The following is a 113,444-nucleotide window of genomic DNA, read 5'->3' on the forward strand; positions in this document are numbered from 1 at the left end:
GGTCATGTGGATCATGCGGGCTTCTTCGAGGGCGACGGGATCGACGCCGCGGGTGACGACGAGGTAGTCACGCATGACGATGCCGTGCCGGTTCTCCTCGGCGGTCCACCGGCCGACCCAGGTACCCCAGGCACCGTCCTGGGAGAAGTTCTCGGCGATCTCCCGGTGGTAGGACGGCAGGTTGTCCTCGGTGAGGAGGTTGGTGATCATCGCGGCCTGTGCGACGTCGGAGAGCTTGGACTGCTCCGGGTCGTAGTCCTGGCCGCCGAGTGCGGCGAAGTTACGACCTTCGTCCCACGGTACGTAGTCGTGAGGGTGCCACTCCCGAGCCATCGAGATGTGACGGTTCACATTGTCCTCGGCAGTGGGCACCAGCTCTTGCAGAAGCTCGAGCTGTGTCAGATCCCTCGCCATTAGATCGCCTCCATAGATTGCGTACGACCGGTCCAGCTTACGGCACCGTAGGTTCGGTGTGAACCTCGTCGTGGCTGTTCACTTGCTGTTCCGGCGGTCGTGATGTTCGGTGTCGATCGGCGCGAAGTCTCCCCCGAGCGTCGATCTTGCGACCGGCCTTCGCGAGTGCACGACCGCTGCAGTTCCCCCAACACGTCGCTCGGTCTCGGCCGATCGTTACGCCCGAGTGTACGTTCCGGACAGGTGTGAGCACTGTTACTCGGACGGTGTGTGGTGCCCCCAGTAGGACTCGAACCTACGACCTGCGGATTAAAAGTCCGTAGCTCTACCAACTGAGCTATAGGGGCGCGGCTCGAAAGTGTAATGGGCCGCGTAGCGCCAACGGGCAGTACCCCCGGCAGTGGGTTCCGACGGGTCAGCGCCCGAAGCTGCTGCATCCGCTCGGCACCGGAATGCCTGCCAGCCGGTCGTCGATCCAGGCGTACGCGCCGGGAATGCCGCTGAGGGCGACGATCAGGTGTTCGCCGAGATATTCCTCGAGTCTGACGTTCGCACCCTGGGCGCACCACTCGTCGTAGAGGGTCTCGGCTCCCTGTCGAGGAATCCAGAACTCCTGCCTGCCCTGATAGATCATGGTGGGGATGGTGGGCGCGAGGTCGCCGCCGAGACGTGTCGCGGCGATGATGCTCTCGGCGATCTCGGTGCGATCGACATTCGGAACGTTCGAGAGCGCCTGTGCCGGGATCGGAGCCACCACGCCACCGGGGGCGAGCAGACCGACGCACAGGTCCTTGGCGATCGTGGCCAGACGCAGTCCGTCGGCGTTCATCAGCGAGAACATCTCGGGGTATTCCCGTGCCACCCCGAGCGCCGCCGACAGGAAGAGCGTCGATGCGGCCGTGCCGTTCATCGACGTCAGCAGAATCCGGTAATCGGTCGGTGGACCACCGAACGCCGCGCCCACCAGATTCACATCGGGCGCGTACGTGGGGGCCAATTGTGCCGCCCATCCTGTGGCGATCGCCCCACCCGAGTACCCCGTCATGGCGATGGGAGAAGACGCAGGCACGCCGAGCTCGGGGAGTCGAACCATGGCTCGGAGGGCGTCGAGCACCGCGTGTGCGGCCATGCGTCCGGCGGCGTAGGCCTGCCGTGGCCCCTCGTGATCGGTGACGACGACGGCGTAGTTCTTGGCCAGGAACGCCTGAACGGCCGGTATCTCTCGGGCGAGGCCGCGAGGAAGCAGCCACGACGGCGCACAGGTGTTGCCGAGTGAATTGATGGCCATGTTGTATGCCACGACGGGTCGGCTCCCGGCTCCGGTCCACGGTGCGACCGGCACGATCACGGTGGTGGCCGCAGCGACGGGACGGTCCTTGGAATCGTTGGTGCGGAACAGGATCTGAGTCGAGGTGACCGGCGTGAACAACGGTCCGACGGTCACCTGTCTGGTTGCGAGTACGGTCCCGGGAGGTTGTTGTTCGTAGCCTGCAGGGGGATCGAACCAGGGCTCACCCAGTGGGGTGGGTAGATAGAGAGCCGGGTCGGCGACGGGGGCCACGAAGTTGCCCAGGGGGTCTGCAGGCGCCGTGCCGGTCGTCGACAGAGCGAGTACGACCACCGCGAACGACGTTGTGATGGAACGAAATACGCGAATCGGCACCTTCATGGCATGCACTCGTTTCCGATCGGCCGAACTACTCCATGTGGTGCATGTCACAGTAATTCAGTACAGGTGCGAGTTCGGTGCGAGTCCGGGAACGTGTCGAAAACGTTACCGACCGGTCTTTCTCATATCGATTACCGGGCAATGGATTTGACCGAGGGCAGACAGCGGTTTCGGCGTATTCGATTGCCGATCACTAGATTTGAAATGCTAACGAGCAACGCGAATCAGTTCTGGTCCGAGATCCGTTACCGTGAAATGTAATTCGGTTTTCAACCGAAAGTGCGTGGTGTGCTCTGAGCGACGTGAAGGATACGTCGATCGTTCGTTTCACGGAACTCGGCTGTACCCCGGGTCGCTGCCGCTGGCGAATCGGTCGAGCCGCAAGTCGGCACGGGGTCGGTAAGGGGGGCGGTCCGAAGAAGGTCGCGTCGGCGACAGCGGTGGACCGAGTGGAAAGCGGCTCGAGTGCGCACCCCCTGCAGCGCACTCGAGCCGCGCAGATCATACCATCCGGCTTGTTTCGGACGCCTAACCGATTTTTCCGACGGATGTGTGTGGCGAAGCGAACCGTAGGTGAGTCGACTCACGTGTCGTTCGGGTGAAGTACTCTCTATATGTACTACCTGCGGATACGCAGGGCGCTTGGGGCTCGGAGGCACGGAATAAATGGCACAACAAGAGCGCGCACGGCGGACCCGGGCTGCCATCGTGGAGGCGGCGGCGGCGGAATTCGCCAAGCGTGGATACGCAGCGGCATCCGTCAACACCATCTTGGAGGGCTCCAACGCCACCAAGGGTGCGATGTATTTCCATTTCCAGTCGAAGGAAGATCTGGCCCGAGCCGTGCTCGGGGCCGGTCTGGATCGGTACGTCGCCATCACGGAGAAGTGGGCCGACACCACCGCACACCCGTTCTGGGTCATCCGCGGGATCGTGGACGACATCGCGCAGAACTTCCAGAACGACGTGATCGTGCGCGCCGAGTTCCGGTTGATAGTCGAGCCGGAGTTCTACGCGGAGGTGCACTCCGGGGGCGGTCGCGTCTGGGGAGCTCAAGGCCACAAGCAAGCCGAGCGCGCTCTCGCGATGGGCGACCTCAAGCCGGAGTTCGACGCAGCCAAATTCGTGCGGGTGCTTGCCGCGTCGATGGCCGGTCAGCGGTACATGTCGGATCTGGTTGCCGACAACGCGGATCTGCGCGAGCGGTTCGAGGAATCCGTCGAGGTCGTACTGCTCGCCATGGCGTCCGAGCGTTGGCTCGCCGAGTTCAAACTGCACGGGTGGGAGCACTACGGCGAAAACTGCGCGAAAACCACCTCTGACCTGCCGGTTTGAGATTTGCAGCGAAAGTGTCCTAAGCTATCCCAGCTCCCAACGGAACGCCGTTGAGGGTAACGTCGAAGCAGTTCGGCGGGCCCCCTTCGTCTAGCGGCCTAGGACGCCGCCCTTTCAAGGCGGTAGCGCGGGTTCGAATCCCGTAGGGGGTACGTAGGAAGAGATCGGATTGACAATCCGGTCGGCAGTACAGCATTCTTCGTTTCGCTTCCCGCGTGATGCGGATTTGCAGTTCGGAGAGTTGGTGCGCTAGAAATAGCGCGGCAACAACAGCAAGGCCCTGTGGCGCAGTTGGTTAGCGCGCCGCCCTGTCACGGCGGAGGTCGCGGGTTCGAGTCCCGTCAGGGTCGCAACATCGGTACGAAGGTACCGACATTGCGATGGCATTGTTTCACCGGTGCCGCCCGGCCAGGTAGCTCAGTTGGTACGAGCGTCCGCCTGAAAAGCGGAAGGTCGCCGGTTCGATCCCGGCCCTGGCCACCACGGTGTTGGATCGACAAGCACGATAAAAGCCCCTTCCGGTCGTCCGGCAGGGGCTTTTTCGTTCCCAGGAGTTATTGTCGACGCGTGGACGTGATCGATCGAGCTCAGGAGGATCTGGCGCGCGGAGACAGTATCGCCGCTCGAGATCGGCTGGTCGGCGCACTGGTCCGGAACCCGACGTCGCCCGGCATCCTAGAATTGCTCGCGTACACGCATCTGGTACTCGGCGATCGTGCGGCGGCCGGAGCCGTCTGGTTCCTCACCGACAAGTCCGACGACGATCCGACGGCGTCCGCAGCGTTCGCCGCCCTGGAGAAGCAGTACCGGTCGCCTCTGATGATTGCGCGGGCACTGCCCATCCACGCGCCCTCCGATTGGTATCCCACTCGCGCTCGGATACGGCTGGAGCGGCTGGGTGCCGCGATCGAAGCCAACGGTCAGCACTGGGTGCCGCCACGAGACGTCGTGTATTTCGACGAGGACGGGCTGAACTCGGACGACTTCTACGGCCGGGACGGCGATCAGGACGACTCGGAGTACGACCGCGCAGGGTCGAATTACCGAACGGTGCGGCAGCGGGCGATCGCGGCGACCATCGTCATCGCGATCGCTGCCACCTCGGCATCGGTGGTGCTGGCACTCGTCTTCGGGTGACGCCGGTTCACGGACGAAGCGTGCGGCACCGAGCGTAGAGTCGCGAAAGAATTTCCGCCGACGATCGAGGGTGACGAGTTTCCATGGGCACAGCGAACGGTGCGGCGTCACCGGCTCCGCGAGACGACAACTATGCCGTCAACCTCGAGCAGGCGAGGGTGTTCGCGAGAGGGCTGGCCGAACATATCGAGACATGCTCGGCGTCCATCGAACTGGCGCAGTCCGAGGCATTTCGAGCTCGCGCGGATCGCGCCGAATCCCGTGCCCGAGCGTTCGAGTCCGAGGCGTCGACGCTCCGAACCGAGCTCTACGAGATGTACCGACACATCGACGCGATGACGGCACGCTTTCCGGAGCTGCGCAGCGACCCATCCGTTCGCGGCTAGCTCTCCGGAGCGCTCGTTCGATCAGAGGGCAGCGGAATCGGTGACCAGGCCGAAGGTCGTCTCTGCGCCTCGACGGCCTAGTGCCGATCCCCAGACCTCGTACACCGCGTCGGTGGCGGAGGATCGCTCGATGTCGCGGCCCTCCGCGACGGTGATGAGCGTGCGAGAGAGCTCGAACAGACTGACCCGGTGATGTCTCGCGGTCGTGAACAGCTCGTCGATGGCGTCGGCAACGGATCCACCGTGGATCCCGATGAGCACTCCGGTTGCGATGTCCACGTGAGTGCGGGACGCAGGCGATTCGGGCAGTCTGTCGGTCATCTTTTTCCTCGAGATGGTGTGTGGTCGGTGCGGATGACCGAAGTGGATCCTGGCGTCGAGCGGCTTCACTGTCTCACACGGACATGACATTTCATACCGTCGGTTTCGCCCGCACGTGCATCCGCTCGCCCTGGGGTCCGAACAGGCTCAGAAGCTCCACCGGTCGGTTTCCGACGGCACCGAACCAGTGCGGCACACGGGTGTCGAATTCGGCTGCCTCGCCTGCCTTCATCGTCAGATCGTGCTCGCCGAGAATCAGCCGCAGGGTGCCGTCGAGGACGTACAACCACTCGTACCCCTCGTGTGTCCGCGGACGCGGCTCCGAGCCTTCCGGGCGGACCAGGAGCTTGTACGCCTGAAGGCCGCCGGGACGCAGCGTCAGCGGCAGGATGGTCACGTGTTCGCGAACGGTGGCCGTGGTGCGCACCCGAGGGTCCGCCACGGGCGGAGCGGTCACCAGATCGTCGAGTTTCATCTGATGGGCACGAGCGATGGGCCACAGCAATTCGAGGCTGGGCTTGCGGTCACCGGACTCGAGTCGCGACAGTGTGCTGATCGAAATTCCCGTGGTGTCCGACAGCGATGCCAGGGTGGTGTTCTTCTCCATCCTGATGCGCTTGAGGCGGGGACCGAGGCCCGCGATGACCTCGTCCAGGCCAGAGATCGAATCTTCCATGACACCATTGCAGGTTCGGCAACGAGGTTTGTCAACCCAGGAAACATCGAGGCGCGAAAACGGCCCGCGAAAACGGCCCGCGGGCGACGGCAGGCGGCACATACTCGATCGATGACCGGTCGTCCGGGGACCACGTACCGCAGTGGCATGATCCGCGATGCCTACGGAAGCAGTGCATCCGAGGCGTTCATGGTCGTCGCCATCGTGACCATTCTGATCACAAGGGCTTACCTGGAGTTGACCGACTATCCCCAGGTCGGGGGCAAATCGTTGCACATCGCTCACGCCCTGTACGGCGGCGCTGCGATGATGCTCGCGTTGCTGATCGGGTGGATGTTCATCGGGTTCGGCGTTCGAGTGTTCACGGTGGTGCTCGGCGGAATCGGATTCGGGCTCTTTCTCGACGAAGTCGGCAAATTCGTCACCAAGGACAACGACTATTTCTACGGACCCTCGTCGGAGATCATGTACGTCCTGGTGGTGCTGCTGTTGGTGTTCAGCAGGATCGTTCGGGAGTTCCGCCGGCCCTCGGTCGACGAATCGCTGGCCAACGCGGCTGCGATCGCAGCCGACGGCGTCGCGCACGGCCTACCCGAGCATCGACGCGACTGGGCGCTACGCATGGTCGCGCGGGCCGAGGCCGAGGGTGCCGACGCGGACACCGTGGCCGGGACCCGACTGTTGCTCGGCCGCGCTCGACAGTCGACGTCGCGGACCCACTCGCTGAAAAATGTCGTTCCCCGGCTGATTCCCGCGTTCTTCACCAGCGCCCGGTGGATTCCCGTCGTCGGGTGGGGGTTGGTTCTGCTCTCCGGGGCGGGTGTGGTGTTCGGGATCGTCGAGCTCGTCATCGGGGACCTGCACATCGATCGACGCGACCTGACGATCGACGTCGACAGAATGGGAATCGCCAGCGGGATCCTGTTCGTCAGTGCCTGCCTCACCTTCGTCACGGCGCTGCCTGCGATGCTGTGCTTGCGTGCTCGGGGACCGCTCTGGCCGCTGCGAACCCTCCGGGTGTCCGCGTTGATCTTCACTCTTCTCAACGCCCTCGTGGACTTCGCTCAGGAGGGTTTCGCCGCGCTGGGGAATGTGGCGGTGGGACTGTTCGCGCTCGCGGTCATCTCGCATCGAATCACCGTCCGTACCGCCGAGCTCACGTCGGAAGCTGCTGCGACGCAGGCGGATCGAGACTCCGATTGCTCTCGAACCGTCGAATCAGGCCGCTGAGCGGATCGACGAATTCGATCGAACGCGCCAGTAAGCGAAGCGGATCTGAGTAGTCGTCGTCGGCGACCTCACGGAACGACGGATAGAAATTGTCGCCGACGATCGGAATGCCCAACGAGCACAGATGAACTCGAAGTTGATGCGTCTTCCCGGTTCGCGGACGCAATCGATACAGGCCGTGGACTCCGAACGTGTCGACGAGCTCGACGAGTGTTTCCGCGTTGGGCTCGCCCGGTACTTCTCGGGCCTGAAGAACGCCGCGCTCCTTGATGATTCGGCTGCGTACCGTCAGCGGGAAGTCGATGTCCCGGGAGCGTGGGGCAATCGCCTCGTAGTGCTTGGTGATGGTGCGTTGAGCGAAGAGTTCCTGGTACGGCCGGCGGGCCTGCTGTCGCACGGTGAACACCAGAACCCCTGCGGTGAGCCTGTCCAGACGGTGCGCCGGGCTGAGCTCGGGCAGGTCGAATCGGCGGCGGAGCAGAACGAGGGCAGAGCGAGCGATGTATGCGCCGCGCGGAGTGGTGGCCAGAAAATGCGGCTTGTCGACGACGAGCAAGTTCTCGTCGCGATGGAGGACGTCGAGTGAGAACGGTACCGTCGGCTCCACCGGCGGGTCGCGGTAGAGGTAGATGTCCGCCCGCGGTCTCGCGACGGTCGTCGAATCGACGGGTACGCCTGCTGCGTCGACGATCTCGCCGCTCGCAACTTTCTCGGTCAGTCGGGCGGCGTCCTGCGGGAACCGGGCGCGCAGGTACTCGAGCACCGTCGCTCCGGTCGCGACCTCCGGCATCCGCACCCGAGTGGGATCGAGGCCGTCGCGCAACGGGAGGGGAGCGGCGGGCATGCACCGACTGTAATCGGTCTGGGCATGGAAACACCCCGGCCGGAAATTCCGGCCGGGGTGTGGTCTGCGGTGAAACCGTTCGGGTTCTACCTAGATGGTGACAACCATCTTGCCGGTGTTCTCGCCCTTCATCAGGCCGATGAACGCCGAGGGGGCGTTGTTCAGACCGTCGACGACCGTCTCGTCGAATTCGACTGCGCCGCTGCCCAGCCACTCGGTCATCTTCGAGCGGAACTCTTCGGTCACGTGCGCGTAGGAGCCGACGATGAAGCCCTTGAGCGTCAGTTCCTTGCCGATGGCGAGGGCAAGGTTGCGCGGTGCCGGGGTCGGTTCGGTCGAGTTGTACTGAGCGATGGCTCCGCACATGGCAATTCGGCCGTACTTGTTCATCGAACCGATGGCGGCCTCGAGGTGCTCGCCGCCGACGTTGTCGAAGTACACGTCGATGCCGTCCGGTGCTGCCTGTCGCAACTGCTCGGCAACCGGGCCGTCGTGGTAATCGAACGCCGCGTCGAAGCCGAGCTCGAGCAGGCGAGCCACCTTCGCGGGGGATCCGGCACTGCCGATGACCCGAGATGCGCCGAGGGCCTTGGCGATCTGTCCGACGAGCGAACCGACTGCGCCTGCAGCGCCGGAGACGAAGACGACGTCGCCCTCCTTGAACGAAGCGACTTCGGTCAGGCCTGCGTACGCCGTCGTGCCGGTCATTCCGAGCGCGCTGAGGTATGCGGACGCCTTCGCGGCCGAGAGATCGACCTTGCTTGCGCCCTTGGCGGGGACGACGGCGACATCGCGCCAGCCCTTACCGTGCAGAACGGCGTCGCCGACGGCGAAACCCTCGGCCTTGGATTCGATGATCTCGCCGACGGCACCGCCGTCGAGTGGGGCGTCGAGCTGGAACGGCGGGACGTACGACTTCACATCGTTCATCCGCCCACGCATGTACGGATCGACCGACATCACGATGTTGCGGACGAGGATCTGCCCGTCGGCGAGTTCGGGAAGGTCGACGACCTCCGCGCGAAAGTTGTCTTCCGTCGGCCAGCCTTCTGGGCGGGACGCGAGGTGAATTTCGTGTGCCTTCAAGGGATTTCCTCTACTCGTCTTCGGTGACTGTGACGGTGACGTCGATGTTGCCGCGGGTGGCGTTGGAGTACGGGCACACCTGGTGGGCCTTGTCGGCCAGGGCCTGGGCGTTCTCGCGGCTCAAATTGGGCAGGGTCACCTCGAGGGTGACGGCGAGCTGGAAGCCGCCCGCGTCGTTGGGGCCGATGTCGACACGAGCGCCGACGGCCGAATCGGTGACGTCGGCCTTGTCCTGACGAGCGACCATCTGCAGCGCGGAGTGGAAGCATGCGGCGTAGCCGGCGGCGAAGAGCTGCTCGGGGTTGGTGCCGTTGCCGCTGCCGCCCATGGCCTCCGGGATGGCGAGGTCGAGATCGAGCCGTCCGTCGGAAGTGCGGGCGTGGCCGTTTCGGCCTTCACCGGTGGCCAGTGCCTCGGCGGTGTAGATCGTCTTCATGATGCTCCTTCTGTCGTGCCGGAATCGGTGTGATGCAGAGCGCTCGTCAATGCGTCGAGCGACTCCTTGAGTTTGACGAGATCGTCGACGTTCATGCCGGTCTTCTCGGCCAGCTTTCGTGGAATGTCGAGTGCCTTTGCGCGCATGGCACTTCCGGTCTCGGTGAGGTGGATCTCGACCCGACGTTCGTCGGTGCTCAGGCGTCGGCGCTCGATGAAACCGAGGCCTTCGAGGCGCTTGAGCATCGGCGACAGCGTGCCGGTGTCGAGATCGAGTTCGGCGCAGATGTCCTTGACGCCGCGCCCGTCCCGTTCCCACAGCACCAGCAGTACGAGGTACTGCGGATACGTGACGCCGAGCTCGTCGAGCATCGGGCGATACACCGCGGTGGTAGCCCGCGATGCGGAGTACAGCGCGAAGCACACCTGACGGTCGAGTGCGAGTTCGTTGGTCACGTCAAGAACAGTAGTGCACGGTTAAGTTGTGCGCAACCTACCTGTTCGATGTGCATGGAACTTCGTAGTGGGCTACGAAGTTCCATGCACATGGGGGTCAGCTCTGCAGGGCGCTCTTCAGGCCGTCGAGCACGATCGTTGCCGCCGTCGGGCCGGCATTGAGGTACCACGGGTCGTCGTCGACGCGCACGATGTGGTTCTCGGTTGCCGCGCTCATTCCGGTCCACAGCGGGTTGGTGGTGTACGACGCGGCGCTGGAATCGGCTCCGGCGTCCTGGCTCGATACGAACACCCAGTCCGCGTTCGCGAGCTGAATTTCCTCCTCGCTGAAGTCCTGCGAGGTCTTGTCGAACTGCTGGCTGTCCGGGCGCGCCAGACCGGCATCCCAGGCGATGTATCCCGCGAACGACGGGATGCCGAACACTCGCGCTCGATCGGCGGTGAAGCGGACGAACGAGACCGTGGGTGCGCCGGTGTCGGCAAACGAATCACCCAGTGCCGCAGCGTCGGAGGTGAAGCTGTCGATGAAGGTCTGCGCCTGCTCGGTTCGGCCCAACGCGTCGGCGAGCAGTAGGAAGTCCTGCTTCCAGTTCACTCCGGTGCCCTCCGTGAGCACGGTCGGCGCGATGGTCGAGAGCGTCGGGTAGATGTCCTCGGAGCCGGTCTTGTTCGCCAGGATGAGGTCGGGTTCGATGGCTGCGATGGCCTCGATGTCGACCTCCTGTCGGTTGCCGACGTCGACGAACTGCGACATGCGATCCGCGTACTGCGGGAACGAGAAGCTGATGTAGTCCGGGACCAGTGCGGCGCCGTCCCCGTAGGCGACTCCGGTGGGTACGACGCCCAGAGTGAGAGCTGCGTCGAGCTGACCGGTGGCGATCACGACGATCTTCTTCGGTTCGGCGGGGATCTCGGTCGAGCCGCCGAAGTGGCCGACCGTGCGGGGGAACACGCCGTCCGCGGCACCGGAACCCATGCCGTCGGGGATGCCGGTCGGGCCGGGGGCGTCGGTGGCCGCATCGGCTGTGACCGACGTCGACGCGGTGGAGGGAGTGGCCGTCTGCTCGGCGGTGCCGCCGCAGGCGACAGTGGTCAGTGCGGTGACCGCGGCGATCGTGGTGGCCAGGAGTAGACGTTTCACTTCGTTCTCTTTCACAGATCGGGCGTAGGCAGGTAAGCCTAGCCTGTACCTGGCGAACGAGGTGAGCGGAACTTCGTAGCAGGGGTCGAAGTTCCGCTCACCTGGGTCAGCGCAGCGCGGCCGCCGCCTGCACCATGTTTCTCAGCGACCGCTCGACCTCCGCCACGCCGCGGGTCTTGAGTCCACAGTCGGGGTTGACCCAGAGTCGTTCGGCAGGAACTGCTTTCAATGCCGCCCGCAGCGATTCGGTGATCTCGTCGACGCTCGGCACCCGCGGTGAATGGATGTCGTACACGCCGGGGCCGACACCGAGGTCGAATCCGATCGAGTTAAGGTCGTCGAGTACTTCCATGTGCGAGCGGGCCGCCTCGATCGACGTCACGTCGGCGTCGAGGTCGGCGATCGCGTCGATAATCTCACCGAACTCCGAGTAGCACAGATGCGTGTGAATCTGCGTGTGGTCGGACACGCCGGATGTCGAGATCTTGAACGATCGCACGGCCCAGTCCAGGTACGCCGCTGTGTCTTTCGAGCGCAGGGGGAGGAGCTCACGAAGGGCAGGTTCGTCCACCTGGACGATTCGAATACCCGCTGCCTCCAGATCGATCGTCTCGTCGCGAATCGCCAGGGCGATCTGGGCTGCGGATTCGGCCAACGGTAGGTCGTCTCGGACGAACGACCACGCCAGAATCGTCACCGGGCCGGTCAACATGCCTTTGACCGGCTTGTCGGTGAGCGACTGCGCGTACTCGGACCAGTGCACGGTCATCGGTTTCGGGCGCGAGACGTCGCCGTACAGAATCGGCGGCCGAACGCACCGAGATCCGTACGACTGGACCCAGCCGTTCGACGTGGCCGCGAAGCCACTGAGCTGCTCGGCGAAGTACTGCACCATGTCGTTTCGCTCGGGCTCGCCGTGGACCAGCACATCGAGGCCGATCTTCTCCTGCAGTGCAACGACATCGGCGATCTCGGATTGCATCCGGGATACGTATTCGGCGTCGTCGATCTCACCGGTGCGCAGGGCTGCCCGAGCGAGTCGAATCTGCGTGGTCTGCGGATACGAACCGATGGTGGTCGTCGGCAACGACGGCAAGTCCAGTCGCGCAGCCTGAGCCCGGCAGCGTTCCTCGGCCGGGGTGCGGTCGACGGAGATTCCCGCGTCGAGACGTGCCCGAACGGCCGCGTCGTGCAGACGAGGGTCGGTGCGACGAGTCTCGAGCGCGGCTCGGGCCTGCTCGAGCTCGGACGACACCGATTCGGTGCCCTCTCGCAGCGCCCTCGCGAGGACGGCCACCTCGGCAACCTTCTCGGTACCGAAGGCCAGCCAGGATCGGAGCGGATCGACGATGTCGGTCTCTCCGTCGAGGGTGTACGGAACGTGCAGCAGCGAACACGAACTCGACACCGCGAGCGTGCCGGCACTACCCAACAGGCTCGCCAACGTTGCCAGCGCCTTGTCGAGATCCGTCCGCCAGATGTTGCGCCCGTCAACGACGCCCGCGACTATGTGCTTGCTCGCGAGCGCAGGTATCACGGCAACGTGCTCGACGGTGCCCGGCACCGTCAGATCGATCGACAATCCCTCGATACCGGTCGACGCGAGCACGGGCAGTACCGCACCGAGGTCACCGAAGTACGACGCCAGCAGTATGGCAGGCCTCGTCGACACTGCGCTCAGGTAGTCGTAAGCCTTCTTCGCACAGTCGATCTCGTGCTGCGTGCGGTCGGCCACGAGCGCAGGTTCGTCGAGCTGGACCCACTTCGCCCCGGCATCGGCGAGGTGTGTCAGCAGCTCCGCGTACAGCGGCAGAATCTCGTCGAGGCGGTCCAGTAGCGGGGCGCTGCTGCCGACTGCCTTTGACAGCAACAGGAACGTCACCGGTCCCAGGACGACCGGTCGAGCCGGGACATCGAGCGCGCGAGCTTCTTCGAGCTCGGCGAGCACCTTCTCGGGATGCAGTGAAAAGGTTGTCGCCGGGGAGATTTCGGGCACGAGGTAGTGGTAGTTGGTGTCGAACCACTTGGTCATCTCCAGTGGTGCGACGGTCTCGTTGCCTCGGGCGGCGGCGAAACAGCGGTCCAGCTCGCTGTTGATGCTCCGAACCCGCTCGGGTAGTGCGCCGAGCATGACCGCGGTGTCGAGCACGTGGTCGTAGTACGAAAAGGTGTTCACCGGAACGGAATCGAGTCCGGCAGCGACGAGTTCTCGCCAGGTGTTCTCGCGCAACGTCCGCGCGACGGATTCGAGTGCGGCTGCGTCGAGCGTTCCGGCCCAGTAGGATTCGACGGCTTTCTTCAGTTCTCGGTTCGGTCCGATACGGGCGGAACCGAGCACGGTGGCGGTGAATTCGATACTCACGGTAGTTCTCCAGGTGACTGCTGCATCGATGGCGCACCGCCTTCTCGGGCGCGCGAATCCCGGAGAGCCCCACGAGCAGCCGTACCAGGGTTACGCGCCCATTCCACGAGGCGGTGAACCGCTGCGCACGGCGTGCACAGCACAGACGGCAGGTATTCGGACTCGCGGGCACGTGGACGAACAGTCCACTCCTACTGGCCGTCGCTTCCCGAAGAGGCCTCTTCAGTGCTGTTGACGGCGGTCGTTCCTGCATACCGCTGCGGGACAGTCCCGGATTCTCACCGGGTTCCCTCTCACGACGCGCCGTACCGCACGCATCGCTTCGGCGCCGTGGTGAACTTCGGGGCTCCTCATGACCACCTGGCGAACCGACTGCAGGGACGAGCATAGATGCATCGACGAAGCGTCTGCTACGGTGCTCTCATGCAGCGCACGTATTTCTGGTTTAGCAGGCCGGCCCCGGGTGGGTCAGCCAGCGACGCCATGCGCTGAACTTCCACCCCACGAGCCGGATACAGACCGGCTCGAAGTGCGTGTGGAGCATGAGGAGCCGGCCTGGGAACAGGAACGCCCTCTCATGACACTCTCTCTCGACACCCCGCCTCTCGACGATCAGCGGACCATCAGCATCAGTCCGTTGATCGCTCCGTCGGTGCTGCGCCGTGAGCATGCCGTCGACGACGCGATCTCGGCCACGGTCCGTACCGGCCGCGCCGGCGTGGTCGACGTGCTGGACGGCCGCGACGATCGGCTGATCGTCGTCGTCGGCCCGTGCTCGGTGCACGACACCGCCGCTGCTCTCGACTACGCCCGACGCCTCGCCGCCAAGGCATCCGAACTGGGCGATCGCCTGCACATCGTCATGCGCGTCTACTTCGAGAAGCCGCGAACGACGCTGGGCTGGAAGGGTTTGATCAACGATCCGCACCTCGACGGCAGCTTCGACATCAACGCCGGTCTGCGAGTGGGACGCCAACTGCTGCTCGACATTTCCGCGCTCGGTCTGCCGGTCGGGTGCGAGTTCCTCGACCCGATCACCCCGCAGTACATCGCAGACCTGGTCAGCTACGGCGCAATCGGTGCGCGAACGGCGGCCAGCCAGGTGCACCGGCAGCTGTGCAGCGCGTTGTCGATGCCGGTGGGGATCAAGAACTCCACCGAGGGGGACATCCAGGTTGCGGTCGACGGCACCCGCGCTGCCGCCGCGAGCCACGTCTTCCCCGGCACCGATCTCGACGGTCAGGCGGCTCTCATTCGCACCGTCGGGAACCCGGACTGCCACGTGATCCTGCGCGGCGGTGTCGACGGGCCGAACTACGACGCCGAATCGGTCGCCGATACCGTTGCGCGACTGCGTAAGTCGGGTCTGCCGGAGCGGGTGGTCATCGACGCCAGCCATGGCAACAGTCGTAAGGACCACAACAAGCAGGTCGACGTCGTCACCGACGTGGCCGCTCGGGTGGCGGCAGGCGAACACGGCATCGTCGGACTGATGCTGGAGAGCTTCCTGGTCGCGGGCCGTCAGGATCTCGAACTCGGCCACCGGGACGAGCTGGTGTACGGGCAGTCGATCACCGACGCCTGCCTCGATTGGGACACGACGGCAACGCAATTGGACAAGTTGGCCGCAGCGGTGGTGGAGCGACGGAACTCGATCACCGCTCGTTGACGAACCCGGCCCGTCAGCGAACCCCGCGCGGTCGGAACTGCACGCTGATGCGTGGGCCGATCGCGCGGGTCGACTTGGGAATCGCATGCTCCCAGGTGCGTTGGCACGAGCCGCCCATCACCACCAGGTCCCCGTGGGCCAGCGTGAACTTCAGCGACGTTCCGCCGCCACGCGGTCGAAGCATGAGTTGCCGTGTGGCACCCAGCGATACGATCGCGACCATCGTGTCCTCGGTGGCGCTGCGGCCGATGTTGTCGCCGTGCCAGGCGACGCTGTCGGATCCGTCGCGGTAGTAGCACAGTCCGGCGGTGGCGAACGATTCACCGAGTTCGGTGCGGTAGTGATCGTCGAGCGCATCGCGCGCGTCGTACAGGGCTGCGTCGGGCCACCGTTCGCGCTCGGCGTAGAACCGAACCAGGCGCGGCACGTCGACCACGCGGTCGTACATCTGCCTACGTTCGGCTCGCCAATCGACGGCGTCCACCAGCGAATCGAACAGGTGGGAACCGGCCAACCAGCCCGGTCGAACGTCCACCCACGCCCCGAGCGTGAGTTCGCGGCGGGTGACGGATTGCAGCGATCCGACGCCACCGTCGTCGTCACCGAACAGGGAGCCTTGCATCGCGAGCGACATGGATCGACTGTATCGAACAGGTGTTCCCATTGCCAGTGAGTGGCGGTATCGTGCCCGCATGGGATACGGACTTCAGGTTGTGGTCGACAGCTCGAACCCCCATGCGCTGGCGAAGTGGTGGGCGCAGACGCTGGGCTGGCAGGTCGAACCCAGCAACGAGAGTTTCATCCGTGAGATGGTCGCCGCGGGCCACGCCCGCGAAGAGGACACGACCGTCTTCGAGGGCGTTCTGGTGTGGCGGGCGGGTGCCGGCATCTCGGATCCCGAGTCGCCCGGCAGCCCGCGGGTGTTGTTCCAATCGGTGCCCGAACCGAAAACGGTGAAGAATCGGTTGCACCTCGACATTCGCGTCGGCGACGAGCGCGAGACGGTGGTCACGCAACTGCAGGCCCGGGGTGCACCGGTACTGCATCGAGGACACCAAGGCCCCAGTGTCTGGATCACCATGACCGATCCGGAGGGCAACGAGTTCTGCGTCAGTTGACTCGGTAAGCACCGGGAGTCTGGCCGGTCCATCGCTTGAAGGCCCGGCGGAAGGCACTGGGCTCGGAGAACCCCAGGCGGGTCGAGATGTCGTCGACGCTGTCGCCGCGACTGAGCCCGGAGATCGCTGCATCGCGCAGTACTTCTTCGCGCAGTTGGTTGATGGAGGTGCCCTCCTGCCGAAGAATTCGTCGCAGGTGCGGTGGGCTGATGTTGAGCATCGCCGCGATCTCCTCGGTTCCCGGTGCTCCACCTTTGAAACCGGTTTCCAGGGCGCGGCGGACCTGGCTCGACGCCGTACTGTCGTAATCTCGAGACGAGAACAGTAGGTTGGGCGACTCCGCGAGATAGTCCGCCAGCGTCGCCTCGGTCTGCACGATCGGTGCCCGCATCACCGCGCTGTCGAATTCCAGTGTGGCCAGATCGGTTCCGAACTCCACGTGAGTCCCGAAGATGGCGTCGTACATCTTTCCCGCTTCGGGTCCCGGCAGCGGGTAGGGCAGTTGGACCGACAGAAGTTTGACCCGGTTGCCGATGAGCCACGCCGCGAATCGGTGCAGCAGAATCAACAGGAAGTCGGTCAGCAGTCGCTCGGCGAGTTCGTTGCCCTCCGGGCTGAGGTGGGTGGTGGGGGTGACGTGCACGGTCAACACCGTGGATTCCTCGGTTCGGTCCATCGTCATGGGGCGCACCGGAATCAGCACCCGCATGGTCTCGGACATCCGAACCAGCGCAGCCCACAGGTTCTCGGTGTGTATCAGCGTCTGGCACACCACGCGAAAGCTGCCGCGTCGCACCGGAACTGCGGCGAGGCCGAACAGTTCGTCGCCGGTCATCGCCCAGACCGCCTGGGTGAACGCGGTGACCTGCCGAGTGGTCAGGCGCTCCGCAGGATTGTCGAGGATGGTGGAACCGATGCCGGCCATCGACAGCGGGTAGGTCAGGTCCACCCCGCTTTTCGTCGCGAGGTCGACGGCCTGCCTGACGAAGTACGCCGGGATCGTCGGTTGCGCAGTCACAACTTTCGTAGCCTCTCGGCTGCGTCGGCGAGAACCTCGTCCTGCTTGCAGAAAGCGAAGCGCACCAATGATTTCCACGGACCCGGCTCGTCGACGAACGCGGTCACCGGAACCGCCGCCACGCCGACCAGGTCCGGGAGGGCACGGCAGAAGTCGTAGGCGTCACCGCGCCCGATCGCCGCGATGTCGGCACAGACGAAATACGTTCCCGCGCTGTACTTCACATCTGCTCCTGCGGCGGCGAGCGCGGCCGAGAGCGTGTCCCGTTTGCGTTGCAGGCCGTCGCGCATCGTGGCTATCCAGGCCTGTTCGTGCTCGAGCGCGTAGGCCACGGCCGGTTGGAACGGAGTACCGCCGACGAAACTCATGAACTGTTTGGCGGCGCGGACGGCGTCGATCAGTTCGGCAGGCCCCAACGCCCAGCCCGTCTTCCACCCGGTGGCGTTGAAGGTCTTGGCGGCGCTCGACACGGTGACGGTTCGCTCGAACATCCCGGGCAGTGTCGCGATCGGCGTGTGTACGCGGCCGTCGAAGACGAGATGCTCGTAGACCTCGTCGCTGAGGACCAGCAGATCGTGTGCCACCGCGATCTCGGCGATGCGGATCATGGTGTCGCGGTCGAAGACCGTGCCGGTGGGATTGTGCGGGGAATTGACGATCAGCATGCGCGTGCGAGGCCCGATTGCGCGTTGGAGGGCGTCGGTGTCGACGGTCCACCCGTTGCCGTCGGCGACCAGCGACACGGCGGTCCGGGTGGCACCGGCGAGAGCGATGGCGGCGGCATAGGAGTCGTAGAACGGCTCGATCAGCAGGACGTCGTCGCCCGGCTCGATCAGACCGAGGAGGGACGCCGAGATCGCCTCGGTGGCACCGACGGTGACGAGTATCTGCGAATCGGGGTCGTAGCGCAGACCGAATCGCGCCGACCGGTCCTCGGCGATGGCAGCGCGCAGCACCGGCATGCCAGGGCCGGGGGAGTACTGGTTGAGCCCACTGGCGATGGCCTGGCGCGCGGCCTCGAGCATGGCGGGTGGGCCGTCGGTGTCGGGGAAGCCCTGCCCGAGGTTGACGGCATTCTTCTGGACGGCGAGCGCGGTCATCTCGGCGAAGATCGTCGATGCGAACGGGCGCAACCGTGCCACTGTGCGCGAGGGGAACGACTCGGACATTCCTGCAGCGTAGTTCACAGACGGCAGCCGGTCGTTCGCCCTGCGTCTGTACTGTGCCTGTCATGCGATTCGGATTGTTCGTGCCACAGGGGTGGCGTCTCGATCTCGTCGGTATCGACCCTGCCCGGCAGTGGAGTGCGATGCGCGACCACGCGCTCGCCGCCGAGGCCGGTCCGTGGGAATCTCTGTGGGTCTACGACCACTTCCATACCGTTCCCACCGCGACCGACGAGGCCACGCACGAGGCCTGGTCGCTGATGTCCGCGTTGGCCGCGTCCACCTCGCGGATCAGGCTCGGGCAGATGTGCACGGCGATGGCGTACCGCAACCCGGCCTACCTGGCCAAAGTTGCTGCCACCGTGGACATCGTGTCGGGCGGCCGCGTCGAGATGGGCATCGGCGGCGGCTGGCACGAGCACGAGTTCCGAGCCTACGGCTACGGATTTCCCTCTGCCGGAGAACGATTGGGCAGGCTCGACGAGGGCGTGCAGATCTTCAAGCAGGCATGGACGGCCGGCGAGGTGTTCCTCGACGGAAAGTACTACGAGATCGACGGTGCCGTGGTGCGACCCCTGCCGTTGCAGGAGGGCGGCATCCCGCTGTGGATCGCGGGTGGCGGCGAGAAGGTCACCCTGAAGATCGCCGCGAAGTACGCCAACTACACCAACTTCGACGGAACCCCCACCGGTTTCGCCACCAAATCCGCTCTGTTGCGTGAACATTGTGCAACCGTGGGTACCGATTTCGATGCCATCGTCCGCTCGGCGAACTACAACGTTGCCATCGGTGCAACCGAGGCCGAGGTGGAAGACCGATTGCGCGCGCTCGAAAGCCGCCTGACCGAGTACGTGGGTGCCGAGAAGGCGCACAGTGCCCTCGACGCGTACCGCGGGATGCCCGCAGTGGGAACTCCTGAGCAGATCGTGGAGAATCTGACAGCGCTGCAGGAACAAGGGATGACGTACGGCATCTTCTACTTCCCCGAAGCGGCGTACGACCGGTCCGGTATCGAACTCTTCGAGCGCGAGGTGATCCCATCCCTGGCCTAGGCCGGGGATGCGCTTCGATTCAGCGCAGGTCGTCGGGAAGATCCGCAGGATCGATGAGCAACTGTTGGTTCTTGGCGGTGCGGACCTTCTCCGACAGGCCGATGTTGGCGTGCAGCAACGCCCACTCGCCCTCGGTGATCTCCTCGACTGCCCGCGCGATGACCCCCGGATCGGTGGTTCCCCATGCGATGGGCATCGCCGTGGCCAACTGCCACGTTCGCCCACCGGTGTTGCGGCCACGGTCCGCGAGAACCGACACCGCAGGCACCTGAGCGCCCCGCTCGACGGCGTGGCCGGGAAGCGTGCGCACGACGCGGGTGATCAACACGTAGTGCGGCTCGTCCACCTCCGGCTTCGCGATGTCGATCAGAGCCAGCAGTATCGCTCCGCTCGGTAGCTTCTCGGCCACCATCGCCGGCACCAGATCGCCTGCAGCATATTGCGATTCGATGGAACCCATCTTTCGGGGTGCCCACAGCATCACCCAGAGCGAGGTGGCCGCGCCGATCAGGAACACCGCGCCGAGGATGTACGACCACGGAGCGGCGATCCAGATGAACCAGGCCCCGAGCGCGATGAGGAACACGGCGGTCAGCGCTGCGGAGGAACGCAGCCGACGAAGCTCGGTGAACGTCTCGTTGACCGACCTCGCGTGGGCTACGTCTACAGGGAACTCGAACTTGCGCACAGAGGTATTCCTAGCACGGCCCCGAGTGGACCCGACGTCTCAGATCGCCGGACCGAGCAGATCGTCCGCGTCGGTGATGCGGTAGGCGTAGCCCTGTTCGGCGAGGAAACGCTGACGGTGGGCTGCGTACTCGGCGTCGAGGGTGTCGCGGGAGACCACCGAGTAGAAATGCGCCTGACCGCCGTCGTGCTTCGGCCGGAGCAGTCGGCCGAGGCGCTGCGCCTCTTCCTGTCTGGAGCCGAATGTTCCCGAAACCTGAACTGCCACAGAGGCTTCCGGAAGGTCGATCGAGAAGTTCGCCACCTTGCTCACCACGAGCGTCTGGATCTCGCTCTTGCGGAACGCGTCGAACAGCACCTCGCGCTCCTTGTTCTTGGTCGAGCCCTGAATGACCGGAGCGTTCAGCGCTTCACCGAGCTCGTTCAACTGATCGAGATACGCGCCGATGACCAACGTCGGAGCGTCCTGATGTTTGGCGAGGATCGACTTCACGACGGCGATCTTGGTGTGCGCCGTCGAGCACAGCTTGTAGCGCTCCTCGGGCTCGGCGACGGCATAGGACATGCGCTCGGCATCGGTGAGGGTGACGCGAACCTCGATGCACTCGGCAGGCGCGATCCAGCCCTGTGCCTCGATGTCCTTCCACGGAGCGTCGTAACGCTTGGGTCCGATCAGCGAGAAGACGTCGCCCTCGCGGCCGTCCTCGCGGACGAGGGTCGCGGTGAGGCCGAGGCGTCGACGGGACTGCAGATCGGCCGTCATGCGGAACACCGGCGCGGGGAGCAGGTGCACCTCGTCGTAGATCACCAATCCCCAGTCGCGGGAATCGAAGAGCTCCAGGTGCTTGTACTCACCCTTGGTGCGACGCGTGATCACCTGATACGTGGCGATTGTCACAGGGCGAATCTCCTTGCGCTCTCCCGAATACTCGCCGATCTCGTCCTCGGTGAGCGAGGTGCGGGCGATGAGTTCGCGCTTCCACTGCCGACCGGCGACGGTGTTGGTGACCAGAATCAGCGTGGTCGCCTTCGCTCGGGCCATCGCGGCTGCGCCGACCATCGTCTTGCCGGCACCACAGGGCAGTACCACCACTCCCGAGCCACCGGCCCAGAACGAATCGGCCGCCATCTCCTGGTAGTCGCGAAGCGTCCAGTTGCCGCCCTCGGTGTCGAGCTCGATGGGGTGAGCTTCGCCGTCGACGTAGCCGGCGAGGTCCTCGGCAGGCCAACCGATCTTGAGCAGCATCTGCTTGACGTGGCCGCGTTCGGACGGATGCACGATCACCGTGTCCTCGTCGACCATCGCGCCGAGCATGGGTGCAATCTTCTTGTGCCGCATCACCTCTGTGAGCACGGCGCGGTCCAGACTGATCAGGACCAGACCGTGTATCGGGCTCTTGACCAACTGCAACCGGCCGTAGCGCGCCATGGTGTCGACGATGTCGACCAGCAGCGGTTGCGGCACCGCGTAACGCGAGAAGTTCACCAGCGCATCGACCACCTGCTCGGCGTCGTGGCCCGCGGCACGGGCGTTCCACAGGGCCAGCGGGGTGATGCGATAGGTGTGCACGTGCTCGGGGGCACGTTCGAGCTCCGCGAACGGTGCGATGGCCGCTCGCGCTGCGCCCGCGAGTTCGTGATCGACCTCGAGCAACAGCGTTTTGTCGGACTGGACGATCAGCGGGCCGTCGGTCACGGTTCCTCCTAGAGACATCTGCTGCGCCCGAAAGAGCGCAACTTCTCCATTGTCCACAGGTAGGGGCGCGCGTGCACGTGAGCCCGGTCTACTCGACCAACGCGACCGAGGTGATGCGATGCAGGGTGAAGCGTCGAACCCCACCGGTTGCGGGGTCGAACGCGTCGAGTTGGCCGCCGCCGGTGCTGATCGGATCGACGATGCGATGGGTGGCCACGCCCTGGGCGTCGACGTAGCCGATGCTCACGCTCCGTTTGACCTTCGCCGCGGTCTGCAGCAGCGTCATCGTCGCGGTGCTGCTGGCCCGAGATCCGTCGGCGCGCACCACCGCGCCGCCGTTGCCTGCCGCCCTGTCGGCTGCGCGCATTCCACGCACCAACGAACCCAGCTGTTCCTCGGTCGGGACGGCCGGAGTGCGGAACGTCTGGCGTGGCCGCCTGGCCGATACCCTCGACCCGCGGGCACGCAGATCGACGATGGTGCCGGACGAGTCCTCGCCCGCAGGCGCGAATCCCGCCCCGGCCAGGACCGTGAGCACCTCGGCGAGCGGGGCCTGTGAGATCGCGACGGTCGGAGCCAGTGCCCTCAGGGCCAGGGATTCGGCTGCCGGCGACGCCATCACCTCGGCCAGCAGGGCCGGGTCCTCGCATCGAACGAACGACGCGGCGACGCCCGCTCGTAGGCGGCCGTGCCGACGAGCCACGTCGTCGATCAGGTAGGTCAGGGCCTGGGGTACCGGCGTTCGCGAGTGGGTGGCGAACAACGAGTGCAGTTCGGAGGCGGTCAGTCCGACGTCGAGGGCGCGGCGCAGGCTGGTGTCGCTGATCCGGTACACCGTGGCTGCGCCCGCGGACTCCACGTCGGCGACCAGTTCGATTCGATCCTGTAGTTCGGGTTCGAGGGGTCCGGGTGCCACCAGGGTGAGGTCGGCCTGCACCAGGACGTAGTCGATGGGCTCGGGCAGCGTCGCGCGCATGTCGGCCTCGGCGTTGCCGTCGTGCAGCAGGGAGCGTCCCGGGGTCGAGATCGCCCCGCGGGCGACGATGCCGAGAGCCGTTGCTTCGGCGAGAACATGTCCGACGGGGGTGACGCCGAAGCGTCCCGACCACCGGGGTCGACGCCACGCCAGGGTGCGGGCGAGATCGGCGGGCTGCGCTGCGTGTCCGCTGCCGAGTTCGGCGAGCAACTCGAGAATCATCCGTCGATCCCGGGGCGCGGCCGGGGATCGGACTTCGTCGGACAGGGCGGCGATGGGCTTGTCGTTGGGGTCACGCATCCCGATGACCCACGGTGCCCGTGGCACTTCGAGCCAGGCGGAGGCGAGGGTGTGCCAGCGGGCAGCGGGGGCCGCGGTGAGCCACGCGTCGACGGCGGGTGTGGGTGCCCAGTAGTCGTCGCCGTTGTCGGACGCAGGCACCGGGTCCGGTGTTCCGCTCGAGATGAGATGGGCGGCGGCCAGCAACTCGACGAGGATGCTCACTCGATCGTCGTCGAGGCCGGTGGCCTTGGTGATCTTGCGGAGCTCGCGCACTCCGAGGCCGCCGGCCTTGAGGGCGGGTGCAGGCGAGGCCGACAACGCCTCGATCACGGCTACGCAGTGTCGGTTCAGCTCCAGTGCCTCTCCCGCGGCAGCGGCGTCGACATCGGTGAGCGAATAGGTGCTGGTGGCGAGCTTGGGTTCGGCGAGCGAGCGTGGGTCGGACATCGGTTCGCCGCGCAGGATCTGCCCGACCTGGACGGGAAGCTCGACGGTTTGCTCGTCCAACCAGATCAGTAGGCCTGCGGCGAGCAGCTTCTGGACGGGTCGATCGGGCGGTGTTCCCGGTGCGGCGTCTCGGGTGCGGCCGGTCGGGGACGATCTGGCGAGGGTGTCGAGAAGGCTGCGTTCGCCGTCGCCGAGCTCGGCCAGAGCCGCGGTGATGTGTGATTCGGTGAGGTTGTCGACCGGGTCGAGTGCGCGGCCGATGCGCCACGGCACCGCGTCCGCCGCGGTGGCGCTGATTCGGAAGCCGGCTGCATCGCCCCACACCAGCAGGCGTTCGCGCAGCTGGGCCAGTGCCCTGTCCACGCTCTTGGCCGGTGCGCGTTTGGCGATCACTGCCAGCAGCGCGGCGCGAGTGACGGGTCGTTCGTACGCTTCCTCGATGGCGAGGATCTCGAGGATCGTCAGGGCCAGGGTGTCGAGGGTGTCCGCGGTGTGCAGGATCGATCGGCGCTGCTCGGCCCGTCCGGCCAGCACGGCCAGGGATGCGGGCGGCGGCGCGGTCAGATCCGGACGCAGCGACATGGCCTTGATCAGCTCGGCGTCGCTGCGAGCTGCGATCCATTGCGGCAGATCAGGAGGCGTGTCGGTGTGTCGGTGCGCAGTCGTGTCGGTCATCGTCTATCAGATTAGAGACCTGGGCTGGTGCTCGCCGCAGGGCAGGTGTCAAAATGGGCCCATGGTGAACAAGTCGAAGAAGCCCTATGTCGATCCAGGCTGGCCGGACACCGCTCGCGGTGACCACGCGGTGACCGAACTCTCGTCCGCTCGATCGGGTGGCTTGTCACCCTTCGGCGAGGACACCGAGTTCCCGCTGCCCGTCGAAGACCTGCCGTATGCCCACCCGGTGACCGTGGTCAATCGCTGATTGCGGACCTCGAACACGAAAAAGCCCCCGACGATCGTCGGGGGCTTTTCTCGTACGAGCTCGAACTGCCGTGCAGCCTACTGGGGCAGGAATGCCTTGTTGGCCTGGTAGAAGTTCACGATCTGCGGATCGAGCTGGATGCCCTGAGCCGCGTTCTGCACGAACGCTGCGATCTGCGGATCGTTGGTGATGTTCTGGACGGCGGTGACGATGCCTTCGACGACCTCGGCCGAGCTGTCCACGGCCGGGATGGACGTGAGGTCGGGGAGAGCGGGAACCTCCGGTGCCTTCGGGGTGACCGGAACGCTGCGCTCGGTGGGCGCGCTGTTCAGGCCGAGGCTCGAGGAGCAGGACGGCCATGCGCCCCAGCCCTGCGAGTCGAGGACCTTCTCCGCCACTGCGATCTGCTCTTCGCGGCTGGCCTGGTTGGCCGTGGCCGCGTACTGCTGGCCGCCGTGTGCGTTCCAGGTGCTGGGGGAGAACTGCAGCCCGCCCTGGAAGCCGTTGCCGGTGTTGATGCCCCAATTGCCGCCGGCTTCACACTGTGCCAGGCGGTCCCAGTCGGAATCCGGTGCCGCGTTGGCGGTGCCGGTGAAGGCGATGCTCGCGGTGCCCATGATGGCTCCGGTGACTGCCACCTTCGCGACGGTCTTGCCAGTGGTGCTCGGCTTGCGATGACGTCCGCTCATACGAGTTGAAATCCTCTCCACACGCGCCTGCGAGGTCAGCTGTCGGGTTCGGGCTGAGAGGTAGCCCGGCCTTTTCGCTCACTCCTCGGAATGAGCAATTGGGCTTAACCCCAAGGGAAGTCGGGGCGGCTTCGTGAGCCGCTACAACTTCCCGGTTGTCCGTGGAGGACGTGGGTCCCCCGTCCTCGTCCCCTGGGTGATCGTCGAGGGTGTTCCGGTTCCCGCGGGACGAGGTTTGGCGCTGCGGGCCGGAATTCGGCCGAACTTTCCGGCCGCTGCTGACCGTACTGAAATTCCCGCCTTACGTCACTATTTGGTAACTGTCGATTTCGGGGCGTCGTCGAGAGCGCATTTCGTACCTGTTTCGGGTCTCTCGAGTCGGCCCAGCTAGTGGACGTGCCGGGCATTGAACCCCTGTCCGTTGCCTGTCCGTTACCCGAGCGTGATGTGATGGAAGTCACATCGGCGTCGCCTCGTTCGAGAGGTCACCGAACGGCAACGATGTCCTTGCCGAGGGGCATGAGGGATACGGGAATCATCTTGAGGTTCGCGATCGCCAACGGGATGCCGATGATGGTGATCGCCATCGCGAGCGCAGTGAGCACGTGAGTCAGGGCCAACCACCAACCGGCCAGAATCAGCCAGAGCACGTTCCCGATGAGCGCGCCCGATCCGGACCCCGGCTTGTCGACGATCGTCGACCCGAACGGCCACAGCGCGTAGACGCCGATGCGGAACGACGCGATCCCGAACGGGATCGTCACGATGAGGATGCACAGCAGCAGTCCGGCGAGGAAGTAGCCGAGCGCCAGCCACAGGCCGCCGAAGACCAGCCAGATGATGTTCAGAATCAATCGCATGGTCAGCGCGCCCGTCGTCCGGATGCCAGCGCGTACACCAGGGCCAGCAGGAAGCCGGTCGGCGCGGAGAACATGGCCGTCAGATACAGCCCCAGTGGGGGCTTGGCGTCGGAGAAGATCGGAAACATCAGGATCGCGACGATGGCGACGAGGCCGATCGCGAACAGGGTCAGCGCGATGCGCAGCAGGGCGGTGCTGCTCTTACGGGTCGTTGTGTCCACGTACCCCACGGTAGTGCGAAGCGGGGCGCTGTGAGGAGCACGGTGCGGGAACAACTCGAATGCTCTATCCGGGCTCACCGCGCTAGACTGAAGTATTCGCGTCCTACGTTCTCGTGGGGCGCGAAACTTGTGCGGGCCGACCATCGGTCCCACGACCAACGCAACTAACGACAGCAACAGATGAACGGGTGAGCTCAGTGCCGACCGGCAAGGTGAAGTGGTACGACGTCGACAAGGGATTCGGATTCCTCTCGCAGGAGGAAGGCGAGGACGTCTACGTGCGTTCCTCGGCGCTGCCCGAGGGCGTCGAAGGCCTCAAAGCCGGCCAGCGGGTCGAGTTCGGGATGGCCGCGGGCCGCCGCGGGCCGCAGGCACTGAGCCTGAAGGTCCTCGAGCCCGCACCGTCGGTGCGTCAGAACACCGGCAGCACCCGCCGCGAACCCGTCGAGCGCAAGCACACTCCCGACGAACTGCACGGGATGGTCGAGGACATGATCACGCTGCTCGAAGCGACCGTGCAGCCCGAGCTCCGCAAGGGCAAGTACCCGGACCGCAAGATCGCGCAGCGCATCTCCGAGGTGGTCCGGGCCGTCGCCCGCGAGCTGGACAGCTGATCCCGGGGAGGAACTACGGGCGCGTGCCGATCGACCAGATGGCGTGGCTGACGAAGCCCTCCTGATTGGTGTCGGTGTCGATGATGCCGGTGGGCAGACGAATTTCGATCCCCAGCAGGGTCCGGTCGCTGTCGTCCGTGGTGGGCACCGTGACGCTGAGCCTGGTTCCGGGTTCGTTGAACTCGCTGTCCTCGACGACGTTCCCGCTGTCGTCGCCGTAGACCCGGGCCAGCACCCACGGTGCCGAGTAGACGGCCTCGGGGAGTGAGAGCTGCACCGTCGGGGCCTTGCCGACCTCGATTTCGGTCGTCTCGCCGACATTGGTGCACAGCGGGTCGGTGACGGCGCAGTACAGGTACGGCTCCACTTCGACGGCCCGGCCGTTGGCGTAGGCGGAGACGGTCGGTTCCTTCTCCGGTGCGTTCCCGATCAACAGTGCGAGGACCGCGACGAACGCGGCGGCGACGACGAACAGACCAGCGACGGTCAGGGCGGCGATCTTCTTGGTACGGGGAGCGAGATTCACTTGGTCACGTTTTCGCCGAAGGAACCGTCGGACACTTCTTGTTCGACGTGGTCGGGGCGGTTGCCGCCGAAGCCGGGCAGAAGCGATCTGCCGCGGTAGGTGAGGAATGTCTGCACGAGCCCGATCGTAAGCAACACCGAGACCACCGTGAAACCGAGCCAGTACTCGGTGGGGAGCAGGACGCCGAGCGTGCCGCCGAGGACCCAGCACAGCTGCATGACGGTTTCCGAGCGGCCGAATCCCGACGCGATCGATTCCGGCGGCAGGTCGGCCTGGAGCGACGCGTCGAGGGAGACCTTGGCGAGTGCGCTGGCGCTCGACGCGACGAGCGCGGCCACCGCCGCGGTCAGCAGGCTGTCGGTGATGGCAGCGACCACGGCCACCACGGTCACGGCGATGGTGCATCGCAGGACGACCAGGGACGGCCGACCGAGCTTGATCCTGGCACCGAGCGCGTTGCCCGAGAAGTTGCCGAGACCGGCGGCGGCCCCGACGAGACCGAGCATCGCAGCCTGCTGAAGCGGCTCGTGTTCGGTACGGGACTTGGCGACGAACGCGATGTAGAGCGTGAGGAACCCGGTGAGAACCCGGATGGTGCCGTTGCCCCACAGACCGACGATGACCGCGCGGCCGAGGGGCTGTCTGCGGTTCTTGGTGCTGCCCGACGTCGGCGGGGCCGAGACCGTGCGGCGGAGGTTCTCGGTCGGGGCACCGCTTCCGGCGTAATCGCGTCCACCGTGCTGATCGGCGTGGTAGCTCAGGGTCGCGGGCACTTCGCCCTCGGTGATCTCGACCCAGGACGGGATGCGCATGCTCAGATACGCGCCGAGCACGGTGATCGCGGCGACGAACCACAGGGCTCCCGGTGAACCTGCGACGAACGCGATGCCGCCGGCGAGCGCGCCGGCAGCGATGGTGCCGCCGAGCAGACCGAACACCGTCAGACGGGAGTTGACGCGAACGAGGTCGATCTCCGGCGGCAGTACTCGCGGCGTCACCGCGCTCTTGAGCACCGCAAAGGACTTGCTCAGGACGAGCATGCCGAGCGCGGCCGGATACAACACCCAGCTGTCGAAATTGAACACCAGCACCACCGCCAACACGGTGCGCAACCCGAACGAGGTGGCCAGCGCGATGCGACGGCCGTGCTGCAATCGGTCGAGCAGTGGCCCGATGAGCGGCGCGATCAGCGCGAACGGTGCGATGGTGATGACGAGATACAGCGCGACCTTGGTCTTGTCCTCACCGGTGGCAGCCGAGAAGAAGAGCGTGTTGGCCAATGCGATCGCCAGGGCGGCGTCCGAAGCGAAGTTCGCCATGGTGGCGTAGGTGAGCGCGGTCAGACCGGACTTGTCGGCACCGTCCGCCTTCGCGGCTCGCTGGAAGGACGCGATGCCCTTGCCGGTCAGCTCGCGGCCGCGCATGGCGGCGACGCGGGTGACGGTCAGCTTCTTGGGCATCGGCGGCGGCTTGCGTGCGCCGGCCCTGCCACGCGCGGCAGTGATCTGCTCGGTCCGCGGCGGGTGCAACGGCGGCAACGGCTGACGCCGACTCGGAACATGGGTGGACGTCAGGGGAACAGCGGGCGGGTAGTTCGCCAGACCGGGGTGCTCGGTGGGGTCGGGAGCGGAGCCTGCGGAGTGACCGGTGGGGTCGGGAGCACCGTTGCGCTCGGGGTCGTCCGCACCCGGTGGGGTGTGGGGGAGACGTGGATCGGTCACGGGTCAATTCTGTCCTACCGGCGCGGTATCGGTGAATCGCACCTCGAAGATCTTGGGCCAGTATTTGCCGGTCACGAGGAACCGGTCGGTGCCGGGGATCTGTGCGATGCCGTTGAACACGTCGGCACCGCCTCGTTCGGTGGCCGACATCGAATTCCACAGTGGGGTGCCGTCGATCACGGCGGTCACCGTGCCGGTCGCGGGATCGATGCGCATGATGTCGAACGTCTGCCACACGTTGGCGTACACCGATCCGTCGTCGGCGCATTCGAGTTCGTTGAGTCGCTCGACCGGATTGCCGTCGAGCGTGACGTTCACGGTGGACTCGACGTCGAACGACGTGGGATCGCGGAAGGTGAGGGTGGACGAGCCGTCGCTCATCACGAGGCGGTCGTCCGGTGTCTGCGTGCACAGCCCCCAGCCCTCGCCGTCGTAGTTCACCCGGCGTCGCTCGGCCAGAGTGTTCGGGTCTCGGGCGATCGCGACGCCGTCCTGCCAGGTGATCTGCCACAGGGTGTCGCCGTCGACGGTGATGCCTTCGCCGAACAGGTCGGTCGGCAGATCCACGCGATCGAGTTCGGTCATGGTCTCGAGCGAGGTCCGCCTGACGAACGAGGATCCTTCCAGTCCGGTGCCCTCGTAGAGGACGTCGCCGTCGATCTCGAAGCCCTGGGTGAATGCGTCGTCGCCGCGGTCGTATTCGCGCACGATCTCTGTCGTCAGGGCCGGGACCGAGTCGGAGGTCACCGGGGCCGGCTGCGTCGACGACGAGCAGGCGGACACAGCCAGCAGCGAGGTGACTATGGCGGCGTAGGTGCGAGCGCTGGCGGTCATTGCACCCATGATGGCAGCCCGAACTGGGCGTCACCGAGTCGATGCGGCAAACTGAATGTGTGAGTTTCGTATCTTCTCCAGAGCTCGATTCCATCCGCCCCGTCTTGGCCGATGCCGTGGACCTCGCGCGGCAGGCTCTGCTCGACCTGGGAGAGGGCGGTGTCGGGGAGTACCTCGGGGTCACCGCTGAGGACGCCAGTGCGGCCACTCACCGGTTCGCCAGCGATCTCGAGGGGTACCGAGGATGGCAGTGGGCCGTCGTGGTCGCCGCCCCGGAGGACGCGGACCACGCCACGATCAGTGAGCTGGTTCTGCTTCCTGGCCCCGATGCTCTCGTGGCTCCGTCCTGGGTGCCGTGGGACGAGCGCATCCGTCCCGGCGACCTGGGACCGGGCGATCTGCTCTCTCCGCGTCAGAACGATCCGCGGCTCGTGCCGGGGTACATGGCATCCGGTGACCCTGCGATCGACGAGGTGGCAGGCGAGATCGGTCTGGGCCGAACACAGGTCACCAGCCTCGAGGGACGCCTCGACGCTGCCCAGCGGTGGCACGACGGTGATTACGGTCCCGATACCGAGATGGCCAAGGCGGCGCCGTCGACCTGCGGGCTCTGCGGCTTCTATCTCCCCATCGCCGGCTCGCTGTCGGCCGCATTCGGGGTGTGCGGCAACGAATTCGCCGCCGACGGACGCGTGGTGCACGCCGAGTACGGCTGCGGTGCGCACTCCGACACCGAACTCCCCACCGGGGCCGGATCGCCACAATTCGAGCCGTACGACGACGCAGCACTCGACGTCATCGCAACGCCGGTTCCCCCGGTGAAGCCGGCCGACAGCGTCGAGACAACGGACAGCGTCGAGACCGCCGACAGCGTTGAGACCGCCGACAGCGTCGAGACAGCGGACTCTGTCGAGACAATTGAATCGGCCGATACGGTCGAGACGACCGACACCGTCGAGACGACGAAAGTCACCGAGGCTGCCCCGGTAGAGTCCGCGGCTGCCGATCTCGTTGCGTCCGACGAGGCCGACACAGTGGCCGATGATGCCACGACCAACACCGATCGCGCTGCGCAGGAAGAGGATTCGGCATCTCCGAGCTGATCGATCCGTTCGATACCGGGTCGTTGCGGGAGTCTGTTCTCGCGGCGTGGGGCTCGTCGCCCACCCGGCTTCGGGAGGATTCGGCGTCCGAGTCCGATCTGGTGCGCGGGGGCTACCGCGACCGGCTGTTGACCGAGCTCGCGCAGAACGCAGCGGATGCTGCCCGACGCGCCGGTGTCCCGGGTCGCATGGCGGTCTGGACCGATCACGCCGGTGCCGTCCATGTGGCCAACACCGGTGCTGCGCTGGATGTTTCGGGTGTGCATGCGTTGACCGCCTTGAGGGCGTCGGGCAAGACTGCTGCGGATTCGGGCGTCGGACAGTTCGGGGTCGGGTTCACCGCCGTGCGGTCGGTGTCCGACGAGATCGAGGTGCGATCCCGCAACGGCGGCGTGATGTTCAGCGCGCATCGCACGCTCGAGGCGCTGCGTGAGCGAGACATGCGTACGCCCGACACCGGCGTGCCGGTGCTGCGGCTCGCGTGGCCGGTCGCCGTCCCGCCCACCGATGGGTTCGACACCGAGATCGTGCTGACGGTGCGAGCCGACGCGGCAGCGAATTCTGTCGCCGCGGGCTTCGCGGACGAGGCGGTCGACCTGCTGCTCGAACTGGAGGCGCTGAACTCCATCGAGATCGATGGTGTCGTGATCGACTGCGTCAGAACGACACTCGATGACAGCAGCGCCGAGATCACGATCGGATCGCGAACTTGGCGGCAGTTCGTCACCCCGGCGGCGCGCTGGCTCGCTCCGGTCGTCGACGGTGTGCCCGTTCCCTCGCCGCCCGACGTCTTGCGCGCGCCGACTCGCTCGGACGAGCTGATGTCGTTGCCCGCGTTGGTCATTGCCGATGTGCCGATGCAGCCCGATCGGCGGCGCGTGTTGCCGGGTGTCTCGTTCGACGCGGTAGCGCACGGGTACCCGGACTTCGTGGCCTCGCTGCCTGCCGGGTCGAAGGCGTCGTTCGTACCCGAAGTCGGATTCGCGCGCAGTGAGGTCGACGGCGCACTGCGTGAACTGATCTTCCGTCGATTGTCCAGTGCGCCATGGCTTCCCGGTGCCGACGGACGTGACCTCGTGCCCGAGCAGGCGAACGTCATCGCGGACGCCACCGAGGAACTCGTCTCGGCGCTGGTCGACGTCGTACCGAATCCGGTCGACGCGTCGCTGTCGGGTGCGCGGCATGCATCGGCGCTGTCGGCGGTGGGTGTGCGCCGGATCGGGTTGGCGAGGCTGGCGGAGATGGTCGGTGGGCTCGATCGCGAGCCGAGTTGGTGGCGGCGAGTGTACGACGCCTTGACCCCGCTCGTGGTCGATGGCGTGGCTGCGGAAGAGCTTGCCGCGCTGCCTGTTCCGCTCGCAGACGGTCGTACGGTGACCGGCCCGCGCACGACGGTGATCGGCTCCGATGCCTCTGCCGCGGTCACCTGGGTCCGGCTGGTGCATCCGGACGCGGTGAGTTCGCTGCTCACACGCTTGGGTGCTCGGGAGGCGACTGCGACCGAACTGCTCAGCGACCCGGCACTCGAGGCGGCTCTGGACGATCTCGACTGGGACGAGAGCGAGGAGGTCGACCGGCTGGTCGATGCCGTGCTCGCGCTGGCGGGAGAGGCGGGTGAGCTACCGAGTTGGCTGGGCGGCCTGCCCCTCGCGGACGACGAGGGCGAATTGCGCAGCGCCGACGAATTGTTGCTTCCCGGAGCGCCGTTGGCGGATCTGCTGGTTCAGGACTCGCCGTTCGGTGTTCTCGCGTCCGCGGTGGTGGACAGGTTCGGTGAGCGTGCGCTGCGTGCAGTGGGAGTCGGGTGGGGATTCTCGGTGGTGCGTGACGAGCTGCCGACCGGGCCTGATCACGATCTCGACGACGAGGCGGCGTGGTGGTCGAGTCTGTCCGATGAGCCGGAGACACTTCTCGCGGTCCGGGATCTCGACCTCGTTCGATCTGACGCATGGACCGAGGCCCTGACGGTGCTACTCGACGATCCCGTTACCTGTGCGGCACTGGTCGATCGTGAGGGCTACACCGCGTGGTGGCTCAGGCGTCATGCACGACTGCACGATTCGCGTCCGATCGAGTTCCGAGCGCCTTCGGACGAGACGTTCGCCGGGTTGCTCGATCCGCTGGATCATCCGCGTGCCGACGAACTGCGGGCGGTGCTCAGTGCGTCGAACTGCGAGAACGCCGATACTGCCCGCGTGTTGCTGGCGGCGCTGTCGGATTCGCAGCGCACCCCGACTCCCGCGGTGATCGCGCGAACCCACACGCTCATCGCCACCGCTGTTGCAGAGCAACGCATCGAGGTCTCGGACATCGATCCACCGGATCGCGTCCGCACGCTCGGCGGCACAGTCGTGGACGCGTCGGATGCGCTGGTGATCGACGCTCCGTGGCTGGCGAGCGTGGTGCCGCCGGAGGTCGCCGTGCTCTCGGACATGGCAACCGCTGCCGCACTGGCCGATGTTCTGGACGTCGGGCAGGCGTCGGAGGCGATCGGCGGAGAAGTGATCGGCGTAGGACGCGTCAGCTCGTGGGATCGTGAACCGGGAGCCGTGTTGGCCTGTGCCGTAATGGGATTGCCGCTGCCGTCAGGAGGGGTGGTGGTCCATCACGAGCTGGTGGTTCGGCTGTCCGGTGACGTGAGCGGAGATCGAGAAGTGCCGTGGTGGGTGACCGCCGACGGAACGGTCCACTGCACGCAGAGTTGGGAGCGACCTCGTGGGGCTTGACGGTGTGATCCTGGACTGGATGGTCGAGCATCGAGTCGGTTGGGTCACGACGATGTTCTGGATCATCACCACGGTGGGCAACACGGTGTCGATGTTTCTGTTGTCCACGGTGATCGTGGGTGCGTTGCTTCGCGTCGGACGCAGATCGGATGCCGTTGTCGTCGCGGGCTCGATGCTGACCGGGTGGGGTCTGATGAATGCGCTCAAATTCGCGTTCGCGCGGGAGCGTCCACCGATTCCGGAGCGGCTGGTGGACATTGCGAGCCATTCGTTTCCGTCGGGCCACGCGATGGTGTCGATGGTGCTTGCCACGGTGGCGATCGCGGTGATGTTGCGATCGCCTGCTCCGTGGCTGCATCGGCCGGCCCTGCTCGTACTACCTGTGGTCGCGTCCCTGCTGATCGGATTCTCTCGGATCTACCTGGGTGCGCACTGGACCACGGACGTGCTGGCCGGCTGGGTGTTCGGTGCCCTGTGGGGGCTGGGGTCGATCTATGCCGTCAGGCTGATCAGCGCGAGAAATCGGAGCGCTGGGCGATGACGAGCAGCTCGTCGCGCATGGCCGGGCTGGAGACAGCGTTGGCGCGTGCGTAGAGGGCGCGGAGCGAGCGGACGTGGTTGCGGCGGTTGCGGTACTGAGAGACGAGCTTCATGGCCTGGCTTTCGTGGATCTAGTGGTTATCTGAACTGACATAACCCATGGTCCACGTTAACTTTGTGTTACTCAACCGGCTGACGGGTTAGTTTGCCCACGTCAGGGGCGGTGCGGTGACCGGGCTAACGTGATCCTGATCTCAATCGAGGCCTCGTTGGGCGGTTTTGCTTCCGCGACGTGACGCCGCTCTCTGCGCGAGGAAGATTCCGAACCCTACTGCACCCACGGCGATACCGGACCAACACGTCGCCAGTGCGTCGTCGGTGCGCTCTCCGGTGGCGGTGAACACCACCAGCGCGACGATCCAGCCGAGTATGCCGATCGTCAACACCGGCACCGGATCGGTGAGGCTGCGCGGAATCTGGGGGAGGTGGGCCACGAAATCACGCTACGCCACTGCGTTGGTCTCGGTTGCGTCGCTGCAGTTACCCAACTGCTTCGGTGTGCTTTATCGTTCGCTCATGCAATTGTCGTCGCGGCTACTCGACAACTACTTCAAGATCACCGAACGCGGCTCGACGGTCGGATCCGAGGTTCGAGGTGGCGTGGTCACGTTCGTGGCCATGGCGTACATCGTCGTCCTCAATCCGCTGATCCTGGGCAGCTTCTCCGCCGACGACGCAGCGGCCAAGACGGACGTACTCGGCAACATTCTGCCGGTCGCCCAGGTCGCCGCCGTCACGGCGCTCGTGGCCGGATTCATGAGCATCGCCTTCGGCATCATCGCCAATTACCCCTTCGGCATCGCAGCGGGCCTCGGCATCAACACCCTGCTCGCGGTGACAATCGCGCCGCAGGTGACGTGGCCCGAGGCGATGGGGCTCGTCGTCATCGACGGCATCATCATCGTGCTGCTGGCCGTCACCGGGTTCCGCACCGCGGTATTCAATGCGATCCCGCCGGAGCTGAAGGCGGCGATCGCCGCCGGTATCGGCGCGTTCATCGCGTTCATCGGATTGGTCGACTCGGGCTTCGTGCGTCGCATCCCCGACGCCGCAGGCACGACGGTTCCCGTCGGGCTCGGTATCGACGGGTCCATCGCGTCGTGGCCGACGGTGATCTTCGTGTTCGGGCTGCTGCTGATGGGTGTGCTCGTGGTGCGCAAGGTACGCGGCGGACTGCTGATCGGCATCGTCGTCACGACGATCTTCGCGGCGATCGTCGAGGCCGTCACCGATGTGGGGCCCTCCAACGGCGTCGACCCCAAGGGGTGGAATCTGTCGGTGCCGCAGTTGCCGAGCCAGTTGGTGCAGTCTCCCGATCTGTCGCTGGTCGGCAACGTCGATCTCTTCGGAGCGTTCACGCGCATCGGCGTGCTCGCCGCGAGCCTGCTGGTCTTCACGCTGGTGCTCGCGAATTTCTTCGATGCGATGGGCACGATGACCGGCTTGGGCAAGGAAGCGAAGCTGGACAAGGACGGGACCCTGCCGAACATCGGAAAGGCACTGGTCGTCGAGGGAGCAGGAGCGATCGTGGGAGGCGGTGCTTCGGCGTCGTCGAACACGGTGTTCGTGGAATCGGCGTCCGGAATCGCCGAGGGGGCGCGTACCGGACTGGCCAACGTCGTCACCGGACTGCTCTTCCTGCTGGCCATGTTCTTCACCCCGCTCACGGCCGTGGTTCCGATCGAGGCGGCTGCGCCTGCGCTGGTCGTGGTGGGTGCCCTGATGATCGGGCAGGTCCTCGACATCGACTTCCGCCGGTTCGACTACGCACTGCCCGCCTTCCTGACCATCGTGGTGATGCCCTTCACGTACTCCATCGCCAACGGGATCGGCGTCGGTTTCATCACCTGGGTCGTACTTGCGGTCGGTTCCGGTCGCGCGAAGTCGGTTCATCCCCTGTTGTGGATCGTCGCGTTGCTGTTCGTCGCATATTTCGCCGTCGGACCCATCACCGAGGCGGTTACATGACGCATGGTCGGTACCAGGGCGTATTCTCTGCGCTGTGACGTCGGGAAATGGTGTGAAGGACAATCGGAAATTGGCAAGCGACCTGTCGCTTGCGGTGGTGAGGCTGACTCGCCACCTTCGGGGTAGGCGAGTGGACTCGCAAGTCTCGCTCACTCAGCTGTCGGCTCTGGCCACGCTGAGTCGGGAGGGCGATATGACGCCGGGTGCATTGGCCGCGCGGGAGAAGGTCCAGCCGCCGTCGATGACACGGGTGATCGCATCGTTGGCCGAACTGGGCCTGGTGGCGCGCACCCCCCATCCCACCGACGGGCGGCAGGTGATCGTCTCGCTCTCACCGGCCGGTCGAGAACTGATCGCCGACGAGGCCAGTGCCCGCGAAGCATGGATGACGGCGCAGCTCGCAGGCCTCGGTCCCGAGCAACTCGACACACTCCGTGACGCGGTAGCGATCATCGGGGCCCTCGTCAGCGACTCCGAGTAGTTACCTAGGTTTATTATTTGAACGGTGGCCCCTGCTTCCCGTACCCCCGGCTCGACGATGTTCGCTGCTCTGAAGACCCACAACTACCGATTGTGGGCGTCGGGGCAGATCGTCTCGTTGGTCGGCACGTGGATGCAGAGGGTCGCCCAGGACTGGCTCGTTCTGACGCTGTCCGGCGGAAACGGCTTCGCTGTCGGCATCGTCATGGCCCTGCAGTTCGGACCGACACTGTTCCTCTCGGTCTGGGGTGGGGTCCTGGCAGACCGCTACGACAAGCGCAAGCTGCTGATGATCACCCAGGTCTTCGCCGCGGTCTGCGGTCTGGTTCTCGGCGTCCTCGACGTCGGGGGGATGGTCGAACTCTGGCACGTCTACGTCATCGCATTCGTCCTCGGCTGCTCGTCGGCGATCGACGCTCCGGTACGGCAATCGTTCACCATCGAGATGGTCGGCAAAGAGACCCTCGCCAATGCGATCGCGTTGAACTCGATGACCTTCAACATGGCGCGCATCGTCGGCCCTGCCGTGTCCGGAGTACTGATCACCCTCGTCGGCACCGGCTGGGTGTTTCTCATCAACGCCGTGTCGTTCGCGGCGGTCTTCGGTGCCCTCGTGGCGATGAACGTCGGTCAGCTCTTCCGCGTCGAACCCGCCCCACGCGCCAAAGGGCAGGTGCGAGAGGGCTTTCGATACGTCTGGGGGCGCGGTGACCTACGAGTACTGCTGGCCACGGTCTTCATGGTCTCGACGTTCGGCCTCAACTTTCCGCTGAGTCTGTCGGTGTTGGCGCGCAACACGTTCGGTAGCGGGGCAGACGCCTACGGTCTGCTCTCGACAACCCTGGCAGTGGGCACATTGGCCGGCGCGACCCTGGCGGCCCGGCGGGCGAGCGCGCCGCGCCTGCGGCTGTTCATCGGTGCCGTCATCGCATTCGGAGCCTTCGAGCTGATCGTCGGATTGATGCCCAACTACCTGCTCGTCGCACTTCTGCTGATACCCACCGGTGCCCTGACGTTGACGTTCACGACGTCGGCGATGAACATTCTGCAGATGTCGGTGCCGTCCGACATGCGCGGACGCGTGATGGGCATCTACATGCTGTGCTTCCTGGGCGGAACTCCGCTCGGCAGCCCGGTGCTCGGCTGGCTCGCCGACGTCCTCGATCCACGCGCACCACTGGTGTTCGGCGGCGTCATCTCACTGGCGACGGGGCTGTTCGCGGCCGTGTATCTACTGCGGCACAACAATTTGCGGATCACCGTGGTGCCGCCCGCAGACGGGCACCGGCTGCCCACCCTCGACACCGTGGCCGCCACCGCGAAGGTGTGAGGCGTTCAGATCCAGCCGTGGCGTCGGGCGAGAGCGCAGGCCTCGTGCCGGTTCGCTGCACCCAGTTTCGCAGCCGCCGCAGACAGGTAGTTGCGAGTGGTGCCGGGCGAAAGATGGGCGCGGCGTGCGATCTCCGCGATCGACGCGCCGTCGGCGGCGAACTCGAGCACATCGGCCTCGCGCGGTGTCAGCGGCGAGTCTCCGGCCCCGATGGCTTCCGCGGCCAGCGTCGGGTCGACGTAGCGCCCGCCGCCGTGCACGGTGCGCACCACCTCGGCCAGAGTGGCGGCCGAGGTGGTCTTGGGGAGGAAACCGCGCACGCCTGCTTCGAGCGCCTTCTTGAGGTAGCCCGGCCGGCCGTGGCTGGTGACGATGATCGACGCGCAGGCGGGCAACGTCTCGGCGATCTTCTGGGCCGTCTCGATGCCGTCGATTCCGCCCATCTGCAGGTCCAGCACGGCCACATCGGGGGAGAGCGAGGCTGCGGCGGTCAGCGCCTTCTCCCCGGAGTCGGCCTGCCCGACGATCTCGATGTCGTCCTCGAGATCGAGCATGGTTGCCAGCGCAGCACGGATGAGATTCTCGTCGTCGGCCAAGAGAACTCGGATCATGGTGTGGTCCTTGCGTTCTGGGGCGAGGTCGGCAACGCCGCAGTGAGGGTGAATTCGTCGGTGGTCTGCTCGGTGTGCAGGGTACCGTCGACGGCGACCAGCCGTTCTCGCAGTCCGCTCAGGCCCGTGCCGTCGTCGCGGCCGGTCGATGGCTGCGGATGATCGTTGATCAGTCGAATACTGTTGTCGGTCAGCTCGATCCGGCAATAGGTGGCCTCGGAGTGACGCAGAATGTTCGTCACACCCTCACGGACCACCCACGCGGCGGCCTCGGCTGCGCGCTCGTCGAGCATCGAGGTTTCACCGACGAGCTCGGTGGCGATGCCCGCGGCGGACAGCAGGGATCGAGCGCCGTCGAGTTCCGAGGCCACATCGATCGATCGATAGCCGCGAACCAGCTTTCGGGCGTCGGCCATGGATTCCTGGGCCAGAATGCGAACCTCGTCCATCTGGGCCGCAGCTCGATCGTCACCTCGACGCGCCAGTGCCGCGGCGAGTTCGCTCTTGACCGCGATGGCCGAGAGTGCGCGGCCGACGACGTCGTGCAGATCTCGCGAGAATCGCAGACGCTCCTCGGCAACGGAGAGCGCGGCAGCAGCGTCGCGGGTGGCATCGAGTTCGGTGACGATACGCAGCAGCCACGCTGACAGTTGGACGGTGAAGGCCATGAAGGCGATGAGGAGACCGAGCACCAGTGTTTCCACTGCCGGCGTGCCGAGAGCTGCTGCAAGTCCAGCAGCGGCCACGGCCGCCGCCAGGCACCACCGCAACGGGATCAGCGTTGCGACCGCACTGGTGACGAGCACGACGGCCCACAATGCATTGTTCGTGGCCCCGCCGGCAACCAGCACCACAGCGGCGACTGCCATGATCGCCAGGGGAATTCGTGGGCTCGCCGTCGACTGGCCGCCGAGCGCGGGGGTGCGCTGAACGACCACGAAGGTCGCTGCGGCACAGACTGCCACGGCCGCCATCGACAGGTAGTCCTCGAACTGCAGTGACGTCAGCATCGCAGCGGCGGCAACACCGACGGTGATCAGCAGAAACGACTGGCGGGTGTAGACGCGCACCTTGTCCACTGCACTGCTGTCGTTCCAGCCGTGCAGTGGATTGAGGTACTGGTGCAACTTCATGATCTCCAGCCTTGCAGACGGTGCGGCGAAAGGGGCGATCTAGGACCGCGGTTCCCAACGGAAGTGCGTGCGGGCGATCAGCAGGCTGCCGACGATCCAGGCGAGCATCACCAGCAGCGGCATTCCGGCTTCGGTGAAGGTGGCAGCGAAGCCGATGGGCGCGTCGCCAGGCGTGGTGGTGCCGAACCAGCCGAGGTTCAGCAGGTCCGAGACCGCAGCCATCGGGGTCAGCTCGATGACCCGGCTGAACGAATCCGGGAGTACACCGCGCAGCAGTGACGAGCCGACCATGGCGATCAAAATGACCGGAAGACTGGTGATCTGCGCCGCTTCCGCATTGCGGGTGAAGGCAGACGTGATCAGTGCCAGTGCGGCGAACAGAGCCGCGCCGCCGAGCAGGGCCACCGCGACGAGCAGTGCGTTCGTAGGAACCGGGCCACCGAAGGCCAGAACCACGGCTCCGACGATCAGGCCCAGTGCCACGGTGAGGATGAACGAGGGTACGGCCGGCCCCAGCAGAATCTGTAGGTCCGAGCTCTCTCCGGTCCGAAGTCGCTTGAGTACCAATTCGTCTCGACGCGTGGCGTAGATCGAGAGCATGTTGTAGTAGACCATGAACACCAACAGGAACAGTACGAACATCTCGAGCGCCGCTCCGACGCCCACGTCGGTCAATCCGTCGTCGCCCCGACTGCCGATGATCAGCAACGCGATCGGCAGCACGAGGGGTATGACGGTTGCGTTGAACAGCAGTACTCGGTTGCGTCCGAGCAGCGTGAACTCTGCTCGTGACAGGGCGGTCATCGTGCTCATGCGCTCATCACCTCGTTGTTCTGGATAGCGGAATTGTCGAATTCGTCTGCAATGGAGAGGAATACGGTCTCGAGCGATGCCGCTCGGGCGTCGAGACCGTGGAGGGTCACTCCGTTGTCTCGCGCCCACAGCAGCAGATCGGTCAAGGTCTCCTGTACCGAGGACGTCTGGATCGAGATGGTGTCTCCCGAGACGTCGATCGACGTACCGGGCAAAGTCGGCAGTGCCGTACCGGGGGCCTGCAGTTCGATCTTCGCCGGATGGTCGGCGACCACCTCGTCGACCGTTCCGCTACGAACGACGCTGCCGCGGTGCATGATCGCCAGCCGATCGCACAGTGACTCGGCCTCGTCCAGGTAGTGCGTCGTCAACATGATCGTCACGCCGGAATTCTTCAGCTCCTGGATCAGACGCCACGTGTTGCGGCGAGATTCGGGATCGAGTCCGGTGGTCGGTTCGTCGAGGAACAGCACCCTCGGGCGGCTGATGATGGCGCACGCCAGATCCAACCTGCGCTGCTCGCCGCCCGAGAGAAACTTCACCCGCGTGTCGGCCCGGTCGGCCAGGTCGACGCGCCCCAGCACCTCCGCCGTCGGCAGTGGATTGCTGCACGTGCCCGCCCACATCCGCAGGCTTTCCGCGGTGGTCAGATCCTGGGGCAGGCCGCCCTTCTGCAGCATGATGCCGAGAGACGGTCGAACCTTGCGGCGATCGGACACCGGATCCATTCCCATGATCCGCACCGTGCCCTCGCTCGGCCGTGAAAGTCCCTGAATCACTTCGAGAGTGGAGGTCTTGCCGGCACCGTTGGTGCCCAGCAAGCCGAACAGCTCACCCTCCGCGATCTCGAGATCGAGCGTCTTCACGGCCTCGAACGCGGTTTTGCCCGAACCGTAGCGGCGAGTCATGCCGCTGACTTCGATGATGGTCATGATTGCTTCTCCCAGTTGCGGAGTCCGATGACGAACCGCACGCCCATGAAGGCGACGATGACGCCGAGTGCGACGAATGCCGGAAGGGACGTGCCGACGATCGCGAACAACACGGCGACGATCGCGAGACTGATGACGATGACGACGATCTCACGCGCCATCGTCGGAGCCGGCCCGAGCTCCATGAGATCGGTGAACAGGTTTCCCTCGTCTGGTTGCTTCATGACTACGAGTCTGCTGCGCCCGAACCACCGAAAACAGTGCGGCGCATCATGACCTGAAGTGACACCGTCACGGTCCGGCCATGACAAAAGTCATGAGCGCGCTCGTGGCGACGGCGGTTCTGTCGCTCGAACGGCGAGCGGTAGGGCCGCGGGCCGGGTACCTTCGCCTCGTGAATCGCACCGAGTCGGCGAGCCCCGGCCGTCGTCCGCAGATCCGCGTCATTCTGGCCGGTTCGGTGCCGAACCTGGTGCAGTGGTTCAACCTGTACCTCTACGCGACGTTCGCACCGTACTTTCGGACCGAGTTCTTCGATCCGGCCTCGACGAATTCGCTCGTGTACGTCTACGGACTGTTCGCACTGACCTTCGTCGTACGGCCACTCGGCTCGTGGCTGTTCGGCAGGCTCGCGGACGTGCGGGGCCGGCAGTTCGCGCTCGTCGCGGCGGTCACGCTGATGTCGGCCGGATCTGTTGCCCTTGCGGTCACTCCGACGGTCCACGACATCGGTGTCTGGGCGGCGGTGATCCTCGCGGTCGTGAGCATCGTGCAGGGCATCGCAACCGGTGGCGAGTACGCGGCGGCGACGGTGTTGCTCTCCGAATCGGGCACGCGCGGACACCGGGGATTGTTCGCCTCGTTCCAGGCCGCGACCATCGTCGGCGGTCTCGTGCTCGCGCAGGCCTGTCTGCTCGTGCTCCTCGCGGGTACGGATCGCGCGGCAATTTCCGAGTGGGGCTTTCGTCTCGCGTTCGCCGCGGGCGGCGCGGCGGGCCTGGCGTCGTTGTGGTGGGCGCGTGGACTCGATCGCGTGCCCCGTGCACCGGGAGCGCCGCGGGCGGACCGAGACGCCACGATGGGGGCGCTCTTTCGCGATCACCGGCGTCCGCTCGTCTGGGTGTTCTTGCTGACCGCGGGAGGGAGTGCGGCGTTCTACACCTACACGGTCACCGTTCCCTCGATCGTTCGCGAGACGTTCTTCGCCGCGGACGGTGCCAGGGGCGAGCTCACCGCGACCGGCCTCGTGCTCGCGGCCTTCGTGGTGTTGATGGTGCTGCAGCCGGTCGGCGGCGCACTGAGCGACCGCATCGGGAGAAAGCCTCTTCTCGTCACGTTCGGGGCACTGGGCATACCGGCCACCGGCGCACTGGTGCTGGCCACCGACCGGCTGACGTCTCCGCCTGCGGTGTTCGTCATGCTGGTGAGCGCATTCGCCGTTCTCACCTGTTATCTGTCGGTGAACGGCATCGCCAAGGCCGAAGTGTTCCCCGCTCACATTCGTGCCCTCGGCGTCGGCTTCGGCTACGCCGTGGCGAACTCCCTGTTCGGGGGTACGGCACCGTTGATCTACCACGCCACCAGCGGCCGTGGCAGCACCGACTTCGTCGTCTACACGACGGTGCTGCTCTCGGTGACGCTCTGCGCAGCCCTGTGGATGCGGGGTGGCTCGGCCACCGCGCTCGATGCGTCGACCGGTCCTAGAAACCCCAGCCCATGACGGCCGGGCGCGCAGTTCCGAACGTCAGGTCGAGTGCGTGCAGCGACGCGTCGTTGCGGGCGGTGAGGCGGTTGGCCGCGGCGAACAAGCGGGCCCGATGGGTGCCGAAGTAGATGCTGGCGAGCACGTCGATGTCGAGTTCGATGTCCGGTTCGGATTCCACCCGGGTGCAGGTGGCGCGGCCGTCGGTCACGGTCAGCGAGTAGGTGCCGCCCGCATCGAGGAAGGGATCTCGCACAGCGATGATCAGCGAGGTGTCGAGCGCGTAGGTGCGTGCCTCCAAAGCTGCCTCGACGTGCATGATGCGGCCCCACAGAGCGTCGTGGTGAGCCGTGACCTTCGGTAGCCGATTGTTGGTCAGCAGGAACGGCAGCGCTTCGTCCCGTGCCTGCCGTACCTCGATGGTGTCGACCAGGTCCACGCCGACGAGGATCTGCCACAGCGCGGCGTACGCGTCGTCGGTCACCGCGATGAATTCCTCCACCACCACTCGGCTCGGGTTGCGGCCGCGTCGGTAGGCGACGTATCCGTCGGGATGAACGACGAAGAACAGAGCCGTCAGTCCGCCGCGCCGGTTCTCGCGGTCGGCGAAGAACCGCTCCCAGCGGATCGGCGGCTTGGGCTGCGCGCCTGCGGTCTGCTGCTGCCAGCGGTGGTAGATGTCGGGGAGCAGTTCGGTGGCCTCGGCCGATTCGATCAGCCGGACGCCGGTGGCCGGGGGAGCGTCCTTGCGGAACTGCGCGAATCGACGATCGATCGAGACGCTGATCTCCTCGGTCACCGGCCCGTAGCCGAAGCGTCCGTAGATCGTCGCCTCGCTGGCCGTGAGCAGCGAGAGCGGTGCGCCCGCGTCGTTCAGGGCGCGGTGCTGCTGGGTGAACATCGATCGCAGGATGCCGCGTCGACGATGCGTCGGCGCGACCGAGACCCAGGAGACTCCGGACGCCTCGACCTGCGCACCACCGGGAACGGTGACCGACATCGGGAAGTGCATGGCCACACCCACCGGGGTCTCGCCGTCCCAGGCCAGGTACACGTGCTCGGACTGGGTCAGGATCTGCGTCTCGGCCAGGTCCTCGGCGTTCTGGTGCTCGCCGAACGCGTGGGCGTCGAGCAGCGCGACGGCATCCCAGTCGTCGTCGGTGGCGGTGCGGATGGTGATCGATTCGTCGGTAGTCATCGGACTTTACTTTTCCATACAGGAGTGGAGCCCGCGGAACGACCCGAAAAATCTGCCATACGGAAGCAGGCCTTCGCCGAGGGAGTCTCGAAGTCGGCCGGGTGACAAGATGAGCACGTGGTGCATGTACTCGACATCGACGACCCCTCGGACCCGCGACTGGACGATTTTCGCGATCTCAACTCGTCGGATCGGCGACCCGACCTGCCCGAGGGCAAGGGTCTGGTGATCGCCGAGGGTGTGTTGGTGGCGCAGCGGCTGCTGACCTCGCGGTTTCCGATGATCAGCCTGCTGGGCGTGGATCGACGGCTCGACGCCTTGCGCGACGATCTCGTCGATTCGGACGTTCCGTTCTACCGGACGTCCGCGGAGGTGATGGCCGAGGTCGTCGGCTTCCACCTCAATCGTGGTGTGTTGGCCGCGGCGAACAGGCCGCCGGCCCTCGATCTCGACGAGGTGTTGGACGGTGCCAGGACGGTGGCGATTCTCGAGGGCGTCAACGATCACGAGAATCTCGGGTCGATGTTCCGCAACGCGGCGGGCCTCGGGGTCGATGCCGTTCTGTTCGGGGCCGCGTGTGCTGATCCGCTCTATCGTCGTTCGGTGCGAGTGTCGATGGGACATGTGCTGCGGGTGCCGTTCGCCAAGGTGCCCGAGTGGCCCCGTGGCCTCGATCGTGTTCGCGCGTACGGGTTTCAGCTGATCTCGTTGACGCCCAACCCGGCGGCGGTGTCGTTGGCGACGGCGATGACGGGGGAGAAGGTTGCCCTGCTGCTGGGTGCCGAGGGGCCGGGTCTGACCGAACATGCCATGCGAGCAACGGACATTCGCGCGCGGATTCCGATGGCCCCTGGCACCGATTCGCTGAACGTGGCGACGGCCGCGGCGATGGGGTTCTACGAACGTGTGCGCCTGACGTGAACGACCACGACCCGAGCGTCCGCTGGACCGGAGTCCCGATCGCCGTCATCTCGGCGGCGCTGGTGGGTGTGGCACTGACGACGTTCGGTCTGGAGCTGGCCAGAATTCATCCACTGCTCGCACTCGGTCTGAACATTATCGTCGTCGCGGGTGCAGCTCCGACGGTCATGCGGTGGCTCGCGATACCGGTGTGGCGCTGGGCGGTGTACGGAGCCGGTATCGGTTCCATCCTCAGCTTCGTGGCACTGGCGGCGCTGGCGTTCTGACGTTCGCCGGCACCCAGGACGGCCCTGCCGCATCTACTTGCGCGAGAACCAACGCTTCTTCGGACGCGGTGCCTGTTCGTCGGGGGCGTCGGGCATCGGTTCCTGTGCGCCACGGCCGTTCGCACTCCGGTTCGGTGGCGGCGGCTCCTGTCCGGGAACGTACATCGTGAAGCCGCAGACCGGCAGGGTGTCGGGATCGAATTCGTCCGCGTGCGGCGCGCCGGTGTAGCGGAATCCGAGCCACTCGGCGTTGGCCGCCTCGGCGAATTCCTGTGGGTGGAACGGCAGCGATTGTGGATCCGGCATCACTCCGGGCGGATAGATCAGCGGATGCTCACCGGCCCAGAACGATCGCTCCCACACCAGTGGCAGGCCGGCGTCCTCGTAGATGTACACCGGGGTGGCGCTGAACGATCGGCGGAATTCACCGCGCTCCCAGTACGCGAACGCACCCCAGGCGTGCTGGGGATCCGAGGCGACGAGGTAGGTGTGTTCGGACGCCAGAGGGCGGGTGAAGGATTCGGGAAGCGTCGACGGTGTCGGCACCGACAGGTTCGATCCGCAGACCACGGTGACGCCGGGGTAGCAACCGATGAAGACGTGATCGTCGTCCACGCCTGCCGATGTCGATATCGGACCCTGTCCGAGAGGCACTGCCGTCAGGTGGGGGTACAGACGTCCGACGAGTGCGCTCGCAGCATTCCAGTCCGAGGTGGTGGCTTCTCGGAGTACCGAAATGGGATCCGGTGCGTCCACGTACCAGATCGTTGATGCTTTGGCCCCCACTACCGGCACCTCTCTCTCCGTAAGCTCCGTCGAAAGCCTACGGTGTGAGCGTCGGCAATCTGTCACCGAGCGGCAAATCGGCCGTCGAAGAGATCAGTTGTGGCCGCTGCTGCGAACGCCGAGCAGCACGTCCTCCCACGACGGCATGGCCGGCTTGCCCCGCTTGTCCTTGCCGCCGGTGTGACCGGCGGCAGGCTTGGGTGCGGGCCTCGGCTCCCTGGCCACCGGTTCGCGTGGCTGCTCGGGCTCGGGAGTCGGCGCATCGTCCACCTCGACCTCGATGGTCTCGGCGTCGAGTTCGCTGTCGGCGGTGGTGCCGTAGTACTCGTCGAAGCTCTGCTGCGAGGCCTGATCGTCATCCTCGGCGGACGTCAGTGCGCGCACCGGTGCGAGGCCGCGCAGTTGGCGTCCGAAGTCGGGATCGATCAGTTCGTGGGCGGTGTCGTCGAGCGGCGCGATGGTGCCGCCGTGGCCGTCGGGCAGGAACTGCCAGTGCGCCTTGTTGGTGGTGCGGCCCGCCTGCCACTTCAGCTGTGCGACCCACTTGCTGTCCTCGTCGCGCCAGGCGTCCCACTCCGCGTCGTCGAGGTTGTGCCCGCGAGCGCGGAAGGCGAGGGTGACGATCTCGAGCAGGGTCTGCACGGCCGGGCCGTCGTGGCGCAGCGGATGACCGGCCTGGGCCATCGACGCGGCCTGCGAACGTTCGAGCAGCACCGGGTGAGCGAACACCTCGACGCGACTGATGGCCATTCCGGAGTCGGCGGCAACCTGTTCGATGGTCGCTCCGCTGCGGATGCGGGCCTGAATTTCTTTCGGCCGAAGCAAGCTGTCCATTTCGATCTCAATCTGTCCTAGTCGAGCGATGTCACCGCGTGAGGCCGCGCGGAGCTTGTCGTCGGCTGGAAGCCGGAATCTGTCGCCGGTCTTGGGATCTGCGCACACAACGAACTTTCCGTCGGCCTCGAGACCCACCACACGTAAGTCTCGCACCTTGACCTCCTCATCGCGCCGGCTCGCGATACCGTCGAGTTCGAGCCTAGTTCACCTGCCGTATTCGGCGGGTGTTCGACACGCATCGCTTCTGCCGACGATCGTTTCCCTGTCAGAGGGTAGACAGCTGCGGGCTCGGCTGCACCCATTCGGTCGATCTTGCGTCGATTGCTCTGTGCGACAACGCCGATGCGTCCCTGCGCAGGTAGAGGGCACCCAGGCCGAAACCGATGGTCAGGGCAATCGCGTGCCCGACGGCGGTGAAGGACGGATCGGACACTCCACTGATCGTGACGACGCCGATCCACAGTGCGGCCCAGCCGGCACGCCACGGCATCGGCAGGTACCGGATCATCGACCCTCCGACCGCTGCTGCCGCGTAGCTGACACCGACGTCGACGGCCATCGCCAGCGAGTCCGCGAGCCAGTCGTTGTGAATACCGATGAGCAGGCCGACTGCCACCAGAGCAGTGGCACCGACATGTCCGGTGCCGAAGGTGAGAAGGAAGCGTCGCCAGCCGGAGACCCATTCGGCGACGGCGAACAGCACGGCGACCGCGGCCAACCACAGCCAGTTCACCCGACCCTCGGTGAGGAAGACGCTCGTGACGACAGTGGCGAGGTGACCGTCGGTCAGATTGTGCAGGTTGGTACTTGCCGCATGCAGTACGTGCCAGCGATCGTGCGGCCCGATCTGGCCGAGCGCTACCGTGCCTGCCACCGCGAGGGTGCAGTAGACCAGTGTCACGCGGATCCGCAGCGCGACGGTCAGGAGCCTGAACATACGAGCGCTCCCTCCGAGGTCGTTACGCTTGCTTACTTGATAGCAAGTGTAGGCCTCGAAGGGAGCGCCGGAGCTGTGAGCTTGCTGGGAATGGTCGTTCCGCAGGCTCCACTCCTGCCCTGGGAATGGTCGTTCCGCAGGCTCCACTCCTGCCCTGCCAACTAGCTCAGTGTGGACACGACCCAGTCGATGCTCTTGGTCAGTGCGGTGATGTCGTCCGGCTCGATGGCCGGGAACATACCGACACGCAACTGGTTGCGGCCGAGCTTGCGGTACGGCTCGGTGTCGACGACGCCGTTGGCGCGCAGGATCTTCGCAACCTGGGCTGCGTCGACCTTCTCGTCGAAGTCGATGGTGCCGACGACCTGGCTGCGGTGATCCGGGTTCGTGACGAACGGCGTTGCGAATTCGCTGTTCTCGGCCCAGTCGTACAGGCGTGAGGACGAATCGGCGGTGCGCTTGGTGGCCCAGTCGAGGCCGCCCTGCGAATTGAGCCATTCGATCTGATCGGCGAAGAGCAACAGTGTCGCCACGGCCGGGGTGTTGTACGTCTGGTTCTTGCTGCTGTTGTCGACGGCGATCGGCAGTGACAGGAAGTCCGGGACCCACCGATCCGTGGCGGCGATCTCGCTGACGCGCTCGAGCGCGGCGGGGCTCATCAGCGCGACCCACAGGCCACCGTCGGCGGCGAAGCACTTCTGCGGAGCGAAGTAGTAGACGTCCGAGTCGGCGACGTTGACCGGGAGACCGCCTGCGCCGGAGGTGGCGTCGATCGCGATGAGGGCGTTCTCGGAGCCGGCCGGACGGCTGACCGGAATGGCCACGCCCGTCGAGGTCTCGTTGTGCGCCCAGCCGATCAGGTCGACGGACGGGTCGGAGGTGGGCTCGGGCGCGCTGCCCGGCTCTGCCTTGACGACGATCGGATCACCGATGAACGGGTTGTTCTTGGCCACCGAGGCGAACTTCGAGCTGAACTCGCCGTTGGTCAGGTGCAGCGACTTCTCGCGAATCAGGCCGAATGCAGCAGCGTCCCAGAATGCGGTGGTGCCGCCGTTGCCGAGGACGACCTCGTAGCCCTCGGGGAGGGAGAACAGATCCTTCAAACCACTGCGCACACGTCCGACGACGTCCTTGACGGGCTTCTGGCGATGGCTGGTGCCGAACACGGAAGCGCCGACATCGACCAGGGATTGCAGCTGCTCGGGGCGAACCTTGGACGGGCCACAGCCGAAGCGTCCGTCGGCGGGCAGGAGATCGGCGGGAATGATCGGCAATTCGGCCATGGAGTAGCGCGTCCTAGCGTCGATGGAATATGGCCCTTACAGGGTAGTCGGGTGCCATATCAGCTTCGACTACCGGATCAGGTCCCAGCCTTCGACGGACTCGGGTGACCGCGGTTCGGGGCCGGTGTAGAGGGCAGCGGGTCGGACGAGCTTGCCCAGGCGCTTCTGCTCCAGGATGTGCGCGCACCAGCCCGCGGTACGTCCACAGGTGAACATGGCGGGCATCATGTGCGCCGGTACCTCGGCGAAGTCGAGGATCACCGCGGCCCAGAATTCGACGTTGGTTTCGATGGCTCGATCGGGGCGGCGTTCGCGCAGTTCGGTCAGCGCCGCCTGCTCGAGTGCTGCGGCGACCTCGTAGCGCGGTGCGTTCAGTCTCTTCGCCGTGGCGCGCAGTACACGGGCGCGCGGGTCCTCGGCGCGGTAGACGCGGTGCCCGAAGCCCATGAGCTTCTCTTTGCGGTCCAGGATTCCGGTGATCAGAGCCCGTGCGTCGCCGGTCTTCTCGACCTCTTCGATCATCGGCAGGACGCGGGCGGGTGCACCGCCGTGCAGCGGTCCGGACATCGCACCGATGGCACCGGAGAGGCAGGCGGCGACGTCTGCCCCGGTGGAGGCGATGACGCGTGCGGTGAACGTCGAGGCGTTCATGCCGTGCTCTGCAGCCGAGACCCAGTATGCGTCGATGGCGGCGACGTGGGCGGGATCCGGTTCGCCCTTCCACCGGACCATGAATCGCTCGGTGACGGTCGCGGCCTGATCGATGCGGGTCTGCGGAACTGCGGGCTGGTAGATACCGCGAGCGGACTGGGCGACGTAGGACAGGGCCATCACCGACGCGCGGGCGAGGTTGTCGCGAGCGGTGGAGTCGTCGATGTCGAGTATCGGCTGGTATCCCCAGATCGGAGCGAGCATCGCCAGACCCGCCTGGACGTCGACACGGACGTCGCCGGTGTGGATCGGCAGCGGGAAGGGTTCGGCCGGCGGGAGTCCTCGTCCGAACTCGCCGTCGACGAGCAGGGCCCAGACATCACCGAACGTCACGTTCTGCGCGACGAGTTCCTCGATGTCGACGCCGCGGTAGCGCAATGCGCCGCCGTCCTTGTCGGGCTCGGCGATGTCGGAGGTGAACGCGACGACACCTTCGAGACCGGGGACGAAATCCTCGGGAACTCGTTGAACAGCCATGGCCTGTGGACTCCCTCGTCGCAACTGCACCCGGCTCTGCGCCGCATCCGGGCGTACTTCGTCAGAACCATAGCCGGGATCGACGCGGGAGTAGCGTCTGGGCTTGTGTCTGCAGATGAACAGCGCCTGGCGAACATGCGGGTGGACTACGGAGAGCCCGAGGACCTGGACGTCGATGCTCTGGCGGGCGGGTGGTGTTCGCTGGCGCAGCAGTGGTTGTCCGACGCGATAGCCGCGAATCTGCCCGAGCCCAACGCCATCGTGTTGGGGACGGTCGATGAGTCGGGTAGACCCGCCACCCGCACCGTGTTGTGCAAGGACTTCGACGCGTCCGGTGTGGTCTTCTACACCAACTACGACTCGGACAAGGGCCGTGCGCTCACCGCGACGCCGTATGCGTCGATCACGTTCCCGTGGATCGGAAATGCCCGCCAGCTCACCGTCCGCGGCCCGGTGGTCAAGGTCGATACCGAGACCACCGAGGCGTATTGGCGCACGCGGCCCCGGGGCTCCCAGCTGGGGGCATGGGCGTCCGAGCAGTCGCGACCGGTCGGCTCGCGGGAGGATCTGGTTGCGCGACTGGCCGAGGTCACCGCGACGTTCGACGGAATCGACGTGCCGGTTCCGCCGAACTGGGGCGGTTTTCGCGTCGAGCCGGAGACGGTCGAGTTCTGGCAGGGCCGAACGAGCCGCATGCACAACCGAATTCGCCTGACGGTGGCAAGCGGTGTGATCGAGCGTCTGCAGCCGTGAGCCGATTGCGCGGCATTCTTGCCGATACGACTCCGCTGAGGACTCCGGCCTACAAGCGGTTGTGGCTCGCGAACATCGTCACCGTCATCGGTGCCCAGCTGTCCATTGTTGCTGTGCCGCAACAGGTTTTCCAGATCACGCTCAGCTCGGCCTACGTGGGCCTCACCGGTGTGTTCGCGTTGGTGCCGCTCATCGTCTTCGGCCTGTGGGGTGGAGCGTTGGCCGACGTGATGGACCGCCGCACCCTGTTGATGATCACCACCTGCGGCCTGATCGGTGCCTCGGCACTGTTCTGGTTGCAAGCGTTTCTCGACCTGAACAATGTGTGGATCATCCTGGTGCTGTTGGCCGTTCAGCAGGCATTCTTCGCGGTGAACCAGCCGACGCGCAGCGCGATTCTCCCGCGGATCCTGCCTGCCGAGCAGTTGCCCGCTGCGAATTCGCTGAACATGACGGTGATGAACTTCGGTGCCATCGCCGGACCGCTCAGCGCAGGCATCCTCATCTACTACATCGGACTCGAGACCCTCTATCTGATCGACACCGTCGCACTGTTCGCCACCCTGTGGGCGGTGATCCGGCTGCCGGGGATTCCGCCGGCGAAGTCGGGTCAGCGCGCCGGATTGCGTTCGGTGTTCGACGGTTTCGCCTACCTCGCGACGCAGAAGGTGCTGCTGGCCTCGTTCGTCGTCGACATCATCGCGATGGTGTTCGGTATGCCCCGCGCGCTGTTCCCGCAGATCGCGCACGAGAGCTTCGGCGATCCCGCGTCGGGCGGTCCTGTGCTCGGCATGCTGTTCGCCGCGATGTCCGCGGGCGCGGTGGTGGGAGGCGTGTTCTCCGGCTGGTTGCCCCGAGTACGCAGGCAGGGGCTGGCGGTGCTCATCTGCATCGTCGTGTGGGGCGCGGCGATGATCGGCTTCGGTCTGGCCGTCGGCGCGGCCACCGACGGGGCCACCACTGTCGCCCTGTGGTTCGCGTTGGCGTTCCTGGCCCTCGGCGGTGGAGCCGACATGATCTCGGCGGCGTTCCGCAGCACGATGCTCCAACAGGTCGCGACCGACGAGATGCGCGGTCGACTGCAGGGTGTGTTCATCGTCGTCGTCGCGGGAGGTCCGCGAATCGGCGACGTACTGCACGGCGCAGCGGCCGCATCCGTCGGTACGGCGGCGGCTGCTGCCGGCGGTGGGGTTCTGGTCGTCATCGGCGTCTCGATCGCCGCGCTGGCTCTTCCTGCATTCATTCGGTATCGCGTGGGTGCGGTGGTGAAGAATGTCTCTCATGGCTGACGCGCAGACGTACTCGTTGACGAGCGGCAAGTATCGGGCAGACATCGCTGCCGTCGGAGCGGGCCTTCGGGCGCTCGAATACGACGGCGCAGCGCTCACCGAGACGTGGGAGGCGGGCTCGAAGCCGCCGTTGTCGGCGGGGCTGGTGTTGGCCCCGTGGCCCAATCGGACGGCCGATGGGACGTTCACCTTCGAAGGCGTCGAGCATCGGATGGAGATCTCCGAGCCGGCTCGCAACAACGCCAGTCACGGATTCGTTCGACGCGTGGCGTGGACTCTCGTGGAGCACACCGACTCTCGCGTCGAGCAGAGCGTGGACATCGGAACGCATCAGGGTTGGCCGTTCTCGATCACGGTGACCGTGGTGCACGAGCTGTCGGAGGACGGTCTCACCGTCACCGCGTCGGCGAAGAACACCGGTGACTCGCCCGCGCCGTACGGGATGGGCTTTCACACCTTCGTCCGGGTGGGGGACGTGCCGCTCGACGAGTGCACCCTCGAGCTGTCCGCGGGAACCCGGCTGCCGCTCGATCCGGTACGCAATCTGCCCGTGGGCAACTCGGTGCCGACGGCCGATACCGAGTACGACTTCCGGCAGCCGAGAGCCCTGGAGGGCGTGCAGCTGGACACCCCGTTCAGCGCCTCGTTGCCCGAGGCCGACGGCCGAGCGAACCACGTACTGCGCGGCCCGGACGGCACTGCGACGGTGCTGTGGACCGACAGCAGCTTCGGATGGGTGCAGGTGTTCACTGCCGATCCCGCCAACGATCAGGCATATCCCGAGCGCGGCCGGGCGTTGGCGATCGAGCCGATGACGTGCCCGCCCGATGCGCTGAACTCCGAAATCGATCTGATCGTGCTCGATCCGGGACGAACCTGGTCCGGCACCTGGGGAATGAGGTACGAGAAGTGACCATTCTGGTGTGCGGCGAGGCGTTGGTCGATCTGGTCCCGGTGCACGAGGGGCCGCTGCTCTCGCCGAAACTCGGCGGCGGGCCGTTCAACGTCGCCGTCGCGATCGGTCGACTCGGTTCGCCCGTCGCGTATCTCTCGCGGATCTCCCACGACCCGTTCGGCGAGCAGATCCTGGCGAGTCTGCGCGACGCGGGTGTGGACACCACGTGGGTGCAGCGCGGCGACGAGCCGACGACCTTGGCGATGACCACCCTCGCCGACGACGGCAGTGCCGAGTATTCGTTCTACGCCGACGGCACCGCCGATCGTCTCGTTGCCGATCCCGGCGATCTGCCCGACGAGATCAGCGTGCTCTCGTTCGGCACGTTGTCACTGCTCTACGAACCCGGTGCGTCGATGTACGCGGGCCTGCTGCACCGCGCCCGGGCGGCGGGCAAGCTCACGATGCTCGACCCCAACATCCGGCCTGCCGCGATCGACAGCACCAGCGGAGACATCACCGCCGACGGGTTCCGCGACCGTTTCCGTTCGTGGTTGCCCAGCATCGACATCCTCAAGGTCTCCGAGGACGACTCGCATTGGTTGGGGCTCGGAACCCAGGGCACAACGGTGGACGACTGGCTCGCGTCGGGTGTCACCGCAGTGGTCATGACTCGCGGCGGCAACGGAATCTCGGTCTTCACCGCAGCCGAGGAGACGGCGGGTACAGGAATTGTCACAGCCGAGGAGATCTCGGTGCCGGGAGTTGCGGTCGACGTCGTCGACACCATCGGCGCAGGTGACACCGTGCACGGGGCTCTGCTCAGCTTTCTGGAGAAGGAGAGCATTATCACATCGAACGCGGTGAAAGAGATGAGCAAGCAAGATTGGCGGGAAGCGCTCGATTTCGCCGCGAAAGCGGCGGCAATCACGGTTTCTCGACCCGGTGCCGACCCTCCGTGGGCGTCCGAGGCGTCGAGAGACTAGTTTCACTATCGACGTTAGAACTGTCCGCTTCAAGTACGTGTCCGTTACACGAGTTCGAGAGGGACCATTCGTGCCCGCTGAGAATGATGCCAAAGCCACCCTCACCTATCCCGGTGGCGAATACTCCATGTCGATTGCCGAGGCCTCCGAAGGCAACAACGGCATCGAGCTGGGAAAGTTGCTGGCCACCACCGGCTACACGACGTTGGACGGCGGGTTCGTCAACACCGCGTCGACCAAGTCGGCCATCACCTACATCGACGGTGACGCAGGCATCCTGCGCTACCGCGGATACCCGATCGAACAGCTTGCGGGCAAGTCTTCGTTCATCGAGGTCAGCTACCTGCTGATCTACGGGGAGCTGCCGTCCGAGGCTCAGCTCGAGAAGTTCACCGACAAGATCCGTCGGCACACTCTGCTGCACGAGGACCTCAAGCGGTTCTTCGACGGGTTCCCGCGCAACGCTCACCCGATGCCGGTGCTGTCGAGTGCCGTCAACGCGCTGTCGGCGTACTACCAGGACTCGCTCGACCCCAACGACCCGGAGCAGGTCGAGCTGTCGACCATCCGTCTGCTGGCCAAGTTGCCGACCATCGCGGCGTACGCCTACAAGAAGTCCGTCGGTCAGCCGTTCCTGTACCCGGACAACTCGAAGAGCCTGGTCGAGAACTTCCTGCGCCTGACGTTCGGCTTCCCGGCCGAGCCGTACGAGGTGGATCCCGAGATCGTCAAGGCACTCGACATGCTGCTCATCCTGCATGCCGACCACGAGCAGAACTGCTCCACCTCGACGGTGCGACTCGTCGGATCCTCGCAGGCCAACCTGTTCACCTCGATCTCCGGCGGCATCAACGCGCTCTGGGGCCCGCTGCACGGCGGAGCCAACCAGGCCGTGCTCGAGATGCTGGACAAGATCAAGGCCGAGGGCGGCGACGCCACCGACTTCCTGCGTCGAGTAAAGAACAAGGAAGACGGCGTCAAGCTCATGGGCTTCGGGCACCGCGTGTACAAGAACTTCGATCCGCGCGCGACGCTGGTCAAGGAAACTGCGCACACGATCCTCGGCAAGCTCGGCAACGGCGACGAACTGCTCGAGATCGCTCTCAAGCTCGAGGAGACCGCTCTGACCGACGACTACTTCGTCGAGCGCAAGCTCTACCCCAACGTCGACTTCTACACCGGCCTGATCTACCGCGCGATGGGCTTCCCGCCGCGCATGTTCACGGTGTTGTTCGCGATGGGCCGTCTCCCGGGCTGGATCGCGCACTGGCGCGAGCAGAACGAGGACACGACCGGCAAGATCGGCCGTCCGCGCCAGATCTACACCGGCTACACCGAGCGCGACTACCAGGACGTCGGCTCCCGCTAGCTCCCGCTGTACAACGACGCCGCCGGCTCCCCAGGGGAGCCGGCGGCGTCGTCGTTGGTCCGGCTTCGCCGAACTCGAAGTGATGGACGGTTTTGCGTCGAATTCCATCCCCGACTTCGAGTTCGCGGCGGCGTGGCTGCTAGGTCATCGCCACCTCGCGCAGCACCTGTCCTACACCGTCGCTCAGGCGCAAGGTGTCCGTATCCGTCGGGGCGACCACGAGGTTGCCGCCGACGGGTAGGTCGATGGTGCTGACGAATGCAGACCGTGATCCCCGAGCATCCTCGATGGCGACGGTGTAATCACTCGTGGTGGGGGCGTCGGTCGTGAGCGTCAACGATCGCTCGGTGGGGCTGACCTCGGCGACGATCGACGCGCCCGCAGGCAGGCGAAGGGAGGTCGATCGAACCACCCATCCGTCGGACAGGATGGAGATGTCGATCGACGCGTCGCGATCGTTGTCCGCGACGTCGGAGAGCGTGAGCCGCATCGGTGTGTCGGTCGAGGTCTCCAGTAACGCCGTGTTGTCGTTGTTGATGAACGCGGACCGTCGCACCCGGTCGGTGTCGGACACCGACAAGCTCCATTCGACATCGGTCGCATCGACGGGATCGTTGGTGTCGTCGGTGACCAGCACCAGGTAGTCCTGGCCCGGCTCACCGACCTCCGTGCAGGAGGGGCACCGATGAACGCCGGTCATCTCGGCCAGAGGAAACAACTTCAACTGATTGTCCGGAGTCCCGGAGAACAGGTAGCTGTCGTCGGCGGGGTCTGCCGAGGTGGTGTAGTACCACGTATCGGCGGCCGGATCGGTGACGATCATCTTCTCGACACCGGGATAGTTGTTGTCGTAGATGACAATTCCACGTTTGCTGTCTCCCAGATCGCGTATCGCGATCGGTGTCACGGCATGGCCGGACGTTCCGTCCTCGGTGTAGAAGGCGAGTAGATGGTCCTGCCCTTCGGCCCACGCGGACGTGAGTCGATCGATCACCTCGTCCACAGGTTCGGACATCTCGGAGTCGGCTGTCGGTTCGACCTCCTGAGTGTTGAAGTATCGCGCGATCACGGCATCGGTCGCGGGGGAGGGGCGTGCATCGAACAATGTCGCTCCGGGGGCGACGAAGGACGAGGTGTCGATCGAGTTGCGGTAGGCCAACCCTGCGACCGCTGCCATTCCGAAGCAGTGACCACCGTTCATTCCGTTCTCGAACACCTCCGAGGTCACCCGTCCCATCGGCGAGAGAACGCACTGGGCGCTCTCGGTTCCGGGAGTGCACACGGCATCTCCGAACAGCGATTGCATCGAGGCCGGTGTGAGCCCTCGGCCATGCTCCGCGGTCGGCGGTCCCCAGTTGGGGAACGAGAAGCCGTCCCGCCGGACGTCGAAGCCGGACGAGGCCACGAGCGTGCCCGAACCGGGGTCCATCTCGGTGAACCCTTCCTCGCTCCGGTCCTCGGACGAAGAACATGCCGTCAGGACGAGTACGACTGCGAAAGCCAACGTGGCCCAGCCTCGACCGGAGGTGGTGGCGGAGCGGAGAACCATGGCCGGCTCCTCCTTCTCGGTTGTCAGTGTTCGAGTACGACCTTGAGAACTGTGACGATCAAACCGACGACGATGGCAACCAGGCCACCGAGAATTGCCCCACGCCATTTCCTCCTGCTGGCGTGCCAGCCGCTGGCGGCTCCGAGGACGAGAAGGAACAGGAACGCAAGATCGGAAATGGTGTCGAGTGCGCCGTAGGCCGACCACAGACCGCTCACCCGTCCGAGCCCGATGATGATGAGAGGCACCACTGTCAGCAGCAGGAAATGCGCCGAGTGCCAGAGCAAATGGCGCCTGTCGGCACCGTCGGGCATGTGGTGGTGGCTGTTCACGTATCCCAGCCACGACGAGAAGAGGTGCGCGACGGCAGTCGCGACCATCGGCCCGAGGATCATTCCTGTCGCGTCACCGAAATCGACGTCCGTATCGTCCGCTCCCACCACCATCACGGTCATGATGATGACCGTCCCGTAGATCAACGGTTCTGCGTCGAACACCGACCACGACGGTCGGCTTCGTCTCCGGTCGTTGTGGCCGGTACTGGGACGCGTGCTTCCGGTCATGCCTGCTCACCGCAGATGGCATGATTCGGCGTCGATCCATCGAGGCAGGCCCGAAGTGGTAGTCGTTTCATGTCGAAAGTCCCTGTGCGAGAGAGGGAGCGGGGATGGCATCGTGGATGCGATTCGTGTTGCCGTTCACACGGCCTCGTGTTCTGCGGTCGATCGCGGAACGTTCGGCCTCGCGTGCCGTGCTCGCTGTCGAGCCGCCGAGCATCGCCGCGCTCAGCCCGAGTGCTACCGCATCCCGTCGGTTGACCTGCACCATCGTCGTCTCCTCGTGAAACGATGGAAGTGCCCCGCCACTTCTCCAGTTCGACAAGCGACATCACACCACGTTTTCACGGCGGAGGTGACCCGAAACCGCGTTCCCGCCCCAGATCTCGCGAAAAGCCGAACCTGCAACGAGCAGGATTCGTCACGCGAAATGGACTCGGTTCTCCAACACCGGCAGAGTCTTGCGTACGGCGTCGACCAGTCCTGTGTCGATGTCGATGGTCAGCATGCCCGGTGTCGCGTCGAGCTGACCGAGAATCTCGCCGGTGGGGGAGCAGACGACGCTGTGTCCCACGCCCAACGGCGCATTACCCTCGGCGGCAGCGGGTTCGGCTTGGTCGCAGGCTGCGATGAAGGTGGTCGAGTCCAACGCGCGTGCGCGAGCGAGCAGGGTCCATTGCTCGACCTTGCCGTCACCCGATCCCCATGACGCGGGAACCACGACGACCTCTGCTCCGAGGTCGCCGAGTTTCTGGAACAGCGAGGGGAATCGGATGTCGTAGCAGGTCGCGAAGCCCACTCGAACTCCGGCGATGTCCACCACGAGCGGGTCCGAACCCGGTGCGACGGTATCGGATTCGGCGAATCCGAATGCGTCGAACAGGTGGATCTTGTCGTAGCTCGCGTCGATGCCGGGCCCGGTGACGAGCAGGGTGTTCGTCACCCTGTCGTCCGGGGCTGGAGTGAACATTCCGGCCACGACGGTGATGCCGGCGTCGGAGGCGATGGAGCGCACGGCGTTCGCCCACTCGCCGTCGAGAGGCTCCGCGATTTTCCTGATGGGTCCGCCGAAGCATCGCATGGTCGCCTCGGGGAACACGACGACGTCCGAACCGGCGTGTGCGGCGGCACGGGCGTGGGTGTCGACGAGTTCGAGGTTTTCGGTGGGGTGTTCGCCACTGGTGATCTGGGCCAGGCTGATGCGGATAGTCGAGCTCACGGTCTGACTCCTGGTTTCGTCGGGGGAAGACAGGTATACATATCGTATGCAACCACTGTCGGGGAGGGACAAGGCATATCTGTTCGTACGCGATCAGGTGTTGTCGTCACCGGCGGCCACCGGCACGTTTCTCAACGAACAGGAGCTCGCGACGCGTATCGGAGTGTCGCGGACACCGGTGCGTGAGGCGCTGCTGATGTTGCAGTCCGAGGGACTGGTCGAGATGGTGCCCAAGCGCGGCGCGCATGTGCCGGCCATGTCCGGACGGCAGATCGCCGAACTGATGGATCTGCGCGGCGTTCTCGAACGGCATGCGGCCACCCGTGCGCTGCGCGCCGGGGACGCTCCGATCGCGGCGATGCAGCATGCGCTCGAACAGCAGGAATTGCTGATGAACTCCGACAGTGCCGATGCGCCGAAGGAGTTCATCGACTGGGACGGCACCTTCCATCAGAGTTTGATCGATTCGGCGGGCAGCGATCTCCTCTCCCGCACCTACGCGGGTCTGCGTGCTCGGCAGCTGCGGGTCGGTCTGAGCGCTCTGTTCACCGCGGCCAACCGGCAGCACCGCGTGTGCGCCGAGCACCAGGCCATCATCGACGCACTGAGTGTCGGCGACGAGGGCCTGGTGCACGAGAAGATCGACGCTCACCTCGAGGTCACACTTCAGACTCTGCTGCGCGCGTAGCCTTTTCGTGTTCCTGATTCAGTAGCACGTAATGCTCGTCCTCGGTGGGGTCGGGGTTGCGTCCCAGTGCCAGGCCGACCAGCGTCACCGCGCCGACGATGACGATGTATCCGGCGATCGGTACCCAACTGTCGGTCTTGTCGAGCAGGTACACGAAGATCAGCGGTGCCATCGCTCCACCGAACACTCCGGCGATCGTGTACGCCAACGAGCTGCCGGTCGAGCGGAGTCGAACGCTGAACTGCTCGGTGACGAAGGCGGCCTGCGGTCCGTACATGAACGAGTGGAACGCCAGGCCGACGACGACGCCGAGGATCAGCAGCGGTAGGGATCCACCGCCGATGACGAGGAAGAAGATCGCGCTCCAGGCAACGCCGCCCACGGCCGCGACGCCGTAGACCAGGCGTCGGTTGATGCGGTCGGAGACCGCTCCGGCAAGCGGGATCAAGCCGAGTTGGCAGGCGGATCCGACCAGAATTGCCGTCAACACCTCGCTGCGCTCGAAGCCCAGTTTCTGCGTTCCGTAGGTGATCGAGAAGACCGTGAACAGTGCGTAGATGACGTCGGGTGCGACGCGGGACATGATGCCTGCCACCAGTGGTCGCAGTTCCGTCTTGAACACTTCGCTGATCGGGGCTTCCGAGCGATCGCCGCTCTCCTGAAGTGCTTTGAACACCGGCGTGTCCTCGAGCTTCAAGCGGATCCACAGACCGAAACCGACGAGAACGGCCGAGAAGAGGAATGCAACACGCCAGCCCCAGGACTCGAACTGCTGGTCGGTGAGCGACAGAGTCAGGATTGCCAGTGCGCCGTTGGCGAGCAGGTTGCCCGCCGGTGGTCCGATCTGCGCTGCGGAGGACCAGAAGCCGCGCTTGCGGGGATCGCCGTATTCGCTGGAGAGCAGAACGGCTCCGCCCCACTCGCCGCCGACGGCAACGCCCTGGCAGAAGCGCATGGTGACGAGGATGATCGGGGCCGCGATGCCGATGGTGTCGTATCCGGGGATCAGACCGATGGCGAACGTCGTGACGCCGATCAACAGCAGGGTGATGACGAGAAGTTGTTTTCGGCCGATGACGTCGCCGAGTCGCCCGAAGACGAATCCACCTACTGGACGGGCGATGTATCCGACCGCGTAGGTCGAGAAGGCAAGCAATGTGCCGGTCAGCGGATCGCTGTCGGGGAAGAAGACCAGCGGGAACACCAGCGCTGCTGCGGCCGAGTAGACGGCGAAGTCGTACCACTCCAACGCCGTTCCGGTCAGGCTGGCGGCAAAGGCCTTGGCCAGGCCTTTTCTATCCACCGAAACTGGTTCGGTCATGACGACTCCTTTGTGTGCCTGGGATCACTCTATCCGTTGTACGCGCTCCATACTTGCTGTATACAAGACGTATGCGCAAGGCTTTGAGCGCATCGGAAACAATTAATTTACGAGGAGAGGGTCCTTACTGATGCTCACATTCACGTTGCCCGACGGCACGACCGAGTCGGTAGAAGTGACCGCGCTGCTCAATGCGGGCTATGCCGGTCGCAACCAGGAAGAGGTGGCGTCGCACATCGCAGAGTTGGCCGAACTGGGCGTGCCGGCTCCCACGGTTACCCCGGCGCTGTACCCCATCTCGCCGTATCTGGCGCAGCAGACCGATGCCGTCGCGGTTCAACACGGACGCACCTCGGGCGAGGCCGAGTGGGCTCTGGTGATCCTGGGCGAGACCATCGACGACGTGCTGCTCACGGTCGCATGCGACCACACCGACCGTGACCTTGAAGTGCACAGCGTCGCGTGGAGCAAGAACGCCGCTCCCGACGTGCTCGGTACCGGTGCGTGGCGGTTGAGCGAGGTGGCCGACCGACTGGACGGGATCACCTTGACCGGTTGGGCCGACGGAGTTCTCATCCAGTCCGGAACTCTCGGTGATCTTCTCGCTCCGCAGTACTGGCTCGACGTACTCACCGAGCGCGGTCTGTTCGCGCGTGGAACGGTCTTGATCTCGGGCACCATCTCGATGCATCACGGGGTGAATCAGTTCTCCGACGCGTGGAAGGTCGAGATGGCCGACCCCGCAACCGGCAACACGCTGACCTGCGAATACCAGACGAATTTGATGCCAGCTCCGATCGGTTGACCATCACGACGTAAAGTCGAAGCGGAATATGCCCAGAGCTTCACAGCCGGCGTCGGCGGGCCGGCATCAACCGCAGGAGACTTCAGTGACGAAGCCAGTGATCGAATTTCAGGCCGGACCAGCACCATTGGACCTGGTGACGGTCGACCTCGTCGAGGGTGACGGCGCAGAGGCAGTCGCAGGCGGCACCGTGGAGGTGCATTACGTCGGAGTCGAGTTCGATTCGGGCGAAGAGTTCGACTCGTCCTGGAACCGCGGCGAATCCATCCAGTTCCCGTTACGCGGACTCATTCAGGGTTGGCAAGACGGCATCCCCGGAATGAAGGTCGGCGGACGCCGTCAGCTCACCATTCCGCCGGAGCTCGCCTACGGCCCCGCCGGCGCAGGTCACCGCCTGTCCGGCAAGACGCTCGTGTTCGTCATCGACCTGCTCGACGTCAAATAACTGCACTCGAAGCACCAGCAGGTCAGGTGACGGCGCTGCGTACCCGCTCGGCCTCGCGGGTTGCCGAGGTGTTGGCCTTTCCCCCTCGGGAACCCGCGAGCTTGGCGGCAATGTGCTGGGCTACCGTCACCGGTTCGTACCGGGCCACGTCACCGGGCTCGATGCACGACGGCAACGGCGCGATCACCGCGTCGAGGTTGCCGTCGTGGAAGAAGGCGGCAGAGCGCCTGCGCTGAATCGTTCCGTCGGCAATCGGCGGACGCACGCGATGCAGCGTCGACACCCAGCGATCGTTGGTCAGTCGGGCCGTCAGATCACCCAGGTTCACCAGCATCGCTCCCTCGACGGGTTGCACGTCGTGCCACCGTCGGTCGATGCCGAGAACTTGCAGACCGGGCACTCGATCGGCCCACAGCACCGTCACCAATCCGTAGTCGGTGTGCTCGCTCATCCCGGTGAGCTCGGTGTCCGGCACACGCAGGCCGGGGTCCAGCGCGTAGTTGTTCATCCGCAGGGTGTCGAGCGAGCGATCGGTGATGTCGGAGAACACGGTCGGGGCCACACCGAGTGCGTCGGCGAACACGGTGGTCAGCGTCCGGGCCACGCGCGCTGCCTCGGCGAAGTACCGTTCGACGGCGCGCTGGAACCCCGCGCACTCGGGCCAGGTGTTCGCCTCGCCCGTCCCGACGTTGAAGGCCTCGAACCAGTCGTTCGTGCCCGACGCCGATTCGACTCCCAGGCTCAGGCTCAGCGATTCGCTCTTCGGAGCGGTGTACCCGCGGTTGCGTTCGGGTGGGCAGATGTAGGCCCGCTTCGCCGCCGGTTCGAGTCCGAAGAACGAATCCATCGCCGACGCCAGGCCGGTCACGGTGTCCTCGGGGATCCCGTGTCCGAGAATCTGCATGAAACCGACTGTGCTGCAAGCGTAATCGATGTCCGACGCGACGCTGCGCCGGTCGGTCCCGTCGGCCGCCGCGGTGGCACCGTCCAGAACGTACGGCGAGATGTCGATGGTGGGGACGAAGAAGTCCGACGACGTGTGCATGGGTACATGATCCTCGGATCGGATGGACCCGCAGGTTTCCCCCGCGTAAAGACTGCCGTACTTCAGCTGTCCTGCAGCTCCAGCACCAATCTCGCTCCGCCCAGTGGACTGTCGGTGAACCAGGCCCGCCCGCCGTGCAATTGGGCTTGCTGAGCCACCAGCGCCAGGCCGAGTCCCGAGCCGCCCTTGGCCGCTCGGGTGCCGCGCTCGAACCGGCCGAAGACCGTCTCGCGTTCATCGAGGGGAACGCCGGATCCGTTGTCGTCGACCAGGACGCGTACCGTCGTGCCCTCGCGCTCGGCGGTGATGACGATCGACGTCGCGTCGCCGTGCCGAACGGCGTTTCCGATCACGTTGTCGACGGCCAGCCGAAGGCCGGTCGGCAGGGCACGCATCGTGATCTCGCAGTCGGGGGCGGACTCGACCCGTATGTCGAGGCCCGGATGCAGTCGCTGCGCATCCTGGGCTGCGACGTCGCAGATGTCGATGATGTCGGTCTCGACTCTGTCGGCCTCGCTGGACAATTCACCCGACGCCAGTCGCTCCAAGGCTGTCAGCGTCGTCTCCACTCGTCCCTGTGTCCGTTCGAGGTCGCCCAGAATCTCCTGCTGCTGCGCGCGCTCGAGATCGAGGGTTCTGAGCACCTCGATGTCCGTGCGCATCGCGGTCAGCGGGGTGCGGAGCTCGTGCGCAGAGACGGCCGCGAAATCGCGGGCAGTGTCGAGCGCGGCATTGGTGCGTTCCTGAGCCTCGTTCAGCCTGGTCAGCATGCCCCCGATGGCGACGGCGAGTTCGTCGGCTTCGGTGACGCCCGTGCGGGTTTCGGGAGCGGTCGGTGGCTGGGCACTGACCTGACGGGTCAACGTCACCAGCGGTCTCACGGCCCGTCCGCCGAAGAGCCAACCCAGGCCCGTCGACACGGCGATCGCGGCCAGTCCCAACAGGAGTACCTGCTTCTGTTGCTCGTTGGTCACTTGTTGAGCTTCGATGGCGGGCACACCGATCGAGATGGAGATGGACGAGACAACGGTCGATACTGCCGTGTAGACCCGGAACCGTTGACCGTCCACGTCGACGGTCTGGGATCCGGCCGCCAGCGCAGGCAGCCGCGTCGGGGTCGATGCGACCACGATGTCGCCACTGCGAATCGTGACGGCGAACGCGCCGGACAGCTGATCGATGAAGGCCTCCAACGTCGACGAGTTCGGGACCAGCACCTGCGAGGCCGTCGTCAGACGTTCGTCGAGCTGATTGACGTTGTTGCGGGAGATGGCGACCGAGGTGACCACCGCGAGGGCGGCCACCACCAGGGTGGCTCCGAGAGCGGTGGCCGCGGCCACTCGGGCGCGCAGCGAGAAGCTCATGGGGCGTCCCGGACGACGAAGCCGACCCCGCGGACCGTGTGCAGGATGCGCGGCGACCCGTCGGCCTCGAGTTTGCGTCGGAGATATCCGACGAACACGTCGACGACGTTGGTGTCGGCAACGAAGTCGTAGCCCCAGACCAGTTCGAGCAGTCGTTCACGTGTGAGAACGACGCCCTTGTTGCGAGCCAGGATCGCCAGCAACTCGAATTCGCGCTTGGTCAGGTCGATGTCGGCTCCGCCGCGGTGGACGCGATAGCCGGGGATGTCGACCACCAGGGTGCCGATCGCGACGGCCGAGTTCGGTGCGCCCGAATCTGCCACCGGCACAACCGGACCGGTGCCGCGACGACGCAGCATGGCTCGGATCCGAGCGACGAGCTCGGCCAACACGAACGGTTTGGTGAGGTAGTCGTCGGCACCGGATTCGAGTCCGGCGATGCGATCGTCGACCGAGCTGCGGGCACTGAGTACGCAGATCGGGATGTCGTTTCCCATGGCGCGCAACGCGGTCACCACGCTGGCACCGTCGAGCACCGGCATGTTGATGTCGAGCACGATGGCGTGAGGCATCGATCGCGACACGACGCCGAGCGCCTCCGCACCGTCCGACGCGGTGATGACGGTGAACCCGGACAGGCGCAGGCCGCGTTGCAGTGACGACAACACGTCTGCGTCGTCGTCGACGACGAGAACGGTGGCGGGGGTGCTCGGCGATTCGGTCACCGGACCAATGCTATGCAACCCAGCTGTCGACGGTGGTGCGGCGTTCCTCGGGCGTCTTGGCGAAGAAGTCCTCGAGGGCACTGCGGCGGCCGGTGTCGGCATCGAGCGACCAGGCCAGTGCGGGTGCCTTTGCGTAGAGCTGCTCGTAGTACTTCTCGAAGGTGCAGGTGCTGTCGATCAGGGAGAGTGCACCGGGGAAGGGGCGTGTGTTCGTCATGATGTTCTCCTTGTCTGTTCGGTATATCCCAAGCTAGAGGTCGTTGTTGCGGCCTTGGTGAGTCGTGGTTGGCGGTTCTCTGAGAATCGAAGGGTCGAGCCGGGGATTGCTCGGGACCGCGGTGGGTAAGACTCAAAGCATGTCGATCGTCTGGTTTCGCCGTGATCTCCGTCTGGGGGATCTGCCCACCCTCACCGCCGCTGCCGAGTCGGGAGACCCGGTGCTCGGGCTCTTCGTGCTCGACGATCGGCTGCTGAAGCCGTCCGGTGGACCGCGCAAGGATTTTCTGTTCCGGTCGCTCGAAGCACTCGACCAGCAACTCGACGGCCGGTTGATGGTCGTCCACGGTGACCCCGCGACGGTGGTCCCGAAGGTGGCGAAGGCGATCGGCACCGAGGACGTGCACATCAGCGCCGACTACGGTCCGTACGGGCGCGAGCGAGACAAGCGTGTGGGCGAGAAGGTGACTCTGGTCGAGACCGGGTCTCCGTACGCGGTCGCCCCCGGGCGGATCGTCAAGAACGACGGGGAGCCGTACAAGGTGTTCACGCCGTACTCGCGCCAGTGGCTGGAACACGGGTGGCGCGGTCCGGCGGACACATCGGCCGACTCCGCCGACTGGATCGACCCGGACGAGGTAAAAGGCGTTCGGCGAGTGAAGATTCCCTCCGAGAAGGATGCATCCGACGCGGCGGCGGGTGAGGCAGCTGCGTCGAAGCAGTGGAAGGAATTCCTCGACGAGGTCTCGGCCTACGACGACGAGCGCAACCGTCCCGATCTCGACTCGACGAGCCGGATGTCGGTGCATCTGAAGTACGGAACCATTCATCCACGGACGATGTTGGCCGACCTGGGAAAGCTCCGCAGCGAGGGTGCGGCGTCGTACCGCAGACAGATCTGCTGGCGAGACTTCTACGCCGACATCCTCTTTCAGCGACCCGACAGTGCCAGGGAGAACTACGTCAAGAAGTTCGACGCCATCGAACTGGACTCGGGCAAGCACGCCGACGAGTTGTTCGACGCCTGGTGCAAGGGCGAAACGGGCTTTCCGATCGTCGATGCCGGTATGCGGCAGCTGAACTCCGAGAAGTGGATGCACAATCGAGTGCGGATGATCGTGGCGTCGTTCCTCGTCAAGGATCTGCATCTGCCGTGGTGGCGGGGAGCGCGCTACTTCATGCAGCACCTCGTCGACGGCGATCTGGCCAACAATCAGCACGGGTGGCAATGGACCGCCGGAACCGGTACCGACGCCTCGCCGTACTTTCGCGTGTTCAACCCGATCACTCAGGGCGAGAAGTTCGACCCCACCGGGGACTACGTCCGACGCTGGGTGCCGGAGCTGCGCGGCGAAGAAGGAAAAGCCGTGCACACGTTGAAGTTCGGTCGACCCAAGGACTACGTGGATCCGATCGTCGACCACAAGCACGAGCGTGAGGTGGCGATCACCCGCTTCAAGGCGATCTAGCGCGGGAGCGGAGCCTGCGGAGTGACCCCATTCTCCTGCGGGAGCGGAGCCTGCGGAGTGACCCCTATCTTCTGCGGGACAACCCGACGCCCACCAGGCAGATCACTCCACCGACCACGGCGAGGTAATGCGGCACCTCACCCAACAGGAGCCAGGCCAGCGTGATCGTGATCGGTGGCACGGCGTACGTGGTGATTCCGAGCTTGCCGGCGTTCATCCGCGTCAGCGCATAGGCCCAGGTGCTGAAGGCCAGTGCCGTCGGGACCAGGCCGAGGTAGATCAATCCGCCGGTGGCACCGGCCGAGGCGGCCCCGAGGTCGTCGAGCAGCGCCGGTGCGAAGGGCAGCGTGCACGCCGCGCCGATGGTGCATGCCATCCACGTCACCTGAAGTCCGGGGATTGTGCGCAGCACCGGCTTCTGGCTCAGCACTCCGATGGCGTAGGTCACCGCGGACACCAGGCACAGAGCGATGCCGAGGAAATCGGCGTCGGTCTTGGTGGTCGACGTCGTGGTCACCGCCGTGACGACACCGACCATGACCGCGCCGGCGAACGCTATGCCCGCACCGATCACCAACCACTTCGGAAAGCCCTCGCCCAGAAGCAGACCCGCGAACAGGGCGACCAGAATCGGACCGATCTGAATGATCATCGACGTCGTACCGGCATCGACGCGTTGCTCGGCGGCATTGAGGGCGACGTTGTAGATGCCGAACCAGAACACGCCGATACTGACGATCTGCAGCCACTGTGTGCGGTTGGGCCTGACCCACTGTCTTCTGGCCACAACTATCGCGCCGAGTGCCACAGATCCGATCAGCAGCCGACCCAGCGCGAGCGGGCCCGCCCCGAAGGATTCGCCGACGCCGCGAATCGCGACGAAGGCCGAGGCCCACGAGATCACCGTGACGGTGACTGCACCGAGGGCGAGCCAATCGACGGCGGGACGGGTGTCGAGATCTGTCATGAGCACGACGCTATCTCGCGCGAACGACCCCTGGCGCGCGGGTTTCGGCCATCGTTGTGCGAATTGGTGCCGCCTATCTGCCGAGCAACTTCTCCAGCGCATCGAGTACGGCGGGATCCTCGATGGTCGACGGCACGCCGTACTCCTCGCCGGCGACGATCTGCCGCATCGTCTTCCGCAGGATCTTGCCCGAGCGGGTCTTCGGCAGGGCACCGACGATCGTCACGTCCCGGAACGTCGCGAGTGCACCGATCTGATCGCGGACCATGGCCACCAGTTCGGTACGCAGCTGATCCTCGGTGATGGTCTCCCCGGCCTTGAGCACCACGTAGCCGCTGGGACGCTGGCCTTTGAGGTCGTCGTGGATTCCGATGACGGCGCATTCGGCGACGGCGGGGTGACCGGCCAGCACGGCCTCCATCGACCCGGTGGACAGGCGGTGGCCGGCCACGTTGATGACGTCGTCACTGCGGCCCAGCACGTAGACGTACCCGTCGGCGTCGATGTACCCGGAATCGCCGGTGAGGTAGTAGCCCGGGAACGTGTCCAGATACGAACGCTGGAACCGTGATTCGTCGTTCCAGAGTCCCACCAGCGCGCCCGGTGGCAGTGGCAGCTGCACGACGATGTTGCCCTCGGTGCCTGCGTCCACCGGCGCACCGGCCGCGTCGAGGATACCGACCTGGAATCCCGGCACCGGTACCGTCGGTGATCCGGGTTTGATCGGAAGTGGTTCGAGGCCACGAAGATTCGCGCAGATCGCCCAGCCGGTTTCGGTCTGCCACCAGTGGTCGACGACGGGGCGGTCCAGGGTTCGCGAAATCCACTCGTAGGTATCGGGATCGAGGCGTTCACCGGCGACGAACAGTGTCTCGAGCGACGAGGTGTCGTACTTCTCGAGCTCGGCGGCGTGTGGGTCGACCTTCCGGATGGCACGCAAGGCCGTCGGCGCGGTGAACAACGCGCGGACGCCGTGATCCTGGATCACCCGCCAGAACGCGCCTGCATCGGGAGTTCCGACGGGTTTGCCCTCGTAGAGAACCGCTGTGGCACCGGCGAACAGCGGTCCGTAGACGATGTAGGAGTGTCCGACGACCCAGCCGACATCGGACGCCGTCCACATCACCTGACCGGCACCGACGTCGTAGATGTTGCGCATCGACCACGTCAGCGCGACGGCATGACCGCCGTTGTCGCGCACCACACCCTTGGGCTTACCGGTCGTGCCCGAGGTGTAGAGGATGTACAGCGGATCCGTCGCCTGCACCGAAACCGGTTGGGCGGCGGGGGCGTCGGCGATGAGAGTGTCCCAGTCCAACCAGTCGTGGCTGCCTGCGATGCCGTCGCGGGCCTTGACGATCACCGCGGGGACGGTCGCCGTCGTGAGAGTCAGGGCGCGCTGCACCAAGGGGAGGTATTCGACGACTCGACCAGGCTCGAACCCGCCGGCGGCAGTGATCAGCAGGACCGGCTCGGCGTCGTCGATTCTCGCCGCCAGCTCTTTGGCCGCGAAGCCGCCGAACACCACCGAGTGCACCGCGCCGAGCCTGGCGCACGCGAGCATGGCGATCACTGCCTCGGGAATCATCGGCAGGTAGATCACCACGCGGTCGCCGAGGGAGACGCCGTTGCTGCTCAACACCCCGGCGAAACGAGCGACCCGATCGAGCAGTTCGGCGTAGGTGTAGCTGCGGGTCAGTCCGAGCATCGCCGAGTCGTAGATCAATGCGGTCCGGTCGCCGTGCCCGGCGTCGACATGCCGGTCGAGGGCATTGAAACAGGTGTTCAGGCGGGCACCGGGAAACCAGTGCGAGCCGTCGAACGCGGTGGTCGGTGGGGTGTCCCAGTCGACGTCTGCCGCCGCAGACAGCCAGAATTGCTCGCGGTTGTGGATACTGTCGTCGAAGGCCTGCCGATACTCGCCACTCATGCCACCGAGCCTAGTTGGGCGCGTGCTGCCGTTTCGGGTTATCGCCAACGGGGCGGGTGCGTAGCCTCCGAAGTACTTCGCGGCCGCCGTAGAACGCCGCGCTGGCCGCGAACATCCCCGCGACCAGCAACAGCCATCGCATCGCGTACGGCTCCTGGGTCTGACCCGTGGCGGCCTCGTATGTCTCGCTTCCGTGCGCGAAGATCCCCGGTGCGAACAGCAACAGGCTCAGTCCCGCTCCGAGCGCAGGAATGCGTACCGCGTTGACGAACCTGCCCAGTCGAGCAACCAGAGTTCTGTCGAGTACCGCGTACAACGGGAACAGGATCGCATCGTGCACCACGGCCGCGCCGACGAACCACAGTCCGATGGACTGCCACCACGTGTCGGTGTTCCACAGGGCCGGAAAGCCGATCGTCAGGACCACCGCTCCGGACAGGGCGAGACAGAAGGCCGTGACCGCGAGATGCACGGGGCCTGCGCCGTACCTCGCCCGAAACGTACTCATGCTCCCTCCCCGAAGAATTCGACTGATTCGATCCATTTGGTGGCATGCACTCCGGGTATTGCCGGCATCATGATCCGAGCAGGATAGCCGTGATCGAGGGACAGGTCGGCCCCGTTGACCTTCAGTGCGAGAAGCGAATCGGGATGCATCATCTGATGTCCTCCGAAGGTGACGCGATTGAACGAACCGACGGGTTCGAGCGACCGCACCTCACCGGTATCGGCAGAATCGATGCCCACGAGCGCCGCCAGATCGCGCAGTGGAACACCGGTCCACGTCTGTACCGTCGACCAGCCTTCGACACAGGAGATCGGGAGTTCGACGGTATGCAGGTCCATCTGCTCGAGTTGAGCTCGAGCGAGTACTACGGCGGTACCGCCGGCCGATACGGTCAGCCGCCACGAATCTCCAGTCTGCGCATCGGTGACGCCCGCGGATCGTGCAGTGCGATTGATCTGGAAGTCGTTGGGACCGTCGCCGTACGAACGCCCTCGGGGAAGCAGGAGCGCTGCCCCGCGCAGTGGCCCGCCTGTCGTCTGCCCGACACTCAGCACGGCGACGAACAATGCGCTGCCGCCCACGAGGCTGAGGGCACCGCGGCGGCTGATCGTCGCCGGAGCGGGATCGGTTGCAGCAAGGCCTGATTCGTCGTCGGCGTCGGGCACCGTGTCGGCCACCCTGATGCGCATCAGCTCGAGGAACGGGCGGGTTCGCAGCGCGGTCACCATGGTCGGAAACTTCAACACCACATGGGCGACGAAGCCGGCGACGAACACCCAGGCTCCCCAGTAGTGCGCGGTGTAGAAGCTGAATCCGAAGATGTAGTCGTACTGAATGTTCAGCACACCGGTGATGATCTCGAAGAGTATGCCACCGACCAACGCCAGTAACGACACTCGTTCCAGCAGATGCGCCACGCTGCGAATCGGGGGCATCTCGATCAGCTTCGGAATCACCGACCACAGCTTGGCCAGCACGATCGGCACCATGACCAGACCGAGTCCCACGTGCAGGCCCTGGGTGAGCCGGTAGAGCCAGGCAGGTTCGGTCGGCCAGTCGAACGACGGTATCCGTAACCATCCGACGTCGCCGGGCATGGCCTGGCCGAACTGAGGACCGTATGCGGCCCAGGAAAAGAATCCGGTGATCGTCACGATCGGCAGGACGACGAGCAGGACGGATGCGAGGACCGACGTGAACCAGACGCCGCGGATCGGGCTTCGGAACGTGGGAATTCGTTGCATGCTGGTTCCCGTCTGCAAGATTGTACCCAGTAGTACAAATCAATGAGTCGAGGTTAGCGCACCGGGAGTCCTTTCGCCAGGGTGCGTCCAGGCGTCGCTTCTCAGGTCGCGCGTCGACGCAATGCGGCGACCGCTGCGTTCAGCGTGTCGCGCAGTGGTTGCACATCGCCCGCGATGCGGGCGATCAGCATGCCCCCCTGCAGTGAGGCGATCAAGGTGGCGGCAGCGGCGGCCGGATCGGTCGCGACGTCGAGTTCGCCCCGGTCGATCATGCGACGAAGTCCCTGCTCGAGAGGTTGCTCCCAGCGCCGGAACGCGGCGTGCAGGGCGGGAACGAACGCCGCGTCGTTCTTCAGTTCTGCAGCGAGTGAACCGAGGGGGCACGAGAACGGACCACCTGGTTGTTCGTGATTTCGCACGATCTCGGCGGCCCAGGCGTCGATGTCGTCGAGGCTGTCGATGTGGGCCAGGCGTGGCTGAGCGGCGAGCACGCGCTCGAGTTGACGTGTGATGACGGCCTCGACCAGGTCCGACTTGTCGGAAAAGTAGTGGTAGAGCTGCGACTTCCCGGTCTCCGATGCGGCGAGAACGTCGTCGAGAGTGGTTCCCGCGACGCCGTGGTCGTACATCATCGATGCTGCGGCGTCGACGATCGCAGCTCTGGTTCGTCTGCCTTTGGCCGTTCTCGGCAGCTCCTTGCTCACGGGCCCTCGGCTCCTCGGTCGATGCTGTGAACAGCGAGTTCGATGAACACTCGGCCGTTCGATTCGATGGTTCGGCGGACCCGAAGCCCTGCAGCCACCGCCAGCGAGTACAGCGCACCCGCGCCGACACTGGCCCACGTGAACCACTCGCCCACCGAGTCGCCGGTCTCCCATCGAACCATTCGGTTCCGATCGTCCAGATCGGGGGTCGGCTCGACTTCGACGATGGCTGTTCCGCTCTCGTGCAGCAGTCTTCGTACGGTCGTCAACAGCGCGGCAGGATCGCCTCCGATACCGATGTTGCCGTCCGCGAGCAGTACGTGGGACCACTGCCCGGCCCTGGGGAGTGCTGAGAAGATGTCCTGTTCCACGGCGAACCCACCGCGGTGATTCGTCATCTCCACGGCGACCGAGGACGTGTCTACCCCCAGTGCGGGAACGCCGGCACGGGTCAGTGCCTCGGTCAACCGCCCTGGCCCACAGCCGAGATCGAGGGTGGGGCCGGTGCAGAACGCAATGGAGGCCTCGTCGGCCCGGATGTCGTCGACCGTCGAATGGGCTCCACCCATCCAGCGTGCGATCGGCAGTTCGGTGCGTCGACCGTCGTAGTCGGAGATCCACGAGGGTAGGCCTGCGCGGCCGCGGCGATAGACGTCGTCTGCAATCACCCGATCGAATGTACCAGTGAGTACAGTCAGCGGCATCGCGGGACGAAAGCGCGTCAAATTTCCCGTGGGTGCCGTCAAGATTGCGTCAACACCTCTGTTCGACGCCACCGCGCGGCGTGAGACTTCCTCTCATGACACTTCTCGACATGCTTCCGTCCCTCGGTGCCGCATATGTTTCGCGGTGCGATCCAACGCTCTGGCCTGCAGATACGCATTGCGTCTGCGGCCGCATCACCGTCGACGGCGTTGCGCTGGAGGATCTTGCGGACGCGCAGGGCACTCCGGTGCAGTGGGGTTCGATTCTGGTGACTCGGGTGCGTTCGGTGATTGCCGGCGAGGTGGGCGTCGACGCCGAGTTCGCGGATCTGCGCCAGGCCGTGGTGGTCAACCGGCATTCGGTGGGTCCGGTGGTCAAGGTCGATGTGCACGGTCCGGGTCGACGCTGTGTCGGTCCGGCGGAGCTTCCCGCCGACCTGCGTGCGGGTGACGTATTGGCGCTCGTGACCTCGCAGGTGCACGAAACTTCGTAGCCTGCTACGAACTTCTGCTCACAAGTGGCGAAGCCGCGTCAGCCCAGCGTGCGGTAGCGGGCGAGTCTGGTCCGAGTGCGGGTGGTGGAATCGACGGTGGACAACGTGCGCAGTTCTCGAACGATGGCATCGGCGACTCGGGCGGAAAAGGCGGCCGGTTCGTCGGCGGCGTCGGGGAGTTCGGGGACGATGGCGTCGACGATGCCGTCGCGCAGCAGATCGACCGAGCGGATGCCCTGCGCCTCGGCCATGTCCGGGGCGTGAGCGGTGTCCCGGTGCACGATGGCGCTGGCGCCCTCGGGCGGAAGCGGTGCGAGCCAGGCATTCTGGGCACACAGCACGCGATCGGCAGGCAGAAGTGCGAGCGCTCCGCCGCCGGTGCCCTGGCCGAGCAGCACCGACACCGTCGGGGTATCGACGGTCACCAGGTCGGAGATCGAGCGGGCTATCTCGGGTGCCAGGCCGCCTTCCTCGGCTTCCTTGGAGAGGGCAGCGCCGAACGTGTCGATCACCAGCACCAGCGGGATGCGTAGTTCCTCGGCCAGGCGCATGCCGCGTCGTGCCTCACGTAGTGCCGCAGGACCCATCGTGGCGGTGGCGGTGCTGCTGCTCCGGTCGTTGCCGAACAGGACGCAGGAGGTTCCTCGTATTCGGCACAGTGACAACAGAATCGAGGTGTCGGCCTCGCCCTGTCCGGTGCCGCTGAGTGGAACGTGTTCGCTGGCAGTGTGTTCGATGAGTTGCCGAATACCCGGCCGGTCGGTGCGGCGGGACGACTGCACCGAATGCCACGCCGAAGTCTCGGGGATGTCCACCGATTCCTCTCCGGCATCCTCGGGCCACACGGCGGCGTCGACGATCACTCGAAGCGCGCGGATCAACAAGTGGCGCAGGTCAACCACCGGCACCACACCGTCGATGACGCCGTGCTGGTAGAGGTTCTCGGCGGTCTGGACGCCGTCGGGAAATGGCTTGTCGTACAACGCCTGATAGACGCGGGGCCCGAGGAACCCGATCAGTGCGCCGGGCTCGGCCACGGTGACGTGAGCAAGCGACCCCCAGGATGCGAACACGCCTCCGGTCGTCGGATTGCGGAGGTAGACCAGGTATGGCAGGTGCGCTGCCTTGTGCGCGGTGACGGCCGAGGCGATCTTGACCATCTGCACGAAGGCGAGTGTGCCTTCCTGCATTCGGGTGCCGCCCGAGGTGGGGGAGGCGATCAGGGGCAGCCTCTCGGCCGTTGCGCGTTCGATAGCGGAGGTGATGCGCTCGGCCGCGGCAACGCCGATCGATCCGGCGAGAAAAGCGAACTCGCACGCAATGATCACCACGCGGCGGCCGTCGATGGTGCCCTCGCCGGTAACAACCGATTCGTCGACGCCGCTCTTCTCCCGAGCTCTCGCCAGGTCCCGAAGATAGGACTCCCCAGGATGGACGTCCACCGGCGCGGAGTCCCAGGACGCGAACGATCCGCCGTCGAGAACGGAGTCGAGAATCTCGGCGGCGGATGTCCGTTGGCTCATATCGGGGAGCCTACGCAGCGAACCCTAGCGAGCAAACGCTTCCTTCCACGAGACGGTCTTGCCGATCCGAAGAATGGAACGCTGGTAGATCTTCGCCGCACCCATGGCCAGGATCGCGGTGGTGACCACCATCAGAACCGCCGAGCCGACGATCTGCACCGGCGAGGTCACGCCCGCTGCAATTCGCAGAGGCATCATGATCGCGGAGAACGGCGGGATCCAGCTCAGCGTGTTGGCCAGGGTGCTCTCCGGATCGCTGACGGAGTAGAAGGCCGCGAAGAACATCGCCATGATCAGGATCAACAGCGGCATGGTCGTCGAGTTGACGTCCTCCTGCCGCGAGACCATCGACCCGCCCGCAGCGTAGAGCACCGCGAAGAATGCGAACCCGAGAACGAACCACGCGAGGGTTGCGGCGAAGACGCTCACCGCAGCACCCGTGACCGTGAGGACGCCCGTACCCAATCCTGCACCGACACCCGCTATTCCGTAGAGAGCAAGCTGCACGATGCCGACCGCGCCGATACCGAGGATCTTTCCCCACAGCAACTGCAGGGGGCGGACGGTGGAGAGCAGCAGTTCCACCACCCGAGAAGACTTCTCCTCGACGACGCCCATCGCGACGTACATGCCGAAGCCGATGATCTGGGCATAGAGCAGAAACACTGCCGACAGGGCAAGTGCGGTCCGCTGACCTGCCTCGGGATCCGGGGGATCGATGGCGTCGACGGTGACCGTTGCGGCGCTTGTCGCTGCTCCGAGCTCGTTCTGATCGACACCCTGTTGCGCCAGTGCAGTATTGGTGGCTTGCGTTGCAACACTGCCTTCGACGACGGCGCGCAACGTTCCGGTCAGGTCGGACTCGGTGACGGCGGTGTACGCACCGTCGGTTCCGTCCGGAACCAACGCCACGTCGAGATCCCCGGATTCGACGCCGCTGCGTGCGGCCGCCGCGTCGGCGATCTCACGGACCTCGACCGGTGACCCGACGGCGTCGCCGGTTGCTTCGACTACGGCCGCGATGGACTGGTCTCCGGCGATGCCGACGACGTCGCGCTCCTCGTCACCACTGCCGGAGAAGATCGAGAACGCGACGATACCGCCGACGATGACGGCCAGGATGATCGCGTTGCTGATGACGAAGCTCTTCTTCATCACCTGAACGGTGAACTCGCGCTTGGCTATCAAGGACACAGCGCTGAAGGAGTTCAGTTGGGAGCTCATGCCACTACCGCCTCTCGGAACAGGTCGCTCAGGGAAGGTTTCTGGATGGAGAAGTCGTGTACCGGACCGGTCGCCAGTGCCGCCCGCAGGATCTGCTGGTCGTCGGCCCCGGGTGCCAAGCCCAGGACGGTGACGCCGTCGCTGTGGCCGAGGGTGCTCACTCCGGTGATGCCCGACGCCCATCCGGGTGCGGCGTTCGGTGCGTGGACGCGTAGCTGCGAATCTCCCGACCCGCGTAGCTCGTCGACGGTGCCGACGGCCTTCATCGAGCCCGCGGCGATGATGCCGACGCGATCGCACAGGCGTTGCACCAGATCGAGCTGGTGGCTCGAGAACACCACCGGCACTCCAGCAGCTGCTTTTTCGCGCAGTACCTCACTCATGACGTCGACAGCGATCGGGTCGAGGCCGGAGAACGGCTCGTCCAGCACGAGCACCGCGGGGTCGTGCACCAGCGCGGCCGCCAACTGCACGCGCTGCTGGTTACCCAGGCTCAATGCGTCGACGGTGTCGTTGACGCGCTGGTCGATGCCGAGTCGTTCGGTCCAGCGGATCACCGCGGCCTTGGCGTCCTTGGACGACAGGCCGTGCAGCTCGGCCATGTAGGCCAACTGCGGGCCCACCTTCATCTTGGGATAGAGGCCGCGCTCCTCGGGCATGTAGCCGATGGTGCGGCGGACGTCGAGGTCGACGGGCTTGCCGCCCAACAGAACCTGGCCGGAATCTGCCGACAACACGCCCAATGCGATGCGCATCGTGGTGGTCTTGCCTGCGCCGTTGCTGCCGACGAAGCCGAACAGTTCGCCCGGCCGGACGTCGAAGCTGAGGTTGTCGAGGGCGATCTTGTCGCCGTATCTCTTGGAGACGGAGTCGATCGTGAGGGTGCTCATGGTGCCCTTTCGGTCGTTACTGCTGGTCGAAATTCGGGATGTCGTCGAGTTCGGGGTCGGGGGTGATCCACGCGAGAATCATTGCTGGAGAGCAGATTCCGGTCATCAGTGCGGCCAGAGTCCAGCCGCCACCTGCGTAGGCGAGCCGGGACATGTCCTCGAACGACACCGAGAGGAAGATGGACGCGAATGCGGCTGCCATCACCAGCGTCTGCGTGACGGTGAGGCCGATGGATCGAGCTTCGTTGCGCTGCTGCACTTCCCATTCGTCCAGTGCTCCGACGGGTGCATCGCCGTGCCGGCCGGAGACAATCTGTAATGCCGTCCAGATCGGAATGAACAGCAGTGCCGCCGGTATCCATCCGAGTGCGAACCACTCGGAGAACAGGCTGCCGATGCTGACGACGAAGAAGGCCAAGAGGAGTACGGCCACAGCTACCACGAGGATCTGGCGTCGACGCTGTGTGCGCCACTTCGGAAGCCAATGGCGAGTCTTGGCGTCGTTCTCCAGGAATCGCCGGGTGCGATAGGCCTGATAGCGGGTGAGGATGTCGGAGCCGGGTGTGGTCATCGATCCTTCTCCCTTCGGAAGAGTTCGGCGGAGAGCGGTCCGAGTTCGGTGCGCGAGAACACCGCTTCGATCGGCAGATCGAAGACGTCGCAGATGCGCATCGCAAGGTCGAGGCTCGGGTAGTGGTCGCCTCGTTCGAGGGCGCCCACTGTCTGGGGGTTCACTTCGACGAGTTCGGCCAGTTGCGCGCGGCTCATCTTTCGTTCTGCCCGCAGAACACCCACCCTGTTGAAGATCGGGAGCGCGGTACCGCGCTTGACGGGGCTCATGACAATGAAGTGTTGTATAAACCCAACGATATGTCAACCAGTAATAACAGTTTTATCGATGTGTCTACTGGCTCTGGTGTTCGCGAGCGGCCACGACCACCGCGTGCATGGTCGTCAGAAAGTCGTCGATCGTTGCCCGCTGTTCGGGTGTGAAACGTGCCAGCTCGTCGACTGCTCGGCCGATGACGGGGCCGAAGAACCTGGTGCCGAGTTCCGACGCGTGAGCGGTCACGCGCAGCAGTACTCGGCGGCGATCGGCTGGGTCTGCTTCGCGTGATACCAAGTCGCGCTTGCTCATTCGATCGACCAGGGCGGTGACGGATGCCGATTCGAGGCCCAGCTGTCCGCCGAGCCAGCCGGGTGTGGCACGCGTTCCGGCCCGGTCGGCATCGAGGAGGCAGATCAGCGCGCGGATGTCTGTCGGGTGAAGTGAGTGCTTCTGGGCGAAGTCTGCGCCGAGGAGATCGAGTTCGACGGTGAGCGCTCGCAACCGATGTACGGCGGCGACAGGTTCGGTCATGTGTCGATCCCTCGGGAGTTGCTGTACGAGTAGTCTCTCTATTGTCTACTATCTCGATCATCGAGAGAATAGAGGGTCGCAATGACGCTGGACGGATTCTTCACCGCCTACGACCGAGTGCTGCAGAAGTGGCCGGCTGATACCCAGGCCATCGACGCGAATACGGTGCACGGCACCACACGGATCAACGCCTGCGGACCCGTCGACGGCCCGCCCCTGGTGCTGCTCCCGGGGGCCGGTGCGACGTCGACCGTGTGGTTCGCCAACGTCGCGGCGTTCTCTCGGCACTATCGGGTGTACGCGGTGGACCTCATGGGCGACGTCGGGCGCAGCGTGCCCGGGGAACGCGCCATCGACTCTGTCGAGGAGCTACTGGGTTGGCTGTCGGCCGTCCTTGATGAGCTGAACTTGCCAACCGCGGCGCTCTGCGGCCATTCCTACGGCGCGATGATCGCGCTGGCGTACGCCCTGCGCAACGACAGCCGCGTCGACGCGCTGACCCTGCTCGATCCCAATGCCTGCTTCGGCTCCATGAGTCCGCGGTACCTGCTGCACGCGATTCCGATTCTGCTTTCTCCCAACGAAAAGCGACAGCGACGCTTCGTAGCGTGGGAGACCGATGGCCAGGCTTTGGATTCCGACTGGCTCGACGTCCTCGCGCTCGGGGCCGCACATTTCCCGACGGCGAAGACCATCGTTCCGCAGCGGCCGAAGCCCGCTGCGTTCGAGGGATTCGATGTGCGCACCACCGTGGTCCTGGCAGGGAAGGGGAAGGTGCACAACGCCGCTCGGATCGAAGAGGCTGTGCATGCCGTTCTGCCGAGTGCGAGGACGGTGATACTCGGCAGCGCCACGCACCACGGGCTACCGATGCATCCCGCCGCCGAGGTGAACGAAATTCTGCTCAGCTGAGGTGAATCGGGTGCAGCTGACCGCGCTCACCGCGGTCGGCTGCACCCGATTTCACTGCGACCTACAGTTCCGACAGCTGCCCGTCGGCCATCGTCCAGTGCCTCGTGCTGCGGACGGTGTCGAGCATTCTGCGGTCGTGCGTCACCAATAGCAGCGTGCCCTCGAAGTTCTCCATCGCGCGTTCCAGTTGTTCGATGGCAGGCAGGTCGAGGTGGTTGGTCGGCTCGTCCAGGACCAGCAGATTGACTCCGCGGGCCTGTAGCAACGCGAGCGCTGCGCGGGTTCGCTCACCGGGCGAGAGCGACGACGCCGGCCGCAGTGCATCGTCGCCGCGCAGGCCGAACTTGGCCAGCAGGGTGCGGACATCGGCGTCCGGCCACTCGGGAACTGCAGCGCTCAAGGCGTCGGACACCGTGCCCTCGCCGACGAAATATGCTCGCGCCTGGTCGATTTCGCCGACCGCGACCCCGGATCCCAAAGAGGCCGTGCCCTCGTCCGGGCTGAGCCTGCCCAGCAGAACCGACAGCAACGTCGTCTTGCCGGATCCGTTGGGCCCGGTGATCAGAATGCGATCGCCCCAGTCGATCTGCGTCGTCACCGGCCCGAATGTGAACCCGGATCGCCGCACTAGTGCACCGCCCAACACCGAGACAACGGTGCCGCTCCGGGGAGCCGCCGCGATCTCCATTCGCAGCTCCCATTCCTTGCGGGGTTCCTCGACCACTTCGAGGCGCTCGATGCGACGTTGTGTCTGACGAGCTTTCGCGGCCTGCTTCTCCGTCGATTCGGCGCGGGTCTTGCGGGCGATCTTGTCGTTGTCGGTGGCCTTGCGTCGCGCATTGCGCACCCCCGACTCCATCCAGTTCCGCTGCATCTGCGCCCGTGACTCCAACGCGGACTTGGTGTCTGCGAACTCGTCGTACTTCTCCCTGGCATGCTGGCGCGCGATTTCCCGCTCCGCCAGATACGACTGGTAGCTGCCGTCGTACACATCGACGCGACGCTGCGCTCGATCGAGCTCGACGACGCCCGTGACTGTGCGTGCCAGAAATTCGCGATCGTGACTGACGACGACGATGGCGGCCCGCGTCGCGACGACGAACTGCTCCAGTTGTTCGAGGCCCGCCAGATCGAGATCGTTGGTGGGCTCGTCGAGCAGCAGGATGTCGTAGCGCGCGAGCAGAATCGCGGCGAGCCCGGCGCGGGCGGCCTGCCCACCCGACAGATCCGTCATGAATGCGCTGCCGTCGACCTCGAGGCCGAGGTCCGCCAGCACCTTTGCTGTTCGCTCCGCCAGATCTGCGCCGCCGAGCGCCAGCCACTTCTCCAGCGCCGGGGTGTAGAGGTCCTCATCACTGGACCCCAACGCCTCGGCGGCCGCGTTCATCGACGATTCGGCCTCGGTCACCCCGGTCCGTCGACCGAGGAAGTCCAGCACCGTCTCCCCGGCGATGCGCTCGGGCTCCTGAGCCAGGTAGCCGACCGTGGCGTCGGGCGGGCTGGTGTGGATCTCACCCTCGTGATCGGCGGTTCCCACCCCCGCGAGCAGCGTCAACAGGGTCGATTTGCCCGCACCGTTGGCCCCGACGAGCCCGATCACGTCACCCTCGGCCACCGTCAGATCGAGGCCGGAGAACAGGGTGCGATCGCCGTGGAAAGCGGCGAGATCATCGATACGAAGCGTTGCGGTCACCGAACAAGTATCTCCGGCGCAATGGGAACAGATTCACCGTGCCGCCCGTTGCCATTCGTATGACGTATTCAGCCGAGACCAGTACTGTCCCGACCATCGTGCTCAACGACGGCACGTCCATTCCCCAGCTGGGGTTCGGTGTGTGGCAGGTGCCCGACGACGGTGCCCAGGCCGCAGTGACCGAGGCACTGAAGGTCGGCTACCGCAGTATCGACACCGCCAAGGTGTACGAGAACGAAACCGGCACCGGTCGGGCCATCGCAGAATCCGGCATCGCCCGTGACGAGCTGTTCGTCACCACCAAGCTGTGGAACGACGATCAGGGCTACGACTCGACGTTGAAGGCGTTCGACGCCAGCATGGATCGCCTCGGACTCGAGTACCTCGACCTGTACCTCATTCACTGGCAGCAGCTCGACCGCGACAAGTACATCGACACCTTCAAGGCATTCCAGAAGCTGAAGGCAGACGGCCGCATCGGATCCATCGGCGTCTCCAACTTCACCATCCCCACCCTGGAGAAGCTGATCGACGCCGTTGGTGAGACCCCGTCGGTCAACCAGATCGAGCTGCATCCGCGGCTGATCCAGGAAGAGCTGCGTGCGTTCCACACCTCGAAGGGCATCGCCACCGAGGCCTGGAGCCCACTGGGATCGGGCACCATCCTCGACGAGCCGGTGTTCGCGACCATCGGTGAGGCACACGGCGTCACCCCGGCCCAGGTCATCCTGCGCTGGCACATCCAGCTCGGCAACGTGGTGATCCCCAAGTCGGTCACTCCGAAGCGCATCGCCGGCAACTTCGACGTGTTCGGCTTCGAGCTCAGCAACGACGAGATTCAGCAGATCAACGCCTTGGACTCCGCAGACGGCCGCACCGGCCCCGACCCGGACAAGTTCAGCAGCTGATGTGAGCGGAACTTCGTAGTGGGCTACGAAGTCCGGAGTGGAGCCCGCGGAACGACCACGGGCACAGCGTGCACATAGGGGGCCTAGTCTGTACCCATGTCCGATTCGCTCGACGGCAGGACCGTTGCCCTCACCGCCGAGCGGCGTGCAGACGAATTGGCCACCATGCTCGAACGCCGCGGCGCGAACATCGTTCACGCCGCGGCGATTCACGTTCTGCCCCTGATCGACGACTCGGAGCTGAAGTCCGCCACCGTGGGCATCGTCGAACGACCGCCGCAGATCGTGGTGATCAGTACCGGCATCGGTTTCCGGGGCTGGCTCGACGCGGCCGCGGATTGGGGTATCCGCGATGATCTCGTTGCTGCTCTTGCACATTCGCGAATCATTGCCCGAGGCCCCAAGGCGCGCGGTGCCATTCGCGGTGCCGGGCTGCGGGACGAGTGGTCCCCGGCCACCGAGGCCTCGCAGGAAGTGTCCGCTCATCTCGCCGCGGAAGGTGTTGCCGGCGTGGACATCGCGGTTCAGCTGCACGGGGTGATCACCGAGTGGGAACCGACGATCCATCTCGATGCCGCACTGAGCGAACTCGGGGCACATGTGCGGCCGGTTCCGGTGTACCGGTGGATCCGCCCTCTCGATCAGGCTCCGCTCCTCGATCTGTTGGGGCAGATCATCGACCGACGCGTGGATGCGGTCACGTTCACCAGCGCCCCGGCGGTGGCCTCGCTTCTCTCGACAGCGAAGGACAACGGCCTGCTCGACGCCTTCCTCGACGCACTTCGCGGCCCTGTCGCCGCGATCTGTGTGGGGCCGGTGACGTCGGCACCGTTGGATGCTTTGGGTGTTCCGACGTCGATGCCGAGCCGGGCGCGGTTGGGCGCGCTGGCGAAGTTCGTGACCGAGCAGCTCGGCTCACCGTGAAAAGTCAGCCCAAGGTGTCGAGCAGCTCCGTCACCGCGGCTCGTCCCGCGCGATTTGCCCCGATCGTGCTTGCGGACGGCCCGTAGCCGAGCAGATGGACGCGATGGTTCGCGGCCACCCGGGTGGTGAGCTTGCCGTCCATGACGATTCCGCCGCCGTGCCCGCGCAGGCGCAGCGGAGCGAGGTGGTCGAGGGCGCTGCGAAAGCCGGTGGCCCACAGGATCACATCGGCGTGCTGACTCGACCCGTCCTCCCACACCACCGAGTCTTCCGTGATGGACGAGAACATGGGCTTTCGATCGAGCGCGCCGCGTTTGCGAGCAGCGGCCAACGACGGCGTCAGCAGGAGCCCGGTCACCGAGACGACCGAGCCGGGTGGCAGGCCGGCCCGCACCCGCTCCTCGACCATGGCGACGGCCTTGCGTCCGGCATCGTGATCGAATTCGACGTCGCGGAACACCGGTGGTCGACGTGTCACCCAGGTCGTCGTGGTGACCTGGGAGATTTCGTCGAGCAGTTGGACGGCCGAGATGCCGCCGCCCACCACGACGACGTGCTTGCCCGTGAACTCGTCGGCGGTCCGGTAATCCTTGGTGTGCAGTTGCCTGCCCGTGAACGTCTCGGCACCGTCGTAGTGCGGAACGAACGGCTTCTCCCACGTCCCGGTCGCGTTGATCAGTCCCTCGGCCATGACGACGGTGTCGCCGGCTTCGACCCGGAATCGGGGTTCTCGGTCGCACACGACGGTCACCGTGACGGGGCGTCGAACATGCAGTTCGAATCGTTCCTCGTACGCGCGGTAGTAGCGGGGGACGGCGTCGGCGGCGCGGATCGTCTCTGCAGGCTCGTCGCCGAGGGTGTCGGCGAAGGCCATACCGGGCAGGTCGTGCACCCCGTTGACGGTGCTCAACGTCAGCGAGGGCCAGCGGAACTGCCACGCGCCACCCGGGCCGGGCGAACGGTCGAGCATCACGAACCCCTCACCGGCGGTCAGTCCCGCGCGATGGAGGTGATAGCCGGCCGAGAGTCCGGCTTGGCCGGCACCGATGACGGCGACCCGAGTGTCGATCATGCAGACCAGTAGATCAGGCCCCGCACTGTCGATTCCTGTACTGGTGGGTAACCTCTGCTGTCGTGATCGGACTTTCTCGTGACGGCGACGTCGTCACCATCGAACTGCAGCGGCCGGATCGACGGAACGCGTTGAACTCCGAGCTGTGCCTGGCGGTGCATCGCGGAGTCGAGCAAGCCGAGCACGACGGCGCGCGGGTCGTGGTCATCACCGGCCAGGGCACCAGCTTCTGCGCGGGCGCGGATCTGACCGGTGATGCGTTTCCCGAGCATTTCGGGCAGATCCTCGAGGAGATGCTGTTCGCCGTCGAGTCTGCGTCCATTCCGGTGGTCGCGGCCATCAACGGCCCGGCCGTGGGGGCAGGCACCCAGTTGGCCATCGCCTGCGATCTGCGGGTCGTCGCGCCGGGCAGCTTCTTCGAGATTCCGTCGACGCGGCTCGGTATCGCGGTGAGCAACTGGACCATCCGACGGCTGGCGGCGCTCGCGGGCGGGGGAGTGGCACGCACGATTCTGCTGGGCGGGGAGCGGGTGCACGCAGATCAGGCGTACACGTGCGGGTTGGCGAACAAACTCGGCGACGTCGATGTGGCCACGGAGTGGGCGCAGTCCATCACCGAGCTCGCTCCGTTGGCGCTCGAGCATCTCAAGCTGGTGTTCAACGACGATGGAGCACACGACGTTCCGACGCCGGAACAGGCCGCGGCGTTCGAGGCGGCGTGGAGCAGCGAGGACATGAGGGAAGCGCGACGGGCACGTACCGAGAAGCGCGCACCGAAGTTCGTGGGCAGGTGATCTTCGGGGCGCCCGACGCGGGCGATACTGCGTGGTTGCTGGCCAGTACTGCGCTGGTGCTGTTGATGACGCCCGGTCTGGCGTTCTTCTACGGCGGCATGGTGCGCTCGAAGAGCGTACTGAACATGATGATGATGAGTCTGTCGGCGATTGCGGTCGTGTGGTTGCTGTGGCTGGCGTTCGGATTCTCGATGGTGTTCGGCGACAACGTGATCGGCGGGTGGATCGGAAACCCGCTGCAGTACGCCGGTTTCGAGGGTCTGCTGGGCGGGGTGTACACCTCGGCCGGGGGAGCAGTGTCGATCCCGTTGGTGGGAACGGTTCCCGCGCTGGTGTTCGCTGCTTTCCAGGCGGGCTTCGCGATGGTGACGGTGGCGTTGATCTCGGGGGCCGTGGCAGACCGTATGCGCTTCGTCCCCTGGGTCCTGTTCGCGGCACTGTGGTCGACCCTGGTCTATTTCCCGGTGGCGCACTGGGTGTTCTCGCTCGACGGGCTCACGAGTGAGTTCGGTGGGTGGATCACCAACAGGCTCGGTGCCATCGACTTCGCCGGCGGCACAGCGGTGGAGATCAACGCCGGTGTGGCCGGGCTCGTGCTCGCCCTCGTGGTCGGTAAACGTCGGGGTTGGCCGCGAGATCCCATGCGCCCGCACAACCTTCCGGCCGTCATGCTCGGTGCCGGGTTGTTGTGGTTCGGTTGGTTCGGGTTCAACGCGGGATCGTCGCTCGCCGCGGACGGTGTCGCCGCAGTGGCTCTGGTGAACACCATGGGTGCCGGAGCGATGTCCATGGCGGCGTGGCTCGTGGTCGAGAAACTGCGGGACGGGCATGCGACCTCCTTCGGCGCTGCCTCGGGCGTCGTGGCCGGACTGGTCGCCATCACACCCTCGTGCGCGGCAGTCACTCCTGTCGGTGCCGCGGCGATCGGGATCGTGTCGGGTGCGCTGTGTGCTCTGGCCATCGGCCTCAAATACCGCTTCGGCTACGACGATTCGCTCGACGTCGTGGGTGTGCACCTCGTCGGCGGCATCGTCGGAACGCTGATGATCGGACTCGTGGCCAGTGCGCAGATGCCGGCGGGCGTGGACGGTCTGTTCTACGGCGGCGGGCTGCATCAGCTGTGGGTGCAGGCGATCGCGGTGGTGGCGGTGTTCGCGTACTGCGCCGTCGTCACCACCGCAATCGCGTTCGCGATCAAGGCGGTCATGGGAGTGCGCGCCGACGCGCAACACGAAGCCGACGGACTCGACGAGCACGAGCACGCCGAGTCCGCCTACGACTTCGGAGTGAGTCACGGCGGCAGCAACAAACCGGGTCTTTTCGGTAAGTAGAGACAACCCGCGCGAGTCGTTTACCAACGGATTGTACTTCGAAAGTCGTTCTGTCCCTTTTGAGTCGATGCGTCGGATCGTTGTTCGGTTCGACCCCGTTCGTTCATCTTCGGTTCGCCTGGCCCGCGTGTTCCACCCATAGTTTTTCGCTGCTCGCATCGAGTGATGGACACGACGAAAGACTGAGGAACATGAAGCTGACTCGATTCGCGGCAACGTCCGCATTGGTCATTGCAGCGATGACGACCGCCATGGGCACCGCCTACGCCGATCCGGCACCGGCCGTTGCCGCTCCGGTCGGTTGGAATGTCACCCAGGCCGGTAGCCAGGTAATCGTCGACACGGCGGCCGGCACCCTGAGCAACGAGGACAACCACCTCGTCGTCCGCGACGCCAATGGTGTTCTGGTGGACTCCGTGCCCCTGGCCATTGCCGCAGACGGGTTCTCGCACCCCGTCGCCGCCGTCATCGACGGAAACCACGCCACCCTGACCGCCGATGTCTCGCCCGCCGCGGCAACCTCGGTCTCCGCAGGCCTCCCCGGCCTGCAGCAGGTCGACCTGCCCGCCGCAGTCTCCGGCGTCAAGGACAACATCAGCCTCTCCGCATCGGTCGGCGGATTCCTCGGAGCTGCAACCGGTCTGGTCACCGGCTGCTTCCTCGGAGCCATCGCTGCGGGCACCGTCTCGGCTCCTGCACTGCTGCTCTTCGGTGCCGCACCGGTTGCCGGATGCGTCGGCGGCGCACTGCTTCTCGGCTCGGGTGCGTCCCTCGCCGGTACCGCCATCGGTGGCCTCGGTGCCATCGCGGGCAACGCAGGTCAGTTCATCCAGCTCCTCAACGCTCCCCCCGCTGCCAAGAAGTAGTTCTCGGTAGTGCTGTGGCCCGCAACGGACTTTCGTCGCGGGCCACAGTCGTCGGGACGTTGTCGGTGCTAGCGGGCCAGCGCCAGGTCTGCCACATGCGCGCGTCGAGCCGCCGTCACGAGTTCGACGACGGCCTCGGCCACCTCGTGTGCTCGTTCGAGAATCACCATGTGCCCGGCCTGCGCGACCCGTACGAGGCGGGCGTCGGGCAGGTGGGCGGCAAGGGTTTCCGAGTGTCGCATCGGGGTCATCAGGTCGTCCGAGCCGCACAGCACCAGCGTGGGAATCGAGGCGAGTGCGGCCAGGCCGGCCACCTCGTCGAGTGCGCAGAAGGCCCCGAGAAACCCCGCCATCGTCACGATGGACGTCTCACCGAGCATCGCCGTCGCCAGCGTCACCACCCGGGGACTCACCTTGCGGGATCCGCATCCGGCCGTCCGCACTATCGGCGCACACACCCCGCGACTGAGCCTCTTGGCACCCGACATCAGTCGAGGGGCGCGTCGAACAGCGGCTCGAAATGCCGACACTGCGGGATGGGCGAGGCAACTGCCGAGTCCGTCGTCGGTGATCCCACCGGCCGACGTCGCGATCAGACCGACCCCGACCAGACGCGAGCCGATCGCCTCGGGGTTCTGACGCGCATAGGACAGCGCTGTCATTCCGCCCATCGAATGCCCGACGACGACGAACGGGCCGGACGGAATCACCGCGCGGATGACGTCTGCCAGATCCTCTCCGAGTCGGTCCATGGTGCAGCTGTCCGGTGCGGCCGCGGTCGACTCTCCGTGACCCCGGTGGTCGTACATCACGATCCGGACGTCGTCTTCCCAGCTGCGCTCCACCTGTCGGCGCAGATCGGTCCACGACTGCATGCGTAGACAGTGCCCGTGCACGAACACCACGGTCAGGGGCGCATCGGGATGGCCGAACTCGCGCACTGCCAGCGCCGTGCCGTCGCCGGCGGCGACAGTACTGCGGCGACCGACCTGATGGGCCTGCTCGCTGGTGATCATGGGCGCTCCGTGGGTCGGGTGGCACGTGCTGCGGGGACGGTGTTGTCCGGTACTTCGCTTCCACGACACGCCGTGTTACCTGAATCACATTTTCTTTCGATGTGGTAGCCGATCGGACCAAGCCGGGTGGGAATCTGCGCCGAAGTACTGGTGAGCGTTCAGGAGAGGACGCGCGTTGCCAGTGAGGAGATCGGCCATGGATTTCGGCATGGACAGGCTCGAGGATGTTGTGCCTCGCGCCGTTGCGGGAGATCGACTCGCTCTCGAACAGGTGCTGGTGCTGATCCAGCCACCGGTTCGGCGCTACTGCGCCGCCCGGATCGGGAATCTCGACGTGGCCGCCGACGATGTGGTGCAGGAGGTCTGCCTCGCACTGGTCACCGCCATTCCCAAGTACCGAGACATGGGCAAGCCGTTCATGGCCTTCGTGTACGGGATCGCCGCTCACAAGCTCGCCGACGCCGGCCGCAAATCGGCTCTGCGACAGTCGTTCTCGATCGACGAGATGCCCGAGGAGCAATCCACCGAAGCCGGGCCGGAGCAACTCGCGCTCGGCGACGAACTGCGTAGCCATACCCAGGCATTGATGGACACCCTGCCGACCAAGTACCGCAAGATCATTCTGATGCGAGTGGTGTGGGGCCTGACGGCACCGCAAACCGGTGAAGCACTGGGGATGACGGCCGGAGCTGTGCGGGTGGCCCAGCATCGGGCGATGAACATGTTGCGCGCCGAGCTGTCGAACTTCTCGCTGCTGGCAGCGCGCGCCGCCGCCTGATTTCCCGGCGCAGCGCACGCATTCGGGTCGGATGTCCGAATCGCCGGATTGAGTAACAGTAGCTACATCAACGCAAGACACCCTGGCAACGTGGCGGTTCTACGTTGTTGATCCATGACCGCCGTACAGCCAGCGCCGACAGACACCGCGCTCAAAGAGACGCTAGAGGACTACACGCTGCGCTTCGCGCCGCGTAGCTACCGTAAATGGGGAACCGGTGTTGTCGCGACGTCCGCGCTCGGCGGAATCGCGTATCTCGCGGACTTCGCCATCGGTGCCAACATCGGAATCTCCTACGGAACCGGCAACGCACTCTGGGGCATCCTGGTGTTCGCGGTCGTCATCTTCCTGACCGGGCTCCCGCTCGCCTACTACGCTGCTCGATACAACATCGACCTCGATCTGATCACCCGTGGAAGCGGATTCGGCTACTACGGATCGGTGGTCACCAACGTCATCTTCGCGACGTTCACCTTCATCTTCTTCGCGCTCGAGGGTTCGATCATGGCGCAGGGACTCGAACTCGGCTTGGGTGTCCCGTTGCCCATCGGGTACGCGGTGTCGACGATCATGGTTATTCCGTTGGTGATCTACGGCATGAAAGCCCTTGCCAAGCTTCAGGTCTGGACCACCCCGCTCTGGTTGGTGCTGATGGTGCTGCCGTTCGTCTACCTGGTGATCAGCAATCCCGATTCGGTCGGGGAGTTCTTCGCCTACGGCGGTCAGGACGGTGCCGACGGCAAGGGCGTCAACATCGGATCGGTGATGCTCGCGGCGGGCGTGTGTCTGTCGTTGATCGCTCAGATCGCCGAGCAGATCGACTACCTGCGGTTCATGCCGCCCAAGACTCCCGAGAACTCCCGACGCTGGTGGACGGCAGTGCTTCTCGCGGGACCGGGCTGGGTCATCTTCGGCGCACTCAAGCAGGTCGTCGGCCTGTTCCTCGCCGTGTACCTCATCGCCAACGTCGTCGACGGTTCGAGCATCGCCAACGAGCCGGTGCACCAGTTCCTCGAGATCTACGAGAACTTCATGCCGGGCTGGCTGGCGATGACCCTCGCGGTGATCCTGGTCGTCATCAGCCAGATCAAGATCAACGTCACCAACGCCTACTCCGGGTCACTGGCGTGGACCAACTCCTACACCCGCCTCACCAAGACGTACCCGGGCCGCATGGTGTTCGTGTTGTTCAACCTCGCCATTGCACTGATCCTGATGGAAGCCAACATGTTCGACTTCCTCAACAGCATTCTCGGCTTCTACGCCAACTGCGGTATCGCGTGGATCGCCGTGGTGGCGTCGGACATCGTGTTCAACAAATACATTCTGGGGCTCTCGCCCAAGGTGCCCGAGTTCCGACGCGGCATGCTCTACAACATCAACCCGGTCGGCTTCGGATCGATGGCGGTATCGGCGATCCTGTCGATTCTGGTGTTCTTCGGCGCATTCGGATCTGCGATCAAACCGTACTCGCCCATCGTGGCTCTCGTTCTCGCACTGGTTCTTCCGCCCATCCTGGCGGTGGCGACCAAGGGCAAGTACTACCTGCGTCGCACCGACGACGGCATCGATCTGCCGATGTTCGACGAGCACGGCAACCCGTCCGACGCGCTCGTGATGTGCCACGTCAGCGGCATGGAATTCGAGCGACCCGACATGATCGCGTCCAACGTGCCGGGGCCGAACGGGGAGAAGCAGTACATCAGTTCACTGTCGCTGAGCACCGACAAGACGGGGGAGCACATCCTGCCCCCGCAGTGAGTGCGGCTGCGCCGCAGTGGTGTGGTTGTGCGCCGCCCAGGGCACATGACCACACCACTGCCGCAGGCACTCAGATCGTGCGGGTCAACCGATCGGCGAGCAGCTTGGAGAATTTCGCCGGGTCCTTGAGCTCGGTGCCTTCGGCCAACAAGGCCGTCGCGTAAAGCAATTCGGCGGTCTCGGCGAGATGCGGATCGTCGCTGCGATCCTCGCGGGCCTTCTTCAATCTCGTCACCAGATCATGGGTGGGGTTGAGTTCGAGGATCCGCTTGGAAGTCGGCACGAACTGGCCCGATGCCTTGTACATCTTCTCGAGCTGCGGGGAGAAGCTGAACTCGTCACCGACGACGCAGGCCGGTGACGTCGTCAGTCGTGTCGACAGACGTACCTCCTTCACGTCCTCGCCGAGGGTCTCGGTGAGCCAGGTCAGCAAGTCTGCGAACTCCTTGTCCTGCTCCTCGCGCTTGGCCTCGGACTCCTTCTTCTCCTCTTCGGTGTCGAGGTCCACCTCGCCCTTCGCGATGGACTGGAACGACTTTCCGTCGAAGTCGGTGACGTTGCCGACCCACACCTCGTCGACCGAATCGGTGAGCAGCAGCACCTCGAGCCCGCGAGCCTTGAACGCCTCCATGTGCGGCGAGCTCTCGATCTGCTGACGCGATTCGCCGGTCATGTAGTAGATCTGCTGCTGGCCGTCCTTCATCCGGTCCACGTACTCGGCGAGGGTGGTCACGCCCTCCTCGGAGTTGGTAGACGCGAACGACGCGATGCCCAACAGGGTTTCGCGGTTGTCGCTGTCGGAGATCAGGCCCTCCTTGAGGACCGTTCCGAACTGCGACCACAGCGTCTTGTACTTGTCGGGCTGCTCGCTCTGCAGCTCCTTGACCGTGGAGAGCACCTTCTTGGTGAGGCGTCGACGGATCGCGCGGATCTGCCGGTCCTGCTGCAGGATTTCGCGAGAGACGTTGAGCGAGAGGTCCGCTGCGTCCACGACACCCTTGACGAAGCGCAGGTACTCGGGCAGCAGTTCCTGCGAGTCGTCCATGATGAACACGCGCTTGACGTACAGGTGCACGCCGGCCTTGCTCTCGCGCATGAACAGGTCGAACGGCGCCTGCGACGGAATGAACAGCAGCGCTTGGTATTCGAACGTGCCCTCGGCCTTGAACGGGATGACCTCGAGCGGCTCGTCCCAGGCGTGGCTGACGTGCTTGTAGAACTCCTTGTACTCCTCCTCGGACACCTCGTCCTTGGAGCGGGTCCACAGCGCCTTCTGCGAGTTGATCGTTTCGGTCTCGATCGTGACGGTGTCCTCGCCGCCTTCCTCTTCGCTCTTGACGCGCTTCTCGACGTCGATGCGAATGGGCCAGGCGATGAAGTCGGAGTACTTCTTGACCAGTTCCTTGATCTTGCGCTCGGACGCGTAATCGTGGAGGTGGTCCTCCTCGTCGGCCGGCTTGAGGGCCAGCGTCACCGAGGAACCCTGCGGGGCGTCGTCGACGTCGGTGATCTCGTAGGTGCCCTCGCCGGTGGACTCCCACTTCGTGGCGGCGGCTTCGCCGGCCTTGCGGGTGAGCAGCGTGACCTTCTCGGCCACCATGAACGTCGAGTAGAAGCCGATGCCGAACTGGCCGATGAGCTCCTCGGAGGCGGCCGCGTCCTTGGCTTCCTTGAGCTTCTTGCGTACCTCGGCGGTGCCCGACTTGGCCAGTGTGCCGATGAGGTCGATGACCTCGGAGCGGGACATACCGATGCCGTTGTCCCGGATGGTGAGGGTACGAGCGGAGGAGTCGATGTCGATCTCGATGTGCAGATCCGAGACGTCGACGTCCAGGTCCTTGTTGCGGTACGACTCCAGGCGCAGCTTGTCCAGCGCGTCCGAGGAGTTCGAGATCAGTTCACGGAGAAAGCTGTCCTTGTTGGAGTAGATGGAGTGCACCATCAGATCCAGGAGCTGACGCGTCTCCGCCTGGAATTCGAGCTGTTCGGTACTCAATGTCTCCCCTTCTAGCAGCAAAACCGACGCGAATAATATACGGCAAGGCTACGGGTGAGCTGCGAAGACGTCGGCGCCGCCTACTCTGGGGACCGTGACGAAGACGAAGTTCGTACTGGGAGCCGCCGCAGCACTGAGCGGTGCATGGTTGGCACGCGCGACGTGGGGGCTGCCGTCGGCGATCGGTGCCAGGCGCGTGCACATCACCCCGTACGCCGCCGGCTCTCCGCGCTACCGCGATCGCCGGTTCCACAACTCCGACCCGAGCTCGAGCTACGTTCCCGGGCGCGGCGAGAAGGGGCAGCAGAACATGTTCGTCTCGCTCGTCACCGAACGTGGCAAGGGCAGGCCCCAGCGCCCGATTCCGCTGGCGCCGCCGATCGCGCCGGTGGACGCGGGCGAACTGGCGGTCACCTGGTACGGCCACTCGAGTGTGCTCATCGAGGTCGACGGTTACCGCGTTCTCGCCGATCCGGTGTGGAGCAACCGCGTGTCCCCGTCCTCGGTGGTGGGGCCGGCACGGCTGCATCCGACGCCGGTCGAGTTGGTCGATCTGCCGCGCGTCGACGCCATCGTGATCTCCCACGATCATTACGACCACCTCGACAAGGCGACGGTGCAGAAGCTGGCGAGCATTCAGTCGGCACCGTTCGTCGTGCCACTGGGAATCGGCGCGCATCTGCGCAAGTGGCGGGTGCCCGAGGCGCGCATCGTCGAACTGGACTGGGACGAGCAGACGAACATCGGCGGCCTCACCGTCACGTGCACAGAGGCTCGGCATTTCTCCGGCCGCGGTCTGACCCGGGACTCGACGCAGTGGGCGTCCTGGGCCTTCGCCGGCCCCGTTCGACGCGTCTTCTTCGGCGGCGACACCGGCTACACACCGAAGTTCGCCGAGATCGGCAGCAACTACGGCCCCTTCGATCTGACGCTGCTGCCCGTCGGGGCCTACGACGTGCGGTGGCCGGACATCCACATGAACCCGGAGGAAGCGGTCACGGCGCACATCGATCTGACGGCGTCGGGCATCTTCGTCCCGATTCACTGGGCCACGTTCAATCTGGCGTTTCATCCGTGGTCGGAGCCGATAGTGCGGCTGCACGCCGCGGCCGAGGACGTCGGAGTGCAGGTGGCGGTGCCGATGCCGGGGCAACGAATAGACGGCACGCGAACGCTGCACGACGATCGTTGGTGGTCTCGGCTGGGCTGACCGAACCCTACTAGGCTGCACCCATGTCTATCGACGCCGATGCGCAGCGGGACGCCGGGCTGACCGAGGCGGACGTCGCCAGGCTCAGGGCCGAGGGAAAGTCGAACGACGTTCCGGCCCGAGCTTCTCGGTCGGTCCGCGACATCGTCCGTGGCAACGTCTTCACTCGCATCAACGCGATTCTGGGTGTGCTGTTGATCATCGTGCTGTCCACCGGTTCGGTGATCGACGGCATGTTCGGGCTGTTGATCGTCGCCAACAGTGGCATCGGCATCGTGCAGGAGATCCGCGCCAAGCGCACCCTGGATCGGTTGGCCATCGTGGGGCAGAACAAGCCCCAGGTTCGGCGCGACGGCGTCTCGAAGCAGATCCCGCCCGACGAGGTCGTACTCGGCGACATCGTCGAACTGGGTCCCGGTGATCAGATCGTCGTCGACGGTGAGGTGATCGAGACCGCGAGCCTCGAGGTCGACGAGTCGTTGCTCACCGGCGAGGCCGACACGGTGCACAAACTCGAAGCGGCGCAGGTGCTTTCGGGCAGCTTCGTCGTGTCGGGCAGCGGTGCGTACCGCGCGACGAAGGTCGGGCGTGACGCCTACGCGGCCAAGCTCGCCGAGGAGGCCAGCAAGTTCACGCTGGTCAAGTCCGAGTTGCGCAGCGGCATCGACAAGATCCTGAAATTCATCACCTACCTGATGATTCCGGCCGGTGCGCTGATCATCTACAACCAATTGTTCTCCAGCGGGCAGGCTTTGGGTCCTGCGCTCAACGGCATGGTCGCCGCGCTCGTCCCGATGGTCCCCGAGGGCCTGGTGCTGATGACGTCGATCGCCTTCGCGGTGGGTGTCATCAGGCTCGGTCAACGGCAGTGCCTGGTGCAGGAGCTGCCCGCGATCGAGGGACTCGCCCGCGTCGACGTGGTGTGCGCCGACAAGACCGGAACCCTCACCGAGAACGGGATGCGGCTGTCGGAGTTGGTGCTGATCGACGACGACCACTCCGGCTCGGTGACAAGTGCATTGGCGTCGCTCGCCCACGACGACCCGCGGCCCAACGCCAGCGTGCAGGCCGTGGGCGAGGCGTATCCCGACGCGCCGGGGTGGACGCAGACGGCCGTTGCGCCGTTCTCCTCGGCCAAGAAGTGGAGTGGACTGTCGTACGGCGAGCACGGGCATTGGTTGCTCGGTGCCCCGGACGTGCTGCTCGACGCCTCCTCCGACATCGCCCGTCGTGCCGAGGAGGCAGGCTCGCGTGGTCTACGGGTGTTGCTGCTCGCCAGCTCCGACCGCTCGGTCGACGACGGCGAAGCGCCCGGAGTCGTGACCCCGCGTGCACTGGTGATTCTCGAGCAGAAGGTGCGCGAGGATGCCCGAGACACGTTGGAGTACTTCGCCAGCCAGCACGTCCAGGTCAAGGTCATCTCCGGTGACAATGCCGTCTCGGTCGGCGCGGTCGCGGGATCGCTCGGCCTGCCCGGCGGCGACGCCCCGATCGACGCGCGCGATCTGCCCGAGGACTCCGAGAAACTGGCCGACACTCTCGCAAATTCCACCACCTTCGGCCGAGTCCGACCGGATCAGAAGCGGGCGATGGTAGGCGCGTTGCAATCTCGCGGCCACACGGTCGCGATGACCGGTGACGGTGTCAACGACGTGCTCGCGCTCAAGGACGCCGATATCGGTGTCTCGATGGGTTCGGGAAGCGCCGCCACCCGAGCCGTCGCGCAGATCGTGTTGTTGGACAACAAGTTCGCCACCCTGCCCTACGTGGTAGGGGAGGGGCGACGCGTCATCGGCAACATCGAACGCGTCTCCAATCTGTTCCTCACCAAGACGGTGTACTCGGTACTGCTGGCGTTCCTCATCGGGCTCTCGGGCGTGCTGTCGCAGATCTTCCACTTCGAGCCGATCCCGTATCCCTTCCTACCGCGGCACGTGACGATCGCAGCGTGGTTCACCATCGGCATCCCGGCCTTCGTGCTCTCGCTCGCGCCCAACAACGAGCGGGCGCGCAGTGGATTCGTCTCGCGGGTGATGCGGCTGGCCGTCCCGTCCGGATTGATCGTCGGCTCGTGCACGTTCGTCTCCTACCTGCTGGTCTATGCCGGCCCGAACGCCACCGAGACCCAGGTGACGCAGGCCAGTACCACCGCGCTGATCACCCTGATCATGATCGCGCTGTGGGTGTTGGCCGTCGTCGCGCGGCCTTACAACTGGTGGAAGATCGTGCTGCTCGGCGGGTCGGTCGGTGGCTACCTGCTGCTGTTCGCGATCCCGTTCTGCCGCACCTTCTTCAAACTCGATCCGTCCAATGTGGGAGCCACCACCAGTGCATTGATCATCGGCGGTATCGGAATCGCGCTCGTCGAGGTTGCCCATCGATTCGGATCGGCGCTGCGCAATCGAACATCACTACGCAACACGCAGTACAAAACGTAAGCTTCCGGATGTTCGATCATTCCAGCGACAGGAGACAGTCATGGGCTTCGCAGACAATCTGAAGGGCATCGTCGACAAGGGCAAGGATCTTGCGGCCGAGAACTCGGACAAGATCGACGACGTCGTGGAGAAGGCGGGGGACTTCATCGACAACAAGACCGGTGGCAAGTACTCCGATCAGATCGACAAGGTCCAGGAAGCAGCCAAGAAGGCCATTCCGGACAAGTAGGACCTTTCGGTCTCCTCGTGCAGGTGATCGTTGCCGTCGGTCGTGCCCCAGGGTGCGGCTGACGGCACAATCGTCGGGGTGGACGGACCGATTCTTCTTCTCGTAGTCATCTTCGCGATCGCAGTCGCCGGTTTCGCCAGGCGCATCGATCTGCAGGTTCCGCTGGTCCTGGTCACCGTCGGATCCATCGCCTCGTTCGTTCCCGGGGTCCCGCACGTCAGCCTGTCGCCGCAGCTGATCCTCGGCGTCGTGCTTCCGCCGCTGCTGTACTCCGCCGCGCTGGATTTCTCGTTCGTCAGCTTCCGACGCAATCTCGGCCAGATTCTCCGACTCGGTCTCGTCATGGTGATCGTGACGACATTGGTCGTCGGCTGGTTCGCCAATCTGTTGATCCCGGAGCTCACCCTCGGCGCGGCCCTGGTGCTCGGTGCCGTCGTGGCCCCGCCCGACGCGGTCTCCGCGATCGCCGTCGGGCGCAAGCTCGGTCTGCCCGCGCGGATGATGGCCATCCTCACCGGCGAGTCTCTGGTGAACGACGCGGCCGCGTTGACTCTGTTCACCCTGGCCGTGGCCTCGGTGACGGGCAGTCGGATCGAACTGGGCTCACCGGTGTTGTTCTTCCTGTACGAGATCGTGGGCGGCGTGTTGGTGGGGTTGGTGCTGGCGCGCATCGTGCGGTTCGTCCGCAATCGGATCGCGGATTCGGCGCTGGAAACCGTGCTCGGTCTGGTCCTGCCGTTCACCGCGTATCTGGCGGCCGAGGAAATCCACGCGTCGGGAGTTCTCGCCGTCGTCACCGCCGGTTTCGTGCTGGGGCGCGTCACCGCCGACGTCTCGGTGTCCACCCGCGTTCAGGAACGGCAGGTGTGGCCGACGCTGGATCTCCTGCTCGAGGCATTCGTGTTCGCCTACATGGGTTTACAGCTGAAGTTCGTCATCTCGGAGGTGCAGCGCGAAGGGTTGCCCGTCCACCATGTGTTCGCCTATGCGCTGCTGGTGCTGGTGGTGGTCATGGCCGTCCGACCAGCTTGGATCTTCGCCAATTCCGGCCGTAACATGCTGCTTCGCAAGCTGTTCCGGCGATCACCGTCAGGCGAAGCAGGTCTGACGTGGCAGCAGAACCTGGTGCTCTCCTGGGCGGGCATGCGCGGGGTGGTGACGCTTGCGGCGGCGGCCGGTGTACCGCTGACCACGGTGCTCGGCGACGAATTTCCCGGGCGGGCCGTGATTCAGGCGGTGGCCTTCGTCGTCGCGGTCGGTACGTTGCTGCTGCAGGGCCTGACGCTTCCGTTGTTGATCCGCCGCCTCGACGTCGCAGATCCACTCGAGCAGCAGCGCAACGACAATCAGCGGCTGCTGTCGCAGGCCATTGCCCGGACGGCGGCGGAGGACTACCTCCAGCGCGCGGCGAAGGACGGAATCGACGGAGTGGACAGCGAGCGCGTCGACGAGGTCATCCAGCGCGTCCGACGCTCCGTGCGCGCTCGGTTGGATGCCGACGAGACCGAGGATCGCGAGAAGCGGATCGCGGCGGCCGGGGCGTTGTTCGACTCGCTGCGACACAACGTCCTGGTCGCGCAGCGGGCGGCGCTCATCGCGGCCCGCGACTCGGGGGAGCTGGAGGACGAAGCTCTGCGGGCAGTGTTGAATGGCTTGGACGTGGAAGAAATTGCGGCCGAGGCTCGCATCGCACGACGCACACCGTAGGAGCGCAGAGACAGTGAGGTCGACCCGGCTGGTCGCCGCCGCGGCACTGGTGTTCGCCGTTGCTGCGTGCAGCACTCCTGCCGAGGATCCGGCCACACCCGCCCCGGTGTCGATCGCGGCACCCGTGGGCTCGGAGCGAGGCGCGATCGTGTCGTCGATGCTGCTGGGGCAGGTCGACATCGGTGTCGCCTATCTCGGCGGGACTGCCACCAAGGTCGTGTACCGCACCACCGACGGGGTCACCGGGGGCGGGACCGAGGCATCGGGAACGGTGTTCGTGCCCAAGGGTTCTGCTCCGCCCGGCGGCTGGCCGATCGTCTCCGTCGGGCACGGCACCACCGGTGTCACCGACGAGTGCGCACCCTCGCTCTATCCGAACCTGTTGGGCACCATCGGATTGGTGACGCCGTTCCTCGAACGCGGCACCGTGGTCGTGGTGACGGACTACCAGGGTCTCGGAACTCCGGGAGATCCCGCCTACCTCGACCGGGACGCCGCAGCGTACGACGTGATCGACGCGGTGCGCGCGGCCCGCAACGTGGTTCCCGACGTCGGCACCAGGTGGGGCGCAGTGGGCACCTCCCAAGGCGGACAAGCGGTCTGGGCGGCAGCCGAGCGCAGTGGCGACTACGGCGACGGTCTGCAACTGGTCGGTGCCGCGGCGCTGTCGCCCGCGGCCGATCTGACGCGGTTCTTCGCGCCCGAGACCGAGCAGACCGTGCCGCGTCAGCTGCTGGTGCCGTACCTGTACGAGGGTCTGCACGCCGCAGATCCGAGTGCCGAACGCGCGGACTACATCCGCGGCACGTTCGCCGACAACGTGACCGCGCTGACCGCCTGCAGTGACCTGCTCGGCTTCTCCAAGGCCGACGCCGGAGCCGTTCTCGATCCGGCCGACGCCCTCCCGGACTCCGCGGATGCATCGGATCGGATGACGCAGTGGCTCGAATCGGTTGCGGTACCGACTTCTCGCACCGAGGTACCGCTGCTGGTCCTGGTCGGTGAACGCGACGACCTCATCGATCCCCGATGGACCCGGGACGCGGTAGCCGAGGCCTGCGCGCTGGGCGACGACGTCGAGCTTCGCTCCGAACCGGAGCAGGGCCACGCCGAACTGGCCGCAAACGGCATCGGAGTCGACTGGCTCGTCGAACGCTTCCTGAACGTGCCCACCTCGACCACGTGCGCGCGATGACCGCGGCACTGGCGTCGATGGCGGTGATCGTGGCCGTGATCGTCTCGGTCATCGCGGTGATCAGCCTGCGCGGTCGACGGGACCTCACCACACCGGCCGAGCGAGCCGTCCACGCCACCCTGCACACCGCGTCGCTGGCGGCCAAGCCGTTGCGTGACGGTCTCGACACTCGTTCGGCCGCCGCGGCCGCGCCGCACCTGCGGGTACTGACCGGTGCGGACGCATTGGGAATCTGCGACCCCGACGGTTCCCTGCTGGCCTGGGACGGCCCGTGGGACGAGCTGACACCGGCCTTCGTCGAGGCGGCGAAGCGGGCGGTGGACGGGCAGCGGCGCGTCCTGGTGCGTCTGCCGCTCGGTTCGATCCACGAGGTCAGAGCGTTGGTGGTGCAGCCGTTGGTCGTCGACGAGTCTCCGGTGGTCGGGGTGTTGGGGGCAGCCGTGGTCGCCGAGCCGGGACCGGGCATGCTCGGGGCCATCGCCGAGGTTGCGCGTTACGCCTGCGGTCAGATCGAGCTCGCCGAACTCGACGCGTCTCGGGCGCGGTTGGACCGCGCCGAGGTACGGGCGCTGCGCGCACAGATCAGCCCGCACTTCATCTACAACGCACTCGGCACGATCGCCTCGTTCGTGCGCACCGACCCGGATCGAGCGCGTGAGCTGGTGCTCGAGTTCGCCGACTTCACCCGATACTCGTTCCGCAACGCAGGCGAGTTCACGGTGCTCGCGGACGAGCTACGCAACATCGATCGGTACCTGACGCTCGAACGGGCCCGCTTCGGTGATTCCCTCCAGGTCACCTTGCAGGTCGCGCCCGAGGTGTTGGGCGTCGCGCTGCCGTTTCTCGCGCTGCAGCCGCTCGTCGAGAACGCCGTCCGACACGGCCTGTCCGGCAAGGCCGACGGCGGCCGCGTGACGATCATCGCCGCCGACGAGGGCACCGACGCAGTGATCAGCATCGAGGACGACGGGGTGGGGATGGATCCGGACGTGCTGCGCTCGGGAAGCCTGCACACCGAGGACGCGGCCCATGTCGGATTGGCGAACGTGGACGATCGGCTGCGGGCGGCCTTCGGAAACGACTACGGTCTCGTAGTGGACACCGCACCGGGCGCAGGCACCAAAGTGAGCCTGCGGGTGCCGAAATTCAGGCCGGGTGTACGAGCATGACGCAGGCTGCCAACTCCGCCCCCGGCCGCGGGTTGATCGTTCTCGCCGTCGACGACGAGCGCCCGGCACTGGACGAACTCGCCTTTCTGCTGCGTCAGCAGGACACCGTCGCCGAGGTGTTCACCGCGCAGGACGCGACCACCGCGCTCCGCCAACTCAAACAGACCTCGGGGCAGAACGTGGTGGACGCGGTGTTCCTCGACATCAACATGCCCGGACTCGACGGGCTCGAACTGGCTGGCATCCTGTCGGCATTCGCGCGACCACCCGCCGTCGTGTTCGTCACCGCCCACGACGACCGGGCGCTGGCTGCCTTCGATCTCGGTGCCGTCGACTACCTGCTCAAGCCCTTGCGCGAGGATCGGCTCACCGAGGCGCTGCGCCGGGTGCTGCTCGCGCGGCGTCGACCCGCGGAGTCCGCGGACACCTCGGCCGACGAGGTCATTCCCGTCGAGCTCGGCGGAACCACCACATTGGTGCACCGATCGTCGGTGGCGTGGGTCGAGGCCGACGGCGACTACGCGAGATTGCACACCTCCAACGGCTCGCATCTGGTGCGGATCCCGATCTCGTCCCTCGAAAGTCGCTGGGCCGATGCCGGATTCCTGCGCGTGCACCGCTCCTACCTGGTCTCGCTGCGTCTGGTCACAGGGATCCGCAGCGTCGGTTCGGGACTGGTGGTGTGCCTGCGGGCCAGCGGAAACCTCGCGGCCTGCGAACTGCCGGTGAGCCGACGGCACGCGAGAGAGCTCAAGGACAGACTGGTCCGCGGTCCGCTGCAATCGTGGTCCACCCGGTGACGAGGATCGAGCGATGACCCAGCCACACCGACAGCGGGTGGTGCTCTCGCAACGTCGCGGCGCGCGGATGGTGCGCACCCGCGTCGAAGTGCAGGAGCAAACCGAAGTGGGCGACGCCCTGGTCCGCAGCCTGGTTCGCGCGCAGCTTCTGCTGTCGGTGCGCCTGGCGGTGATGACGCTGTCTATTCTGTTCGCAATTCCGTTGCTGGGCATGCTCCTCGCACGCTTCACCGACGTCGCGCCGTCCGGCATCGGTCTGCCGTGGTTGGTGTTGGGGGTGGCGATCTATCCGTTGCTGTTCGGTGTCGGCTGGGCGTACGTGCGCCGAGCCGAGCGCAACGAGACCGAATTCGTCGGCCTGGTCGAGGACTAGGCGCACGTGAACGGATCCATTCCGATCGCCACCGTGATCGCGCTGATCCTGGCGGCCGTGGCCACGGTGGGCATCGGCATCTACGGAGTTCGGCTGGCCCGCACCACCTCCGACTTCCTGGTGGCCTCGCGCACCGTCGGGCCGCGGTGGAATGCTGCTGCCATCAGCGGCGAATACCTATCGGCTGCATCGTTTCTCGGGGTTGCAGGGCTCATCGCGAAGTACGGAGCCGATGCGCTGTGGTACCCGGTCGGCTTCACCGCGGGATACCTGGGACTGCTGCTGTTCGTCGCGGCTCCACTGCGCAGAAGTGGCGCGTACACGGTGCCCGATTTCGTCGAATTCCGGCTCGGCGCACCATGGTTGCGGACCGTGGCGATGCTGGTGGTGGTGGTCATCTGTGCGCTGTATCTGGTGCCGCAGTTCCAGGGCGCAGGCCTGACACTGAACATTCTGCTCGGAGTGCCCGGCTGGGTCGGTGCCCTGGCGGTGGGGCTGATCGTGATCGCGAACGTCGTCGGCGGTGGCATGCGCTCGATCACCTTCGTCCAAGCGTTCCAGTACTGGCTCAAGCTCACCGCGATCGCGATCCCGGCACTGGTGCTGGCCGTGCACTTCTTCGCCGACGACCGCAGCGTCGGCAGTCCTGCCCCACCGACGGTGACCGAGCAAACCGTCGTCGACATCACCACCGATGTTCTCGTGCAGGTGGATTCGCCGATCGTCGTCGCCGTGACGGGAACCCTCGACGACGAAAGCGTCGACGGGCGAGTCCTGCTGGACGCAGGCGAACATCGGCTCGCCTCGGGCACGTCGTTGACGCTCGACGCCGGATCACCCGTTCCCGTCGTCGCAGGAGCGCCGACCACCGACCGGGCGTGGGCGATGCCGGGCGGGGGACTGGGCGGGGCCCACCCGCTGTATCAGGTGTACTCGCTGATCCTGGCCACGTTCCTCGGAACCCTCGGCCTGCCGCACGTGCTCGTGCGCTTCTACACCAACCCGGACGGTCGAGCGGCCAGACTGACCTCGCTCACCGTCCTGGCGTTGCTCGGCATGTTCTACCTGTTCCCGACGGTGCTCGGCGTCTTCGCCCGGCTGTACGTGCCGCAACTGCTCATCACCGGAGCATCCGACGCAGCGGTGCTGCTGCTGCCCGGCTCGGTGCTGTCCGGAATACCGGGACAACTACTGGCCGCACTGGTGGCCGCAGGTGCCATCGCGGCCTTCCTGTCGACCTCATCCGGACTACTGGTCAGCATCGCAGGAGTGCTCAGTACCGACGTCCTCTCGGGCAAGGTCCGAGACTTCCGCGTCGCCGCGATCCTCGCCGGAGCCGTGCCGTTGGCGCTGTCGATCGGCGTCGTCTCACTCGACCTCTCGCGCACCGTCGGACTCGTCTTCGCCGTCGCCGCGTCCACCCTGTGCCCACTGCTGGTGCTGGGAATCTGGTGGCGCGGACTCACCGCAGCCGGAGCGGCAACCGGACTGCTCCTCGGCGGCGGCATCTCACTCGTCGCCGCGTCGATCTCCGTCGTCACCCCCATCTCCGACGGCGTCTTGGGCGGCTGGGCGGCGGCGATCCTCGGCTACCCCGCCGCGGTCAGCGTCCCCGTCGCCTTCGCCTCGATGATCGCCGTCAGCCTCGCCACCCGAAGAACGATCCCGTCGGACATCTCCCGCATCTTCGCGCGACTGCACCTGCCGGAAGGCCTCGACATGGGCAAAGACCGAGAGCGCGAACTGTAGAGCCGCTCAACTGCCATTCTCGACCGCTCGTCGCACACTCCCGCAGCCCATCGTGTGATCGACACCACCTCCTGATTTTGTGACCTGACTCTCATTATTGTTCCGAGTCAGCTACAGCTCACATCAACTTCAGGAGTCCAAGGTGACCGCACCGGAAACCAATTCGCCACCGGACGCGCAAGCGTTCGTCGACATGCAGGCCAGTCCCGAGTTCCAGGAACTCCGGCGACGCCTGCGTAGCTTCGTGTTCCCGATGGCCGGGTTCTTCCTGGTCTGGTACGTCCTCTACGTGCTGCTGAGCACCTACGCGGTCGACTTCATGTCGACCAAGGTGTGGGGCAACATCAACATCGGCCTGCTGCTCGGCCTCGGCCAGTTCGTCACCACGTTCGCCATCACCGGCATCTACGTGAAGTTCGCCAACCGTGAACTCGATCCTCGCGCCGCAGCCTTGCGCGCCGAGATGGAAGCCTCCCAGGGAGCCAAGCGATGAATCTCGCGCAAGCAGCAAGCACCACCGTCGGCGAACCACTCGTCAACATCGCGATCTTCGGCGCGTTCGTCATCATCACGATGGCCGTCGTCATCCGCGCATCGAAGAAGAATGCGACCTCCGCGGAGTTCTTCACCGCAGGCGGCGGATTCTCCGGACCGCAGAACGGCGTTGCCATCGCCGGTGACTACCTCTCGGCCGCAAGCTTTCTCGGCATCGCCGGTGCCATCGCCGTCTACGGTTACGACGGCTTCCTGTACTCCATCGGCTTCCTCGTCGCCTGGCTCGTTGCACTGCTCCTCGTCGCCGAATTGCTCAGGAACACCGGCAAATTCACGATGGCGGATGTGCTGAGCTTCCGACTCAAGCAAGGACCGGTTCGTACCGCAGCTGCTCTGTCCACGCTGACGGTGTCACTGTTCTACCTGCTCGCACAGATGGCAGGTGCAGGCGGACTCGTCGCACTGCTGCTCGACATCTCCGACCGCACCGGGCAGTCCATCGTCATCGCCATCGTCGGTGTGCTGATGATCGCGTACGTGCTCATCGGCGGCATGAAGGGCACCACCTGGGTACAGATCATCAAGGCCGTTCTGCTCATCGCAGGTGCGGCGTTCATGACCGTTCTGGTTCTCGCCAAGTTCGGCCTGAACTTCTCCGAGCTGCTCGGCAGCGCACAGGCCATGGTGGCCGGATCGGCCAACGAGGCCGTGGCAGCACGTGACGTCATCGAGCCAGGCGCTCAGTACGGCGGAAGTGCCACCTCGAAGATCAACTTCCTCTCGCTCGGTATCGCACTCGTGCTCGGCACCGCGGGTCTGCCGCACGTGCTGATGCGCTTCTACACGGTGCCCACCGCCAAGGAAGCTCGTCGCAGCGTCGTGTGGGCCATCGCGCTCATCGGTGCGTTCTACCTGTTCACCCTGGTGCTCGGCTACGGTGCCGCAGCGATCGTCGGACCCGACCGCATCCTGGCCTCGGCCGGCGGTCAGAACTCCGCAGCTCCGCTGTTGGCTTTCGAACTCGGCGGCGTCATTCTGCTCGGCGTCATCTCGGCGGTCGCCTTCGCGACCATCCTGGCCGTGGTCGCCGGATTGACGATCACCGCGTCGGCGTCGTTCGCTCACGACATCTATGCGAGCGTCATCAAGAAGGGCAAGGTCGACGACAAGAAGCAGGTCAAGGTCTCGCGCATCACCGCCGTCGTCATCGGCCTGCTCGCCATCGGCCTCGGCATCCTCGCCAACGGGCAGAACATCGCCTTCCTGGTGGCACTCGCGTTCGCCGTCGCTGCGGCCGCGAACCTGCCGACCATCCTGTACTCGCTGTTCTGGCGTCGCTTCACCACCACCGGCGCACTGTTCAGCATGTACGGCGGTCTGATCTCGACGATCGTGCTGATCGTCTTCTCCCCGGCCGTCTCCGGATCGCCGACGTCGATGATTCCCGGCTCGGACTTCGCCTGGTTCCCGTTGTCCAACCCCGGCATCGTCTCGATCCCGTTGGCATTCATCCTCGGCATCGTCGGAACCCTGATCTCGAAGGACACCGAGAGCACCGAAAAGCAGGCCGAGATGGAGGTTCGCTCCCTCACCGGTATCGGTGCGGAGAAGGCCAGCGCTCACTGACCGATCCAGGCTCCATCGAAAGTGCCCGTGTGAGCAAGGCCTCACACGGGCATTTTTCGTTCAACGGTTACCATCCCTGCTGTGGCCAAGCTGAAGGTTTCCCTCGACGTCCCGCTGACCCCCGAGCAGACGTGGGCGCACGCGTCCGATCTGTCCGGCTACGAGCAGTGGCTCTCCATCCACGAAGCGTGGCGCGGTGAGCTGCCCGAGCAGCTGGCCGTCGGCACCACCCTGGACTCCGTCGCCAGCGTGAAGGGCATGCGCAACCGCGTGTCCTGGAAGATCGAGTCCTACGACCCGCCCAAGAAGCTCGAGCTCAAGGGCAACGGCAAGGGCGGGGTCAAGATCGGTCTGAACATGTCCGTGAAATCCAAGGGTGACGGTTCCGAGATCACCATCGACATCAACCTCGGCGGTGCGCCGTTGTTCGGTCCGATCGGCTCCGGCGTCGCGCGCGCTCTCAAGGGCGACATCGAGAACTCGTTGAAGACGTTCGTCAAGATCTACGCCTGACGGGGCAGGAGTGGAACCTGTGGAACGACCGTTGAAGTAGGAGCGCGCCATGCCCGGTAGACACAGTGCCCCGTCGTCCACCTCGCGCAGTAGGGGCATGGCCAAGTACGGCATCGTGGCCGTTGTTCTGTTGCTGGTTCTCGGCGGCGGAGTGTTCGTCGGTCTGAAGGCCTTCGGTTCCGAGTGCGGTGATCCCGAGGCCTTGTCGCTTGCCGCGGATCCGGCGATCGCACCCGTGTTGCAGCAGATCGTCGACAACACCTCGTCGGAGGAGTTGGGTTGTACAGCCGTCGAGGTCACCGCCACCGAGTCGGGTCAAGTCTCGGCCGCGGTGGCCAAGGGCGACGACGTGCCCTCGCTCTGGGTTCCCGATTCGTCACTGTGGATCGGCAAGACGGTGCGGTCCACTGCGTCGTTGATCGACTTGGCGAGTCAATCGGTGGCGGCTACCCCCGCCGTGCTCGCGGCACGCAAGGACGAGGTGCCGTTCTTCGACACCTGGCTCACTGCCTTGAAGCTCGAAGGTCTGCGCATCGGTAATCCGTTGGCCAACACCACGTCCGACGCGGCCATCCTGGGCGCGGTGGCAGAGGCCGGATCGGACGAGACCGCGCTCGACTCGGTCTCGGCGGCGCTCGTCCCCATCGCTCAGGCTCAGGCCGCCACTCGCGGCGAGGCCGATCCGACGGTGCGCCTCGACGATCTGGTCGCCGACGGGGGAGTCGCGGTGGTGTCCGAGCAGGCCTACCTGGACTACCAGCAGGACAAGAACGTCGAACTCGGCGCGACGGCTCCGCCGACCGGTGCCTTCTTCCTGAACTTTCCGCTGGCGGTGACCGAACCCGCGGGCGATCGACACGAGACCGCGAAGTCCATCGGGACGGCACTGGCCACGGCCATTCAATCCGAACAGGGGCAGCAGGCTCTGTCCGACGCAGGGTTCCGCTCCGCAGACATGGCCCCGCTCGATTCCGATCGCGGGATCGGGGACGTCACGCCCCTGACGATTGCCGATCAACAGGCCGCCGAATCGACGTTGCGTCAGTACCAGATCTTGGCGCTCCCGTCGCGGGCGTTGGTGATGGAGGATGTCTCCGGATCGATGAACTACAGCGCCGGGGCGAATTCACGTATCGCCATGACGGTGCAGGCCAGTGAGACCGGAAATCGGCTGTTCCCCGACAACGCGTCGATGGGGTTGTGGGCGTTCTCGATCGGACTCGGCGGTGGCGATCAGGACTACCGTGAGCTGGCACCGATCCGGCGAATGGACGAGCAGGTCGGCAACACCACTCAGCGTGAGGTGCTGTTGCAGCAGACCCGAACGCTGCCGTCCCTGGTCGGGGGTGGTACCGGGTTGTACGACACCACGTTGGCCGCGTTCCGCACCGTGCAGCAGGGCTACGACCCCGATGCGGTGAACAGCGTCATCATCCTCACCGACGGCACCAACGAGGACCCCGACAGCATCTCGCTCGACGAGCTGCTGTCGACTCTGCGAGCCGAACAGGACCCGTCCAAGCCGGTCGTCATCGTCACCATCGGAATCACCGACGATGCGGATGCCGGTGTACTGCAACAAATTTCGGCAGTCACGGGCGGTACGAGCTTCGTCGCACGAAATCCTGCGGAGATCCCCAACGTGTTCGTCAATGCGCTCAGAAGTCGCTCCGGTCGCTGAGGAGGCTACTATGCTGTGCGTCGCGTCACTTCTGAGTGTGCGTGCGGTTGCATTCGTGAGTGCAGCTGGGGGCCGAGCAGGGGGTTGCATCGATGTCGGGACGTCACAGCGGTAGTCCGCGCCGGTTCGGTTCGGCCGCGACCTGGTCGGTGCTCGCGCTGGTGGCAGTCGTCGTCGTGGTCGGCAGTTGGTTCGGAGTGCAGGCCGTACGCGCATCCGGTGCGGACACCTGCGATTCCCTCGACACGGTCTCGCTGGCGGTGGACATGTCGATCGCCGAACCGGTGCAGCAGATCGTCTCGCAGGCAGGCGAGGTCGAGCGCGGTTGCGTGAACTTCGAGGTCCGCCCCGAACGCCCCACCGATACGGCCACCGAAATCGCCGGAACCGATGACGAGCGTCCGGATCTGTGGATCCCGGATTCGACGCTGTGGCTGCTCAAGACCCTGCGCTCGACCGGGGCACTTCCCGAGCTGGCCAAGGCCTCGGTCGCGAACACGCTGCCGGTCCTGGTCTCGAAATCCGATGCCGTGCCGGTGACCGATACCTGGCTCAGCGTGCTCCAACTTCCCGGTCAACGCATCGGTGATCCCCTGACCAGCAGCGCCTCTAATGCCGCGATCCTCGGTGCACTGGCCGAATCCGAGGTGGCCATCTCCGACGCCAAGGCCGTGTCGGCGGCACTGGTGCCCATGGCGCAGGACTTCGGACGGATCGCGGACGCCCCACACGACACCCCGGATCTGGTGGCCCAGGTGGCCACGGACGGCGGCACCAGCGTGGCCACCGAGCAGGCGCTGCTGGCGTACGAGGCCGACAATCCGGGATCGGAGTTGACCGAGTCGGTTCCGCCGACCGGGAGCTACTTCCTCAACTACCCACTGGCCGTCACGGCACCGGCCGGACCCGAGTACGACCGCGTGAAGAAGGCAGGAGCGGCGTTGGCCTCGGTGCTCGCCACTACGTCGGCCACCGACACCTTGGTCGCAGCCGGGTTCCGAACGTCGAGTGGCACACCATTACCCGACGGCCGAGGCGTCGGATCGGTGGCGTCGCTCGAGATCAAGAACCCGCTGTCCATCGAAACGACATTGCGAGACTGGGCCGTCCTGGCGCTGCCGCTGCGCACGCTCGTGGTCGAGGACGTCTCGGGTTCGATGGCCGCGAAGTCGGGCGACTCGACACGTATCGCACTCACCGTCGACGCATCCGTCGGTGCCAACTCGCTGTTCAGCGACCAGACGGAAATGGGCCTCTGGGCATTCTCGATCGGCCTCGGTGGCGGAAAACAGGACTACCGCGAGCTGGTGCCGATGGGCAAGGCCGACGGTACCTTCAACGGAAAGTCGCAGCGCGACGCCATTCTCGATTCGATCCGAGGTCTTCCAGCTCTCGTCGGAGGCGGAACAGGGCTCTACGACACCACCTTGGCTGCGTTCCGGCGGGTCAAGGAGGGATACGACCCCGATTACGTCAACAGCGTCATCATCCTGACCGACGGAGCCAACGAAGACGAGGGCAGTATCTCCCTCGATCAGCTGCTGGCAACGCTGCAGAAGGAACAGGATCCGGTGCGGCCCATCGTGATCATCACCGTCGGCGTCACCGGTGACGCGGATCCTGTTGCACTGCAACAGATCTCGGCTGCGACAGGCGGAACGAGTTACGTGGCGGAGGATCCCCGAGACATCCCGGACGTGTTCGTCAAGGCCTTGAACTCGCGCACCGAGCGTCTCGCGGGCGGGTAGCTCAGCTCCACAGGACACTGATCGCGATGGCTGTGGCGCACGCGAGAGTCACCACGGTCAGCGTCACCGCGTCGGAGGCCTTGAACCGTGCCTCGGTGGCGGTGATCATTCCGGTGCCTCCGCGGGCGGTGATGGCCCCACCCATTTCGTCGGCCCGTCTGATGGCAACCGACATCACCGTCGTGACGATGTCGACCAGGGAATTGTCCGAGGCGCTGTTGACGACCGGCTTGGGGCGCAGGCGTCGAGCCGCGTTCAGGGTGCGCATCTCTTCGATCAGCAGCGGAAGCGACCGCAGGCTCAGAGCCACGGCGACGGCCCACTCGTCGACCGGCAACTTCAGCTTCTTCAGCGGCGTGCCCAGTTTGGAGACCGCAGGTGCGATGTCGCTCATCGAGGTGGTCCAGCCGATCATCATCGATGCGCCGAGCAGGACGAAGATGAAGAGCGTCGCGCGCAGATACACCAGTACTGCTGCGCCTCCGATCGGCAGGTTGATCAGTGCTCCGACACCGAACAGCGCCCAGATCCACCACGGTGGACGCGGCACTGCGGTGATCGGGACGTGCGCGACGATCGCGGCGACGACCAACAGTGCGAACACGATCCCGAGGGCGGGCCACGTCGGTGCCACGACGAGAGTGATGCTCAGCAGCAGTACCGCGACGAGTTTGGTGCCGGCCCACAGGCGGTGGATCGGTGAGAATCGTGGGACCTGACGCAGTACGACGGTGGTCACGAGTGCACGCTCCCCAGGATCGAATCGGAGACGATGTGGCCGTCGGCCATCGTGATGGTGCGGCTGCAGACGGTGTCCATTCCGTCCACGTCGTGCGAGATCACGACGATGGCGACTCCGCGATCGCGTAGTCCGGCGAGAACACCGATGATGTCGTCGCGTCCGGGAGGGTCGAGCCCGGCCAGTGGCTCGTCGAGAACCAGCATTCGAGGTCGACGCGCAATGAGCCCCGCCAACACGACGCGTCGCATCTGACCACCACTGAGCGAATCGATGTCGCGAGCGGCCAACGATCTGTCCAGGCCGACGGCGTCCATCGCGGCCGACACTGTGGCAGAGCCTGTTTCGGGGCCGGCGGCGGCCGCGATGTCCTCGGAGACGGTGCGCCGCTGCAACTGCAGGCGGGAGTGCTGAAACGCGAGCCCGACATCGCCGACGCGTGAGGTCATCGCCTTGCCGCCGAGCTGGGCGGTGCCGCCGGTCGGGCCGGTGAGGCCGGCCATGATCCAGGCCAGTGTGGATTTGCCCGAACCGTTGCCACCGAGAACAAGCACACCCTCACCACGTTTGACGGTGATGTCGACGCCGTTCAGTGCTACCTGCGCCCAGGGGGTGCGGCGGTTGTACGTGTGCTCGACCCCGCTCAGTTCGAGGAGTCGTTCACTCGAATTATCGTGCAGCGCAGCCGGATTGTCCGTTCGAGCGTGCATCCAGGCGGTGTCGTACTGCACCTGGTAGCCCTCGTGCAGATGTACGACTCGGTCCGCGGCGACGGTCTCCGAGACGTGGTGGGTGACGAGCACGACCGACATCTCGTGCCTGCGTGGTAGTTCGGCGAGGAGCGAGACCAGATATTCGCGCCCGGAGGCGTCGATCATCGCGGTTGCCTCGTCCGCGATGAGTAGTGCCGGACGGCGAGCGAGTGCGGCGGCGACGGCCAGTCGCTGCATTTCGCCGCCGGACAGGGAGGCAGTGTCGCGCGCCCCCATGCCGCCGAGGCCGACCTCGTCGAGCAGGGCCTCCACGTCGGGGCGTGAGTCGCCGGGAGGCAGTCCCCACACCACGTCGTCGGCGACGCGGGTGCCGAGGATCTGGCTTTCGGGGCGTTGCAGCACCACCGCGGTGCCGCCGTACCGTCCGAGACCGGTCGAGCCGGGCCTGTCCACGGTTCCCTCCGACGGTTCGAGGCCGGCGAGGATCCGGGTCAGCGTCGATTTGCCGGAACCGTTGTGGCCGACGATCGCCACGAATTCGCCGGTCTCGATGCGGAGGTCGACGCCGGTCAGTGCGGACGTCGTGCTTCCCGGGTAGCGGAATCCCACCGCGGTGAGCGTGACCGGCAGCGGCCCGATCTCGTCGTCGGTGCTGGGGGCCAGCGGCTCGGGGGTGGGAATGGTGGAGAGCCGGTCGAGGATCGCGGTGAGAATGAGCCATGCGAACAGCGTTCCGGTGACGATGCCGAAGGCGATCGATCCGCCTGCCCACCACCACCAGTTGTCGAGCACGGTCGTGGAGCCGGTGCGGATCACGTCGGCAACGCCTTGCAGTGCCGATGTGCGCTCGAGCAGTCGTGAAATGCCCTCGAACGTGTTGCGGAGAGTCTCGAGGAACAGCTCTCGCAGCGGAACAAGGATGAGGAGCATCAGCACGGTCAACGCTCCGAGTGCCGGCCCGACGACCATCGAGGTGACGAGAACGCCGAACAGTCCTTGCTTCTTGCGCTTGGCCCGCCCGACCAGGCCGCCCAGTAGAGCGGCGCTGGCGACGGTGATGGCCGTCTGGGTGCCGGCCGCGACGAATCCGACGAGGGTGCCGGCGACCGCGGAGGTGACCAGTGCGCGCGTTCGATACCGGAGCGCGACCACCGACATGGGAATCGCCGCGACGACCTGAAGGATCGCCGCCATCGGCACCAACACACCGATCACCGTCAGGGCGACGGTGAAGCTGCTCATGACGGCAGCGGTCGCCATCTCCTGCGGACCGAGGGGCCCTGACTTGGTCGTGTGGGAAGAGCTGACGGTCACCGCTCCAGTGTGCCAGCCGACAAGGCGCACAATGTCACCGTGACTTCCGAGATCAGGACGCGCAGGCGGATTCACCCGGCCTGGATCGTTGCCGCCGTGGCATTCCTCGCTCTGGTCGGCGCAGCGGGCTTCCGGGCGGCACCGAGCGTGCTGATGGTGCCGCTGCAGGACGAGTTCGGCTGGCCGCGGTCGATGCTGTCGCTGGCTGTGGGTGTGAACCTCGTGCTGTTCGGATTGACTGCGCCGTTCGCTGCGGCCCTGATGGAACGGTTCGGAATCCGTGCGGTGACATCGATGGCGTTGATCGTCGTGGCGGCAGGCAGCGCTCTGAGTGTGTTCGTGACCCAGGCATGGCAGTTGGTACTGACCTGGGGCGTCATGATCGGCCTGGGTACCGGATCGATGGCCCTCGTCTTCGCGGCGGTGGTGACCAATCGGTGGTTCGTGCAGCGGCGTGGGCTCGTGTCGGGAATCCTGACGGCAGGCAGTGCGACGGGGCAGCTGATCTTTCTGCCCCTGATCGCTCAGCTCGTCGACAGGTCCGGCTGGCGCGCCGCCTCGTTCCTCATCGCAGGCGGGTCGCTGATCGTGGTGCCCTTCGTCCTGCGGTGGCTGCGCAACATGCCGGCGGACATCGGCGTGAC

Annotated in this window: 113 protein-coding genes, 4 tRNA genes and 2 riboswitches (1 of these 119 running past the window's edge); of the genes, 54 read left to right on the top strand and 63 right to left on the bottom strand. The window is 65.5% G+C overall.

Features of this window, described 5'->3' with window-relative positions; all coding sequences use genetic code 11:
• From CH276_RS06855 to CH276_RS06865, 3 genes are all read right to left on the bottom strand, one after another.
• Positions 1 to 414 (bottom strand): acyl-ACP desaturase (locus tag CH276_RS06855; RefSeq protein ID WP_176459146.1); only part of this gene is annotated, 414 nt, incomplete at its 3' end.
• Between the two features lie 271 nt (positions 415 to 685).
• Positions 686 to 761: transfer RNA gene (locus CH276_RS06860), tRNA-Lys, on the bottom strand.
• A 68-nt stretch (positions 762 to 829) separates the two neighbouring features.
• A complete protein-coding gene (locus tag CH276_RS06865; protein ID WP_094629807.1) occupies positions 830 to 2,083 on the bottom strand; it encodes a lipase family protein in 1,254 nt (417 codons plus the stop codon).
• Between the two features lie 666 nt (positions 2,084 to 2,749).
• Between CH276_RS06865 and CH276_RS06870 the strand changes: the two genes are divergently transcribed.
• From CH276_RS06870 to CH276_RS06895, 6 genes are all read left to right on the top strand, one after another.
• Positions 2,750 to 3,418: a TetR/AcrR family transcriptional regulator gene (locus CH276_RS06870; RefSeq protein WP_094629808.1), complete on the top strand. Its 669-nt coding sequence runs from the start codon at positions 2,750 to 2,752 to the stop codon at positions 3,416 to 3,418.
• 79 nt (positions 3,419 to 3,497) lie between these two features.
• Positions 3,498 to 3,570 (top strand) — tRNA-Glu (locus CH276_RS06875).
• A gap of 124 nt (positions 3,571 to 3,694) precedes the next feature.
• A tRNA-Asp gene (locus CH276_RS06880) sits at positions 3,695 to 3,768 on the top strand.
• 56 nt (positions 3,769 to 3,824) lie between these two features.
• A tRNA-Phe gene (locus tag CH276_RS06885) sits at positions 3,825 to 3,901 on the top strand.
• A gap of 84 nt (positions 3,902 to 3,985) precedes the next feature.
• Positions 3,986 to 4,555, top strand: a complete 570-nt coding sequence (locus CH276_RS06890; protein ID WP_094631131.1) for a DUF6584 family protein — start codon at positions 3,986 to 3,988, stop codon at positions 4,553 to 4,555.
• 83 nt (positions 4,556 to 4,638) lie between these two features.
• The gene (locus CH276_RS06895) at positions 4,639 to 4,941 is read left to right on the top strand and encodes a hypothetical protein (RefSeq protein ID WP_094631132.1); all 303 of its coding nucleotides are present in this window, start codon (positions 4,639 to 4,641) and stop codon (positions 4,939 to 4,941) included.
• Between the two features lie 21 nt (positions 4,942 to 4,962).
• Here the strand turns inward: CH276_RS06895 and CH276_RS06900 are convergent, their stop codons facing one another.
• Together CH276_RS06900 and CH276_RS06905 are read right to left on the bottom strand one after the other, a co-directional pair.
• Positions 4,963 to 5,262, bottom strand: a complete 300-nt coding sequence (locus CH276_RS06900; protein ID WP_141214673.1) for an ANTAR domain-containing protein — start codon at positions 5,260 to 5,262, stop codon at positions 4,963 to 4,965.
• Between the two features lie 91 nt (positions 5,263 to 5,353).
• Positions 5,354 to 5,938, bottom strand: a complete 585-nt coding sequence (locus CH276_RS06905) for a helix-turn-helix domain-containing protein (RefSeq protein ID WP_094631133.1) — start codon at positions 5,936 to 5,938, stop codon at positions 5,354 to 5,356.
• A gap of 111 nt (positions 5,939 to 6,049) precedes the next feature.
• On the opposite strand from CH276_RS06905, the gene CH276_RS06910 reads away from it, so the two are divergent.
• Complete coding sequence (locus CH276_RS06910) at positions 6,050 to 7,168, top strand: hypothetical protein (protein ID WP_094631134.1); 1,119 nt, start codon at positions 6,050 to 6,052, stop codon at positions 7,166 to 7,168.
• Here CH276_RS06910 and CH276_RS06915 read toward each other — a convergent pair.
• The 6 genes from CH276_RS06915 to metE form a co-directional block, all read right to left on the bottom strand.
• Positions 7,095 to 8,012 carry a pseudouridine synthase gene (locus CH276_RS06915; protein ID WP_094631135.1) on the bottom strand — a complete coding sequence of 306 codons (918 nt, stop codon included), beginning with the start codon at positions 8,010 to 8,012 and terminating at the stop codon, positions 7,095 to 7,097. The two genes, CH276_RS06910 and CH276_RS06915, sit on opposite strands and share 74 nt — an antisense overlap.
• 90 nt (positions 8,013 to 8,102) lie before the next feature.
• Positions 8,103 to 9,098: an NADP-dependent oxidoreductase gene (locus CH276_RS06920; RefSeq protein WP_094631136.1), complete on the bottom strand. Its 996-nt coding sequence runs from the start codon at positions 9,096 to 9,098 to the stop codon at positions 8,103 to 8,105.
• Positions 9,099 to 9,108: 10 nt separating this feature from the next.
• Positions 9,109 to 9,534: an organic hydroperoxide resistance protein gene (locus CH276_RS06925; protein ID WP_027495882.1), complete on the bottom strand. Its 426-nt coding sequence runs from the start codon at positions 9,532 to 9,534 to the stop codon at positions 9,109 to 9,111.
• A complete protein-coding gene (locus CH276_RS06930; RefSeq protein ID WP_032395865.1) occupies positions 9,531 to 9,989 on the bottom strand; it encodes a MarR family winged helix-turn-helix transcriptional regulator in 459 nt (152 codons plus the stop codon). The genes CH276_RS06925 and CH276_RS06930 overlap by 4 nt, the downstream gene beginning before the upstream one ends.
• 97 nt (positions 9,990 to 10,086) lie before the next feature.
• The gene (locus tag CH276_RS06935) at positions 10,087 to 11,130 is read right to left on the bottom strand and encodes an ABC transporter substrate-binding protein (RefSeq protein WP_094631267.1); all 1,044 of its coding nucleotides are present in this window, start codon (positions 11,128 to 11,130) and stop codon (positions 10,087 to 10,089) included.
• 106 nt (positions 11,131 to 11,236) lie between these two features.
• Positions 11,237 to 13,492, bottom strand: a complete 2,256-nt coding sequence (gene metE, locus CH276_RS06940; RefSeq protein ID WP_094631137.1) for a 5-methyltetrahydropteroyltriglutamate--homocysteine S-methyltransferase — start codon at positions 13,490 to 13,492, stop codon at positions 11,237 to 11,239.
• A 130-nt stretch (positions 13,493 to 13,622) separates the two neighbouring features.
• A riboswitch (cobalamin riboswitch) is annotated at positions 13,623 to 13,820 on the bottom strand.
• 249 nt (positions 13,821 to 14,069) lie between these two features.
• Between metE and CH276_RS06945 the strand changes: the two genes are divergently transcribed.
• Entirely contained in the window at positions 14,070 to 15,161 is a 1,092-nt protein-coding gene (locus CH276_RS06945) for a 3-deoxy-7-phosphoheptulonate synthase (RefSeq protein WP_094631268.1), read from the top strand.
• A 13-nt stretch (positions 15,162 to 15,174) separates the two neighbouring features.
• Here the strand turns inward: CH276_RS06945 and CH276_RS06950 are convergent, their stop codons facing one another.
• Positions 15,175 to 15,795, bottom strand: coding sequence for an alpha-ketoglutarate-dependent dioxygenase AlkB (locus CH276_RS06950; protein WP_032395863.1), 621 nt, complete (start codon positions 15,793 to 15,795; stop codon positions 15,175 to 15,177).
• A 58-nt stretch (positions 15,796 to 15,853) separates the two neighbouring features.
• Here CH276_RS06950 and CH276_RS06955 point away from each other — a divergent pair, with 58 nt between their 5' ends.
• Positions 15,854 to 16,279, top strand: a complete 426-nt coding sequence (locus tag CH276_RS06955) for a VOC family protein (RefSeq protein ID WP_094631269.1) — start codon at positions 15,854 to 15,856, stop codon at positions 16,277 to 16,279.
• On the opposite strand, the gene CH276_RS06960 is transcribed toward CH276_RS06955, so the two are convergent.
• Together CH276_RS06960 and CH276_RS06965 are read right to left on the bottom strand one after the other, a co-directional pair.
• Entirely contained in the window at positions 16,272 to 17,297 is a 1,026-nt protein-coding gene (locus CH276_RS06960; RefSeq protein WP_094631138.1) for an AraC family transcriptional regulator, read from the bottom strand. The genes CH276_RS06955 and CH276_RS06960 overlap by 8 nt on opposite strands.
• Positions 17,294 to 18,466: a pyridoxal phosphate-dependent aminotransferase gene (locus CH276_RS06965; RefSeq protein WP_094631270.1), complete on the bottom strand. Its 1,173-nt coding sequence runs from the start codon at positions 18,464 to 18,466 to the stop codon at positions 17,294 to 17,296. Before CH276_RS06965 ends, CH276_RS06960 begins: the two co-directional genes overlap by 4 nt.
• Before the next feature lie 62 nt (positions 18,467 to 18,528).
• Here CH276_RS06965 and CH276_RS06970 point away from each other — a divergent pair, with 62 nt between their 5' ends.
• Positions 18,529 to 19,515, top strand: coding sequence for an LLM class F420-dependent oxidoreductase (locus CH276_RS06970; RefSeq protein ID WP_094631139.1), 987 nt, complete (start codon positions 18,529 to 18,531; stop codon positions 19,513 to 19,515).
• A gap of 19 nt (positions 19,516 to 19,534) precedes the next feature.
• Here the strand turns inward: CH276_RS06970 and CH276_RS06975 are convergent, their stop codons facing one another.
• The 3 genes from CH276_RS06975 to CH276_RS06985 all read right to left on the bottom strand — a co-directional run bounded on the left by CH276_RS06975 (position 19,535) and on the right by CH276_RS06985 (position 24,278).
• Positions 19,535 to 20,203, bottom strand: coding sequence for a DUF3239 domain-containing protein (locus CH276_RS06975; RefSeq protein WP_094631140.1), 669 nt, complete (start codon positions 20,201 to 20,203; stop codon positions 19,535 to 19,537).
• A 39-nt stretch (positions 20,204 to 20,242) separates the two neighbouring features.
• Complete coding sequence (locus CH276_RS06980; RefSeq protein ID WP_094631271.1) at positions 20,243 to 21,898, bottom strand: DNA repair helicase XPB; 1,656 nt, start codon at positions 21,896 to 21,898, stop codon at positions 20,243 to 20,245.
• 88 nt (positions 21,899 to 21,986) lie between these two features.
• Entirely contained in the window at positions 21,987 to 24,278 is a 2,292-nt protein-coding gene (locus CH276_RS06985) for a helicase-associated domain-containing protein (protein WP_094631141.1), read from the bottom strand.
• A gap of 61 nt (positions 24,279 to 24,339) precedes the next feature.
• On the opposite strand from CH276_RS06985, the gene CH276_RS06990 reads away from it, so the two are divergent.
• Positions 24,340 to 24,528: a hypothetical protein gene (locus CH276_RS06990; RefSeq protein ID WP_032395857.1), complete on the top strand. Its 189-nt coding sequence runs from the start codon at positions 24,340 to 24,342 to the stop codon at positions 24,526 to 24,528.
• 77 nt (positions 24,529 to 24,605) lie between these two features.
• On the opposite strand, the gene CH276_RS06995 is transcribed toward CH276_RS06990, so the two are convergent.
• The 3 genes from CH276_RS06995 to CH276_RS07005 form a co-directional block, all read right to left on the bottom strand.
• A complete protein-coding gene (locus CH276_RS06995) occupies positions 24,606 to 25,217 on the bottom strand; it encodes a resuscitation-promoting factor Rpf1 domain-containing protein (protein WP_032395856.1) in 612 nt (203 codons plus the stop codon).
• A gap of 8 nt (positions 25,218 to 25,225) precedes the next feature.
• Positions 25,226 to 25,426: riboswitch (cyclic di-AMP (ydaO/yuaA leader) on the bottom strand.
• 276 nt (positions 25,427 to 25,702) lie between these two features.
• Complete coding sequence (locus tag CH276_RS07000) at positions 25,703 to 26,077, bottom strand: YccF domain-containing protein (RefSeq protein ID WP_032395855.1); 375 nt, start codon at positions 26,075 to 26,077, stop codon at positions 25,703 to 25,705.
• A 2-nt stretch (positions 26,078 to 26,079) separates the two neighbouring features.
• Positions 26,080 to 26,298, bottom strand: a complete 219-nt coding sequence (locus CH276_RS07005; RefSeq protein WP_032395854.1) for a hypothetical protein — start codon at positions 26,296 to 26,298, stop codon at positions 26,080 to 26,082.
• A 197-nt stretch (positions 26,299 to 26,495) separates the two neighbouring features.
• Here CH276_RS07005 and CH276_RS07010 point away from each other — a divergent pair, with 197 nt between their 5' ends.
• Positions 26,496 to 26,912 (top strand): cold-shock protein, encoded by a 417-nt coding sequence (locus tag CH276_RS07010; RefSeq protein ID WP_008719325.1) that lies wholly within the window; start codon positions 26,496 to 26,498, stop codon positions 26,910 to 26,912.
• 13 nt (positions 26,913 to 26,925) lie between these two features.
• Here the strand turns inward: CH276_RS07010 and CH276_RS07015 are convergent, their stop codons facing one another.
• From CH276_RS07015 to CH276_RS07025, 3 genes are read right to left on the bottom strand one after another with little or no spacing between them, the layout of a single operon-like run.
• Entirely contained in the window at positions 26,926 to 27,438 is a 513-nt protein-coding gene (locus CH276_RS07015; protein ID WP_032395853.1) for a DUF2771 domain-containing protein, read from the bottom strand.
• A complete protein-coding gene (locus tag CH276_RS07020; RefSeq protein WP_217901407.1) occupies positions 27,435 to 29,159 on the bottom strand; it encodes an MFS transporter in 1,725 nt (574 codons plus the stop codon). Before CH276_RS07020 ends, CH276_RS07015 begins: the two co-directional genes overlap by 4 nt.
• A 3-nt stretch (positions 29,160 to 29,162) precedes the next feature.
• Complete coding sequence (locus CH276_RS07025; protein WP_094631142.1) at positions 29,163 to 30,002, bottom strand: glutaminyl-peptide cyclotransferase; 840 nt, start codon at positions 30,000 to 30,002, stop codon at positions 29,163 to 29,165.
• A gap of 32 nt (positions 30,003 to 30,034) precedes the next feature.
• Here CH276_RS07025 and CH276_RS07030 point away from each other — a divergent pair, with 32 nt between their 5' ends.
• The 3 genes from CH276_RS07030 to CH276_RS07040 are packed head-to-tail and all read left to right on the top strand — an operon-like array spanning position 30,035 to position 34,363.
• On the top strand, positions 30,035 to 31,096 hold the full coding sequence (locus CH276_RS07030) for a DUF3027 domain-containing protein (protein ID WP_094631143.1): 1,062 nt from the start codon (positions 30,035 to 30,037) through the stop codon (positions 31,094 to 31,096).
• 23 nt (positions 31,097 to 31,119) lie between these two features.
• Positions 31,120 to 33,822, top strand: a complete 2,703-nt coding sequence (locus CH276_RS07035) for a sacsin N-terminal ATP-binding-like domain-containing protein (protein WP_254924290.1) — start codon at positions 31,120 to 31,122, stop codon at positions 33,820 to 33,822.
• Entirely contained in the window at positions 33,812 to 34,363 is a 552-nt protein-coding gene (locus CH276_RS07040) for a phosphatase PAP2 family protein (RefSeq protein ID WP_176459147.1), read from the top strand. Before CH276_RS07035 ends, CH276_RS07040 begins: the two co-directional genes overlap by 11 nt.
• Here CH276_RS07040 and CH276_RS28415 read toward each other — a convergent pair.
• Complete coding sequence (locus tag CH276_RS28415; RefSeq protein ID WP_155289340.1) at positions 34,332 to 34,475, bottom strand: hypothetical protein; 144 nt, start codon at positions 34,473 to 34,475, stop codon at positions 34,332 to 34,334. The two genes, CH276_RS07040 and CH276_RS28415, sit on opposite strands and share 32 nt — an antisense overlap.
• 141 nt (positions 34,476 to 34,616) lie before the next feature.
• Positions 34,617 to 34,856, bottom strand: a complete 240-nt coding sequence (locus tag CH276_RS07045; RefSeq protein ID WP_094631145.1) for a DUF2530 domain-containing protein — start codon at positions 34,854 to 34,856, stop codon at positions 34,617 to 34,619.
• An 82-nt stretch (positions 34,857 to 34,938) separates the two neighbouring features.
• Here CH276_RS07045 and CH276_RS07050 point away from each other — a divergent pair, with 82 nt between their 5' ends.
• From CH276_RS07050 to CH276_RS07060, 3 genes are read left to right on the top strand one after another with little or no spacing between them, the layout of a single operon-like run.
• A complete protein-coding gene (locus CH276_RS07050; protein WP_032395850.1) occupies positions 34,939 to 36,390 on the top strand; it encodes an NCS2 family permease in 1,452 nt (483 codons plus the stop codon).
• 52 nt (positions 36,391 to 36,442) lie between these two features.
• Complete coding sequence (locus tag CH276_RS07055) at positions 36,443 to 36,871, top strand: MarR family winged helix-turn-helix transcriptional regulator (RefSeq protein ID WP_032396280.1); 429 nt, start codon at positions 36,443 to 36,445, stop codon at positions 36,869 to 36,871.
• A 57-nt stretch (positions 36,872 to 36,928) separates the two neighbouring features.
• Positions 36,929 to 38,200 carry an MFS transporter gene (locus CH276_RS07060; RefSeq protein WP_094631146.1) on the top strand — a complete coding sequence of 424 codons (1,272 nt, stop codon included), beginning with the start codon at positions 36,929 to 36,931 and terminating at the stop codon, positions 38,198 to 38,200.
• A gap of 5 nt (positions 38,201 to 38,205) precedes the next feature.
• On the opposite strand, the gene CH276_RS07065 is transcribed toward CH276_RS07060, so the two are convergent.
• Genes CH276_RS07065 through CH276_RS07085 form a run of 5 tightly spaced genes read right to left on the bottom strand, consistent with a single transcriptional unit; the run spans position 38,206 to position 41,913 of the window.
• Complete coding sequence (locus tag CH276_RS07065) at positions 38,206 to 38,811, bottom strand: response regulator transcription factor (protein ID WP_032395848.1); 606 nt, start codon at positions 38,809 to 38,811, stop codon at positions 38,206 to 38,208.
• Positions 38,808 to 39,944 (bottom strand): sensor histidine kinase, encoded by a 1,137-nt coding sequence (locus CH276_RS07070; protein ID WP_094631147.1) that lies wholly within the window; start codon positions 39,942 to 39,944, stop codon positions 38,808 to 38,810. The genes CH276_RS07065 and CH276_RS07070 overlap by 4 nt, the downstream gene beginning before the upstream one ends.
• A gap of 39 nt (positions 39,945 to 39,983) precedes the next feature.
• Positions 39,984 to 40,757 (bottom strand): ABC transporter permease, encoded by a 774-nt coding sequence (locus CH276_RS07075; RefSeq protein WP_094631148.1) that lies wholly within the window; start codon positions 40,755 to 40,757, stop codon positions 39,984 to 39,986.
• Positions 40,754 to 41,689, bottom strand: a complete 936-nt coding sequence (locus CH276_RS07080; protein ID WP_094631149.1) for an ABC transporter ATP-binding protein — start codon at positions 41,687 to 41,689, stop codon at positions 40,754 to 40,756. The genes CH276_RS07075 and CH276_RS07080 overlap by 4 nt, the downstream gene beginning before the upstream one ends.
• A complete protein-coding gene (locus tag CH276_RS07085) occupies positions 41,686 to 41,913 on the bottom strand; it encodes a hypothetical protein (protein ID WP_082073783.1) in 228 nt (75 codons plus the stop codon). The genes CH276_RS07080 and CH276_RS07085 overlap by 4 nt, the downstream gene beginning before the upstream one ends.
• A gap of 170 nt (positions 41,914 to 42,083) precedes the next feature.
• On the opposite strand from CH276_RS07085, the gene CH276_RS07090 reads away from it, so the two are divergent.
• Entirely contained in the window at positions 42,084 to 43,409 is a 1,326-nt protein-coding gene (locus tag CH276_RS07090) for an MFS transporter (protein WP_176459148.1), read from the top strand.
• Here CH276_RS07090 and CH276_RS07095 read toward each other — a convergent pair.
• Positions 43,390 to 44,589, bottom strand: coding sequence for a GNAT family N-acetyltransferase (locus CH276_RS07095; RefSeq protein ID WP_045196608.1), 1,200 nt, complete (start codon positions 44,587 to 44,589; stop codon positions 43,390 to 43,392). The genes CH276_RS07090 and CH276_RS07095 overlap by 20 nt on opposite strands.
• A gap of 117 nt (positions 44,590 to 44,706) precedes the next feature.
• Here CH276_RS07095 and CH276_RS07100 point away from each other — a divergent pair, with 117 nt between their 5' ends.
• Positions 44,707 to 45,510 (top strand): TrmH family RNA methyltransferase, encoded by an 804-nt coding sequence (locus tag CH276_RS07100; RefSeq protein ID WP_094631151.1) that lies wholly within the window; start codon positions 44,707 to 44,709, stop codon positions 45,508 to 45,510.
• Entirely contained in the window at positions 45,507 to 45,776 is a 270-nt protein-coding gene (locus tag CH276_RS07105; protein ID WP_032395842.1) for a DUF2537 domain-containing protein, read from the top strand. Before CH276_RS07100 ends, CH276_RS07105 begins: the two co-directional genes overlap by 4 nt.
• Positions 45,777 to 45,809: 33 nt before the next feature.
• On the opposite strand, the gene CH276_RS07110 is transcribed toward CH276_RS07105, so the two are convergent.
• The 5 genes from CH276_RS07110 to CH276_RS07130 all read right to left on the bottom strand — a co-directional run bounded on the left by CH276_RS07110 (position 45,810) and on the right by CH276_RS07130 (position 50,807).
• Positions 45,810 to 46,562, bottom strand: coding sequence for a DUF6928 family protein (locus CH276_RS07110; RefSeq protein WP_045196604.1), 753 nt, complete (start codon positions 46,560 to 46,562; stop codon positions 45,810 to 45,812).
• A gap of 93 nt (positions 46,563 to 46,655) precedes the next feature.
• Positions 46,656 to 47,552 (bottom strand): septation protein SepH, encoded by an 897-nt coding sequence (gene sepH, locus CH276_RS07115; protein ID WP_094631152.1) that lies wholly within the window; start codon positions 47,550 to 47,552, stop codon positions 46,656 to 46,658.
• Positions 47,553 to 47,664: 112 nt separating this feature from the next.
• Positions 47,665 to 48,336, bottom strand: coding sequence for a rhomboid-like protein (locus CH276_RS07120; protein ID WP_094631153.1), 672 nt, complete (start codon positions 48,334 to 48,336; stop codon positions 47,665 to 47,667).
• Between the two features lie 161 nt (positions 48,337 to 48,497).
• Entirely contained in the window at positions 48,498 to 49,619 is a 1,122-nt protein-coding gene (serC, locus tag CH276_RS07125) for a phosphoserine transaminase (RefSeq protein WP_032395839.1), read from the bottom strand.
• A 69-nt stretch (positions 49,620 to 49,688) separates the two neighbouring features.
• Entirely contained in the window at positions 49,689 to 50,807 is a 1,119-nt protein-coding gene (locus CH276_RS07130; RefSeq protein WP_032395838.1) for a citrate synthase 2, read from the bottom strand.
• A gap of 135 nt (positions 50,808 to 50,942) precedes the next feature.
• On the opposite strand from CH276_RS07130, the gene pdxH reads away from it, so the two are divergent.
• From pdxH to CH276_RS07155, 5 genes are all read left to right on the top strand, one after another.
• Positions 50,943 to 51,560 (top strand): pyridoxamine 5'-phosphate oxidase, encoded by a 618-nt coding sequence (gene pdxH / locus CH276_RS07135; RefSeq protein WP_141214680.1) that lies wholly within the window; start codon positions 50,943 to 50,945, stop codon positions 51,558 to 51,560.
• Positions 51,557 to 52,849: an MFS transporter gene (locus tag CH276_RS07140; protein WP_094631155.1), complete on the top strand. Its 1,293-nt coding sequence runs from the start codon at positions 51,557 to 51,559 to the stop codon at positions 52,847 to 52,849. The genes pdxH and CH276_RS07140 overlap by 4 nt, the downstream gene beginning before the upstream one ends.
• Entirely contained in the window at positions 52,833 to 53,762 is a 930-nt protein-coding gene (locus CH276_RS07145) for an aldose 1-epimerase family protein (RefSeq protein WP_094631156.1), read from the top strand. The genes CH276_RS07140 and CH276_RS07145 overlap by 17 nt, the downstream gene beginning before the upstream one ends.
• Positions 53,759 to 54,730: a carbohydrate kinase family protein gene (locus CH276_RS07150; protein ID WP_094631157.1), complete on the top strand. Its 972-nt coding sequence runs from the start codon at positions 53,759 to 53,761 to the stop codon at positions 54,728 to 54,730. The genes CH276_RS07145 and CH276_RS07150 overlap by 4 nt, the downstream gene beginning before the upstream one ends.
• A 70-nt stretch (positions 54,731 to 54,800) precedes the next feature.
• The gene (locus tag CH276_RS07155) at positions 54,801 to 56,099 is read left to right on the top strand and encodes a citrate synthase (RefSeq protein WP_032395834.1); all 1,299 of its coding nucleotides are present in this window, start codon (positions 54,801 to 54,803) and stop codon (positions 56,097 to 56,099) included.
• Positions 56,100 to 56,238: 139 nt separating this feature from the next.
• Here CH276_RS07155 and CH276_RS07160 read toward each other — a convergent pair whose 3' ends face one another.
• The 4 genes from CH276_RS07160 to CH276_RS07170 form a co-directional block, all read right to left on the bottom strand.
• Positions 56,239 to 57,648 carry a hypothetical protein gene (locus CH276_RS07160; protein ID WP_094631158.1) on the bottom strand — a complete coding sequence of 470 codons (1,410 nt, stop codon included), beginning with the start codon at positions 57,646 to 57,648 and terminating at the stop codon, positions 56,239 to 56,241.
• A 23-nt stretch (positions 57,649 to 57,671) separates the two neighbouring features.
• Positions 57,672 to 58,211, bottom strand: coding sequence for a hypothetical protein (locus CH276_RS07165; protein WP_094631159.1), 540 nt, complete (start codon positions 58,209 to 58,211; stop codon positions 57,672 to 57,674).
• 67 nt (positions 58,212 to 58,278) lie between these two features.
• Positions 58,279 to 58,476 carry a hypothetical protein gene (locus CH276_RS28160; RefSeq protein WP_141214674.1) on the bottom strand — a complete coding sequence of 66 codons (198 nt, stop codon included), beginning with the start codon at positions 58,474 to 58,476 and terminating at the stop codon, positions 58,279 to 58,281.
• A gap of 150 nt (positions 58,477 to 58,626) precedes the next feature.
• Positions 58,627 to 59,424, bottom strand: a complete 798-nt coding sequence (locus CH276_RS07170) for a carbon-nitrogen hydrolase family protein (RefSeq protein WP_254924292.1) — start codon at positions 59,422 to 59,424, stop codon at positions 58,627 to 58,629.
• 46 nt (positions 59,425 to 59,470) lie between these two features.
• Between CH276_RS07170 and CH276_RS07175 the strand changes: the two genes are divergently transcribed.
• Positions 59,471 to 60,112 (top strand): GntR family transcriptional regulator, encoded by a 642-nt coding sequence (locus CH276_RS07175; RefSeq protein WP_094631274.1) that lies wholly within the window; start codon positions 59,471 to 59,473, stop codon positions 60,110 to 60,112.
• Here CH276_RS07175 and CH276_RS07180 read toward each other — a convergent pair.
• Positions 60,084 to 61,433, bottom strand: a complete 1,350-nt coding sequence (locus CH276_RS07180; protein WP_032395832.1) for an MFS transporter — start codon at positions 61,431 to 61,433, stop codon at positions 60,084 to 60,086. The genes CH276_RS07175 and CH276_RS07180 overlap by 29 nt on opposite strands.
• Positions 61,434 to 61,563: 130 nt before the next feature.
• Here CH276_RS07180 and CH276_RS07185 point away from each other — a divergent pair, with 130 nt between their 5' ends.
• Positions 61,564 to 62,238, top strand: coding sequence for a DUF2848 domain-containing protein (locus CH276_RS07185; RefSeq protein ID WP_094631160.1), 675 nt, complete (start codon positions 61,564 to 61,566; stop codon positions 62,236 to 62,238).
• Positions 62,239 to 62,323: 85 nt separating this feature from the next.
• Entirely contained in the window at positions 62,324 to 62,683 is a 360-nt protein-coding gene (locus CH276_RS07190) for an FKBP-type peptidyl-prolyl cis-trans isomerase (protein ID WP_032377394.1), read from the top strand.
• A 22-nt stretch (positions 62,684 to 62,705) separates the two neighbouring features.
• On the opposite strand, the gene CH276_RS07195 is transcribed toward CH276_RS07190, so the two are convergent.
• The 4 genes from CH276_RS07195 to CH276_RS07210 all read right to left on the bottom strand — a co-directional run bounded on the left by CH276_RS07195 (position 62,706) and on the right by CH276_RS07210 (position 66,034).
• Positions 62,706 to 63,728 (bottom strand): isopenicillin N synthase family dioxygenase, encoded by a 1,023-nt coding sequence (locus CH276_RS07195; protein ID WP_094631161.1) that lies wholly within the window; start codon positions 63,726 to 63,728, stop codon positions 62,706 to 62,708.
• Positions 63,729 to 63,790: 62 nt separating this feature from the next.
• Positions 63,791 to 65,092 (bottom strand): sensor histidine kinase, encoded by a 1,302-nt coding sequence (locus CH276_RS07200; protein ID WP_176459149.1) that lies wholly within the window; start codon positions 65,090 to 65,092, stop codon positions 63,791 to 63,793.
• A complete protein-coding gene (locus tag CH276_RS07205; protein WP_045196584.1) occupies positions 65,089 to 65,817 on the bottom strand; it encodes a response regulator transcription factor in 729 nt (242 codons plus the stop codon). Before CH276_RS07205 ends, CH276_RS07200 begins: the two co-directional genes overlap by 4 nt.
• Before the next feature lie 10 nt (positions 65,818 to 65,827).
• Positions 65,828 to 66,034, bottom strand: a complete 207-nt coding sequence (locus CH276_RS07210) for a hypothetical protein (RefSeq protein WP_032395828.1) — start codon at positions 66,032 to 66,034, stop codon at positions 65,828 to 65,830.
• 139 nt (positions 66,035 to 66,173) lie between these two features.
• Here CH276_RS07210 and CH276_RS07215 point away from each other — a divergent pair, with 139 nt between their 5' ends.
• Positions 66,174 to 67,502, top strand: coding sequence for a cryptochrome/photolyase family protein (locus CH276_RS07215; RefSeq protein ID WP_094631276.1), 1,329 nt, complete (start codon positions 66,174 to 66,176; stop codon positions 67,500 to 67,502).
• Between the two features lie 64 nt (positions 67,503 to 67,566).
• Here CH276_RS07215 and CH276_RS07220 read toward each other — a convergent pair whose 3' ends face one another.
• From CH276_RS07220 to CH276_RS07245, 6 genes are all read right to left on the bottom strand, one after another.
• Complete coding sequence (locus CH276_RS07220) at positions 67,567 to 68,469, bottom strand: DMT family transporter (RefSeq protein ID WP_094631162.1); 903 nt, start codon at positions 68,467 to 68,469, stop codon at positions 67,567 to 67,569.
• Between the two features lie 73 nt (positions 68,470 to 68,542).
• Positions 68,543 to 70,399 (bottom strand): propionyl-CoA synthetase, encoded by a 1,857-nt coding sequence (locus CH276_RS07225; protein ID WP_094631163.1) that lies wholly within the window; start codon positions 70,397 to 70,399, stop codon positions 68,543 to 68,545.
• A 10-nt stretch (positions 70,400 to 70,409) separates the two neighbouring features.
• Positions 70,410 to 70,907, bottom strand: coding sequence for a hypothetical protein (locus CH276_RS07230; RefSeq protein WP_094631164.1), 498 nt, complete (start codon positions 70,905 to 70,907; stop codon positions 70,410 to 70,412).
• Complete coding sequence (locus CH276_RS07235) at positions 70,904 to 72,151, bottom strand: molybdopterin-dependent oxidoreductase (RefSeq protein WP_094631277.1); 1,248 nt, start codon at positions 72,149 to 72,151, stop codon at positions 70,904 to 70,906. Before CH276_RS07235 ends, CH276_RS07230 begins: the two co-directional genes overlap by 4 nt.
• Before the next feature lie 101 nt (positions 72,152 to 72,252).
• Entirely contained in the window at positions 72,253 to 72,855 is a 603-nt protein-coding gene (locus tag CH276_RS07240; protein WP_176459145.1) for a TetR/AcrR family transcriptional regulator, read from the bottom strand.
• Positions 72,852 to 73,523 (bottom strand): methyltransferase domain-containing protein, encoded by a 672-nt coding sequence (locus CH276_RS07245; protein ID WP_254924294.1) that lies wholly within the window; start codon positions 73,521 to 73,523, stop codon positions 72,852 to 72,854. Before CH276_RS07245 ends, CH276_RS07240 begins: the two co-directional genes overlap by 4 nt.
• 131 nt (positions 73,524 to 73,654) lie before the next feature.
• Between CH276_RS07245 and CH276_RS07250 the strand changes: the two genes are divergently transcribed.
• A complete protein-coding gene (locus CH276_RS07250; protein ID WP_094631166.1) occupies positions 73,655 to 74,053 on the top strand; it encodes a hypothetical protein in 399 nt (132 codons plus the stop codon).
• A gap of 38 nt (positions 74,054 to 74,091) precedes the next feature.
• Here CH276_RS07250 and CH276_RS07255 read toward each other — a convergent pair whose 3' ends face one another.
• From CH276_RS07255 to CH276_RS07280, 6 genes are all read right to left on the bottom strand, one after another.
• Complete coding sequence (locus tag CH276_RS07255) at positions 74,092 to 75,576, bottom strand: carboxyl transferase domain-containing protein (RefSeq protein ID WP_094631167.1); 1,485 nt, start codon at positions 75,574 to 75,576, stop codon at positions 74,092 to 74,094.
• A gap of 24 nt (positions 75,577 to 75,600) precedes the next feature.
• Entirely contained in the window at positions 75,601 to 76,800 is a 1,200-nt protein-coding gene (locus tag CH276_RS07260) for an ABC transporter permease (protein WP_094631168.1), read from the bottom strand.
• Complete coding sequence (locus CH276_RS07265) at positions 76,797 to 77,690, bottom strand: ABC transporter ATP-binding protein (RefSeq protein ID WP_094631169.1); 894 nt, start codon at positions 77,688 to 77,690, stop codon at positions 76,797 to 76,799. Before CH276_RS07265 ends, CH276_RS07260 begins: the two co-directional genes overlap by 4 nt.
• Before the next feature lie 16 nt (positions 77,691 to 77,706).
• Positions 77,707 to 78,261 carry a hypothetical protein gene (locus CH276_RS07270; protein WP_094631170.1) on the bottom strand — a complete coding sequence of 185 codons (555 nt, stop codon included), beginning with the start codon at positions 78,259 to 78,261 and terminating at the stop codon, positions 77,707 to 77,709.
• Positions 78,258 to 78,530, bottom strand: a complete 273-nt coding sequence (locus CH276_RS07275; protein ID WP_032372936.1) for a helix-turn-helix transcriptional regulator — start codon at positions 78,528 to 78,530, stop codon at positions 78,258 to 78,260. Before CH276_RS07275 ends, CH276_RS07270 begins: the two co-directional genes overlap by 4 nt.
• 64 nt (positions 78,531 to 78,594) lie before the next feature.
• On the bottom strand, positions 78,595 to 79,050 hold the full coding sequence (locus tag CH276_RS07280) for a MarR family winged helix-turn-helix transcriptional regulator (RefSeq protein WP_094631171.1): 456 nt from the start codon (positions 79,048 to 79,050) through the stop codon (positions 78,595 to 78,597).
• Positions 79,051 to 79,131: 81 nt separating this feature from the next.
• On the opposite strand from CH276_RS07280, the gene CH276_RS07285 reads away from it, so the two are divergent.
• Positions 79,132 to 79,962, top strand: coding sequence for an alpha/beta fold hydrolase (locus CH276_RS07285; RefSeq protein WP_094631172.1), 831 nt, complete (start codon positions 79,132 to 79,134; stop codon positions 79,960 to 79,962).
• 61 nt (positions 79,963 to 80,023) lie between these two features.
• On the opposite strand, the gene CH276_RS07290 is transcribed toward CH276_RS07285, so the two are convergent.
• Positions 80,024 to 81,655 (bottom strand): ABC-F family ATP-binding cassette domain-containing protein, encoded by a 1,632-nt coding sequence (locus CH276_RS07290; protein ID WP_094631173.1) that lies wholly within the window; start codon positions 81,653 to 81,655, stop codon positions 80,024 to 80,026.
• A 59-nt stretch (positions 81,656 to 81,714) separates the two neighbouring features.
• On the opposite strand from CH276_RS07290, the gene CH276_RS07295 reads away from it, so the two are divergent.
• Entirely contained in the window at positions 81,715 to 82,563 is an 849-nt protein-coding gene (locus CH276_RS07295; protein WP_094631279.1) for an aldo/keto reductase, read from the top strand.
• Between the two features lie 96 nt (positions 82,564 to 82,659).
• Positions 82,660 to 83,487 (top strand): uroporphyrinogen-III synthase, encoded by an 828-nt coding sequence (locus CH276_RS07300; RefSeq protein ID WP_094631174.1) that lies wholly within the window; start codon positions 82,660 to 82,662, stop codon positions 83,485 to 83,487.
• Between the two features lie 4 nt (positions 83,488 to 83,491).
• On the opposite strand, the gene CH276_RS07305 is transcribed toward CH276_RS07300, so the two are convergent.
• On the bottom strand, positions 83,492 to 84,559 hold the full coding sequence (locus tag CH276_RS07305; protein WP_094631175.1) for an NAD(P)-binding domain-containing protein: 1,068 nt from the start codon (positions 84,557 to 84,559) through the stop codon (positions 83,492 to 83,494).
• Between the two features lie 62 nt (positions 84,560 to 84,621).
• On the opposite strand from CH276_RS07305, the gene CH276_RS07310 reads away from it, so the two are divergent.
• From CH276_RS07310 to CH276_RS07320, 3 genes are all read left to right on the top strand, one after another.
• Positions 84,622 to 85,353: an enoyl-CoA hydratase gene (locus CH276_RS07310; RefSeq protein ID WP_094631176.1), complete on the top strand. Its 732-nt coding sequence runs from the start codon at positions 84,622 to 84,624 to the stop codon at positions 85,351 to 85,353.
• Entirely contained in the window at positions 85,350 to 86,684 is a 1,335-nt protein-coding gene (locus CH276_RS07315; RefSeq protein WP_094631177.1) for an ammonium transporter, read from the top strand. The genes CH276_RS07310 and CH276_RS07315 overlap by 4 nt, the downstream gene beginning before the upstream one ends.
• A 191-nt stretch (positions 86,685 to 86,875) precedes the next feature.
• Positions 86,876 to 87,550: a hypothetical protein gene (locus tag CH276_RS07320; protein ID WP_094631178.1), complete on the top strand. Its 675-nt coding sequence runs from the start codon at positions 86,876 to 86,878 to the stop codon at positions 87,548 to 87,550.
• 68 nt (positions 87,551 to 87,618) lie between these two features.
• On the opposite strand, the gene CH276_RS07325 is transcribed toward CH276_RS07320, so the two are convergent.
• Positions 87,619 to 88,566: an alpha/beta fold hydrolase gene (locus CH276_RS07325; protein WP_094631179.1), complete on the bottom strand. Its 948-nt coding sequence runs from the start codon at positions 88,564 to 88,566 to the stop codon at positions 87,619 to 87,621.
• Between the two features lie 196 nt (positions 88,567 to 88,762).
• Here CH276_RS07325 and shbA point away from each other — a divergent pair, with 196 nt between their 5' ends.
• Positions 88,763 to 89,344 (top strand): RNA polymerase sigma factor ShbA, encoded by a 582-nt coding sequence (gene shbA / locus CH276_RS07330; protein WP_094631180.1) that lies wholly within the window; start codon positions 88,763 to 88,765, stop codon positions 89,342 to 89,344.
• A 114-nt stretch (positions 89,345 to 89,458) separates the two neighbouring features.
• Positions 89,459 to 91,105 carry a purine-cytosine permease family protein gene (locus tag CH276_RS07335; RefSeq protein WP_045196556.1) on the top strand — a complete coding sequence of 549 codons (1,647 nt, stop codon included), beginning with the start codon at positions 89,459 to 89,461 and terminating at the stop codon, positions 91,103 to 91,105.
• 70 nt (positions 91,106 to 91,175) lie between these two features.
• Here the strand turns inward: CH276_RS07335 and htpG are convergent, their stop codons facing one another.
• Positions 91,176 to 93,101 (bottom strand): molecular chaperone HtpG, encoded by a 1,926-nt coding sequence (gene htpG, locus CH276_RS07340; protein WP_094631181.1) that lies wholly within the window; start codon positions 93,099 to 93,101, stop codon positions 91,176 to 91,178.
• Positions 93,102 to 93,186: 85 nt separating this feature from the next.
• On the opposite strand from htpG, the gene CH276_RS07345 reads away from it, so the two are divergent.
• From CH276_RS07345 to CH276_RS07410, 14 genes are all read left to right on the top strand, one after another.
• Positions 93,187 to 94,311 (top strand): MBL fold metallo-hydrolase, encoded by a 1,125-nt coding sequence (locus CH276_RS07345; protein ID WP_371828372.1) that lies wholly within the window; start codon positions 93,187 to 93,189, stop codon positions 94,309 to 94,311.
• Positions 94,312 to 94,334: 23 nt separating this feature from the next.
• Positions 94,335 to 96,749 (top strand): HAD-IC family P-type ATPase, encoded by a 2,415-nt coding sequence (locus tag CH276_RS07350; protein ID WP_094631182.1) that lies wholly within the window; start codon positions 94,335 to 94,337, stop codon positions 96,747 to 96,749.
• A gap of 40 nt (positions 96,750 to 96,789) precedes the next feature.
• A complete protein-coding gene (locus CH276_RS07355; protein ID WP_032395803.1) occupies positions 96,790 to 96,978 on the top strand; it encodes an antitoxin in 189 nt (62 codons plus the stop codon).
• A gap of 78 nt (positions 96,979 to 97,056) precedes the next feature.
• Positions 97,057 to 98,685 (top strand): Na+/H+ antiporter, encoded by a 1,629-nt coding sequence (locus CH276_RS07360; protein WP_032396264.1) that lies wholly within the window; start codon positions 97,057 to 97,059, stop codon positions 98,683 to 98,685.
• Between the two features lie 13 nt (positions 98,686 to 98,698).
• Positions 98,699 to 99,880: an alpha/beta hydrolase gene (locus CH276_RS07365; RefSeq protein WP_094631183.1), complete on the top strand. Its 1,182-nt coding sequence runs from the start codon at positions 98,699 to 98,701 to the stop codon at positions 99,878 to 99,880.
• A complete protein-coding gene (locus tag CH276_RS07370) occupies positions 99,877 to 101,049 on the top strand; it encodes a sensor histidine kinase (RefSeq protein ID WP_032396262.1) in 1,173 nt (390 codons plus the stop codon). The genes CH276_RS07365 and CH276_RS07370 overlap by 4 nt, the downstream gene beginning before the upstream one ends.
• Positions 101,046 to 101,849, top strand: a complete 804-nt coding sequence (locus CH276_RS07375; RefSeq protein WP_094631184.1) for a LytR/AlgR family response regulator transcription factor — start codon at positions 101,046 to 101,048, stop codon at positions 101,847 to 101,849. The genes CH276_RS07370 and CH276_RS07375 overlap by 4 nt, the downstream gene beginning before the upstream one ends.
• A gap of 13 nt (positions 101,850 to 101,862) precedes the next feature.
• Positions 101,863 to 102,222 (top strand): hypothetical protein, encoded by a 360-nt coding sequence (locus CH276_RS07380; RefSeq protein ID WP_032395801.1) that lies wholly within the window; start codon positions 101,863 to 101,865, stop codon positions 102,220 to 102,222.
• Between the two features lie 6 nt (positions 102,223 to 102,228).
• The gene (locus CH276_RS07385) at positions 102,229 to 103,971 is read left to right on the top strand and encodes a sodium/solute symporter (protein WP_094631185.1); all 1,743 of its coding nucleotides are present in this window, start codon (positions 102,229 to 102,231) and stop codon (positions 103,969 to 103,971) included.
• A 193-nt stretch (positions 103,972 to 104,164) separates the two neighbouring features.
• Positions 104,165 to 104,464: a DUF485 domain-containing protein gene (locus CH276_RS07390; RefSeq protein WP_037192167.1), complete on the top strand. Its 300-nt coding sequence runs from the start codon at positions 104,165 to 104,167 to the stop codon at positions 104,462 to 104,464.
• Positions 104,461 to 106,092: a solute symporter family protein gene (locus CH276_RS07395; protein WP_094631186.1), complete on the top strand. Its 1,632-nt coding sequence runs from the start codon at positions 104,461 to 104,463 to the stop codon at positions 106,090 to 106,092. The genes CH276_RS07390 and CH276_RS07395 overlap by 4 nt, the downstream gene beginning before the upstream one ends.
• Positions 106,093 to 106,173: 81 nt before the next feature.
• Positions 106,174 to 106,605 carry a type II toxin-antitoxin system Rv0910 family toxin gene (locus tag CH276_RS07400; protein WP_032395799.1) on the top strand — a complete coding sequence of 144 codons (432 nt, stop codon included), beginning with the start codon at positions 106,174 to 106,176 and terminating at the stop codon, positions 106,603 to 106,605.
• Positions 106,606 to 106,654: 49 nt separating this feature from the next.
• On the top strand, positions 106,655 to 108,286 hold the full coding sequence (locus tag CH276_RS07405) for a substrate-binding domain-containing protein (protein WP_094631187.1): 1,632 nt from the start codon (positions 106,655 to 106,657) through the stop codon (positions 108,284 to 108,286).
• Between the two features lie 92 nt (positions 108,287 to 108,378).
• Positions 108,379 to 110,034: a VWA domain-containing protein gene (locus tag CH276_RS07410; protein ID WP_045200253.1), complete on the top strand. Its 1,656-nt coding sequence runs from the start codon at positions 108,379 to 108,381 to the stop codon at positions 110,032 to 110,034.
• A 1-nt stretch (position 110,035) separates the two neighbouring features.
• On the opposite strand, the gene CH276_RS07415 is transcribed toward CH276_RS07410, so the two are convergent.
• A complete protein-coding gene (locus CH276_RS07415; protein ID WP_094631188.1) occupies positions 110,036 to 110,773 on the bottom strand; it encodes an energy-coupling factor transporter transmembrane component T family protein in 738 nt (245 codons plus the stop codon).
• On the bottom strand, positions 110,770 to 112,800 hold the full coding sequence (locus CH276_RS07420; RefSeq protein ID WP_254924296.1) for an ATP-binding cassette domain-containing protein: 2,031 nt from the start codon (positions 112,798 to 112,800) through the stop codon (positions 110,770 to 110,772). The genes CH276_RS07415 and CH276_RS07420 overlap by 4 nt, the downstream gene beginning before the upstream one ends.
• A 39-nt stretch (positions 112,801 to 112,839) precedes the next feature.
• Here CH276_RS07420 and CH276_RS07425 point away from each other — a divergent pair, with 39 nt between their 5' ends.
• A protein-coding gene (locus CH276_RS07425; protein ID WP_217901408.1) for an MFS transporter crosses the window boundary here: on the top strand, positions 112,840 to 113,444 show its start. Its footprint extends 661 nt past the window's final position; 605 of the gene's 1,266 nt are visible here — the first part of the coding sequence; its start codon is at positions 112,840 to 112,842; its stop codon lies off the right edge, out of view.

This window comes from Rhodococcus sp. 06-470-2, assembly GCF_002258235.1.
Classification (GTDB): domain Bacteria; phylum Actinomycetota; class Actinomycetes; order Mycobacteriales; family Mycobacteriaceae; genus Rhodococcoides.

Coding starts and splice junctions, on each gene's coding strand:
- CH276_RS07270 (WP_094631170.1), bottom strand. CDS start 78,261: ATGACCACACCCGGCTCCGACATCCTCACCCGCTATCAGGCCTATCGC.
- CH276_RS07295 (WP_094631279.1), top strand. CDS start 81,715: ATGACGTATTCAGCCGAGACCAGTACTGTCCCGACCATCGTGCTCAAC.
- CH276_RS07075 (WP_094631148.1), bottom strand. CDS start 40,757: ATGAGCACGATGACCGCCCTGTCACGAGCAGAGTTCACGCTGCTCGGA.
- CH276_RS07070 (WP_094631147.1), bottom strand. CDS start 39,944: ATGAAGTTGCACCAGTACCTCAATCCACTGCACGGCTGGAACGACAGC.
- CH276_RS07180 (WP_032395832.1), bottom strand. CDS start 61,433: ATGACCGAACCAGTTTCGGTGGATAGAAAAGGCCTGGCCAAGGCCTTT.
- CH276_RS07065 (WP_032395848.1), bottom strand. CDS start 38,811: ATGATCCGAGTTCTCTTGGCCGACGACGAGAATCTCATCCGTGCTGCG.
- CH276_RS06995 (WP_032395856.1), bottom strand. CDS start 25,217: ATGAGCGGACGTCATCGCAAGCCGAGCACCACTGGCAAGACCGTCGCG.
- CH276_RS07375 (WP_094631184.1), top strand. CDS start 101,046: ATGACGCAGGCTGCCAACTCCGCCCCCGGCCGCGGGTTGATCGTTCTC.
- CH276_RS07320 (WP_094631178.1), top strand. CDS start 86,876: ATGAAGCTGACTCGATTCGCGGCAACGTCCGCATTGGTCATTGCAGCG.
- CH276_RS07000 (WP_032395855.1), bottom strand. CDS start 26,077: ATGCGATTGATTCTGAACATCATCTGGCTGGTCTTCGGCGGCCTGTGG.
- CH276_RS06965 (WP_094631270.1), bottom strand. CDS start 18,466: ATGTCCGAGTCGTTCCCCTCGCGCACAGTGGCACGGTTGCGCCCGTTC.
- CH276_RS06985 (WP_094631141.1), bottom strand. CDS start 24,278: ATGACCGACACGACTGCGCACCGACACACCGACACGCCTCCTGATCTG.
- CH276_RS06970 (WP_094631139.1), top strand. CDS start 18,529: ATGCGATTCGGATTGTTCGTGCCACAGGGGTGGCGTCTCGATCTCGTC.
- CH276_RS07185 (WP_094631160.1), top strand. CDS start 61,564: ATGCTCACATTCACGTTGCCCGACGGCACGACCGAGTCGGTAGAAGTG.
- CH276_RS06945 (WP_094631268.1), top strand. CDS start 14,070: ATGACACTCTCTCTCGACACCCCGCCTCTCGACGATCAGCGGACCATC.
- CH276_RS06895 (WP_094631132.1), top strand. CDS start 4,639: ATGGGCACAGCGAACGGTGCGGCGTCACCGGCTCCGCGAGACGACAAC.
- serC (WP_032395839.1), bottom strand. CDS start 49,619: ATGGCCGAATTGCCGATCATTCCCGCCGATCTCCTGCCCGCCGACGGA.
- CH276_RS07085 (WP_082073783.1), bottom strand. CDS start 41,913: ATGAAGCAACCAGACGAGGGAAACCTGTTCACCGATCTCATGGAGCTC.
- CH276_RS07280 (WP_094631171.1), bottom strand. CDS start 79,050: ATGACCGAACCTGTCGCCGCCGTACATCGGTTGCGAGCGCTCACCGTC.
- CH276_RS07355 (WP_032395803.1), top strand. CDS start 96,790: ATGGGCTTCGCAGACAATCTGAAGGGCATCGTCGACAAGGGCAAGGAT.
- pdxH (WP_141214680.1), top strand. CDS start 50,943: ATGCGGGTGGACTACGGAGAGCCCGAGGACCTGGACGTCGATGCTCTG.
- CH276_RS07285 (WP_094631172.1), top strand. CDS start 79,132: ATGACGCTGGACGGATTCTTCACCGCCTACGACCGAGTGCTGCAGAAG.
- CH276_RS07410 (WP_045200253.1), top strand. CDS start 108,379: ATGTCGGGACGTCACAGCGGTAGTCCGCGCCGGTTCGGTTCGGCCGCG.
- CH276_RS07305 (WP_094631175.1), bottom strand. CDS start 84,559: ATGATCGACACTCGGGTCGCCGTCATCGGTGCCGGCCAAGCCGGACTC.
- CH276_RS07145 (WP_094631156.1), top strand. CDS start 52,833: ATGTCTCTCATGGCTGACGCGCAGACGTACTCGTTGACGAGCGGCAAG.
- CH276_RS07380 (WP_032395801.1), top strand. CDS start 101,863: ATGACCCAGCCACACCGACAGCGGGTGGTGCTCTCGCAACGTCGCGGC.
- CH276_RS07230 (WP_094631164.1), bottom strand. CDS start 70,907: ATGAGTACGTTTCGGGCGAGGTACGGCGCAGGCCCCGTGCATCTCGCG.
- CH276_RS06955 (WP_094631269.1), top strand. CDS start 15,854: ATGGGATACGGACTTCAGGTTGTGGTCGACAGCTCGAACCCCCATGCG.
- CH276_RS07300 (WP_094631174.1), top strand. CDS start 82,660: ATGTCCGATTCGCTCGACGGCAGGACCGTTGCCCTCACCGCCGAGCGG.
- CH276_RS06925 (WP_027495882.1), bottom strand. CDS start 9,534: ATGAAGACGATCTACACCGCCGAGGCACTGGCCACCGGTGAAGGCCGA.
- CH276_RS07255 (WP_094631167.1), bottom strand. CDS start 75,576: ATGAGCCAACGGACATCCGCCGCCGAGATTCTCGACTCCGTTCTCGAC.
- CH276_RS07395 (WP_094631186.1), top strand. CDS start 104,461: ATGAATCTCGCGCAAGCAGCAAGCACCACCGTCGGCGAACCACTCGTC.
- CH276_RS06990 (WP_032395857.1), top strand. CDS start 24,340: ATGGTGAACAAGTCGAAGAAGCCCTATGTCGATCCAGGCTGGCCGGAC.
- CH276_RS07335 (WP_045196556.1), top strand. CDS start 89,459: ATGACCGCCGTACAGCCAGCGCCGACAGACACCGCGCTCAAAGAGACG.
- CH276_RS07030 (WP_094631143.1), top strand. CDS start 30,035: ATGCGGCAAACTGAATGTGTGAGTTTCGTATCTTCTCCAGAGCTCGAT.
- CH276_RS06950 (WP_032395863.1), bottom strand. CDS start 15,795: ATGTCGCTCGCGATGCAAGGCTCCCTGTTCGGTGACGACGACGGTGGC.
- CH276_RS06870 (WP_094629808.1), top strand. CDS start 2,750: ATGGCACAACAAGAGCGCGCACGGCGGACCCGGGCTGCCATCGTGGAG.
- CH276_RS07095 (WP_045196608.1), bottom strand. CDS start 44,589: ATGACTACCGACGAATCGATCACCATCCGCACCGCCACCGACGACGAC.
- CH276_RS07325 (WP_094631179.1), bottom strand. CDS start 88,566: ATGATCACCAGCGAGCAGGCCCATCAGGTCGGTCGCCGCAGTACTGTC.
- CH276_RS07175 (WP_094631274.1), top strand. CDS start 59,471: ATGCAACCACTGTCGGGGAGGGACAAGGCATATCTGTTCGTACGCGAT.
- CH276_RS07350 (WP_094631182.1), top strand. CDS start 94,335: ATGTCTATCGACGCCGATGCGCAGCGGGACGCCGGGCTGACCGAGGCG.
- CH276_RS07215 (WP_094631276.1), top strand. CDS start 66,174: ATGTCGATCGTCTGGTTTCGCCGTGATCTCCGTCTGGGGGATCTGCCC.
- CH276_RS07160 (WP_094631158.1), bottom strand. CDS start 57,648: ATGGTTCTCCGCTCCGCCACCACCTCCGGTCGAGGCTGGGCCACGTTG.
- CH276_RS06915 (WP_094631135.1), bottom strand. CDS start 8,012: ATGCCCGCCGCTCCCCTCCCGTTGCGCGACGGCCTCGATCCCACTCGG.
- shbA (WP_094631180.1), top strand. CDS start 88,763: ATGGATTTCGGCATGGACAGGCTCGAGGATGTTGTGCCTCGCGCCGTT.
- CH276_RS07265 (WP_094631169.1), bottom strand. CDS start 77,690: ATGAGCACCCTCACGATCGACTCCGTCTCCAAGAGATACGGCGACAAG.
- CH276_RS07060 (WP_094631146.1), top strand. CDS start 36,929: ATGTTCGCTGCTCTGAAGACCCACAACTACCGATTGTGGGCGTCGGGG.
- CH276_RS07405 (WP_094631187.1), top strand. CDS start 106,655: ATGCCCGGTAGACACAGTGCCCCGTCGTCCACCTCGCGCAGTAGGGGC.
- CH276_RS07165 (WP_094631159.1), bottom strand. CDS start 58,211: ATGACCGGAAGCACGCGTCCCAGTACCGGCCACAACGACCGGAGACGA.
- CH276_RS07210 (WP_032395828.1), bottom strand. CDS start 66,034: ATGACGAACACACGCCCCTTCCCCGGTGCACTCTCCCTGATCGACAGC.
- CH276_RS07370 (WP_032396262.1), top strand. CDS start 99,877: ATGACCGCGGCACTGGCGTCGATGGCGGTGATCGTGGCCGTGATCGTC.
- CH276_RS28160 (WP_141214674.1), bottom strand. CDS start 58,476: ATGGTGCAGGTCAACCGACGGGATGCGGTAGCACTCGGGCTGAGCGCG.
- CH276_RS07220 (WP_094631162.1), bottom strand. CDS start 68,469: ATGACAGATCTCGACACCCGTCCCGCCGTCGATTGGCTCGCCCTCGGT.
- CH276_RS07080 (WP_094631149.1), bottom strand. CDS start 41,689: ATGACCATCATCGAAGTCAGCGGCATGACTCGCCGCTACGGTTCGGGC.
- CH276_RS07260 (WP_094631168.1), bottom strand. CDS start 76,800: ATGAGCTCCCAACTGAACTCCTTCAGCGCTGTGTCCTTGATAGCCAAG.
- CH276_RS07025 (WP_094631142.1), bottom strand. CDS start 30,002: ATGGGTGCAATGACCGCCAGCGCTCGCACCTACGCCGCCATAGTCACC.
- CH276_RS06865 (WP_094629807.1), bottom strand. CDS start 2,083: ATGAAGGTGCCGATTCGCGTATTTCGTTCCATCACAACGTCGTTCGCG.
- CH276_RS28415 (WP_155289340.1), bottom strand. CDS start 34,475: ATGAAGCTCGTCTCTCAGTACCGCAACCGCCGCAACCACGTCCGCTCG.
- CH276_RS07390 (WP_037192167.1), top strand. CDS start 104,165: ATGCAGGCCAGTCCCGAGTTCCAGGAACTCCGGCGACGCCTGCGTAGC.
- CH276_RS06905 (WP_094631133.1), bottom strand. CDS start 5,938: ATGGAAGATTCGATCTCTGGCCTGGACGAGGTCATCGCGGGCCTCGGT.
- CH276_RS07195 (WP_094631161.1), bottom strand. CDS start 63,728: ATGCACACGTCGTCGGACTTCTTCGTCCCCACCATCGACATCTCGCCG.
- CH276_RS07225 (WP_094631163.1), bottom strand. CDS start 70,399: ATGAGTGGCGAGTATCGGCAGGCCTTCGACGACAGTATCCACAACCGC.
- CH276_RS07120 (WP_094631153.1), bottom strand. CDS start 48,336: ATGTTCAGGCTCCTGACCGTCGCGCTGCGGATCCGCGTGACACTGGTC.
- CH276_RS07235 (WP_094631277.1), bottom strand. CDS start 72,151: ATGCAACGAATTCCCACGTTCCGAAGCCCGATCCGCGGCGTCTGGTTC.
- CH276_RS06910 (WP_094631134.1), top strand. CDS start 6,050: ATGACCGGTCGTCCGGGGACCACGTACCGCAGTGGCATGATCCGCGAT.
- CH276_RS07130 (WP_032395838.1), bottom strand. CDS start 50,807: ATGGCTGTTCAACGAGTTCCCGAGGATTTCGTCCCCGGTCTCGAAGGT.
- CH276_RS07275 (WP_032372936.1), bottom strand. CDS start 78,530: ATGAGCCCCGTCAAGCGCGGTACCGCGCTCCCGATCTTCAACAGGGTG.
- CH276_RS07200 (WP_176459149.1), bottom strand. CDS start 65,092: ATGAGCTTCTCGCTGCGCGCCCGAGTGGCCGCGGCCACCGCTCTCGGA.
- CH276_RS06900 (WP_141214673.1), bottom strand. CDS start 5,262: ATGACCGACAGACTGCCCGAATCGCCTGCGTCCCGCACTCACGTGGAC.
- CH276_RS07050 (WP_032395850.1), top strand. CDS start 34,939: ATGCAATTGTCGTCGCGGCTACTCGACAACTACTTCAAGATCACCGAA.
- CH276_RS07250 (WP_094631166.1), top strand. CDS start 73,655: ATGACACTTCTCGACATGCTTCCGTCCCTCGGTGCCGCATATGTTTCG.